The following is a 115,343-nucleotide window of genomic DNA, read 5'->3' on the forward strand; positions in this document are numbered from 1 at the left end:
ACCAAAGGAAACAAAGGATATGGTCAGGCGCCGCGGGGTTTGCCCTTTGGCAAAGAGCACCACGAGCTTCTCCTTAAGCTGGTGAATGCTCAGGCTGGTGGTGTCGATGACCAGTTCAAAGAACTCTGACCAGCGGTAAATGCTGTCCTTTTCCTCCTTCAAAGCACTGGCCAGCTCTCCGGAAAAGGGGTGGGCGCGTCTGGTGATGTTGAAGCGGCGAATCAGTTCCTCGTCGTCGGCACACAGGAAGAGCGAGCGGACGCGGATGCCTTTGCGGGAGAGCTCCATGAAGTACTGCTGCAGATCCAGCTGGCGTGAAGTGAGCTGGTAGCCGCCGATGACAACGCAGATCCGTTCGAAGGAGCTCTTGCGCAGCTCATCGATGAGGGATTCCACCATGGTCAGGGGAATATTGTCGACACGGTAGTACCCCAGATCCTCAAGGACAGCGGCGGCAGCGGTTTTCCCCGCGCCACTCTGTCCGGCAATAAATACAAGCTCCATGGCTACGCGCCTCCCGTACTGCCGTCTGCGGTTTTGGACTGGATTCGATTATGCAGTTTGCTCATGAAAGTTTCAACCGTCTGATATCCCATGTTTTGCAGAATGGTGTTCCGTGCCAGCACCTCAAGAATTTTGGCGATGTTCCTTCCCGGAGTCACCGGAAGGCAGACCACGGGAATGTCGATGTCGAGAACATGGCGAAAACTCCTGGTATCTCCCAGTCGCTCCAGTTGAGCGACATTCTGGCGCTCCCAGCTTTGCAGCTCAATGATCAGCTCCACTTTTTTGCGCCGACGCACGCTGGCCGCACCGAAAATATCCTTGATATTGATGATGCCCAGTCCACGAACCTCCATATGGTGCTCCAGCTCATTGTTGGAAAAAGCCACCAGTTCGCCGGAGATATTTTTTACCAGAACCACATCGTCGGCCACCAGGCGGTGACCACTGGTGATCAGGTCCAGGCAGCATTCGCTTTTGCCGATGCCGCTCTCCCCGGTAATCAGCATCCCGACGCCGAATATATCCATCATGCCACCGTGGAGGGTTGTCTGCTCCGCCAGCTCAAACTCAAGATAGCGAGTGACCGTGGCGATGACGTGACTGGAGGTCTGCACGGTCTGCAGCAGGGCGACTCCATGTCTGGTGAAAAGTTCCAGCATCCAGGGTTCGATAGGCTGGGGATGGTGTGTGATGAGCACCGCCGGAAAGGGGAAGGTCAGGAAGGACTCCAGTTTGCGGGTCGCTTCGGCGCGGCCTATTGAGCCCAGGTAGCCCATCTCGGTCTGGCCGAAGATCTGGATGCGGTCTTCGTGAACGAATTCGGTGTACCCGGTCAGTGCCAGGCCGCTTTTCTGGATACGTGGCTGGGGTATCGTGGCGGAAAAATTCGCTGCCACCAGAATCCTGAGACCCAGGATATTGCGGTTATGTTCATAGAAGTCGGCGACCGTCAGCATGTTGGCCTCTTATGGCGCAGGGAGCGATGGAGCGCTTTGCGGCGGGGGAGTTGGATCCGATAAGAAACGGCGGCATGGATATCCATGCCGCCGGATGCTCAGATGCGGGGGAAGCTTATCCCAGCTGGTTGCGCAGCATGTCCACGCGGTTCGTCTGCTCCCAGGAGAATTCGCCCCGTCCGAAGTGTCCATACGCGGCAGTGGGCCGGTAAATGGGACGCAACAGGTCAAGGCTGGTGATAATTCCCTTGGGCGTCAGGTCGAACACTTCCTGGATGGCACGGGCAATGCGATCCTCATCAACGGTGGCTGTCCCGTAGGTGTTGACGTTGATGGAAACAGGTTTAACCACGCCGATGGCGTAGGCCAGCTGGACTTCGCAGCGGTCGGCATAGCCTGCGGCGACGACGTTCTTGGCAACCCAGCGGGCGGCATAGGCAGCGGAACGATCCACTTTGGAGGGATCCTTGCCACTGAAAGCGCCGCCGCCGTGGCGGCCCATGCCCCCGTACGTGTCGACGATGATTTTGCGTCCTGTCAGGCCGCAGTCTCCCATGGGCCCGCCGATGACGAACTTTCCAGTGGGATTGATATGGTAGGTGATCCTGCTTTCGTCAAAGAGCTCGGCGGGGATAATCGGCTTGATCACCTGCTCAATGATGTCATGATGGATGATGTCCTGGGTCACGGACTCCGAGTGCTGAGTCGAGACGACCACCGTGTCCACATATACCGGGCGATTGCCCTCGTAGGCGATCGTCACCTGGGCTTTGCCGTCGGGGCGCAGGTAGCTCAGGGTCCCGTTTTTGCGTACCGCTGCCAGGCGCATGGTCAGCTTGTGGGCCAGGGTGATGGGCAGAGGCATGAGCTCTTCGGTTTCCCGGCAGGCGAAGCCGAACATCATGCCCTGGTCACCGGCGCCACCCACATCAACGCCCATGGCGATATCGGGGGATTGCTTGTTGATGGCACTGATGACGCCGCAGGTTTCATAGTCGAACCCGTATTTGGCACGTGTGTAACCAATCTCGCGGATCGTCTGGCGGACTACCTCGGGAACATCCACATAGCAGCTGGTGGTGATTTCCCCGGCCACGATCACCAGCCCTGTGGAGACCATGGTTTCACAGGCAACCCGGCCATGGCTGTCCTGGGAGAGGATGCCATCGAGGATGGCGTCGGATATCTGATCGGAAATCTTGTCGGGGTGTCCCTCGGTAACCGACTCAGATGTGAATAGTTTTATGCTCATGATTCTTCCTCTTTCTTGGCCTCAATGATGATATAGCAGTTCTCGTCCTGACTCACCTGGTAGGTGGCAAGCAGAGGAGCCAGCATCTGAGAGGGGTTCACCTGTGTGCGCAAAGAGAAAAGTGCCTTGTTGTCATCCATCAGCAGGATCTTGTCCAGGTGTACATGATCCTGGGACCCCAGGGTATCCAGGGTATCCCAGAGGCTGTGGCTCTCCTTGACCTGATAGAGCAGTACCGTGCAGGTGATGGCCTCATCCAGCAGGCGTGAGAAGAGCAGGGCTTCCAGTGCATCCATATCGATATCCCAGGCGATGTTCACCTGGTAGAGCAGATCGCGCTCAGCCACTTCCAGTATCGTGTAGCCCCGCACAAAGCTTTGGGACGCGGCCAGCGCCTCCTTGGCGGTTATGCCGGTGAGGTACTGTTCGCCGACGCCTTCGGAGGCCGTGGCTACCATTCGCAGTATGGCTTTGGCGCGGCTGCGGTCAATGGCCTGGGTCTTGTAGTTGACCTGCTGGCTTGGCAGGGTGACTCCCCGCGCCTCAATGGTCAGCGCGGCGGCCGGTGAGGCCAGGAGCGCTGCTGAGGTTATGCACAGGATGACAAACAGTGCGGTTTTTTTCATCGGGTTGCGCAGACCTTACACCTGTTCGAAGTGGTTGAAGAAGAAGCTGATCTCTATGGCGGCGTTTTCATCGCTGTCAGAACCATGCACCGCGTTTTCGCCAATGCTGAGGGCGAACTCCTTGCGAATGGTGCCGGGTTCCGCTTCAGCGGGGTTTGTGGCTCCCATGAGCTTGCGCCAGGCGGCGACAGCGTCGGGTTTTTCCATCGCCAGGGCGATGATGGGAGAGCGGCTCATGAACTCGGTCAGTTCACCGAAGAAGGGACGCTCTTTATGGACGGCATAGAACGCCTGGGCGTCCGCAAGACTCAGCTGAACTTTTTTCATGGCGACGATGTTAAAGCCGGCTTCTTCAATTTTCGCGATAATTTTCCCGGAAATGGCGCGTTCTACGGCATCGGGTTTAATCATGGCAAAGGTTCTGGACATGTGTACTCCTTGAGACAATTTTGTTCCCGTATAGTAAAGCATGGAAGCTTTGGGGTCATGTTCAGGTGCTGTCTTCCCGGCGCTTGAGGGGGAAGAGCTTCAGGAATGTCTTCTCCTGCAGGCTCTGGGTCAGTGCTGCCAGGGTAAAGTGGGAGAACTGTTCGTCCATGGTTCCGATGGAGGAGCAGCCTGGGCAGAGCAGCTGGTACTTGCGGGAGACGAAACCGCAGTGAGAGCAGCGGAAACTCTCCTGGTTCAGCGGGTAGCGGTGGATGAAGACGCGACTGGCTTCTTCGGTGTTGCCCTCCTGGTAGTGCAGCATGGCCAGCATGTGAAAGATGTGCACCGAGGTTTCACCGCGGGCGATGACCTCTTCCAGCAGATCAAAGGCGTCCTGCTTGTAGCCGCTGATATACAGGTAGTGGCTGAAGTGCTGCACCGTGGAGACCTCGAATCCGAAAGTGTCCAGGCGCTTCTGGTAGCGCTGGCGGATGCCATCCTTGCCCAGGTAGTCATGGTAGGCGCTCTCCATGAACGGGTAGATCATGCTCCCCACGGCGTGGGGGGCCTCCAGGGCCACATCCAGGTAGGGCAGCCCCTTTTCGGGCCTGTCGCGATGTTCGCGGGCAAAGGCCAGGTTCGAAAAGAAGTTGCGCTGGTACTGCTTGTGGGACGATTTCAGGAAGCTCTGGTCTTCTGTCTGCTCGTAGAGGAGGTAGAGGAAGAGGGAGATCTCGTACTGATAGTTCTCTCCGGTCAGGCGGGAGAGCTTCTTGTAGGCGTCAACCACCGCTTCGTATTCAACCAGCTGGATGCACACTTCGATGAGCAGCGCATAGCCTTCGATGGAGTCTTTCAGGGAGAGGAACTCCTTGAGGGATTCCTTGGCGCGATCGTGCAGGCCGGCGGCCTTGTAGTCCTTGGCCAGCTCCAGCAGGGAACGCATGAAGATATCCTGATCCGCGCTGATCTGGAGGGTCTTGTGGATTTTGATGGCCTGTTCCAGTTCGCCGCGCTCGCGCAGGAGCTGGCCAAGCGCCAGGTAGGCGTACTTGTCCTCGCTGTTCAGGCTGAGGGCCTTCTGGATGCCCTCAAAGACGTAGTCCTTGCGGTGACTCTCGTCACCGGAGGAGCCTTTAGTCTTGAGTCGTGTCAGCATGCTCCGAATGTCCTTTTGGTATTTCCACAGGAATTTTTTCAACGGTGACTTCTTTGAGTTTGCGGTTCTCGTCTTCCAGTTGGTGCAGGCGTTTTTGCTTCCTCTTGATTGCGGCCTTCAGGTGGAGCTGGTCTATGATCATGGTAAGATACATAACCGCCGCTCCAATGGCAATAGCGGCAATGACCAGCAGTACGGCAGGCACGTCGCGCTCTTCGCCGGGGTAGAGGGCGATGTGCACGGAGCCGCTGTTCAGGTAGGCGAAAACAATCAGGTACGCCAGTAACGCAAAGCGCACAAGGTTTTTGAGAATACTCACAGGCATGCCTCCATCTGTTGCTGGATCAGTCGAGCCACTTCCTCGCTGATGGTTTCCAGGGGGTGCAGGTATTTTTCGCCACTTTTGCGGATGGTGATTTCAACGCTGGACTGCTCCAGGGTTTTCTGGCTGATGGTCAGGCGCAGGGGGATGCCGATGAGCTCACTGTCGATGAACTTCACGCCTGGCCGCTCGTCGCGGTCGTCATAGAGAACATCGCAGGTGGCTGCCAGACGCTCGTACAGGCTGTCGGCCGTGGCGCGGCTCTGTTCATCGCGGGATGGGTTCACTGTGCATATGACCACCTGATAGGGGGCAATGGACATGGGCCAGATGATGCCCTTGTCGTCGTGATTCTGTTCAATGGCGGCTGCGGCCGTGCGACCGACGCCGATGCCATAGCAGCCCATCACCATGGGTTGCTCCTTGCCGTTGCGGTCCAGGTAGGTTGCCTTCATGGACTGGGAGTAGACCGTACCGAGGCGGAAAACATGGCCGACTTCGATGCCGCGCAGGATATTGAGTTCGCTGTGGCAGCGCGGGCAGCAGTCGCCTTCGATGACGGTACTGATATCGGCAAAGCGCTTTTCGTCCAGGACAGCGGGGCTGAGGCCGCGCAGATGGAAATCCGCTTCGCCAGCGCCGCAGATGATCTCATCCAGTGAGCGCAGGCTCGGGTCAAGCCAGTAGCGGGTATCGGCGGGCAGATTGATGGGCCCCATGTAACCAGCCACGACGCCGGCTTTGGCCAGGGCTTCGCCATCGGCGGCATAGAGGGCCTTGCCGCTGAGCCGCTCCAGCTTCACCTGGTTGACCTCGCGGTCGCCGCGTACAAAGCCGAGGCAGAGCGTGCCCTCCTCGTCCATGAAAGCGACGGACTTCACCAGGGCTGCCGCTGGCAGGCCGAAGAACTCTGAGAGCTGCTCCATGGAGCTCAGGCCCGGCGTGGAGACTCTTTCTCCGGTGGTGCTGCCACGGGGAGTGCACTGATAGGTATTGCCATTGAAGGCTTTTTCCAGGTTGGCAGCGTACGAACACTTGCTGCAGCTGGCGATGCCGTCTTCGCCCGAGTTGGCCAGCACCATGAACTCATGGGAGAATGAGCCGCCGATCTGCCCCGAGTCAGCCTCGACGGCCTTGAAGGAGAGACCGCAGCGCCGGAAGATACTGGAGTAGGCGCGGTACATCTTTTCGTAGGTAGTGGCGGAAGCCTCATCGTCCACATCAAAGCTGTATCCGTCTTTCATGATGAACTCGCGCCCGCGCATCAGGCCGAAGCGCGGACGTATCTCGTCACGGAATTTGGTCTGGATCTGGTAGAGGTTTTTGGGCAGGTGGCGGTAGGAGCTGACGGCGTGGCGCACGATGTCGGTAATGGCCTCCTCGTGGGTCGGGCCGATGCAGAAGTCGCGGCCGTGGCGATCCTGAAAGCGCAGCAGCTCTGGCCCGTATTTCTGCCAGCGCCCGCTTTCCATCCACAGCTCGGCGGGCAGGGCGGCGGGCATCATCAGCTCTTCAGCGCCTTCCCGTGTCATCTCCTCGCGGATGATGTTTTCTATCTTGCGCAGCACCCGCCAGGCAAGGGGCAGGTAGGAGTAGATGCCGGCGGCCGTCTTCTTTATGTAGCCGCCGCGCAGCATGAGCTGGTGGCTGATGACTTCGGCGTCGGATGGGGTCTCCTTGGCTGTAAACAGAAATGCTTGTGAGTAGCGCACAATTCCTCCTGTGCCGTATTACATGTATCGGAAAAAAGGGTTATGCTTCTTTTCCGCGCCGATGGAGGTGCGGGGGCCGTGGCCGGGGATCACCACTACCTCATCGGGCAGCCCAAAGAGCTTGGTTCTGATGGAGTGGATCAGCTGGTCGTAGTTTCCGCCGGGCAGGTCAGTGCGCCCGATGCTGCCCTGGAAGAGCGTGTCGCCGGAGAACAGCAGATTTTCCTCGTTGAGGTAGAAGCAGACGCCGCCGGGGGTGTGGCCGGGGGTTTCAATGACGGTGATCTGACTGGCTCCCAGCTGCAGCGATGTCTCCGCAGAGAGGTAGACGTCGGCTGCCGTGGCGGGCAGGGCCTGCAGCCCGTAGAGCTGCGCGGTCTTGTCGGCGTGCATGGCCAGCGTCTCGTCCTGCTGGTGGATCAGGTAGGTGGCGTCGGGATATTTCTTTTTCAGAGCGCTCAGGGCGCCGACATGGTCAAAGTGTCCATGGGTATGGAGAAAGTAGCGGGGGGTGAGGTGGTGTTCGTCAAGAAAGCGGGTTATGGTGTTGGCATCGCCGCCGGGGTCAATGACAACGGCATCCCCGGAAGGGCTTTCGAAGAGAACGGCACAGTTTGCTTCAAGCGGACCAACGGCAAAAACATGATACTGCAAAAAAACCTCCCTGATGGGACGGGAAATCCGGGAAAACAGGTGTTTTCCGAGGATCGCATCCGTCTGCGGACGCCAGTTGGCGAACCTTAGTATATACATTAATCCGTTGATAAAAACCAATGGAAAACATATACTCGACTTGCCTTGACGGAACTTTCGAAACCTCTTCTGCATACATTTCAAAGGCACTTCAACGGAGTACCCATGCAACCAGTTATTGTGGAAATATTCGGCTTTTCGCTGCGCTACTACAGCCTCATGTATATTCTTGCCGCCTTCAGTGGCTTTCTGATCATGAAGAAGCTTGTCCGGGAGCGACAGCTGGGAATTCCCACCGAGAAGATCCTCGATATGGTCTCCTTTGCGTTTATCGGTGGCATTATCGGATCCCGTGTCTACTATGTGGCATTCAACTGGGAGTACTATGCTGGCGACCTGCTGGCCATGGTGGCTGTATGGCAGGGTGGGCTGGCGATTCACGGCGGTCTGATCGGTGGCGCCATGGCTGCCTGGTGGTACGGCAAACGCCAGAAGTTTGACCTGTGGCATATTGCCGATATCGCCGGCCTGTGCGTGCTGCTGGGCCAGGCCTTCGGACGCTTTGGCAATTTCATGAACGGCGATGCCCACGGCATTCCCACTGCCATGCCATGGGGAGTGGTATTCCCCCCTGGTTCCATCGCCGGTAACGAATTCCCCGGCATCCCCATTCATCCCGTCATGCTCTATGAGATGCTGCTCAACCTCTTTGTCTTCACGGTGCTCTTTGCCCTGCGTCGCCATTTGGTCAAGGGCGAGCTGTTTGGCTGGTACCTGATCAGCTACGCGCTGATTCGCAGCTTCACCTCCACATTCCGCGCCGACGATCTGCTGCTGGCCGGCATTGCCGTGCCCTACCTCGCCAGTGCCATTATGTTTGTCCTCGGCGCCTGGATTATCTGGGTGCGCAGAAAGGCGTACTATGGGTAAGTATGCCCACCTGAAAGGGGAGATATCCGGCCTTTCGCGCCAGGCACTGACCCGTCTGCGCGAAGAGGGTCTGCCTGCTACCCCCGACTACTTTCAGATTTTTTTCGAGCATTATGCCGGGGTGAACCCTGCGCTTTCCCGCGATATTCACGCGCTGGAATCCATCGACGAGACTTCGCTGGATGTTCTGTACCAGCGGCACTTTCCCGCCGTCGATGGACAGAGTCTCAAACTCCAGGAGGAGAGCCAGAAGATGGTGGCGCTCATACTTGAGCGCCTTTCCGCTACCCTTGACCAGTTTGGTGACGATCGCCAGCAGAAGCTGGAATCACTAAAGGAACAGGTCAGCCAGGGTCATGTCAGCCTGGAAACAGCTGTTCACATCCTGGGCGATGAGATCGGCGCCGTGGCCCGGGAGTACGGCAAGATGCGCAGCTCCCTGCAGGAGTCATTACACCGTATGGAAGCCCTGCGACAACGCTATGAGGAACTGGGACAGCGTGCCAGACGGGATTTCCTGACGGGCCTGCTCAACCGCCAGGTGCTGGAGGAGATGCTTCAGGAGCTCTGCCTTGGAGAGCACCGTCATCCCCTGGGTCTGGTAGCCATGGATATAGACAACTTCAAGGAGATCAACGATACCTACGGGCACCTCTGTGGGGACAGTGTCCTGAAGCTCTTTGCCCGGAAACTCGGCGAATACGTGCGTCGTGATGACCTGGTATTCCGCTTCGGGGGCGAGGAATTTATCGTCATCCTGCCGCAGACCAACCTGGCGGCGACCTATCAGCTTGCCGAGCACATTCGCCGTCATATTGCGGAGCATGTCTTCCACTTGGAAGCAGGCGGTCAGCTCAGCGCTGACATCTCACTGCGCCTGACAGCCAGTTTTGGCGCCGCGAGTCATGTTGCCGGCGAGAGCCACGAATCTCTCCTGGCCCGGGCCGACCAGGCCATGTATGCCTCAAAACGCGCTGGCAGGAATCGCACCACCATTGCCGCGCATCCGGAACACCCGTAACCAGCTGAAGTTTTCTCACGACACGCGCATGCGCGCGAACCCAGACAAGGAGTTATTATGGCACGATGGAATATCCCCGAATGTCAGTGGAGCGATGAGCTGCTGACCCACAATGAGAGTATTGACGCGCAGCACCGGGAACTGGTGAAGCGGATGGGGCAGTGCATTGCCTCCCTGAACGCGCCCCATGAGTTTTCCTTTGAAGAAGAGCTGGAAATTCTGGATCTTGTGGTGTTTCTGCTGGATTACGTGATTGCGCACTTTTCCCATGAAGAGCGCATTATGATTGAGAGTGATTTTCCCGATTTCCTCTCCCACCGCATAGCTCACAGCTACTACATCACGCGTCTGGTGGAATTCAAGAACCGCTTTAAACAGGAAGGCTTCAATGAAGGGCTCGCTGAAGTCTTTCACCGGGAGATCGTGGAGTGGCTGGTGAATCACATCAAGTATGATGATCGGCGCATTGCCAGCTGGAGTCAGTCCGGGGTTGCGCACAAACCGTCTCCCCGTCACCTCTGACAGGCTGGGAAGCCCTTATCTGCGGCGTTGCACGCAGTGCTCCAGGGTTATTTCACCGCGTTGCGATAGAGCTCGCTGGTACGCTGGAACGATTGCTGGAAGCGGGCGATGAGATCTTCCATCAGCCCTTCTTGCTGGGAGATTTTGTCCAGCAGCGGGTGATCGGGTGCGCACTCGACGATATATATATCGGTGCCAAGGCCCATGGAACGTGCCATGGTGTTGGCGGCTGCCACCACGTGCACCTCGGGGGCGTGTGATGGCGCTGGCGAGCAGTGGTGACGCGCCACATCGATAAAAACCGAAGGCATTTTCCACTTTTCCAGCAGGTAGGCACCCGCCTCGCCGTGGGTGAATCCGAACAATTCCCTTTCCACCTCCTCAAAGGGCCGTGAGTTCTGCCGGGTTATTTCCAGAACTTTCTGATACTCCTCATGGAGCAGGCTGTTGAGGACGATTTTCCCCACATCGTGGAGCAGACCCACGGTGAAGAGCGTGTCGCGGTTGAGCTGAGCCGAGTGCTCGCCCAGCAGTTCGGCGAAAATCGCCACCGCGATGCAGTGCTCCCAGAGCTGGCCGGGATATGCCTCGTACCCTTTGGGCAGATTCTGATAGTAACGACTGACCAGGGAAGTGATGAGAATCCGCTTGATGGTATTGCGTCCCAGGTAGGAGATGGCCATCTGGATGCTGGTAATCTCCTGGCGCACGGAGTAGTAGCCGGAATTGCACACCGCCAGGATGGACGCCGTCAGCGCCGGGTCGCAGGCCAGCTGGTCGGAAATAAGCCGCGTGTCGGAGTTTTTGTCGTCCAGCAGCTCAAGCACATGGATGACCAGGCTGGGGATGGGAGGAAGGGTGTTGATATTCTGCAGTAACTCTTCCAGGGTCAAGGGCTTCATAGGGGTTCCTCCTCAGAACATCCAATGCGAAAGGTCATGATTTTTCCCGTACCGATATGCAGGCGCAGGGAGCAGGCATCAGCGGCCTGACCGAGGCTGGCGGCGGCTATGGGGAGTCGCTCTTTTTTCAGAAAATCCAGCAGTACCCGACGGTTATGGCTTCCCAGTCCCGATGAAACCGGGTTTCCCGGCAGTCCGCCGCCACCGGCAAGGCCGATGCGGATTCTTCCAGGGTCCATGCCGGCGCCATAACAGGCTTCAAAAAAGAGGGCCAGCCCAGGAATTCCGTAGAGATATGGGTTGTTGTCGGAGATGGTGCATTCAGGCAGGGCAAAGTGAAAGAGGCCACCGAGGCGTCGTTGCTGGTCGTGAACGCAGATGGCCACATTGGACACCAGTGAGCGCGTTGCCAGCACATCGTCCAGATGGCTGGAGAGGAGATAAGAGCCAATATCCACAATATGTTCACGCATTTTTTTCTACAACCTGCCCAGAAATCTGCTTCAAGCTCCAGGTTCATGTCCGTGCCAACGCAGAATTGTTGCCTGGAAAACGAACTCACCATACTATAAAATGCTGTTTCCTCAAAAAAAAAATTCTGAACACCCACCTGCTGATGCTCCTGGAGAACCTTTTGCGACTGGACGACTACCTCACGCGCCTGGATTCAGAACACAAAATCATACACGCTGTCCAGGGTGAGTATGCCCCGACACTGGCAGCGCGGATGGCCCTGGAGCAGCTGCGACTCGGCGACCAGGGCTGCGCCTTGCAGCTGCATGCGCCAGCTTCAGCCGCGCTGCCCATCTCACTGGTGCTCAACACCTACTCCACCGAAGCGCGCCTGCTCAGGGCGCTGGGCATCGGTTGCGCCGATGACCTGAGCCGCAGGGTGCGTCAGGCCCTGGATACCCTGCTCCAGCCGTCAGCGGATTGGCGTACCGCCTGGAGCGCCCTGCAGGAGCCCCGGCGACAGTATCAGGACAGGAGTGCCGCGTTTCCCCATAGCCTTGGTCAATCCGCCTCCCTGGCGCTGCTGCCCGCCCAGCGCAATTTCCCCGCCGAGACGGGCAGCTTCCTGACCGCCGCAGTGCTCTTCGCCCGCGACGAGGCCAATGGCATCACCCACGCCGGCATCTACCGGATCGGTATTCTCGGCCCGCGAACGGCCACAGTGCATTTCCTGCCCGGCAGCGATGGCGAGCGGATCTTTCAGCAGTATCGCCAGCGCGAAGAGCCCCTGCCCGTGCATATTGCTCTGGGGGTGCCGGCATCCCTGCTGGTGGCCGCCGCCGCTCCCCTGCCACCCCAGTTGGATGAGATCAGCTTCGCCCAGTGGCTGGGTGGTCCCTTGCCCCTGGTCTCCATGGCAGGAGCAGAGATTCCCGCCGATGCGCAGATCGTGCTCAGCGGCTTTCTTCATCCCACCGAACAGCAACGGGAAAGCCCCTTCGGAAACCATACCGGCTACTATACCGAACCCCGACCCTGCCCGGTTTTTCACCTGGAACGCATGTGGCTGAAGGCGCGGCCCGTGTGTCAGGGCATTGTCACCGGCAGGCCGCCCACCGAGAGCCATGTGCTGGGCGGCGTGGTGGAGCGCATGCTTGCACCGCTGCTGAATCACAGGCTGCCAGGCATTGTGGATTTTCGCTTTCTCCCGTGGGGCATGTACCACGGTGCCGCCCTGATCCTGCTGAAACCCGGCACCGATGTCGCGGATATCCTTCCCCTGCTGCGCAGGCTGAAGCCCTTCGTCCGCTCGCGGCTGCTGGTCTTTGTGGTCAGCCATGACGGTCTTCATTGGCCACCATGGCAGACGGCGCTTGCCGGTCTGGACTGTCAGCGGGGAATTTCTCTGCATGACGGGTGTCTGGTGGTGAATGCCACCGGTTCTGCCAGCAATGGGCGGGCTTTGTCCACGCAGAGGCAAAAGCTCCTTGAGCAAATGCGACAAAAAAGTGTAGAATTCGCCTTTGCCTGGCACGGGCAGCAGAGGCGGATCGCCTTCTGCTTCGCGTCATCTTTTGCCGATGCCAGGCAAGCCGTGGAAGACAGCTCCCCACTGGCACCCGATGTGGTGGTGGTACTCAGTCCGCACCACCGTGGCGGTGACGATACGACCCTCTTCTGGCGAGCCCTGAATAACGTCGAGCTGTCCCAGGGGCTGTGCCGGGTTGGCGACACCCTGATGCTCAATGCCCTCGACACGCAGCCTCCCAGGCAACCCATTCCCCTGTGGTAGACGGGGAACTGCCGCCTGTATGAAACCGCACCCCTTGAAGGAGTTCCCATGACACGCACCGCGTCCATTGAAAGAAAGACCCGCGAAACGGAAATCCACCTGCAGCTGGATCTTGATACCGCGCCTGAAGCCGCGTCAATTCGCACCCCCGTCGGCTTTTTCACCCATATGATGGAAGCCTTTGCCAAACACTCCGGCTTTGGCCTCACACTCAGCGTTGAAGGGGATGTGCACGTGGACGACCACCACAGCGTGGAAGACACGGGCATCTGCCTCGGCCAGGCCTTTCAGGAAGCCGCCGCTGACAAGTCGGGCATGGCCCGCTTTGGCTGGGCCGTCATCCCCATGGACGAAAGCCTGGTGGAAGTGAGTGTGGACTTTGGCGGACGCCCCTGCTTCGTCATGAACGGCTTTGAAATCACCGGCAAGGTGGGCAGCTTTGACGTGGAGCTGGTGCGCGAATTCTTCGCCGCCGTGGCCGCCAGTGCCGACATGAACCTGCACATCAACGTGCGTTATGGCACCAACAAGCACCACATCATCGAAGCCTGCTTCAAAGCCTTTGCCCACGCCTGCCGGCAGGCCCTGGCCCGCAACCGCGACGGTGTGCTCTCCACCAAGGGAGTCCTCTGATGGGCAGCACCCCCCGCGTTGGCATCTTCGACTACGGCATCGGCAACCTGCGCAGCGTCCAGAAAGCCTTTGAAGTTCAGGGCGTCGAAGCCCACCTCTACACCACCGCCGAACAGCTGCAGCAGTGCGACAAACTGGTGCTGCCCGGAGTCGGCGCCTTCGGCGACTGCATGAAGGGCCTGGAAGCCTCCGGCCTGCGCCCCCTGGCTGAGCAGTGGATCGCCGACGGCAAGCCCCTGCTCGGCATCTGCGTCGGTTTTCAGATGCTGCTGGAGCGCTCCCACGAATTTGGCACCCACCAAGGGCTGGGAGTCATCAAAGGCGAAGTCAAACCCTTTCGCGGCGCCGTCCCCTCCGAACTGAAAATTCCCCAGATGGGCTGGAACACCGTGCGCTTTCTGCAGCCCAGTGTCCTGACCCAGGGCCTGGCAGAGCAGGAGCACTTCTACTTCGTCCACTCCTTCTACTGCGACGTGCAGGAACCCGGAGCCATCCTGGGCCAGACCGAATACGGCATCACCTACTGCACCGCCCTGCAGAAAGGCCGCCTCTACGGCACCCAGTTCCACCCCGAAAAATCCTCCGCCGCCGGACTCCAGATACTCAAAAATTTCGCAGAAAAAGGATAAATCCCCATGATGGTAATACCCGCCATAGACCTCAAAGACGGAAATTGCGTACGCCTCGTACAGGGCGACATGCAGCAGGCAACCGTATTTGGCGACAACCCCGCCGCAATGGCCACTCGCTGGGCCAGCGCCGGAGCCGCCATGCTCCACATCGTCGACCTCAACGGCGCCTTCGCCCGCAAACCCGTCAACCAGGAAGCCATCAAGCAGATAGTCTCGGCCATCAACATACCAACAGAGCTGGGCGGCGGCATCCGCAACATGGAAACCCTGCACACCGTCATGGAGCTCGGCATTACCAACCCCATCCTGGGCACCGTGGCCGTCTCCGACCCCGAATTCGTGCGCCAGGCCTGCGCCGCCTACCCCGGCCGCGTTCGCGTGGGCATAGACGCCCAGAACGGCATGGTCGCCGTCAACGGCTGGGCAGAAATCACCGACGTACGCGCCACCGAACTGGCCAAATCCCTGGAAGACGCCGGAGTGGAAGCCATCATCTACACCGACATCTCCCGCGATGGCCTGATGCAGGGCATGAACGTGGAAGAGTGCGCCAACCTGGCCCGCAGCATCAGCATCCCCGTCATCGCCAGCGGCGGCCTGACCTCCCTGGACGACATCCGTCGCCTCAAGGAGCATGAACATGAAGGCATCTGCGGAGTCATCGCGGGCAAAGCGATCTATACCGGGGCCATCGACCTGCGCGAGGCTATTGAGCTGGCAGGGGAGTGAAGAAACCCGGATGGACACGGGTACAGAACAGCCGATGACAACCGCGAATGGACGCGAATAAACGCGAATGGGGAGCTGTAAAACAAGAGATATTATCCGCAGATGGACGCAGATTTGCGCAGATAAAGGCAAATGCAGGAAGGCAGTTTCTCACGCCAAGGCGCAAAGACGCCAGGGGAAATCCTAGCAGCCGTTTGTAACCACGGATGGACTCGGATAAAGACGGATGTGGAAAAACGGAACAGCCGATGACAACCGCGAATGGACGCGAATAAACGCGAATGAACGCGAATGAAATCAGGCTTTCACCTGAGCCAGTTTCTCCATTAAACATGCAATTTGAAAAAGCGTACTTCTGAAGCGAAGCATTGTCGCGCCAGTCGATTCAGTCTGCATGATATCATGGTAAATGTTACGGGACACCGTTAACATCCATGAAAATGACAGATATGTGATTTTGCTCCTGAATCGGCTCATGGAAATGCTCTGCGTTTAGATCGACTTAACAAGCTACTCCCCCCATCTGCGGTGTTGCCGTTGTCGTTTGCACTCCATGTGCTTTCCCATTCGCGGTTACTTCCGCGCTTTCCTTAGCGAGCTTTGCGGCGCGAGGTATGTCTTCCCCTCTTTTTCCGTGCCCTCCGTGTTTTCCGTGGTCAAATCTTTCCCTGCCTTTTCACTGCGTCCCTGCGTGCTCCGCGAGAAACCTGTCTTCATGTTCCACTGCATTTATCTGCGCAAATCTGCGTCCATCTGCGGGCAGTACCGCCTTCTCTTCCCATAGACCTTGTATGACATTTCCTCATTCGCGGGTATTTGCGTCCATTTGCGGTAACTGCCCTGCCTTTCGTGGTTAATTCCCTGCCTTTCCTTGGCGTCTTTGTGAGCTTGGTGTGAGAAAGTGCCTTTCTGCAGTTGTCTTTCTCTGCGCGTTTCTCCGTGTCCATTTGCGGTAAACCTGGCTGTTGCTCTCTTCCCCCGATGCTTTGGGGCTGTGTGCGAGGTGCTGTCTTTGATTGTTTTCCCCTGGATCAAAGAAGGGTATCGTGGGAACTGGTCGGGTGTGGTATAAGAGAGTGGTTCCCATGGACAGGATTTTCCTGACATGCCTGTGTATCAGACGATGCGTCAGTACCGCTTTCTCCAATAACCGTTTCCATACAGACACAGGTGGTGTCCTATGCCTGCGGAATTTTTGGCCAGAACCGAGCGGCGTCTTTTCAGGCGTATTCTGAGGGGGTTTGTTCTGCTGATTGCCTTTCTGGCTTTCGGTCTCAGCGGATTTTACTCCTATCAGCAGCTTCAGCTTCTGAAGCAGTACAGCAACGATTTCAAAGATTCCTATATCGACAGTCAGTTTGTTCTCCTGCGCGAGCACCTGCAGCGCGAGGTGACGATAATCCGCTCAGAGCTGCTCCAGGGCACGTTCGATCCTGCCATGACTCTGGAGCGCCTGCGCCAGCATCGCATCGGTCCGAGGCTCAATGGCTACTTCTTTGCCCTGGAGGTGAGGAGTATGCGTGGCGGCCCGGATTTTGCCCGGCATCTGCTGTTGCCGATAGATCCTTCCCAGGTCGGTGTCCCCATGGACTCGTCATTGCTGGACAAGCATGGTTTTGCCTACCGCGAAGTCTATCTGCAGCAGCTGCGGGAAACGGGTACGGCGCGGGTTACCTACTGGTACGAAAAGCCGGATGCCGAGCGAACCGTCAGCGAAAAGACCAGTTATCTGGTGCTTCTGCCTGAGCTGGACTGGATTATTGGTGCAGGTCTCTATCTTGATGACATTGAAGAGGTTATTGCCTCCCATACCCACCAGCAGCGCCAGCGTCTGCTGGCCAGCTTTGTCTTCTCGGTGCTGATCACGGCGGTCTTTATTGTGGCGGCGTTGTACTTTGCCTGGAATTATAATCTGAACCTGATGTCCCTGCTGAGGAGTCTGCGCAAGCAGATCCAGGATCGCGAAGAGAAGCTGGTTGCCCTGAATAACAGTCTGCAGAACCGGGTGGACCAGGCGGCTGTCGAGCTGGAGCGTCAGTATCTGGTGGATGCGCTGACGGGCATGGGCAACCGCGCTCGTCTGGCCAGGGATCTGGCTTTTGTGCGCAGTCCACGTACCTTCTGCCTGGTGGATGTGGATGGTTTTCGGGAGATTAACGAAATATTCGGCATCAGCAGTGGCGATATTCTGCTGCAGGAGCTGGCTCGCCGCATTCAGGAGTGCTGTGAGGGCGGGGTGGTCTACCGATTTTCCGGCGACAACTTTGTGGTTCTCTGTCCCCGGGTTGAGGATTCAGCGCTGAGCCGCTACCTGGAAACTCTCCACGACTGCCTGGTGGATAATTCCCACACACCTCCCGCTATTGCCGATGTGCAGTTCAATGTGACGGTAGTGGGCACCAACGAGGCTTCCAATCCCCTTGGACGCCTGGAGATGACCATGCATCACGCCAAGGCGCAGCGCCGCAATACCTTGTGTTATTCCGAGGAGTTTAACGCGGTGCAGCGCTATCGCCAGAATATCGCCATCACGCAGAAGATCCGGCAGGCGATTGATGAGGATAGTGTCTTTCCGGTGTTTCAGCCTATCTGCGACCTGCAGAGCTGCGAGATCACCAAATATGAGTGTCTGATGCGCATCCGCCATGGCGACGAGGTCCTGAGTCCCGGAGAGTTTCTCAGTGTGGCTCAGCGCTCCAAACTCTACCCGCGCCTGGTGGGGATCATGCTGCGCAAATCCTTTGCAGCCTTTGCCAACAACCATTACATGTTCAGCATCAATCTCTCCTACGCCGACATCGTCAACGAGGATATCCGCCAATCCATTATGGAACTGCTGACGCCCCACAACGCATCGCGCGTGATTTTCGAGATCCTGGAGTCAGAAGGTATCGACAACTACGGGGAGGTTTCGCGCTTTAGAACTTGTCCATAAATAATCATTGACCCGAGCAATGTTTCGCTGTAGAATGATCCACAAAAGATCATTCATGGCGGTGATTTATGTCTAAAGTGCAATCATGGGAAGTTTCAGATGCCTTCTGGCAAAGAGTTGAGCCTTTACTGCCAATCCAGCAAAGAGATCCTGACAAGATCTACAAGCGCAAGCCTGGTGGTGGGCGCAAGCGACTTGACCCCAGGAAGGCGTTTTCCGGCATTGTCTATGTGCTGCGCACCGGTTGTCAGTGGAAAGCGATACCCAAGGAGCAGTTTGGTTGCGCCAGTGCAGTGCACAAGTACTTCATTGAATGGAGTAAGGCCGGTGTATTCGAAGCTATTTGGCGTCAGGGGCTGGCTGAGTATGACGAGATGGAGGGGATAGCTTGGGAGTGGCAAAGCATAGATGGCGGAATGTACAAAGCTCCAATGGCTCTTGAAACCGTAGGGAAGAACCCGACGGATCGGGGAAAAAAACGGGAGCAAGCGTCATGTCCTGGTGGACGGTCGTGGCGTCCCGTTGTCCATCGTCGTAACCGGAGCGAACCGGCATGATGTGAGCCAGCTTGAAGCCGTTCTTGATGGCGTAGTCTTCGAGAAGCCTGCAGAGCAGGAGCAGCATCTTTGCGCAGATTGTGGCTACAAGGGAAAGCCGGCGCTCAGCAGCATTCTTCAGCGCGGATACATACCCCATGTAAAGCAGCGAAAAGAAGAGATCGAGGACAAGAAGCGTGACCCATCAAAGAAGGCGAGGCGCTGGATAGTGGAAGCATCTATTTCCTGGTTCAACCGTTTCAGGAAGATTCATGTGCGCTTTGAGAAGCTTGAGGTCACTCACTACGGATTGACGTGTCTCGCGGCGGCGATAATCACATACAGGAAAATCGGCGTAATTTATGGATAAGTCCTTATTCAGCAGGTCAAGGAGCTGGGGTGCAAGGTTGCCATTGACGATTTCGGCAGCGGATACTCCAACTTTGAACACATCATGAAGCTGCAGGTTGACTATATCAAGCTCGATGGCTCACTGGTGCATGGTCTGCGCGACGACCCCAGGAATCTCCATATAGTGGAAAGTATTGTCTTTTTCGCCGGGAAGGTGGGCATTCACATCGTGGCCGAGTTTGTCAGCGAACAGGAGCTGGTGGAAATAGTCCGGCGTCTGGGTATCGCCTATGCCCAGGGGTATGCCATCGGCAGGCCAGAGCCGGAGCTTCTGCTTCAGCCGCCATTTGAGTGTGGGAACGGGAGCCGTCCCCTGGGTGAATGATTATTTTCAGCCAGCCGCTGCTGTGGTACAAAAATGACGCGGTGGGATCAAAACCTGCCCTTCGTGAGGAGAGTCTATGCTGGACGTTTTTTTCTATGAAGCCTTTGAAGAAGAAGCTGAGGCGCTGCGCCGTTTCCTGCCTGCCGGGATTCGGGCCGGGTTCACTGCCCATACCATTCAGGAGGAACGCCACGTTCACCCTCCCGCGGATATCATCAGCATCCGTACTCAGTCGGCGATTCCCGGACACTGGGCAACGGCGCTCAAAGGAGTACTCAGCCGCAGTACGGGCTTTGATCATATTCAGCGCTATCGTTGGGAAACCGGCCACCCGGTGCATGCCGGCTACCTGCCCCTCTACTGTCATCGCTCCGTCGCGGAGCAGGCCATGCTCCTGTGGATGGCTCTGCTGCGCCGTCTGCCCCGGCAGATGGATCAGTTCAACAGGTTTCACCGCGACGGCATCACGGGTTGTGAGGCGGCGGGGCGCACCCTCATGGTGGCGGGCGTCGGCAATATCGGCTACGAGGTCTGTCGCATCGGTCGCGGCCTGGACATGGAGGTGATCGGTGTCGATATCGATGAGCGTCACCGCGACGTCTACTACCTGGGCCCCGATGAGGCCATCGGCCGGGCTGATGTGATCGTCTGTTCCATGTCCCTTAACCACGGCAACCGCCACTACTTCAACTCCACTCGCTTTCAGCAGGCCAAACGGGGTGCGGTGTTTGTCAATATCGCCAGGGGCGAGCTCTCGCCGGCCATTGATCTGGTTGAGGCGCTGGATATGGGCGTGCTCTCCGGTGTCGCGCTGGATGTGTATGAGGAGGAAAAGGAGCTGGCCGTCAGCCTGCGCGAAGGTGGCAGTGCCGCCAGTGACAGTGCCCGCTGGACCATGGAACTGGCGAAGCGGCAGAATGTCATCCTGACGCCCCATAATGCCTTCAATACCACCGAATCGGTGCAGCGCAAATCCCGCCAGAGTGTGGAGCAGGTGGAGCACTTCCTGCTGCACGGTGCTTTCCTGTGGCCGGTGCCCAGTCAGCACGGGCCGGGTTAAGGAGGCGCCTGTGCCCTTGTTTCGTTCGCCACGTCTGCGCCTGCTGCTCTATGTCTACTACCTGCTGTTCTTCTGCTTCCTGTGGGCGATTGTCTCCGGTAACCAGGGCTGGGGTATCGGCCTGATTGCCATTGCCGGTGCCATGGTAAGCGTCACCCTGTTCCCGGTTCCCCTGCTGAACTTTCATCCCCGCAAGGCTCTGGGTTTCTTTTTCTATTTTGTCACCAATTCCCTGCAAAGCGGTATTTCCGTCGCGCGTATCGCCTTCCATCCCGCGCTGCCCCTCTACCCGTTCTGGATGCGTTACCGCTTTCACCTGCCGCCAGGGCCGGCCCGTACCCTCTTTGTGGCCATCATCAGTCTGCTGCCGGGAACACTCAGCGCCGACATGGAAGAGGATTTCGTGCGTATCCACACCGTGGGGGCCGACAGTACTGCCACCCGCGAGCGCCTCGCGAAACAACTTTTTGACCTTGAGGAGCATGTGGCCGCAACTTTCGGTGAGAAGCTTGACGCCGATCAGCAATCCATAGAACAGGAGTATGGCCTATGAGCGCCTGGTATCTGGGAGCAGCTCTCTTTTTATTGCTGAACCTCTTCGCGGGGCTGCTGCGTGTCTTTCGCGGCCCCACCCATGCCGACCGCATGCTCTCGGTGGAGCTCTTCGGTACCACTACCGTTGCCATGCTCCTGCTGCTGGCCTACGCCATGGATATGACCGCCCTGCTGGACGTGGCCTTGCTGCTGGTACTGCTGGCAGTGGTGGCCACCATCGCCTTTGTGCGGGGTACCGGGAAGTTCTTCCGCTGAGCGGCCTCTGCCCCTGTGTGCCGAGAGGCGTTTCCCTTTCAGAGTCATCTTTCTCAACTTTCGCACCTTGTTGTTTTGAGTTACGCTGTTATTGTACTGGCGTTTATCTCACGGAAACCGTATTGATTTTGAATGCTTGACTTCACTGGTATTCCATTTTCTGTCTCCGTTGTCCTTTTTGACCGCGCAAAAAGGACACAAAAACGCGCCCCCCGAACGCCCGTTTTTCCGGATCGTTGGCTCACCTGTTCTGGAGATCCGGCAGCAGGCTGCTCAAAGAGGCCCATCTGCTGCGTTGCCGGGCATCGCTCGTCACTGCGACGTACAGGGAGTACGCCTCCCTCCTCGCTTTGCCCGCGCCTTGCACCTGGGCCTCTTTGCGTTGCCTGACCCCTGCCTCCCTGCAGTGCTGCCGGATCACTCACTTCCTGTGAGTGTCCTGTTCAGGTCTTGCCAGCCAGGCGTCGCACTTACCGGACGGGCTCAGGGGGGAACGGCCTGCTTCTGCATCTCCCCCGTGTGCTGGCCCAGCCAGGACGCGCCGACTGTCAGGCTGCTGAAAAGCTCTCATCTGCGGCGTTGCTCACCAGTGCTCGTCGCTGCGACGTACAGGAAGTACGTCTCACTTCTCACCTTGCTCGCGCCTTGCACCTGAGAGCTTTTCAATTGCCTGCATAACGCGATGGACCCGCAGGGTTGCCGCCACGACGGCGGCAACCGCAAACCAAAAGCCAGGGAAGGCGGTTGTTTGCGGTCCCCAGTTCCAGGCAAGCGGACGGCTGAAAAGGACAGCACTGGGGGCCGCTTCCCAGCCACTTTTTGCGGGTAAAAAGTGGCAAAAGAAACTCGTATATATGGTGAGGATAATGTCAAGCGACGCCGTCTGTGTAGAACCATTTCGGCCATTGCAGCGTGACATCAGGGTCAGCGCTGACAACCTGCCGTTTCGGGGATGCGAAACTTCAGATCTTTGTGTGCTTGGTGCAGGAGCCATCTTTTGGTATGCTTTTGCGAACCCTGAGGAGGTGCATGCTGTGCTGGAAATTCTGTCCATCATCCTGATCATCATCGGCTGCATCTTTTTTTTCGCTGGCACGGTGGGCCTGCTGCGCTTTCCTGACGTCTTCACTCGCCTGCATGCCCTGACCAAAGCCGACAACGTGGGACTGGGTTTTGTATGCCTGGGCCTGGTGGTCAATGCGGCTTCCATCTGGGTTGCCCTCAAAATTTTTCTGATCTGGCTGCTGGCCCTCTTCGCTTCCACGGTTTCCTGCTATCTGCTGGCCCGCTACGGCCTCTACAGCATGCTGCGCGGTGGTGAGAAGCGGGATGGTGGGTCATGACCGCTCTTGGTTCCCTGTTTGACCTGCTGCTGGCAATCGGCCTGCTGTGGCTGGCCTGGCGGACGCTGGTGCATCCCCAGCTCTTTCGCTCACTGGTGTTCTTCGTGGTCTTTGGCCTGGTGATGGCGATCTCCTGGGCCCGCCTCCAGGCGCCCGACCTGGCCCTGGTGGAAGCGGCGGTGGGGGCGGGCCTGACCGGAGCCATGCTCCTCAATACCTATCGCGATCTGGAAAAGGGGAAGCCGGGCCACTGGAGCGAGCTGCACGATGAGCTGGAGGCTTCCCGCCTCAATCCTTCCACATTGTTTCTTTCGGCGGGTGCCCTGGTGCTGCTGGCCCTGCTGGGCTGGAGTCTGTGGCGTCTGCCCGACTCGGAGCTGCTGATTGCCGGCGCGGTGCAGCAGAACCTTGCCCACAGCGGCGCTTCCCATCCGGTAACGGCGGTTCTGCTGAACTTTCGCGGCTACGATACCCTGCTGGAAATCGTGGTGCTGTTTCTGGCTATTATCGGCGTCTGGAGTTTCCACGTCCTCTCTCCCATCGATGATGGCCGACAGCTTCCCCTGGACTACTCCGAGCTGGTGGTGGCCCTGGTGCATCGCCTGGTTCCCCTGATTATCATCGTTTCCGGATACCTGCTCTGGGTAGGGGCCCATGGGCCTGGCGGCGCCTTTCAGGCGGGGGTCATCCTGGCTTCCATCGGCATTATCTTCAGCCTGACCGGAAATCTGGCACCGGCGGCGGAATCGACGCCGGGAGTTCGCTTCTTCATCATTCTCGGGCTGCTGGTCTTTATCGGGGTTGGCTTTGGTACCATGATCTTCCATGAAGGCTTTCTGGATTTTCCCCATGCCTGGGCCGGCGCGCTGATTCTCACCATAGAGTTCTCCCTGATGATCTCCATTGCCTTGATCCTGGTGCTGCTCTTCAACAACGCAGCGGGGATGAGGCGACGATGAGTCAGTTTGCCATTTTCGGAACCACGTCCATTATCCTCTTTGCCATGGGGCTGTATGGCATATTCACGCGTCCCCATCTCTTTCGCAAGATTCTGGCCGCCAATATCATGGCCGTATCGGTTTTCCTGCTGCTGATCACCATTGCCCAGCGCAATCCCGAGCTGGCGGACCCGGTTCCCCACGCCATGGTGCTGACGGGGATCGTGGTTTCCGTCAGTGCCACCGCCTTCGGCCTGTCGCTGCTGCGCCGCCTGAATCGTCGTCAGATTCCGCCCTATCTCGATGTCTGTGTCGAGCCCGAAGCCGACGCGCGCGCGGTGACCAAAACCGGGGAGGAGACATGAGTGCCTTCCTGTCTCTGGATGCCGCTTCGTCCATGGTTTTGCTGGTTTTTGTTCCCCTGCTGGGGGCGATGTTCTGCTTTCTGGCCAGTCTGCGCTCCTCGTTGTGGATACTGTGGCTGGCGGTTTTTTCATCGCTTCTGCTGGCGCTGTTGCAGCTCAGCAGCGGGGTTGCCCGGACCAGAGTGGTGCACTACGCCATGGGAGGGTGGGAGCCACCCCTGGGCATTGCCTTTGCCGCCGATGGCTTCAGCCTGCTGCTGCTGTGGCTGACCTGGTTCTGCGGTGTCTGCATCGGCCTGTACGCTCTTGGCTACTGGCGGGAGCGCACGGCGCGGCAACACCTCTTCTGGAGCGCGTTTTTCGTGTTGATCGCGGCTCTGAACGCCCTCTACCTGTCGGCGGATATTTTTAATCTCTATATCACCCTGGAGCTGCTCACCTTCGCCTCCATTGCCCTGATCACGCTGGCGGCCACCACTCCGGCTTTTCATGCCAGTATGCGCTATCTGATTGCCGCCATGGTGGGATCTCTTGTCTACCTGCTGGGGGTGGCGCTGGCCTATGCGGGCGCGGGAACCCTCAACCTGTATGCCCTGGGTCAGAATCTGGATATGTCGCAACCCTACGCCTTTGCGGCGCTGGGACTCATGTCCTGCGGATTGTTTATCAAATCCGCCCTCTTTCCGCTGCATTTCTGGCTTCCCCCTGCCCACTCCAGCGCGCCGGCACCGGTGAGCGCCCTGCTCTCGGCTCTGGTGGTGAAGGGCTCGTTGTACCTGCTGATACGCCTGTGGTTCTGGCCCTTTGCCGAGCTGAATTCGGTTCTGACCGGGCAGCTGATCGGTCTGCTGGGAGCCTGTGCCATCCTCTACGGCTCGCTGCAGGCCCTGCGGCAGGAGCGCCTGAAGCTGATTATCGCCTATTCCACGGTGGCTCAGCTTGGCTATATGCTGCTGCTGTTTCCCCTGGCAACCCTTGTGGCATGGCACGGAGCCATGTACCAGCTGCTGGCCCATGGCCTGGCCAAGTCGGCGCTCTTTCTGGTGGCGGGCAATGTGATCCTCGTCAACGGTCATGATCGCCTGGAGGGGCTGCGTATGCCCCACTCCCACCTGGCGGTGAGCCTCTTTGCCTTTGCCCTGGGGGCCATCAGTATTATGGGCCTGCCGCCCAGTGGCGGCTTTCTGGCCAAATGGCTGCTGCTGCGGGCAGCCATGAACCTGGGCCAGTGGTGGTGGGCCCTGGTTGCCCTGGTGGGAGGACTGCTGGCGGCGGCTTACCTCTTTAAGGTTCTGCGTGCCATTTTTATGCGGGAAGCCGATGGCAGCGCCATATCCCGCTCCACGGCCACGCCTGTTGTGCGAATCCCCTTTGCCATGAACGCGGCTCCACTGATTCTGGCTCTGGGGGCCATAGCCATGGGTTTTCTGGGAATGCCGGTCTTTGATATGCTGACGGCGTCTTTTCCGGTGAACATGCCGGGAGGTACGCCATGATCTACAGCCTGCTGCCCCTGTGGATTCTCCTGACGCCCCTGACGGCAGCCCTGATTATCTTTGCCCTTGGGGAAGAACGCCAGTTCCTGCGGATCGTGGTCAATATCCTGGCAGCGGTGCTCAAGATGGTGCTGGTGGGGATCATGCTCTGGGGGGTGGAGCGTGGTCACTTCTTTGGCCTCACCTTTGAGGTGGTGCCGGGCATCTCTCTGGCGTTCTTCGCCGATGGCTTCACCATGCTCTTTCTGGTGCTCTCAGCGCTGCTGTGGCTGATTACCACCATCTACGCCATTGCCTACCTGGAACACGCCCCGAACCGCTGCCGTTTCTTCGGCTTCTTCAGCCTGTGCATGGCAGCCACCATGGGGATTGCCACGGCGGCCAACATGTTCACCTTCTTCATCTTCTACGAACTGCTCACCCTGTCCACCTATCCGCTGGTTGTGCATCGCGGCACAGCCAAGGCACTGCGTGGCGGGAAAGTCTACCTGGCCTATACCCTTGGCGGCGGGGCGCTGCTGCTGCTGGGCATGGTCTGGCTGCAGAGCCTGGGTGGCGGACAGCACTTTGTGGAGGGGGGGACCATCGGGTTTCTGCTGGCGGAATATCGCTGGCAGCTGCAGGCGATATTCGTGCTCATGATCATCGGTGTGGGGGTCAAGTCCGCTCTGATTCCCTTCCATGGCTGGCTGCCTGAAGCCATGGTGGCCCCCGCGCCGGTCAGCGCCCTGCTGCATGCGGTTGCGGTGGTGAAAGCGGGAGCCTTCGGCATTGTGCGCATCGTCCACGATGTCTTCGGGGTGCCCCTGGTCAAACTTCTGGGTATGGCACAGATCCTGCTGATCTTTGCCGCCGCGACCATTGTCTACGGCTCGGTGCGCGCCCTGATGCAGACGGATATCAAGAAACGGCTGGCCTACTCCACGGTCAGTCAGGTCTCCTATATTACCCTGGGTATCGCCATGGGCAGCCCACTGGCGGCCATGGGGGGGATTGTGCACCTGATGCACCAGGGACTGATGAAAATCACCCTCTTCTTCTGTGCCGGAAATCTGGCGGAGACGTATGACATCAGTCGTGTTGATCAGATGAACGGCATCGCCCGGCGCATGCCCTGGACCATGGGCGCCTTCAGCCTGGCGGCACTGGCCATGATCGGCATTCCGCCCATGGCTGGTTTCATCAGCAAGTGGTACCTGGGGCTTGGCGCGGTGGAGTCCCGCCACTACTGGGTTATCGCTGTGCTACTGGCCAGCACCATCCTCAATGCCGCCTACTTCCTGCCCCTGATCTATCGCGCCTGGTTCAGGCAGCCCACCATTGAATGGCCCCGTCCTTCGGAGCTGGGGTTTCGCCATGAGACGCATCTTGGCCTGTTGATTCCGACTCTGATTACGGCTCTCCTGGCTTTGAGCGCCGGACTTTTCGCCGGCGTGGCCTACAGTCCGAAAAGCTGGGTGGAGTTTATCGTGCGCGGCCTGGTGATGTGATGGATGCGCTGCTGTGGCTCACCATCGTCTTTCCCCTGGGCGTAGCGCTGCTGCTGGGAACCAAAGCCCGGCGCTACGTGCTGCTGCTGATTCCCGCCAGCGCCCTGGTGGCCATTGGGGTGGCCCTGCTGCCCTATCAGCAGCTTTCAATGCCCTGGCTGCTGCTGGGGAGTCGTATTGGTACCGACGCGGTCAATGTGGTCTTTTTGCTGCTGGCTGGGGTTCTGTGGAGCATCAGTGCGCTCTTCGCCCGTGGTTATATGGCCGACAAGGTGAATCTCAAGCGCTTCTATCTGTTTTTTCTGCTGAGTATGGCGGGGAACCTCGGAGCCATACTGGCTCTGGATCTGGTGAGCTTTTACACGTTTTTCGCCATGATGACCTTCTGCGCCTACGGCATGATTATTCAGGATGGCCGTGACAGCTCACTGCGGGCGGGAAAGGTGTATCTGGTGCTGGCCATCATGGGGGAAGCGCTGCTGCTGGCCGGCATGTTCACCATCGGGCGTCAGTTTGGCAATGTGGATCTGCAGCAGCTGCCCTTGGTGTATGATCAGCTCGCCAACCCCACCGTGACTGCTGGTCTGCTGATGGCGGGTTTTGCCGTGAAAATGGGCGCGGTGCCCGTGCATGTCTGGCTTGCGCTGGCGCACCCCAGCGCCCCCGTGCCCGCCAGCGCGGTGCTCAGTGGTGTTATCATCAAGACGGGTCTGCTGGGCTGGCTGCGCTTTTTGCCCCTCGGCACCTTTCTGGTCATGGATGGACTGGGGGTCGCCATGGTGATCATGGGGGTGGTGTCTGCCATCTTTGGGGCGGTGGTGGGCATGGTGCAGCGCAAGCCAAAGACGGTGCTGGCCTACTCCAGTATCAGTCAGATGGGCCTGGTGACGTGCCTGGTCGGCCTGGGACTGCTCTTTCCCCACTCCTGGGAGATCATATTCGCCGTTCTTCTCATCTTTATCCTGCACCATGGCCTGGCCAAATCGGCCCTCTTCCTGGGGGTCGGTATGACCAGCCATCATGCCAGATACAGCGGCCCCCTGCTGTTGATTCCCGCCCTGGCTCTGGCGGGTTTCCCCTTCACCAGCGGATTCCTGGCAAAGGGTGGCTTCAAGGAGGTGGTCTCTGCCCTGCCCCATGAAGCCATCAGCCTGTACGGACCAGTGCTGCTCAGCCTGAGCACGGTTCTGACCACGCTTCTGCTGGCGCGCTTTGTCTTTCTGGCCTGGCCTGAGCGCGCGAGAGCCGGTACATTTCAGGCATCACTTTTGCGCTGGTGCACCCTGCCCTGGCTTCTGAATATCTGGCTGCTGCTCCTGCTGCCTTTTTTCGCTGCTCACTTTGTCAGCAGGCCGGTGCTCAGCCAGTTCTCCCTCGGTTCCCTGCTGGAGGGCGCCCTTACGATTCTGGCCGCCGCTGCCTTTGCCTGGCTGCTGTGGCGTTTTGTTGGCACGCTGCCCCGCTGGGCGCGTATTCGCGAAGGGGATCTGCTGAATCCGGTGACCGGATGGCTCAATCGGCTGCTCTTCTGGCTGATTCTGGAACGCAGTCAGTGGCTCTTTCCCAAAGAGAAGTCTCTGCCGCAATCCGGCCCCATGCCTCTGGAAAAACTCCTGATTCGCCTTGAGGCGTACCTGTGCCGCACCCCGCTGGTTGGGATCGCGGTGCTGCTCCTGCTGCTCGGCCTGGTGGCGCTTTTCGTAGCCGGAAACTGAAACGGGGCGAAGCCGGAATGGCTTTGCCCCGATAATGCTTTCATCTGAATGTATCAGGCACCCTGTTTAGATGGGCAGGACATCGCGCCCGAATTGCTCGTTCAGGATCTCTGCTATGGCCAGGTAAAAGGCGCAGGCACCGCAGAGGATGCCTTCCCAGCCGGCGATTTTCCCGATGAGTTCCGAGCCTGTCCAGTCACGTACGGCCAGCAGGAAAAAGAGGATAAAGAGCAGGAAGAAGATGAGCTGCAGAACCCGGTTGGCTTTGAGGGTGCCCACAAACATGAAGAATGAGAAAAGCCCCCACATGAAGAGGTACCAGCCCAGGTATCCCGCAGGTGTCTTCTCCGCGATTCCCATTTCGGGAAAAATCCAGATAGCCGACAGGGACAGCCAGAAAAAACCATAGGAAATAAATGCGGTGGTGGCAAAGGTGTTCCCGGTTCGTGAACCGAGAATGCCCGCTACGATCTGGGCGAGACCGCCATAGAAAATCCCCATGGCGATAATCATGACGCTGACGGGGTAAAATCCGGCATTGTGAATATTCAGCAGAATGGTCGTCATGCCAAATGCCATGAGTCCCAGGGGGCCGAAGTTCACCGAGGGAAGGTCCTTGGCCGTGTAGGGACGGTTGATGACGGGATGGGGCATGTGTGGTTGCTGAAATTCCGGGGCTTTAGCCATAATGCTCTCCTTTGTAAAACATGGTCTTTTGTGCAGATGCGAATATTGTAATGGGTATATGTTTCCCGGTCAAATAAAATGTAAAACCATGTTTTGATTTATCGATAGGGGTGTGCGCGATTCCCGGTTTATGATACGGGAGCGTTGCCACAGCCTTTCAGAGGGCAAAGGTGCGTTCGGGGGCAAAGGGCTCACCACAGACCTCTTCATGGGGGTAGCCCTGCTGGTGGCTGATGAAACAGGTATTCAGAATGCGGGCATTGATGTTGTGGTGAGTGTGTCCGTGGATCCAGGTATCAATGGAAGTGTGTTGCAGAAGGGAGGGGTGGTTGCTGATCATGGCTGCTGCCAGTGGGCTGTTGTCGTTTTCCGGCTCGCTGGCGTAGTAAATGGGCGCGTGGTGGGTGATGACAACGGTTCGTCCCTTCCACGGGCTCTTCAGCTGCTGTTCAAGCCACTGCAGAGACTGCTGGAAGACCCAGATGGTGTCTTCGGGCTGCAGGGGGTGGCCGTCCCGAGTCAGGATGGCTTCGTAATCGGGCATGTGTATTCGCGCGTACTCACGGCAGAAGTCGGCGTGCCCGGCGCCATAGAGCTGAAAGTCACTCCAGAGGGTGCAGCCCAGGAAGCGTACGTCACCGAAGGTGAAGGTGTCCCGCTCCAGGATGTGGACGCCGGTGCCATGGCAGCGCAGACGCGCCTCGGTAAAGAGCGAGGGGAAGCGCTGGCCGTAAAATTCATGGTTACCGAAGACGTAGAGTACCGGAATCTCCAGCCGCCTGGCCTGGGCAATGGCCCACTCCACACCCCTGAGCCCTTCGTGGATGTCGCCGGCCAGAATGAGGATATCTGCCTGTGCTGCGGGGACATCGAAGGGAGTGCCGCATTCGAAGTGCAGATCGGAAAGAACCTGCGCCTGCAGCGTTCGCCGGTTGGCCGCTCCGGTGCCGGCCCAGGATGATGGAACCATCACTGGGACCTCCCGGTGAAATCCTGCCGGAGTTTCGCCAGGAAATCGTTGATCTTGTTGAAGACATTCTTCAGCGTCATCTGTTCGATATGGGTCAGAGATTTCAGCTGAATCAGATTGTCGATGGGCAGACCCTCTTTGGCTTCCAGGGCCTGATATTTCAGGCGCAGCTGCATCAGGAAGTCGTACACCAGCAGCATCTCACTGTACTCGCTTTCCTTGAAGATGCCCCGTTCGTGCAGTCGCTGGATGCGGTCGAGGGTGTGGGTTTCGCCGACACCATAGCGCAGTGCCTGGGCGCGGGCGATGTTCACCACGGGCATCATGGCGTCCTTGATGTCAAAGCTGCCCTGCTGCTCGTCTTTGGGGGAGCTGGTCATGATGTTGCCGAAGAGTCCGATGGGCGGTTTGTAGCGGAAGGCATTCTCCGCAAGCAGGTAGATAAACAGCGGATTCTGCTGCCATTCGCCCTGGATGTGCTCGCGAAGCTCTTCCACCATGCTCCGTTCGCCGTACACGCAGCGGAAGTCGAAGAAAATATTGATTTCCAGCATATCCTGGGGTTCAGCGGTGTGGACCCAGGTGGTGAAGTAGCGCTTCCATATACTCAGGGGCTGGCACCAGTCGGGGTTCTGGGCCATGATTTTTCCCGGGCAGTAGCTGTAGCCGATGTCGTCCAGCCAGGCGCAGACCTTCTCGGCCATGGCCAGGAAGTACTGGCGCACCTCGTCCATCTGTGACTCGGGAACCGTGTCATCAAAGAGAATAGCGTTGTCCTGATCCGTGCACAGGGTCTGTTCTTCGCGTCCAACGCTGCCCAGGGTGATAAAGGCAAAGCGGGTGGGTGGGTCGCCCAGTTCGGCCATGGCAAAGTGCAGCAGCTTGCGGATGATGGCGTCGGAGAGGTTGGAGATGATGCGGGTGACGTTGCGGGGGCGGGTTCCGCTGTCGAGAACCGCCTTGATGAGCATGGGGAGTTTTTCGCGGCGCTGGCGGATCTCTTCGGGGGATTCGGCGCTCTGGATGGACTGCACCAGCGATACGGCGGAGTAGCCCTGGATTTTCAGCAGGTCGGCGCGGTTGATCATTCCGCACAGCACTCCATTGCTGTCTTCCACCGCCAGCCAGGGGATATCCTCATCCTGCATGACCAGCGCCGCCTCAAAGACGAGGGCGCGGTCGGAAATGGAGATGATGGGGGCGGTCATGATGCTGAGCACCGGAAGCTCCGGGTCGACTTTGCGGGCGACGACCCGTTCACGGATATCGTAATCGGTGAGGATGCCCAGGTACTGGTCGCGGTCGCTGGTTACCATGAGGGCGCCGGTACCTTTCCGACCCATGAGTCTGGCGGCGCGTCGGATGCTGGTGTTCATGTCGCAGGAGAGCAGGGGCCGGATAAAGTCCTTGATGCCGTGATGAAAGAACTGCAGTGCCGCCTGCAGTTCTGCCACCAGGGCGTCGCGCTCCTCTTCGGCGCGGCGGTTCTCCATGCGCGATATGGCGCTGATGTCCCGGATGATCAGGGTCAGGGCGCGCTGGCCGGCAACCTCGATGGCCGAGCAGGTGATAAGCGCATCCAGGGCTGCTCCTGTGCGCGTCAGCAGCTGGGCTTCGAATTTTTCGGCGGCCTTGTGACCGGCCATGAGCGCCTTGATGTGTTCCAGTGCCGGATGCTGATTGACATCGGCTCTGGCGAAGAGGTCGAAAATACTCAGGAGCCTGAGTTCTTCATCGGTATATCCCAGCATCAGTGCCAGGCTCCTGTTGGTCACCATATCCCAGTTGCCAAGCAGCAGGATGAAGCCGTCGGTGGAGGCTTCCACCAGGGCGTGGTATTTCTCCTTGGAATGGGCCAGGTCGGTTTCGGCGCGCTGTCGGGCGCGTTCGATGGTGATGCCCTGGACCACGACAAAGAGCACGATGCCCGCGATGACGAAGGTGATTCCCAGGGAGATCAGCAGGGTGTTTTCGGTCATTTTCTGAATGTCATGGCGCACATCATCCACATAGATGCCCGTTCCCACGATCCAGCCCCAGGGTTCGAAGAGTTTGACATAAGAGATCTTTGGGGCGATGCCATCCTGATCCCGTGTCTGCCAGTGGTAGTCCACAAAACCGCTGTGCTGGCTGCGGGTCAGCTCGGCAAACTCTGCAAAGAGCCGTTTACCCTGGCAGTCCTCGAAGTCGCTGACATCCTGGCCTTCCAGATCGGGACGGTGGGGGTGGGCCAGCATGCGCGGCTGCTGATCCAGCAGCCAGAAGTAATCCTTGCCATCCTCGCCATAGCGCATGGTTCGTATGACGTTACTGGCAATCTCTTTGGCCGACGCTTCACTGACAGCCCCCCTTTCGTACTCCATGTGCATGTCCTTGAGCACACTCCAGGCGGTTTCGGTCAGCTGGCGCGTCGTCTCCTGGCGCTCGCTGATCAGGGCGTTTTCGGTAGCGGGAATGACCAGAAAGAGAATGCTGAAAAGGAAAAGAAGGATGGCGATGGCAGCAGGAAAGGCAATCCTGAGAAAGAAGAGCTGCCAGCTTTTTCGGCTCTGGTTCATGAAAACACCCCCACGTTTCCGAATTGGAACCGTGGGGGATAGTACAATAGAAAGCGGAACTCCTCAACAGTGAACTGGTGAATTGTTGCCAGGGGGAGTTGTGATGCTGCTGGTCAGGCCTTCAGCAGGGCCTGGTCGATGTCTTCCAGGATGTCGTCAATGTGCTCCAGTCCAACAGAGAGGCGCACCAGCTCAGGGGTGAGTCCACTGGCCTTCTGCTGCTCAGGGTTCAGCTGAGAGTGGGAGGTGCTGGCGGGATGCAGCGCCAGGGATTTGGCGTCACCCACATTGGCCAGGTGGGAGAAGAGCTGCAGGTTGTCGATAAAGCGCGCTCCGGCTTGCGCGCCACCTTGCACACCGAAGACCACCATGGCGCCAAAGCCGTTTTTCAGATACCTGCTGGCGATGGGGTAGGTGCGATCGCCTTCCAGTCCCGGGTAGCGAACCCACTCCACCTTGGGGTGCTTTTTCAGGAACTGTGCTACGGCCACGGCGTTCTCGCAGTGTCTATCCATGCGGAAGGGCAGGGTTTCAATGCCCTGCAGGAACATCCAGGCGTTGTCGGGGGAGAGGCAGGCGCCCAGGTTGCGCAGGGGAACGGTGCGCAGGCGCAGGGCAAAGGCGATGGGGGCCAGGGCTTCGGGCAGATCATGGGCCCAGCGCAGGCCGTGGTAGTTGGGGTCCGGTTCATTGAAAAGAGCGAAGCGCGGGTTCTGCCAGTTGAATGTGCCCGAATCAGTCACAATGCCGCCGATGGCATTGCCGTGGCCCCCCATCCACTTGGTGAGGGAGTTGATGACAATGTCGGCGCCGTGGTCGATGGCCCGCAGGAGGTAGGGGGTGGTGAAGGTGCCGTCCACCACCAGGGGCAGCTGGTGTTCGCGGGCGATTTTCGCTATGGCGGCAATGTCGGTGAAGTCGAGAACCGGGTTGCCGATGGTTTCAATGAAGATGAGCCGTGTCTTGTCGGTAATGGCTTCGGCGAAGGCAGCCGGATTTTTTGCGTCGACGAATTTCGTGTTGATGCCAAGCTGGGGCAGAATGGCGTCAAACATAGTGTAGGTGCCACCGTAGAGGTTGTTGGCGGCGACGATTTCATCCCCGGCACGGGCGATGTTGATGACGGTATAGTGGATGGCGCTGGTGCCGGAAGCCAGGGCGACCGAGGCTGCTCCGCCTTCCAGCAGGCTGACCCGCTGCTCCAGCATGTCATTGGTGGGGTTCATCAGTCGCGAGTAGATGTTGCCAAGTTCCTTGAGGCCGAAGAGGTTGGCGGCATGTTCGGTGTTCTTGAAAACATAGGAACTGGTGCGGTATACGGGCACCCCACGGGAGAGGGTGACCGGGTCGGGTTCCTGTCCGCCGTGCAGGGCCAGGGTTTCAAAGCGATAGGGTTTCTTTGCCATAGATCACTCTCCTGTGGATTATAGTGGTGATATCCTGCCCGCTAAAGATGACAATGTCAATTGGAATTCTTTTATATGGCAAATTCTGCGGCCGCAGCAGTTCGGTGCGTAGGGGTATTTTCACGGCAGTGGTGGCGCCTTTTCGTTGTAGCAATAGTTACAAAGTGGTAAAATTCAAACACTGGTTGGCAATTGTTACCGTTACTGCGGTTGCCAGTGAGCATTGCCGGTGTTGAGGAGCTGCCTGTGTATTTTATTGGCCTTGATGTAGGCTCTGTCAGTATTAACGCGGTTGTTATCGACAGCCACGGCCATATTGTTCACGAGGAGCCTTACCGACGCCACTTCGGCCTGGTGAACGAGGAGGTTGCCACCTCCCTGCAGGGTGTCCTGGAGCGCTTTGCCACCAATGAGATTGGTGGCATCTGCTTTACGGGAATCCAGGGACAGCGCGTGGCTTCTGTGGTGGGCGCTCCCTTTGAGGTGGAGACCATCGCCCAGGTTTCCGGTGCGCTGCACATTGCCCCGTCGACGCGCTCCATCATCAGTATGGGCGGACAGGATGCGTCGCTGTTCCAGATCGGACACAACGGGGACGGCTCCTGGTATCTGGACGCCTTTCACATGAACGGGCCCTGTGCCTCAGGGACGGGCTCCTTTATCGACCAGCAGGCGGAGCGTCTGGCCTGCGCCCTCTATGGCGATGACTTTCAGCTCAGCCACGAACGCCTGGACAGCCTGCTGCAGGACTTTATCAACCTGGGCCAGCAGAGTACGTCGCCAGCGGCGGTGGCTTGCCGTTGCACCGTCTTCACCAAATCCGACATGATCCACCTGCAGAACAAGGGCGAGTCCCTGAGTAATATCATTGCCGGCCTGCACAGCGGCAACGCCGCAAATTACATGAGTACCATCGTGGCCAATCGCGAAGTGGTTTCCCCGGTGATTTTCATTGGCGGCATGGCTTCCAATGCGCTGCAGGTGGAGGCTTTCCGCCGTTATTTTCCTGACCTGCAGGTGCCCTTGCACCATACCTCACTGGGCGCTCTGGGCGCGGCCCTGCGCGTTCGCAACCGTGGCGCCGGAACCGCAGGCATTGATGTGGAAGCCCTGCGCCAGAACCATCAGCACAGCAGCGATTTCCCCCGCACGGCCCCACTGGAGCTGCGCTATACGCACTTTGAGACCGATAACTCCCTGGAACCCTTTGTCAGCGACAAACCGGTCAGGGCGTTTCTGGGGATTGACATTGGTTCCACCTCCACCAAATACGCCCTCATCGATGAACAGGGCACTCTGATCGGCAAGTGTTACCGTCCCACCCAGGGCAAGCCTATTGAGGTCAGCCAGAAGCTGCTGCGCCACATGCTGGAACACTCCGGGTCGCAGGTGGAGCTGCTGGGTATTGCCACCACCGGCTCGGGGCGCAATGTGGTGGGGGATTTTGTCAGCGCCGACCTGATTCTCGACGAGATCACCGCCCATGCCACCGGGGCAGTCGCCGTTGACCCCTCCATCGACACCATCTTTGAAATCGGTGGTCAGGATTCCAAATATATCGCCATCGATGGTGCCTATCCAGTGGACTTTGTCATGAACAAGGTCTGTGCGGCGGGTACCGGCAGCTTTATTCACGAGCTGGCCAACAAGATGAAGATCAATATCTTCGGCGAGTTTCAGGAGATCGCCCTCTCGTCGCCGGCACCGGTACACCTGGCGGAACGCTGTACGGTCTTTATGGAGTCGGATATGGCCGGTTACGCACAGAAGGGTGCCGGCCGCGACGAGCTGATCGCCGGGCTGTGTTACGCCATTGTGCACAACTACCTGCATCGCGTGGTGGAGAGCCGCCCCATCGGGAAAAAGGTCATGTTCCTGGGTGGCCCCTCCCTCAATAAAGGTATTGTGGCGGCATTCGAACGGGTGCTGGATCGGCCGGTGCTGGTGCCGAAGCACCGCGAGGTCATGGGAGCCTTTGGCGCGGCTCTGACTCTGATGCGCTCCTCTCGCAACCAGGGCCTGAGTGTGCGCCAGCGCGACCTTTCCCAGTTGTGCGAGGCCACTGTGGAGGCCCGCGAAAGCATTTGCCGGGCGGAGAAAGACTGTCACAACGAGTGTAAGCTGAAGATCTACCAGTTTGGCCAGCGCAAAAGCATCTGGGGTGGCGACTGCGGACGTTTTGAAGTCTCCCACCACGAAGGCAGGGCCGCGTCCAACTATTTCCTGGAGCGTCAGCAGCTCTTCCGAGAGTACCTGGAGCGGCAGCCGGTCATTTTCGCCACACCATCCCTGTCCCGGCAGCCCGGCACCGTTGGGCTGCCGGCTTCCCTGCATGTCCTTGACTGGGGTATATTCTGGACTCACTTTCTGTCCGGCCTTGGACTCCAGGTGGTCCTGACACCACCTACCAACGGGGCGCTTGCCCTGCTTGGCACCGAGTCCATGACCGCCGAAACCTGCTATCCCGTCAAGGTGTTCCATGGCCATGTGGCGGCCCTTGTGGATCAGGTGGAGTGGCTCTTCCTGCCCAATGTCATCAATGTGCCCATCGCGGAATCCGATGAACGGGGGTATCTGTGTCCCCTGGTGGAAAGCTCCCATTTTATGACCAAAGCGGCCCTGCGGCTGAAAGAGCAGCAGGTGATCAGCCCCACCGTGCACCTCAAGGATGGTGTGCAACTGGTGACAGAGGCCCTGTGGGAGGGTTTTCCGGCAGTACTGCGCGCCGATCGCAAGACCTTCCGCCGCGCCGTGGAAAGCGCCTGGCAGGTCCAGCAGGAGTTCACCCGCGCCATCAGGCAGCGGGGCGAGGAGATTCTGCGTGACGCTGACCCTGACGAACCCTTGTGGGTGGTGACGGGCCGTCCCTATAATCTCTATGACGAAGGACTGAATCTGCAGATTGGCAAACATCTGTCAAAGCTTGGCATAGCCGCGCTGCCCATGGACTTCCTCCACCTGGATGGCGAAGACCTCAGTGACTTTCCCGGCATGTACTGGGGCCTGGGCGGACGCATCCTGAAGACGGCCAAGGCCATTGCCCGCCACCCCAACTGGTTCGGTCTGCATATCAGCAACTTCTCCTGTGGTGCTGACTCCTTCCTGGAGCATTTCTACCAGCATATTCTCCAGGAAAAACCGTCGCTGATGCTGGAGCTGGATGAACACAGCGGCGTGGCCGGAACCCTGACCCGGGTGGAGGCCTTCCGTAATGTCGTGAATAATATTATGATGCGTCAGCGTGCGACCACTTCCGGCTGATGACGCACGCTTCCCCGATCACAGGAAAGGATCAAATGGAGCAACAACCAGAACCCCGTGTTTTTTTTGATAACCTGCGCAGTGTGGCGCGTTTTGATGTATCGGCCAAGACCCTGCTGATTCCCGATATGGAACCCTTCGGTGCCCGCCTGCTGGCGGCCTCCTTCCGCGCCTTTGGCGTCAACGCCCGCGTGATGGAAACCTACACCGGCCTGGCCCTCGGTAAGGAGTTCACCTCGGGCAAGGAGTGCTTTCCCTGTCAGGTGACCCTGGGGGATGTGCTCCACCACCTGGAAGGTGAGCGCAAACGCCTTGGGGAGGACTTTCGCGCCGAAGAGTACGTCTACTTCATGCCGGAGGCCGATGGTCCCTGCCGCTTCGGCATGTACAATAAAATGCAGCGCCTGGTGCTGGATCGTTTTCCCCACTTCCGGGATGTGCCCATTCTCTATCTCTCCACCAAGGATGGTTACTCTTCCTCGGGCATTCTGCCGGACGGCAGGACGAAGAGCTTTCGCAAGCTGGCCTACATGGCGACCATCATCGCCGATATTCTGGGACGCATCACCTGGCGCACCCGACCTTACGAGCAGGAGCCCGGCAGCGTGAACACCTGGATCACCCAGGGGCTGCAGTCCATGGAGCAGCTGATTGAACAGCGCGGTGCGGATCTCGATCTGGGCGCGTTGCGCCAGGAAGTGGCCCGCATCGCCCGTGGTGCCGCTGAGCTGATGGATCGAACGCTGGAGCGGCGGCCACGCATTGGCATTGTCGGTGAAATCTATATCCGCAGCCACCCTGAATCCAACCGCGATGTCATCGCCCAGCTGGAGTATTTCGGGGCGGAAGTGGTCAACGCCTCTTTGGGGGAGTGGGTGCAGTTTGTCTCCTATGAGACCACCCAGAACCATCGCAAATCCCTCAGGGACAGCTGGAAGACCCGCAGGTTTTCCCAGGTTCCCCGGCACCTGAAACGGTGGCTGCTGGGCGAAGTGGAGATACGCTACCTGGCGCGTCGCCAGCACCAGCTCTATGCCAGTGCCCTGCAGCACCTGGATATCCAGCGCGATCACTCCGTGGATGAAGTGCGCCACCTGGTGGAAAGCCAGGGACTCTTTGACTTTGCCATCGGCACCGAAGCACCCCTGAGCATCGGTGGGGCGCTGGAGTATATTGCCGAAGGGTTCAACGGTGTCGTGAACCTCTATCCCTTTACCTGTATGCCCAGCACCGTGGCCTCATCCATCCTCAAACCCCTGCTGCACGATCGCCATATTCCCTACCTGGATATCAGCTGCGACGACTCCACACCCCCTGGTCGGGAAGTCGCCCTGCAGACCTTCATGTACCAGGCACGCCAGCACCACGCCCGTCAGCTTCAACAGACACAAGGAAACTCCGCCAATGCACAGTGAACACGCCTCCCTGTTTGCCGCGTACCACCACCTTGAGCCAGCGGAACCCGGCATGGTGATGGCCCGTGTCAGCTGCGTTATGGCCAAAAATCTGCTGACCCTGGTGCGTCCCGACACGGAGCTGGATGCCGTGGTGGCGGGAGCCCTGCAGCACAGCGCCCGCGAAGCCATCGACCTGCCCGTGGTGGGTGATATGGTACTGGCCGATAGTCGCGGCGAAAAGACCATGGTGGTGGAGGTTCTGCCCCGCAGGAATATTCTGCTGCGCAAATCCGTTGTCAAGGATCTGCAGGCTCAGGCCATTGCCGCCAATGTGGACGTGGTTTTTGTCATCACCTGTTTTGGCCCCGACTTCAACCTGCGACGGCTGGAACGCTATGTGCTGGCCGTGCGGGCCTGTGGCATTGAATGCACGATCCTCATCAACAAGGCTGACCTGGTGGAACCCGCCGAAATCGATGAGCTGCTGGAAGAGATACGCGGTATCCTCGGTAATGTCCCCATCCATGCTGTCAGTGCCCATACGGGTCGTGGTATGGACGGTCTTGGCGCCTATGCCACCAGCGGCCAGACCATATGTTTCATCGGTTCGTCGGGTGTCGGCAAGTCGAGCCTGGTAAACGCCCTGGCCGGTGAAGAGGTCATGGCCACTTCCCACAACCGCCACTGGGATGGCAAGGGTCGCCATACTACCACCATGCGCCAGATGCTCTTTCTGCCCGGTGGCATCACGGTGATTGATACACCAGGCATGCGCGAGTTTGCCCCCTGGATCATGGACGAAAGCCAGGTGAGCCTGGCCTTTGATGACCTTGAGGAGCTGGCAGCCCAGTGCCGTTTTGGCGACTGTACCCATACCGCGGAACCAGGCTGCGCTGTACTGGCCGCTGTGGATGACGAAACTCTGGATGCCAATCGCTATGAAGCCTATCTGAAGCTGGTGGAACAGACCCGGGAGCTGCAGCAGCGCCGCACTCTGCGGGGTATCACCGAGCGCAAGCAGCGGGAAAAATCCAGCAGCAAGGCCCTGCGCAAGCACCTGGCAGACAAGGGGCGGCGCTGAGATTTTTCCTGTCGGTTTTCCTTCACTTGACAGAAATATCATCGGCATAAACATGACATTTTCTGTGCTGCCTCTTCCCGTGCCCTCATTGCGGGCAGATCCAGGGAAGTGGCACGCACTTTGCTTCTTGACTATCGCTATATAGTGCACTATATAGCGACGAGAAGTGTTTTCAGGAGGGTGCCATGGGGATGACCGACAATCAGCCTTTTGTGCTGAGCGAAAAGCGCATTGAGCTCTTGCGCCAGATCGACCGCTGCGGCTCCCTCAGCGCTGCCGCCAAGGCGGCGGGTATGAGTTACAAGGGGGCCTGGGACGCCGTTGACGCCATCAACAACCTTGCCGAGAAGGTTCTCGTTGAGCGCATCAGTGGTGGTCGTGGTGGCGGTGGCAGCCTTCTTACCGAGGAAGGCAAGCGGATGCTGCGCATGTACGATCTCTACGCCGAAGCACAGCGGCACTTTATGGCGGAAATTGCCCGCCATGGGGGCTCTGCCCAGAGTATGGAGAATTTTTTCCGGAGGATCGGTATGAAGACCAGTGCCAGAAATCAGTTCAGTGGGCGGGTATCAAGGCTGCGCCGTGGAGCCGTCAATGACGAGGTGGTGGTAGGCCTCAGTGGTGGCGACGAGATCACGGCCATCGTCACCCGCGACAGCGCCGAGGCCATGGAGCTGGCCGAGGGCAGGGAAGTGTACGCCCTCGTCAAAGCCAGCTCAATTTTGCTGGCGACACAGAAGCCGGAGAACATCAGTGCCCGCAATGTGCTGGGCGGTACAGTGGAGCGGGTGACCGGGGGCGAAGTGAACGCCGAAGTGGTCCTTGAGCTGCCCGGCCAGGCGCGTTTGGCCGCAGTCATCACCCGCGAATCCCTGGAGCGCATGGAATTGAAGGCCGGACAGCCTGCCTGGGCGGTGTTTAAGGCTTCCAGTGTGATACTCGGGGTGTAAATTTTTTTCGCACCCGCTATATAGTTATGTATATAGCGAAAGATTTTAGCAGTATCAAAGGTTCTGCCAAAGGAGAGAAAGATGATGAAGCGTTTTCTGTTGGTTATGATTCTGGTTTCAATGTGCATAAGCAGTGCTCTGGCTCAATCCCTGACCGTGGTTGCAGCTGCCAGCATGCGTTTTGCCATGGAGGATGCTGCCAGAAGCTTTGAAAGGGCACATCCGGGCAGTTCCGTGGAAGTCGTATATAGTTCCAGTGGTAAGGCCTATGCCCAGATTATCAATGGCGCTCCGTTTGACATGTTCTTTTCAGCTGATATGCACTATCCCCAGACGCTGCACAGGGAAGGACATACCATGGGCGAAGCCCATGAGTACGCTGTTGGCCGCATTGTGCTGTGGCAGCGTAAAGGGGGGGCAGTGGACCTGAACAAGGGAATAGCTGGACTGGATATTCCCGCCGTTCGCCGTCTTGCCATTGCGAATCCCGAGCTGGCACCCTATGGTTTTGCCGCACAGGAAGCGCTGGAAACGGCGGGTTTATGGGGAAAGTTGTCGCGTCGTTTGGTCATGGGAGAGAATATTTCCCAGGCATCACACTTTGCTGCCAGTGGAGCCGCTCAGGCGGGTATTACTGCCTACTCCCTGGCTCTTTCTGATGACATGCAGCGCATTGGCGAATTCGTCTTGATAGATGAGTCCATGCATAGCCCCATGCCTCTGGGATTTGTGATCTTAAAAAGGGCCGAAGGCAACGCTCTGGCCCAGGATTTTGCCGCGTTTATAGTGGGTTCAGATGGCAAGGAAATTCTCGCGCGGTATGGATTCTGATGAACACCCTGACCGGAATCATCAGCGCCATTGATAGCGATGGCAACCTCAGCCTGGTGGATATCGCCGTGGCGGGCACGCACACCATGAGCGCCCTCGTGGTGGAAACCCCGGGACAGTGCCCCTGGCTGCGCCAGGGCAACAGAATACAGGTGCTGTTCAAGGAGACAGAGGTCTCCATCGCCAGAAACCTCAGCGGAGACATCAGCCTGCGTAATCGCCTGCCAGCCACCGTCGCCGCCGTGCGCAGCGAAGGGATGCTGGCGGAAATCAGCCTGGACTTTGCCGACCAGCAGATCGTCTCCATCATCACCAGCCGCTCGGCCAGGCGTATGGAGTTGAAGGTGGGGGATGGGGTGGAGTGGCTTGTGAAGGCCAATGAAATCTCACTTGCAGGCTGCTGAAAAACCCTCATCTGCGACACCAAAAGCAATAAAGGCAGAATTCTCTCGCAAAGCCGCCAAGACGCAAGATATAACGCCAGAAACACTTACCCTCCTTGTTCTTCCTTGGCGACTTCGCGCCTTAAGTGAGCGCAGCGAACGGGCGAGAGGCATTGCCTTTCTTTATGTCGCGGTGTGAGACCTTTTTCCTGAGAGACAGAGAACGCCATTTTCGAGGAGCTGTACATGAATCCCGATTTCATCCAGACCATGACCCTCACCTTCCAGGTGGCGCTCATCACCACCATCATCCTGCTGGTGCTGGGGATTCCCCTGGCGTACTGGCTGGCCTATACCCGCAGTCGGGCAAAGTCGGTGGTGGAGACGCTGGTGAGCATGCCGCTGGTGCTGCCGCCCACGGTGCTGGGTTTCTATCTGCTGGTCTTTTTCAGTCCGGTCAATCCGGTGGGTGGCTTCCTGGACTCCTGGTTCAATCTGCGGCTGGTGTTCAGCTTTGAGGGGGTGATTGTGGGTTCGGTGCTCTTCAGCCTGCCCTTTATGATCCATCCGCTGCAGAGTGCTTTTACCGCTATTCCGGCCAATCTGCGGGAGGCGGCGGCCACCTTGGGCATCTCCCGTATCAGAACCCTGTTTACCATCCTGCTGCCCAACATGAAGCCGGGGATTCTGGCCGGGTGCATCCTGAGCTTTGCCCACACGGTGGGGGAGTTCGGGGTGGTGCTGATGGTGGGGGGCAATATTCCCGGTGAAACCCGCATGGCTTCCATCGCCATCTATGACCGGGTGGAGGCCCTGGATTACGCCACGGCCCACCAGTACGCCTTTGTGCTCTTTGCCATCACCTTTGCCATTCTGCTGATTGTCTATGTGGTGAACCGGCGCTTTGCCCGTATGGAGCTGTCATGATCAGCATAAACGTCACCAAGCGCCTGCACACTGCCGATGGCCCCATGGAGCTGGAGTTTCAGGCCACGGTGGAAGATGGACAGTTTGTCACCCTCTTCGGCCCCTCGGGGGCGGGCAAGACGACCCTGCTGCGCATGGTGGCGGGATTGACAGCGCCCGATCAAGGGACGATCGAGGTTAACGGCCAGACCTGGTTTGACTCCAATCGACGGATCAACCTGAGTCCCCGTCAGCGCTCCATCGGCATGGTCTTTCAGGACTACGCCCTCTTTCCCCATATGAGTGTGGCCCAGAATATCAGCGCAGCCCTGCCCAGAACAAAGCGACACAGTGTGGTACACGAACTGCTGGAAGTGGCGGGCCTGCAGGAGCTGGCCAATCGGAAGCCCGATCAGCTCTCCGGTGGCCAGCGCCAGCGGGTGGCCCTGGCCCGCGCCCTGGCCCTGCGGCCAAGCCTGCTGCTGCTGGATGAGCCCCTGAGTGCGCTGGACCTGCAGATGCGCCTGAAGCTGCAGGAGGAGCTTTTGAGTCTGCACAGGCGCTACCAGCCCACCACGTTGCTGGTCAGCCACGATATGAGCGAAGTCTTTCGCCTCAGCAGCCGGGTCTTTGTACTGGAGCGGGGTCAGGTGGCGCGCAGCGGCAGCCCGGCGGAGGTCTTCGCCAGCTCCGGCATCAGCAACAAGTTCCGCTTCACGGGCGAAGTGGTCCACATGGTGCCCAGCGGCGTGGTGAGTATTGTGCATATCCTGGTGGGCAGTGACATTGTGCAGGTGGTGGCCAGCGGGCAGGAGCGCCGGGAGCTGCAGGTGGGCCAGCGGGTGATGATTGCCTCCAAGGCGTTTAATCCATTGATTTTACCCATGGAAGAGTAGGGGATAGCCTGTGTCGTACAGGAGCCGGGTGTCAGAGGGACTGCGCCAGCTCACGCACCTTCTGCAGCCACAGCTCGCGCTTCTGTGCTGTCGCGCTGCGCACCGGGCCGAAGGAGGTGATCTTCACCGGGCGGATACCGCAGAACTCCAGGATGGTTTTGCGGATCTGATGGTGGCCCGGCATGGTATAGGCCAGGCGGTAATACCAGGGAGGGGTGTCCATGGTGACGATGACCTGGGCGCTGCGTCCGGTCAGCAGTCGATCCCAGAAGGGGGAGTCTTCACGGTAGCGAAAGGCGTAGCCGGGCAGGAATATGCGGTCGAACATGCCTTTGAGCAGGGCGGGCAGGGCTCCCCACCAGTTGGGGTATACCAGTACCAGGTGTGATGCCCAGGTGATGGCTTCCTGTATCTCCCGCAGCCCTGGTTCCAGCTCCTGATCGCTTTGGTAGCCATGGCGCAGTACGGGGTCAAAGTCGATTTCGCCAAGTCGGAAGAGCCGGATCTCGTGGCCGGCTGCGGTGGCCGAAGCGGCGTAGGCCTCGGCGAGGGCACTGCAGAAACTTGCTGCATCGGGGTGTCCGAGGATAATGGTGATCTTCCGGGCCATGGGTTATGTCCCCTGGTCTTTCCCGGGGCCTTGTGTGGTCCCAAGCTCCCCGAGCATGCACAGGTAGATGGCGGCAGCCTGAGCCACGGAGTTAAAGCTTACCGATTCGTCCTGGGTATGGGCCTCTTCGAGCCTGCCAGGGCCGAGTACCACGGGGCGGATGCCTTCGCGCCACAAAATGGCGGCGTCGGAGTCGCTGACAAAGGCCTTGGGGTTCCAGGGGAGGGCCAGCTGTTCGTAGACGCTTTGCAGAATCCCTGGAAAACTGCCCTTGACGGGAATGTCGTAGCCGGGTCGCACGGTGATGAAGGACAGCTCCATTTCCACTCCCTCATGGCGGGCCAGCTGTTCTTCGATTTCCGCCATGAGTTCCCCGGCGGGAAAGCGCGGTGGAAAGTGCATGTCTATGGCGGTTTCACAGCGTTCGGGCGCGGCAAAGCCGCAGCGGGTGCTGTTGAGGTCGCGGATGTTATAGACGATTTCCGGGTAGCGGGCATCCATGAAGTTGCCGAATCCCAGCAGCACCTGCAGCATATCCTTGACGGCGTGGGTCTGCATGCCGGCCATGGAGGCATGCACCCGCCGCCCGGTGGTGGCCAGTTCCATTTCCAGGTAGCCGTAGTGGGAGAAGCAGGGGTCAAGGTGGGTGGGTTCCCCCACAATGGCCCAGTCGAAGGAGTATTCGTCCACCAGTCTGGCGGCCCCGTCCTGGGCGGCCTCTTCTCCCACCACCAGGGCCAGGGCGGCATGGGGAAGTGTACCGTGCTGCTGCAGGTAGGCCGCGAACGCTTCCACCATGGCGGCAACCCCGCCTTTCATATCCGCTGATCCGAGGCCGTAGATGGTGTCGCCGTCCTCCTCAGGGCGGTAGGCGTCGATGTGGGCGGGCACCACGGTGTCCACATGGCCCACGAAGACCACTTCCGGTTCGGCATCGTCGGGCATTACGATCAGGTTGAAGCGGCCCTCCTCCACCTCCTGACGCACAAAAGGCAGACCCATGCGGGTAAGGTGAGCTTCCAGATAGTTGACGACCTCCTCTTCCTTGCCGGAAGGGCTGTAGATGTCAATCATGTCCAGCAGGAGCTGGCGCAGGCGGGCGGAGTTGATCATAGGAATTCCTTTGGCAGGCTGCTGAAAAAACACCTGTGACGCACGGTGGCAGGCGCCTTGCGTCCGAGGATTTTTCCATTGCCCGATTCATTCAATGTACTTTCAGCGTAACCATTCACGGCTCCCCTGCGTTTTTTTCAGCAGGAGCGCCAGTACTCCGAGAGCGAGCCCGGATGGCGAGCGGCAGAGGCGGAGGTCCTCGGACGAAAGTGAGCGTCTCTGGGAGGAATGCTGGCGCGAGTACCAACACACCGTAAAGAGTTCCCTTTCAGTAAGCTCTCAGCGTGCAGTTTTGCGCGGATCACTCTTCCTCATCCATCTTCAGGGTCAGGTAGAGGTGGTCGCGCGGGGATTTGAAGCCCACCCGCTGAAAGAATTTCAGGGCGCGGTGGTTATTGGCTTCGGTGTCCACCAGCAGCAGCTCCACTTCATTTTCATGCATGACCTTGCGGAATTTGGCAAAGAGCTTTCCTGCCAGGCCCTTACTCTCAAAGTCAGGATCAACGCCGATCCAGGTCAGGTAACCCACCTTACGGGTGGCGTTTTTGCGGTCGATGATGTAGCCGAGCAGGAAGCCGACAATCTCCTCGTCACTTTCCGCCACAAAGCAGCATTCCTGGCTGCTGAGGAAGAATTCCACCACTTCGAATTCGTCCCAGGTACGGTAGAGGGTCGGGGACATGCGGTAGGTGAAGATCTTCTCGCCCAGGTGAAAGACGGGGGCCAGATCGTCGATGTTGGGGTTGCGGATGGTGATGCGGTTGGGGCGGGCGGCATCATTCTTGGCAGCCATGATTATTTCCTCAGGGTTTCGTTGCCACACTCTTCGAGTATGCGCAGTATTTCCGGCAGCAGCTGCTTCTTGCGGGAGAGCACTCCGGGCAGGTGGTACACATGGTCATCGCGGCGCCCATAACTGAGTCGTTGCTCGCCGCAGGGGTAGGCGCTGGTGAGCAGAATGCTCTCTTCCTTGATGATATCGGTGATCAGCAGCATGGTCCAGTCCAGCTTGCGGCTGGAACGCAGGTCATCCAGGGCCGCCTGCAGCTGCTGATAGATTTCGGCTGGTTCGGAGAGGGTCACCACTTCCACCTGGGCAATACCGACGCTGACGCCGAATTCGCTGTAGATCTTCAGGTCACCGTTCACCACAGCACGGGGTTCCGCATTGGCCAGGCTGTCGGAAGCTGAGAATATTTCCAGGCCGAGCTTCTGGGAGTCAACTCCCGCCAGGGTGGCCAGGCGTTCCAGGGCATCGGTGTCCTCCACGGTGGTGGTGGGGGATTTGGTGATGACGGTGTCGCTGAGAATACCGCACAGCAGCAGGCCTGCCGTCACCGGGTCAGGGGTGACGCCGTGGAAGCGGTACTGCTGATAAACCAGGGTGCAGGTGCTGCCCACGGGTTTGGCCAGAACGTGGATCGGGTGGGTGGTTTTGAGGGAACCGAGCCGGTGGTGATCCACGATCTCGACGATGCGGGCATTTTCCGCGCCATCCACGGCCTGGGCCAGCTCATTGTGATCCATGAGCACCAGTCGGGGCTGGGGGCGATGCAGGAAGTTGGTGCGCGTCACCATACCCAGCAGCCGCCGCTGTTCGTCCAGAACCGGCAGGCCTTTATGCTCAGAACTGGCCACGATGTCCCGGGCCTCTTCAAAGAGCATCTCCGGGGTTGCCACCGGCACATCCCGGTTCATGATGGATTTGCAGGGTACGGCCAGGGTACAGCGGCGCAGGGTTTCCGCTGTGTCCCACTGGGAGATGTAGACCCAGCCACGATAGCTGCTGAAGTCGATATCCAGGTCATCGGGGCCTTCAATGCCGGTAAGGATAATGGCGGGGAACTGTTTACGGATCGCGTATTCGAGAATGTCGCGGCGCTTGCCGGTGATGAGCAGGATGTCATCACTCTGCATGCGCTCAAAACGCTCCACTGCGCGTTCGGAAGGCATGGCTGCGGCAAAGATACGCGCGGGGAATTCCTCCAGCTCCCCTTCACGGTGGAAGGTTCCGGGGAGCACGGCGGGAAAGTTCTCCGGGCGGATCAGGAAGTTGGGGTGGTGGACAGTGTCTTTCTCCAGGAAGAATTCCGCCACCTCCAGAATACTGACGACTCCATTGAAGATGCCGTGGTCGTCCACTATGGGGGTTATGCGAATGCGTTTTTCATCGATATTGCGCATGACCTGAAAAATGGGCGTGTTGCAGTGGGCCCAGACGGCCTCCTCCTGCAGGGCGTCGCGCACCCGGGGATGCACGTCGCGCAGAAAGCGGGGAGCGGGAACGCCGAAGCGCTCAAGAATGTAGCGGGTCTGCTTGTTGAGCTGCCCACAGCGCCCGGCCACGAAGCTGGTGTTCGGAGCAAGCTGCGACTTCAGCTGCGCGTAGGCGATGGCCGAGCAGATGGAATCCGTATCGGGATTTTTGTGGCCGATGACGATGGTATCCTGCATGGGTCGTTATTTCCCCTGATAGCGCTGAGCGAACTCTTTGGCGTAGTAGGATATGATGATGTCGGCGCCGGCGCGCTTGATGGAGAGCAGCGACTCCTCCATGGCCTTGGCTTCGTCCAGCCAGCCGTTGCGGCCTGCTGCCTTGATCATGGCGTATTCACCGCTGACGTGATAGGCCGCCAGGGGCAGGGAGAAGTTCTCCTTGAGGGAGGCGATGATGTCCAGGTAGGGCAGGGCGGGTTTCACCATCAGGAAGTCCGCGCCCTCTTCCACGTCGAGGGAGGCCTCCACGATGGCTTCGCGGCTGTTGGCGGGATCCATCTGATAGGTTTTGCGGTCGCCGAACTGGGGGGTGGAGTCGGCCGCGTCGCGGAAGGGTCCATAGAATGCCGAGCAGTATTTCACGGAGTAGCTCATGACGGGGATCTGGCTGAAGCCTGCTTCGTCGAGGCCTTCACGGATGGAGCCGATGCGGCCATCCATCATGTCAGAAGGGGCCACGATATCGGCACCCGCGCGGGCGTGTGAGATCGCTTCCTTCACCAGCAGCTCAACGGTGGTGTCGTTATGGACGTCGCCGTCGACGATAACGCCGCAGTGGCCGTGATCCGTGTATTCGCACAGGCAGACATCGGTGATGACCAGCAGCTCGGGCACCGCCTGCTTGATGGCGCGCACGGCCTGCTGAATGATGCCGTTGTCGTCATAGCCTTCCTTGCCGAGGGGGTCCTTGGCTGCGGGTATGCCGAAGAGGATCACGGCTGGAATGCCCAGCTGCTGCAGCTCGCGACATTCGGCCACGGCCACGTCAATGCTGACGCGGTTCACGCCGGGCATGGAGCCCACGGGCTGACTGATCTTTTCACCATGGCAGATGAACAGCGGCATGACAAAGTCGCTGGGGGTCAGGGTGGTTTCCTGCACCATGCGGCGCAGCGTTGGCGAGGTGCGAAGTCTTCGGGGGCGGCGGATGAGTTCCTGCATGCGGTATGCTCCAGATTTTTTTATTGACACGGGTAACAGAGGTCCATATTATGCATAAATTCCAGCTGAAAACAACCGCATCATAAGGATGTCAATACCGTGCAAACGCTTCAGACAGTATATTTTTGGCAGTATTACTTTTTTAGGTAGCTGCCTGTTTGGGTAACCGACACAACGGACCGCAAGCAGGACATGGTTCTGTTTGCGGTCTTTTGTCTATATTCAGAAGCCAAAGGCCGCAGGAGAAGGGAGACCCCCTTTTCCGGCGGCTTTTTTTTATTCACCAGCAACAACCTCAGTACTGAAGGAGAACACTATGGTTATTGTACTCAAGGCAACGGCAACAGAGGAAGATCGCGAACATGTCTGTGAACGGGTGGTGGCTTTCGGCTTTCGTCCCCATGTGATCGTGGGAGAAGAGCGGACCATTATCGGCGCGGTGGGCGTCGGTGGAAATCGCGAAAGCCTGCTGGATCTGCACAAAATCGCGTGTGTGGACTCGGTGGTTCCCATTCAGAAGCCCTACAAACTGGCCAGTCTGGAAACCAAGCCCACTCCGACCATTGTGGAAGTCGGCCCGGCCCGCTTTGGTGGAGGCTACACCTCGGTTATCGCGGGACCGTGCAGCGTGGAGACTCCTGAGCAGGTTCTGGAAGCTGCCGTCGCTGTCAAACAGGCCGGTGCGAAGGCGTTGCGTGGCGGTGCCTTCAAGCCGCGCACCAGCCCCTACTCTTTCCAGGGAATGGGTGAGGATGGCCTGAAGTGGTTGCGCGCTGCTGGCGATGAGGTGGGGCTGCCCATCGTGACCGAGGTCATGAATCCCCGTGATCTTGATCTGGTGGAGCGCTACGCCGATGTACTGCAGATCGGTGCCCGCAATATTCAGAACTTCTCGCTGCTCAAGCTGGTGGGCGAAACCCGCAAGCCGGTACTGCTGAAGCGCGGCATGAGCACCACCATTGAGGAATTTCTCATGAGCGCTGAGTACATTCTCAGCGAGGGTAATCGCGATGTTATTCTGTGCGAGCGGGGTATCCGCACCTTTGAGACAGCCACCCGTAACACCCTGGATATCAGCGCTATTCCCGTGCTGCACCAGCGCACCCACTTGCCCATTATCATTGACCCCAGTCACGCCACGGGATTCGCTTCCCTGGTTCCCAGTCTCTCCCTGGCGGCCATGGCGGCTGGAGCTGACGGCCTGATGATCGAGGTTCACCCCAATCCCGATATGGCGCTGTGTGACGGTCCCCAGAGTTTGAATCCGCCCCAGTTCGCCGAGCTGATGGTTCGCCTGGATCGTCTGCAGGCTTCGCTGCGAGGGTAATATCTTCTCCTGGTTCTCTCCGTGTTGCGTCGTCAGGAAAGTGGTGCTTTCTTGACGACGCAACTGTTTTCGGTGCGCGCTGTTCTGCCTGATCTTTTTCCCATGCCCTTTCGGGCAATTTTTCCGCTTTTTTTCATTGTCACCTTATGCTATGTTATGGCGCTTCAGTTCATATATACCAATGCTTTACGGAAAACGACCTTATCGCGGTTCGTTTCACGGGAAATGGTGTTTTTTTGAAATTCAAGCGCCTTGAGATATCAGGCTTCAAGTCCTTCAGCGAGCGCAGCGTCCTGGATTTCCGCGATGGCATCACCGCCATCGTGGGCCCCAACGGATGCGGCAAGAGCAACATCAGTGACGCCATTCGCTGGGTGATGGGCGAGCAGCGGGCCAAGGATCTGCGCGGTGCCAGCATGGCCGACGTGATATTTGCCGGGACCCAGCGCCGCTCTCCGGCCCAGATGGCCGAAGTCAAGCTGAAGCTGGAGTCCGACAGCTTCCCCTACCCCTATTCAGAATTTCACGAAGTTGAAGTCATCCGCCGTCTCACCATGAACGGCGTTTCCGAATACCGCATCAATGGGGCCGCCAGCCGCCTCAAGGATGTGCGCGGTCTCTTCATGGACTCTGGCGTGGGCACCCGCGCCATGAGTATCATCGAGCAGGGGAAAATTCACCAGATCGTTACCTCCAGACCCGAAGACCGCCGGGGGGTCATTGAGGAGGCCGCCGGCATCAACAAGTTCAAGGAGAGCAAGAAAGAGGCTCTGGCCAAGCTGGAGGATGTCAACAATAACCTGCTGCGGGTGCAGGATGTCACCCAGGAAGTGGAGAAGCAGTACCACTACCTGAAGAAGCAGGCCGCCAAGGCACTGCAGCACCGGGAGCTCACCAGCAGGATTTACGAGCTGGAGGTGCAGGTGCTCTCCAAGCAGTACTTCGAGGCCAGCAATCTGCTGACCGAGGCGCTGGAGCAGTCCCGCCACGTTCAGGAGCAGCTGGAGGAGCAGAAGAAGCATATGGCTGAGCTGCAGGAGCAGCTGCAGCGTGAGCATCAGCATATTGCCCAGATGGAAGCCAAGCTGACCTACCACACTCGCCAGCGGGAGAGCTTTCTGCAGGAAAAAGCCCTGCTGGAGCAGAAGCAGCAGTCGATTCAGGAGTCCATGCGTCAGTTTGAGGACTTTTCTTCCCGCGAAGCGGGGGAGCTCACCGAGCTTTCACGCCTGCAGGATGCCCTGCAGGACGAAGTCCGTCACTTCAGCTCCCGCATCGACAGTGCCACCAACCGCATGGAGCAGCTCAGGGCAACCATCGCCGAGGCATCGGAGGCCCTGCAGCGCAAAAAGGAAAAAATCGAGAGCTATAAAGAAGAGCTGGAACTGGCTCGTCAGGACTCCTTTGAAACCCTGACCCGCATCACCAACTGCCGCAATCGCCTCATCGATATGGAAAACAATATCAAGGAGGCCCAGCAGGAGCTGGAGAACTGCCGTCGTGATCAGCAGGAGCTGGAGCAGGAACTGGGCACTGCCCAGCATCAGCACAGTGTGGTGCATGGCGAGTACGACGCTCTGGTGGCGCGGCAGGAAGTGGCGCGTCAGCGCCTGCAGGAAGCCCAGGAGCGCAAGCAGGAGCTGGAGAGCACCATGGATGGCCTGCGCAAGGAGCTTGGCGAGGTGCGCGGCAGAAAGTATGAAGTCGCCTATCAGATCGAGAGTGCCCGCAAAATTCTGCAGTCCCTGCAGGCCAACCCGCCGGCAGATTTTCAGGAGCGCATGATCGAGGCGCTGCACATTCCCGATCCCGCTTTTCGCGTTCCCGTCCTGAGCCTGCTGGGAACCCTGGCTCTGGGGTACCTGGTGGAAGAGTTTGACGGAACCACTCCTCAGATCCTCACCCGGCAGCAGCCAGCGGCTCCCATTGAGGGGGCCGTGCCGGTGGCGCAGCTTTGCCAGGCCGCACCGGGACACCACATCGCTCTGCCCGGCAATCTCTACTACGCAGAGCAGGCGTCTGAGCTTTGCCGCCGTTATCCGGGGCAGATTTTTGCCGACGCCAGTGGCACCGTGTACCGCGACAGCTGCTGCATTGGCAGTGCCGACCTCTCCGCAGCCCAGGCCCTGGATGTGCTGGACAATATCGCGCACCTGGAGGAGCAGGAGCAGGCGCTGCTGAAGCAGGAGGATGACCTGACCCGTCGGCTGGATCTCTCCCAGGAGCAGATGCAGCAGGTCTTTGCCGCTGTGCAGGAACAGCAGACCGAGTGCGCGCGCCTGGCTCCGCTGGTGGAAGCCAAAGCCGCCGCCATACAGGAGCAGAAGGCCATTATCTCCCGGGTGGAGAAGCACCTGGAACTGATGAATCGCGAGCGCCAGCGCATAGAGCAGCGCCAGGAAGAGTCGCGTCAGCAGATCCAGTCGCTGAACGAGGAGCTCAAGGAGCATGGTAACCGCAAGCAGGATCTGGAAGAGGAAATTGAAGACCTGACCCACAGTATTGAGCACCTGGAACCGCAGCTGGAAGATGACCAGGCTGCCCTGGGTGAGGAACGGGTGCGCCTGGCGCGGGCCGAAGAGGTACTGCAGTCCGACCGCAATGTGCTGGAGGAAAAGCACCGGAAACTGGCGGAGGTGAAACAGCGCAGCCAGGATATGCTGCAGCGCCTGGAGGAACACCGCCAGCGTGAGAGCACCTCGAAGACCGAACTGCAGAGTATTGAGAAGCGCCTGGAGGAGATTGACACCCAGGCCATTGAAAACGAGGAGATTATTGCCCGCACCAGCCGCGAGCTCGATGAGATGGGCGGCGAGGCTCGGCAGTTCAAGGACAGGCTGGCCAGCTACCGCGATTCCATTGAAAAGCTGGAAGAAAAGGAAAAAAACCTCTACCTGGTCATCGAAAAGAATAAGCTGACCATGGAAAACGTGACCAGGCAGGCCGATGAGAAAAATATCGAACTGGCCAGCCTGAAAAATCCTTCAGGCTCAGCGCTGCTCATGGATGAACAGGAAGTCCTGGATCAGCTCAAGATGTTGCGGGCTTCCCTCAGCGCCCTTGGCAGTGTGAATATGGAAGCCATAGATACCTATGAAGAGGTGCGGGAGCGCTATGAGTTTCTCAGCCAGCAGCAGGAAGACCTGCAGAAGAGTGTGGATTCCATCCGCGCCGGTATTGACAAGATAGACCAGACCACCAAGACGCGCTTCATGGAGACCTTCAATCAGGTCAACGAGAAGTTCCAGCTGGTCTTCCCCCGTCTCTTTCAGGGGGGCACGGCCTACCTGAAGCTTACGGACTCCGACCCCCTGGAAGCGGGGCTGGAAATCATCGCCGAGCCTCCCGGTGCACGTCCCAAGACCCTCAACCTGCTCAGCGGGGGCCAGAAGACCCTGACCGCAGCGGCGTTGATTTTCGCCATTTTCCTGGTCAAGCCGAGCCCTTTTTGCTTCATGGATGAAGTGGACGCTCCCCTGGACGACTCAAACGTGGTACGCTTCAGCTCCATGATCAAAGAGCTGGCCCAGGATACCCAGTTTATCATCATCACCCACAACCAGCGCACCATGGAGTCGGCCGACCGCCTCTACGGCATTACCATGCAGGAGCCGGGAGTCAGCAAGATTGTCGGCGTTGACCTGGCCCATGTGGAGCAGCACACCCAATACGCCCCCGCCAAAGGATAGAGTATGGATATCAACAGGGATCTGCAGAATCTGATGCAACTGGTGGCCTCGGTGACCGACGCATTCACCGCCGCGTTTTTCATTCTGAACTCTTCCCACACCAGCCTGAAGCTGGTGGCCTGCCAGACCTTGAGTCGCAATATCGTCGAGGACTTCAGTGTCCCCCTGGAGAACTCCCTGCTCGGGGTGATCTACAAGCATGGTAAGGTCTACGACGTCTCCCGCACCGAGCGGGAGATCCACAATTTTCCCTACTACGCCAAGGACGAGGACATCAAGTCCTTCATCGGGGTTCCCATCGAGGGGCAGGGTATTCTGGTGGTCGATACCAAGCGCCAGTTCGGCTTCAATGACCGCGACAAGAAGATCCTCAGCATGTTCTCCCTGCAGATCAAGACGATCCTCAACACCTATCAGCACTACAAATATTACGAGGAGAAGGCCGGTTACCTGGACATCGTGCACGGCTTCAACCGCATCATCCAGGAGGGCTACGAGTTCAATATCATCCTCTGTCAGATGGTGAAACTTCTGTGCGCGCGCCTGCATGTGGATACAGGCCTGATGGCTACGGTGGATCCGACCCAGAAGAAGTACCGCATCCAGTTTGTCACCGGGCAGACCTTTCGCAGCTCCGAGCGCCCGGCGGCGGACTTTGGCACGGGCCTCATGGGCTGGATCTGCTATAACAAAAAACCGCTTATCCTGGGAAATGTGCGCAAGGATGGCGGCAACACCTGCGCCTACTCCTTCAATGAACCCTTCCAATTCCGCTCTTTTCTGGGCTATCCCATCATCAGCGAGGGAAATGTGGTGGCGGTTATCGCCCTGCTCAGCGAGCGCGAGGAGTTCTTTGCCGCCAATGACCAGGCGATTTTTCAGCTGCTGGTCAATTACCTGGCCATTACCCGCGAATGCATGATTCTGCGCCACAAGTTCAGCGAGATAGACCCCCTGACCAGGCTCTACAACGAGCGCTTTTTCGTGCAGACCTACGACAGTATTGTCAAAAAGGCCGGCGAGGCTTACATTGTCTATATTGAGCTGGAGCGGGTGGATAAGCTCATGAACAAGTTTGGCTTTGCCACCATTGAAAAACTGCTGCGCAAAGTGGCCTCCTGCCTGGAGCGTATTGCCGGGCCGGGCATGATCGTCGCCGCCTTTACTCCGGGGCACTTCGGTGTGCTCATCCCCACCGAATACTCCACCGTAGAGGCCCAACAGTATATGGATGGCGTCGCGGAACAGCTTTCCGATGAGGCACTGGAGGCAGATGGCAAGAAGTTTCAGGTCTTCTTCCGCATGACCATCGCCCGTGGCAGCACGGGAGTGGACGCTCCTTCCGTGCTGGCCTACGCCCAGGGCAAACTGCATTCGGGCAAGGGGCACGCCGTGAGAAACGGCGAACTCTCCTGAGGGCATACCCGCTGTGATACTGAAAGAAATACTGTAACTGGAGGATCCCATGGTAGATTTCAAGCGCATTCTCGCCCCCGTGGACATGAGTGACTTTTCCCTGCAGGCACTGGACTACGCAGTGGAGATGGCCCAGAAGTACGGCGCCGAACTGACGGTCCTCAGCGTCGTCAATGGCTCCTTCTATACCAATACCTATATGAACGTGCTGGATCTGGAGAACATCGTGGACTCCGTGCACCAGCAGGTGGAGAAAAACCTCAGGGAAGTGGTGCAGAAGTACGACCAGTCCCCTGTCACCATCAAGACCGTGGTGGAAGAGGGCAATCCCTACCTGGCTATCTGCGAGTACGCCAAAAAGAAGCATATAGATCTGATCATCATGGCTTCCCACGGCTACAGTGGCCTGGACAGCATCCTTATCGGCAGCGTGACGGAAAAAGTCGTGCGCAAGGCCACCTGCCCGGTGCTGACCCTGAAGTTCACCAGCGAGTAATCCCGGACTTTTCCGTGAGCATTTTGGGGGACTTACTGCTGCTCAAAAGGGACAAGGCATCTCTTTTTGAAATGGAACTTCCCATGGTGTGGTAGCAGATGGTTTGACGAGAACACTGGCCAGACGGTCACGTGAATCCCAGCTCCACCAGGGCGCTGCGGTAACGCCGGGGCAGGAAGGAGCGCTGCAGGCTGGGGTTGGCCCGTTCGGCGATGGCTATCTGGTCGAAGTATCGACGCCACAGATCCTGAATGAATTCCTCTTCACGGTGCATCTGCGGAAGGTGCTCCAGCTCCGTGAGCGGAGCATACTCCAGCCTGCCCTGCTGAAACCACAGCGCGCTGGTGCGCTGCTGATCGGTAATTACCCACTCGTCATTGCCCATGCGCCTTCGAAAGTGCTCCCCCAGCAGGGGCAGGATGTTGTGACGCGGCCTGATCCGGCTCCAGAAGATTCCATTCCTGAGTTTTTGAAAGCGTACCAGCCCCAGCATGCGGTGGCGCTCGCGTATGGTACGGCGGGCGCTCTCTTCGATGGCGGCCAGGTTGGGGTCTCGCAGACGGTGAGCTGGCGCCTTTGCCTGGAAGAGGCGCTGTCGGATCAGGCGCAGTATGCTCAGTTCTATACCATCATCTTCGCTGAGAAAGGCGCAGCCGATGGAGCGCAGCAAACCGTCCGGCTGCAGGCGCAACTGTCCGATGAGGTTTTGCGCGCGTTCATCATCGGTTTCCACGTACCGTACTTCACCGAAAAGCACGGGCGCAGCTTCTGCCTGCCAGGGGCGTCGGGCCTCAATGGCGTCGGGCGCATCGCTTTCTTCCATACTCGCAGCCACTATACTCAGCAGCCCTTCAAAGGTGCCATCATACTGCAGTATATTCACAGCTCACCACTCAGGGCGCTGAGGCGAATGTCCGTGGACGGGTCGAACAGATCCGGTTCATCAAAGAGGGCTGGAGCGCCGGCGAACTTTGCCCGTGCGCGCTGCTGTTTCCGGCTCAGCAGACTTTCCAGCAGGGATTCGCGGGTCAGGTCGGCACTGTTTCCCAGGTAACGCCCGCCAAGGCAGAGGAAGAAGCGCGCGCGCTTCATCACAATCCCCAGCTTCTTTAAATCCTCCTCGCGCAGCCGGCACTGTCGTCGGGCGGTTACCAACTGTCTGGCGCCGCGCACGCCGATTCCCGGCACCCGCAGCAGCTCCTCGTAGCTGGCACTCTCCACATGCAGTGGAAAGGACTCCAGGTGATGCAGGGCCCAGAAGAGTTTAGGGTCAAAGCGGGTGTCCAGGTTGGGGATATCCCTGGAGAGGAGTTCAGCGGCGCGGAACCCGTAGAAGCGCAGCAGCCAGTCGGCCTGATAGAGGCGGTGTTCACGCAGCAGGGGCGGCTCCTGAGTGAGGGGAGGCAGGAGGCTGTCCTGGTTGAGTGGCACATAGGCGGAGTAGTAAACCCGCTTCAGACCCATGGAGCCATAGAGGTTTTCGGAAAGGGTCAGTATAGTGTGGTCGGAGTCATCGCTGGCACCTACGATCATCTGGGTGGTCATGCCAGCGCGGTGGTGCCGGGGGGCATGGCGCAGGTGCCGGGCTTCGTCCTGCCCCTGCTGAACCAGCTGTTTCACCTGACGCATGGGAGCGAGAAGTCGTGCCTTGTCTTTCTGGGGAGCCAGACGGGCCAGGCTTCCGCTGCTGGGCAGTTCGATATTGGAGCTGAGGCGGTCGGCCAGCAGTGAGGCCTTCTGTATCAGCGTCTCACTGGCTCCGGGGATGAGTTTGAGGTGAATGTAGCCTCCGAAGTGGTGTCGCCAGCGCAGCAGTTCCAGGACACGCAGCATGCGCTCCATGGTGTGATCGGGGCTGACGGCAACCGCCGAACTGAGGAAGAGGCCCTCGATAAAGTTGCGGCGGTAGAAATCCATGGTGAGGCGGGCCAGCTCATTGGGGGTAAAGGAGGCGCGCTCAATGTCGTTGCTGCGACGGCTCAGGCAGTAGGCGCAGTCGTAGATGCACAGATTGGTGTAGAGAACCTTGAGCAGGGAAACGCAGCGTCCATCGGCACTCCAGGAGTGGCAGACGCCGCTGGGCACGGCGGCGCCAGTGCCATGGCGGGGTGACTGCCGCGAGCTGCCACTGGATGAGCAGGAGGCGTCATACTTCGCCGAGTTACTGAGAACTTCCAGTTTGCGTGCCAGATCCACCACTCACCTGCCAGAGGAAACAATAAAAAAAAGGCTGGTTTATAATAAACCAGCCTTGCCGACCTGTACATGTTTAGCCGTTGATTTCATCCAGAATGGCTTCGATTTCAGGAATGCAGCCTCCGCAGCCTGTTCCGGCCGATGTGGCTTCCTGGACATCTTCAACAGTGCTCAGGCTCTGGCTCTTGATGGCTTCGACGATGGTATCACGATCAACGTCCATGCAGTGGCAAATGGTTTCAGACATAGTGCGCTCCTTGTTACTGAGGTTTCACAGGTGCTGCATACAATGATTCGCGTTGCCGTGTCAAGAAATGTTGATGAAAAAGCACCTGTGGCAGTCATTGGCTTGAATTCCCGACGTATTCCCAGTAGCATAAGCGTTGGCGCTTCGCCGGAACATTACTCCGAGGAATTCCCCATGTCACTGGATGCCATATATGCCAACGTATTGAATGGACAGCGCGTCAGCCGCACTGAGGCCCTGGAGCTTCTCCAGCACGGCGATCTGCTGGAGCTGGGAGCCGTCGCCAACAGTCTGCGCAACCGCAAGACCGATCCCGGCGTCGTGACCTTTATCATCGACCGCAATATCAACTACTCCAATATCTGCACCTGCAAGTGCACCTTCTGCGCCTTCTACCGCGATGAGGACAGCGCGGATGCCTACTGGCTTGACCGTGAAGCCTTCCGGGAGAAGATCCGCCAGACGGTCGAGGTGGGGGGGCGGCAGATCCTGCTGCAGGGAGGGCTGCATCCCTCGAAGACCATCGAAGATTATGAACTGATGCTGCGACAGATCAAGGAGGACTTCCCCGAAGTCAATATCCATGCCTTTGGCGCTCCCGAAATCCACCATATCGCCACCCTCAGTGCTCTCAGTGTGCAGGAGTGCCTGCGGCGCCTGATTGTCGCCGGCCTTGGTTCCATTCCCGGTGGTGGTGCGGAAATTCTGGCCGATCGCGTGCGCCAGCGCATCTCTCCCAACAAGATACGCGGCAGGCAGTGGATTGATATCATGAAAGAGGCTCACCGCGAGGGGCTGCGTACCACCGCCACCATGATGTTCGGTGCCGGCGAGAGCCCCGAGGAGTTGGTCGAGCACCTGGATATGTTGCGGGAAGCCCAGGATGAGACGGGTGGTTTCACCGCTTTTATTCCCTGGACATATCAGCCGGATCACACCGAGCTGGCCCGTACCCAGGGGGCCAGCCTCAGGAAACTGACCAGCTATGACTACCTTCGGGTGCTGGCTCTGTGCCGTATTTACCTTGATAATTTTGACAATCTGCAGGTGAGCTGGGTGACCCAGGGTGCCAAGGTGGCCCAGGTGGCCCTGCGCTTCGGGGCCAATGACTTCGGCAGCCTGATGCTGGAGGAGAATGTGGTCAAGAGTGCGGGTGTCTCTTTCCGCATGAGCCTGGAGGAGCTGGTGCATACCATCAGCAGCGCCGGTTATGTGGCGCTGGAACGCAATGTTTTCTACGAGCCACTGCGCCGGCACACTGTGTAAAATACCCGGGAGTACCTCTGGCAGTGTAAGGGTGGCAGTGTTGAGGTGCCGTTCAGCTGCTCTGTGTCACTGAAAGAGCGTCCAGGGCGTAGAGGTAGCCGCGATGGCCAGCTCCACTGATGACGGCTTTGGCCTTGTCGCTGAGGTAGGAGTGGTGGCGGAAGGGCTCCCGGCTGTAGACGTTGGAGAGGTGGACTTCCACATAGGGAATGCTGACGCTGAGCAGGGCGTCCCGCAACGCGACAGAGGTGTGGGTCAGCCCGCCGGGATTGATGATAATGGCGTCAGCGGTGCCATGCTGGCGGTGAATAAAATCGATCAGCTCCCCTTCGTGGTTGCTCTGGAAGCACTGGGTACTGATGCCGAGCTCGGTGGCTTTGGTGGCGATCATGGCGTTGATGTCGGCGATGGTCATGGTTCCGTAGGTCTGCGGCTCACGGATTCCGAGCATATTCAAATTCGGGCCATGGATCACGGCGATATGCATGGTCACTTTCCTTCCTGTTCCAGCACCTGCAGTTTTTTTCGGAAAGCCTGGATGGCTTCCATGGAGCGATGCAGGTCGTAGCGCTTGAGGTCATTCTCATTTCTGGCGATCAGCTGTTCCAGGGCGGCAATTTCCTCGGCGTACTGATCGGCATCCATGTGGCGGTAGACCTGCAGCGCCTTCTCGGGAAAGCCCTGCCCTTCAAAAACCCGCGCCAGGGTAGCCGTGGGCATGTAGTCAACACCATCGATGGTGATATGCTCGCCGTGCTGCCTGGCCTGCTGAGTGTCTGTTTCCTCGTCGAGACCCAGTGATTGGGCGTACTCCTTGTAGAGCTGCTCATCGGCCCGAATATCCTTGACATCGAGGACTTCCCGTCCCAGGTCGATAATATCATCCATATCCCGGGCAACTTCTTCCAGGGAACTGTTCCAGATGTCGTCGGGAATGCCCAGATACTTTTCAACGCCTTCAGCGGGGGGAGTGGCCGGTGGAATCGGCATGCTGCTGTGGGGTGCCATGGACTCGGGTTCCGGCTCTGGCTCAGATGCAGGTATGTCAGGCTGGTGCTCCTCCACTGCCTCCTGTTCAGGCTGCAGGGAGAGAATATCCTCAAGATCTTCTCCCTCAACGTCGAAGTCGTCACCTGTGAGGGGCACCTCTTCGTCCAGTTCAAAGCTTTCAGGTTCATCGTCAGGGCTTTCAGCCGCGCTGATTTCTTCCGTGTCCAGGGCGCTCAGCTCCTCTTCCAGGCTGCCGGTGGGTTCAGCGGGCTCGGGGACTTCGACTTCGACTGGCTCCGTGGGCAGGGTTGGCTGGACGGAATCGCTGTCCAGATCGCCCAGGATATCCTCGAGGTCTTCGTCGGTCTCCTCCTCGTCTTCCACGGGGGCATCCATGTCGCCCATGAGGGCGTCTGCGCCAAAGGCCGATGAGAAGTCACTGTCCTCATCTTCGAGGACGATGGTGTTGCCCTCTGCCTCGGCTTCGCGTTCCTGTTGCTCCAGTTCCGCATCGGTGATCTGGTCGCCGAGGTTTTCATATTCCTCCCGGGAAGCCTCGTCAGCGCTGTAGGCGGGCGCTTCTTCCGGAGTCTCTTCGTTGAATGCCTGGGCTGTTTCTGCCGCGGAATCTTCGTCTGCGGGTTCCCCGGCGCCGGGCTCGTCATCTGACTCCAGGAAGTCCAGGACGTCGTCGGCTTCCGCCTCCGCTTCGGCAGCAGCGTTTTTCTGCTGTTCCCGGTTGGTCTTCATCAGACGAATTTTATCTTCAAGTTTTGTGCGCTCTTCAGCGGTGCAGTACGGTAAAATCTGCTGCAGGCACTCAATGGCCTGGTCGTAGTCGCCTTCTTCTTCGTAGAGCGAAGAGAGCAGCCGGGTGGCCTTGATATTGCCGCGGGTGTGTCCCACTGTCTCCTGTAAAGCCTTTTTTGCCTCTTCGTTACGGTTCTGCCGAATCAGTGACAGGGCCAGGACGGTATAGGCCTGGTAGTAGTCCCGATAGTGGTTGATGCCTTCGCGGCAGACTTCTTCCGCTTCCTTCGGCCTTTCCAGGTCAAGGTACGCGACCGCCAGGGGCACAAAGAGCCGCGACTTGGGATCTTTGGAGAGAGCCTTGGTGAGAATTCTTACCTTTTCTTCCAGCTGCTTTTTTTTTGGCTTTTCACTCACTGATGTACTCCTGGAGGGCGAAGGGCAGAGGGATGTCCACGAATTCCCATTGCCCGGTGGCGGGCACGAGAACAAACCGTATTGCGGTGTCGGTGCTTTTCTTATCGGAACCAATGTACTGATTTATAATATCAAAAGGCAAGGGCAGTGATACGGGCAGATCAAAAAATTCCAGCAGTTCCACCAGACGACGGGTGCTTTTGGGATCAAGCCCAAGGAGTTGCTCTGACAGGCGGGCGGCGGCCACCATGCCGATAGCAACGGCTTCGCCGTGGAGATGGCTCTGGTAGTTGCCCCACTTTTCCACAATATGGCCGATGGTATGGCCAAAATTGAGGACCGCCCGCAGGCCGGTTTCCCGTTCATCCTGGGAGACGATGTGGGATTTTATGAGGCAGCAGTGGCGGATGATTTCTGAGAGCACTTCCGGATTGCGTGCCTTCAAAGCGGCACGTTGGCGGCACAGGCTGTCAAAGAGTTCTGCATCCATGGCGAAGCCGTACTTGATCACTTCGGCTATGCCGGCAGCGTAGTTGCGGCTGTCGAGGGTGGTGAGAGTGTCGGTGTTGATAGCGACATGGACGGGCTGGTGGAAGGCCCCTACCATGTTCTTTCCCCCTGTCAGGTTGACACCGGTTTTGCCGCCGACACTGGAGTCCACCTGACTGAGCAGCGTTGTGGGTATCTGGATGAAGTCGATGCCACGCATGAAGGTGGCTGCCACAAAGCCGGTCATATCGCCCACCACACCGCCGCCGAAGGCGATAAGCAGCGATGAGCGATTGGCACCGTTTTCCAGCAGCCACTCCTGGATGGCTGCGAAGGTGTCCAGGGATTTGTGCTCTTCGCCGTCGCCCATACAGTAGGTGGCTGTGGGCTGCAGACCGCTGTGTTCAAGCAGCTGATTGCCCCAGAGCTCCAGTATCCGTGGCTGCGTGATGATGTAGGTGCGGCGCTTGCCGATGCCCTCGGGCAGACAGAATCGGTCATCAATGCGAATGGGATAGGAGGTGGCCGCAGTGGCGCCGATGGGGACCTGCAGCGTGATCTGCTTCATGGGGTCAGTATCTCCTGGATGTAGGTGGCCACTTCATCGGGGCTCATGTTGTCGGCATCAATGATGTAGTCGCACTTCTTGTAGAAGGGGATGCGGGCTTCCAGCAGGCGGGCGAACGCTTCAAGGGAGGAGTGCTTTTTCACCAGCGGGCGGTGCTGGGAGTGACGTACCCGTTCATGGAGGGTTTTTGCGGAAGCGCTGAGGTAGAAGAGCACGCCCTGCTGCTTGGAGAGGGTGAGGTTTTCCGGTTCCATCAGCGTCCCTCCTCCCGTGGCGATTACCGAGGGAGGCGTGGCCAGGATATCCCGGAGTACGCGGGTCTCCAGCTCACGGAAGTAGGCTTCGGAGTGCTGGCTGAAAATGTCCATGATTTTCATGCCCGTTTGCTTTTCGATCACATCATCAACGTCATGAAATGGCAGGGAAAGTCTGCGCGAGAGGATACGTCCCACGGTGCTCTTGCCCGAACCCATAAAGCCGCTGAGAATGATATGTCGCTGCATTGATGCTCCTCTGGCAGGCCTCAAAAGCCCTCGTCTGTTGTCTGCTAAAAGTGGCGAAGCTGTTCCTGGTAGCCGTTGAAGTTGCGCAGCATCTCCTCCAGGCTGTCGTGGCCGAATTTTTCCATATACGCCTGGGCGATGACGGTGGCGCAGATCGCTTCGGTGATGACAGAAGCCGCCGGCACTGCCGTGGTGTCAGAACGTTCAATGGTAGCTTCGTAGGGCTCTTTTGTGTCAATGTCAATGCTTTTCAGGGGCGTATAGAGGGTGGGAATGGGTTTTTTGGCCACGCGGATGACCATGGGCATTCCGTTACTCATCCCCCCTTCAATGCCCCCGGCGCGATTGGTGCCGCGATAGAAGCGGTGCTGCTGTTGATCGAAAAAAATTTCGTCATGGACTTCCGAGCCCGGACGGCGGGCTGCCTCGAAGCCGATGCCGATTTCCACGCCCTTGATGGCCTGCATGCCCAGCAGGGCCTGTCCGATGCGTCCATCCAGCTTGTCGCCATAGGAGGCATAGTCGCCCAGGCCGGGAACCACTCCGGTGACAATGATTTCGATGACGCCACCCAGTGTGTTGCCCTGGCGGCGGATGGTGTCGATGTATTCGCGGGCTTCGTCATCCTGGGAGGTGTGGAGGAAGCGAACGATGCTCTGATCGGCGCGGGCGCTGATGCTGGTGAGGTCGTCGATATCCGTGGCCTTCACCTGTGACTCAATGGCGCCGATGGAGCATACATGGCTCTGGATGCTTACGCCGAAGTGTTCCAGCAGTCTGCGGCACAGTCCGCCCAGGGCAACCCGGATGGCGGTTTCACGGGCACTGGAGCGCTCCAGGATATTGCGTACGTCGTGCATGTTGCGCTTGAGGCAGCCACCAAGATCGGCGTGGCCAGGGCGCGGATGGCGTACTCTGGCTTCGGGGTTCTCTTCGGAGGCCAGTGGAGACATCATGGATTGCCAGTTCTTGTTGTCACGGTTCCAGACAGCCATGGTAATGGGAGATCCGAAGGTTTTTCCCCACCGGACGCCACTGAGAAACTCCACGGCATCGGTTTCGATTTTCATGCGACCACCGCGCCCGTATCCCATCTGGCGTCTTCTGAGGTCCGTGTTGATATATTCGGCGTCGATGGAAAGCCCTGCGGGGAAATTCTCCACGATGGCAAAGAGGCCGCGACCATGGGATTCGCCGGCGGTGATATAGCGCATAGATTTTCCTTCTCATTTGCTCGGTTTTTCTCTATTTTTACATAAGGCGCGGTTTCGGGCAACGCAAATATCCTTTGACCGGAACACGGAAATCCCGACACAGGACATACTGAACCCTATGCTTTCCACCTGGCAGCGTTACCTCCTGCGGGAGTGTTTTTTTTACTTTTTTGCCGCTCTGGCCTCGCTCTCCCTGATCATGGCTTCCAACTCCCTTATCCGTATGGGAAGCTCCACCCTGGAAAAGGGTATCAGCCTGATGAGCCTGGCGCAGCTGACTCTTCTCTCCCTGCCTTCCACTGCTTTTATCACCATTCCGGTCAGCGCACTGATCGCCGCCATGGCCCTCTCCTCGGCCCTGAACCGCTCCAATGAGATGGTGATTCTCTATTCAGCGGGCATCTCCCCTTTTGGCATCATGAAGGTGATCCTCTTCGCCTCGACCGTCATCACCGGAATCGCCATAGCCAACAGCTTTGTTCTGGCCCCTCTGGCCTCCAAACAGATTCAGCATGTCTATGCGGATATGGCGGAGAATGTCTCCTACCGCGTGATTCTGCCCGGTGTCTTTAATAAGCTGGGGGACACGACACTCTTCTATTATCACCTTGGCCGTGAGGGATTCCACGACGTCATGGTTGCCCAGGGCGACCTGGTGCTCAGTGCCCGCAGTGGCTCGCTGGTGCAGGGGGATGAGTCCATGGTGCTGCTGCTGCGCGATGGTACCATTGTCGATGCGCGTCAGGGCCAGAGTTTCACTCGCTTCGCCGTACACGAAATTCCACTGGAAACCGCAGTGGACTCGCTGCGCCTGAGCTACTCCATGATGTCGGTGGAGCAGCTGCGCCAGCTCAAGGGTTCCAAAGCCATCCTGGAAATACACAAACGCTACGCGCTCTCAGTGTCCACCCTGCTGTTCGGTGTCCTCGGGTTCATGCTGGGAGCACGCGGAGGGCGCTCCGGCAAGGGAGCCAGCGTACTGACCAGCCTCATGGTGGTGCTGGCCTTTTACCTTATCCGGGCCATTGGCGTGCACAGTATGGATGCCGGCCTGATCGCGCCCCAGCAGGTAGAGTGGATCGGCCCGGGGGTCATGGCAGCCGTTACCGTTTTCGTCTATTTCCGTTTCCGGAGGAATATCCTGTGACCCTGCTTCTCTATACCTTCCGCCAGTACCTGCACATCATCTTTCTGGCCATGGCGGTGCTGGTGGCTCTGTACGGTGTGGTGGATATCATCGGTAACCTTGATGATTTTGCGCACCTTTCAAGCCTGCAGATTGCCTACTACGTGGGGGCGACGCTGCTGATAGGCCTGTATCACCTCACGCCGGCAATCATGCTGATTGCCACGGTCATGTATATCACCACCATTGGCGTGAATAACGAGATGAAAATCATGCTTTCGGCTGGGATTTCCCTGAAGAAAATCTCCCTGCCGGTTCTCGTCTTTGTCTCCTGCGCTGCTGGCGCGCATTTTCTGCTGGGCGAACAGGTCTTCCAGCATATCAAGCCGGAAGTGGATGCCCTGCAGAAGTACGAAGCGCGCCAGCAGAGACCTCCCTCGGCGATCATTGCCGGGAACCTGTGGGTACGCAACTATGACGGAACGAGTTTTGCGCGCATCCGCCGTTTTAACATGGAGAACAACCTGCTGCTGGGGGTGGAGATTTACACGGTGCGGGAAGGGATGATTCAGGAGTATGTCAGTGCCGACCACGGCAGCCTGCAGGAGGGGCGCATTCATCTGGAGGGTGTGGTGATACGCAACTTCATGACCCAGCAGGTGAGCCGCCTGCCGGAGCATCAGGTTGAGTTTACCGGTATCATGGAGAGCACCAAGGCATCCATCAAGCCCCTGGAGGAGTACAGCTCCCGTGAGCTGGCCAGCGATATTGCCATCCTGCGCGAAGCCGGTCACCCCTCCCATCTCTATGTCTCAGAATTGCTGCGGCGGGTCTCCTACTCACTGGCCATCATTGTCCTGAGCCTGGTGGCCATACCCCTGGGCGTCACGGGCGAACGCAAGTCGGGTAAGATCTTTTCGGTGACCGTGGGCCTGCTGGTGGCCATGGTGTACTTCATAGTGGATTCACTGGCCATGACCCTCGGCAAAGGCGATGCCATCTCTCCCTACATCGCACCGTTTATCGCCAACGGCGTCTTCCTGGGACTCTTTGTCTTTCTTTACAGCCGCCACCGCAATATTGTCTGAGCGGCTGCTGGCGGTAGGCGCAACAGGCAGGCCGTGCAAGAGTCCAAGACAATGCAGGAAGAGCGAAGACCACAAAACGCATCAAAAACACGAAAGTGAAGGGGAAAAGAGCAAGGCAGGATCTTACGCAAAGCTTGCTGTATTGCAGAACCGAAGCGAGAGCCGCCCATTCCCCCGCAGGGCAAACAGGGCAAGGGCTGCGGTCAGTGGTGATGCTCGCCTTCGTCGTCCATGGCAGAAGCGATGGCCAGCCCCACGTGGAAAACGCCCTTTTGCGCTTTCAGGCGTCCATGGAGCTCTTCCAGAACTTCCGCGGTGCCTTTGGCGACGATAATTTCCAGGCAGTTGTGGTGGTCGAGGTGAACATGCTGGCTGGAGATGATGGCGTGGTGGTAGTCGTGCTGAATGTCCATGAGGCTGGCGACCAGGCCTCGCTGGTGGTGATCGTACACCATGGTGATGGCGGCGGCTACGGTTTCACCTTCCCGCCAGTCCTGGCGCAGCAGGTCTTCGCGGATGAGATCCCGGATCGCTTCGGATCGATTGGTGTATTTTTTCTTGCGGATGCGTTCGTCAAAGGTTTCCAGCAGGTCACGATCCAGGGAGATGCCAAAGCGTACCAGATTGCTCATGTGTGCTCCTCGCGAGGTGGTGTCGGTAGGGGAAGGACAATCTCAAAACAGGCGCCGCCGTCGATGTTGGATGCGCTGAGTTTTCCCTGCATTTTCTCTTCGATGATCATTTTTGACATGAACAGGCCGATGCCGGTACCGGTAATGATACCGCTGCCACGTCCCCGCTCCTTGGTGGTGAAGTAGGGCTCAAAAATTCTGTCCATGATGGCGGGGTTAATGCCGCCACCATTGTCGTGGATCGACAGCACCACCTGCTGATTCTGCAGGTTTACCTGGATGTGGATGCGACCCCTGGTGGCTCCTGAGAGGACAATGGCATCCTTGGCGTTCCCAAGCACACTCAGCAGCACCTGCTGAAACTCTTTGGGATAACCTCTGATCCAGATGTCCTGGGAGGGTTTGTCCACGCCCACCTGAATGTGGTTGTTGTCCATCTGGGCCCGAACCACTTTCAGGGCGCTTGACAGAGTGCTTTCAAGTGAGAACTGCTCCAGGGAGCAGTCGGGTTCAAAAATATCGCGAAACTCATCAATGACCCGCGACATGGTCTGGAGGGTCATCATGGTCTCCCGTACGAATCTTGCCATGGTTTCGGAGCTGAGTTCGCTGGACTCGTAGTCGATCTGCATCTTCTGAACCATCAGGCCGACGGTATTCAGGGGCTGTCGCCAGTGGTGGGCAATGGCGCCGATCATTTCCCCCATGGCCAGAACCCGGGACTCCTGCAGGAGCAGTGCCTGTTGCTGCAGGCGCTTCCGGGTCTCTTCCTGAACCTTTTCCTCCAGGTCGCGGTTCAGGGCACGCAGGCTTTCCTCCAGGGACTTCTGGGCAGTGATATCTTCGCCGATGCCAACATAGTGGGTTATGGTTCCATTATCGTCCAGCAGAGGGAAAATCGAGGCCAGCTGCCAGTAACAGCTGCCGTCTTTGCGGCGGTTGCGCAGCTCGCCAAGCCACTGACGGCCGGCGGTGATGTTCTCCCACAGGGCTTTGTAGTGGCTGCTGCACACGCCCTCAGGTTTGAGCAGTCGTGGATTTTTGCCCTGCACTTCGGCAAAGGTGTACCCAGTGGCCTCGGTGAAGCGGGGGTTGACATATTCAATGTTACCATCGGTGTCGGTGATCATCACCGTGCTGGCACTCTGCTCCACTGCCAGGGAGAGTTTGCGCAGCTGGGATTCGCGTTCTTTGCGCTGGCTGATGTCCTGGACAATGCCGAAGAGGCGGGTGAGGTTTTCGCCTTCCTGCTGCTCCATTGGTGTGGCATAGAGCCAGAAAGTACGCCTGGTATCATTGGCCGTGTTGACGCGGAACTCAAAGGATAGGCTGGAGAGGCTCTGGCAGGAGAGCTGGCTCAGGGCGTTGCGGCAGGTTTCGCGGACCATGCTCTGGTCAAGGGGGTCCACGTAGCGGTCAATGTAATCGTTCAGGGGCATGGAGCAGCCACTGCTCTGGCAGTCGCAGTGTCCCAGAAGGTGACCGTGTTCGGCGCTGAGCCAGATGTCACCGCTGGAGGCATCCATCTCCCAGCTTCCAAGCTGGGCGACCCGCTGTGCAACCCGCAGACGTTCGCGCTCACGTCGGATCTCCTTCTCCTGCTGATCGGCCATGAATATCTGGTGGCGTCGCAGCTGCAGCATGTTGCGGATGCGGGCCTTGAACTCTATCTCATCCAGGGGCTTGTTGAGGAAGTCGTTTACGCCGTCCTGCAGCGCTTCATAGCGCACCTGCGGGTCGAGATTGGCCGTAATCATCAGTGCGGGAATCTGCTCCTTGGCAGGCAGCTGGCGAAAATGGCGCAGGAACTCCAGGCCATTCATAGCGGGCATCATGTAATCCACCAGCAGCAGATCCACGTCATGGTTCTGGCACCACTGAAGCGCCTCAAGGGGATCCAGGTGCCCGTGAAACACCGTGGGTTCACCGAGTTCGCTGACCATCTCCTCGATAATGGCGATTATGGTCCTGGAGTCATCGACCAGCAGTATGTGCATGGAGCTCCTTTGTGGAGCCTCAGGAGGCTGACGCGCTCAGCTGAGACCCTGAAATCCGATGGAATGTTCAATGGCAGATCCGGCGCGGATCAGGTCACCTTCACCGAAGTGCCGGCCGTAAAGCTGCAGTCCGATGGGCAGTCCCTTTTCATCCAGCCCGCAGGGGATGCTCATGCCGGGGATACCTGCCAGGTTGCAGGAGAGGGTGAAGATGTCCTCCAGGTACATGTCCAGGGGGCTGGTATTTTTCTCTCCGCAGGCAAAAGCGGTGCTTGGTGTGGTTGGCGTGACGATGACATCCACATCGCTGAAAGCCTGCTGGAAATCGCGGGCGATCAGGGTGCGCACCTTCTGGGCCTTGCGGTAATAGGCGTCGTAGTAGCCGCTGGAGAGCACATAGGTTCCCAGCATGATGCGCCGTTTCACCTCGGGGCCGAAGCCCTGGCTGCGGGTCGTGGTGTACATGTCGATCAGATCCGTTGCTCCTTCGCTGCGATGGGTATAGCGTACGCCATCGTAGCGAGCCAGGTTGGAGCTGGCTTCGGCAGTGGCGATGATGTAATAGGTAGCCACCGCGTAGTCGGTATGGGGCAGGGATATCTCCTTGACAATGGCTCCCTGCTCCTTGAGCGCTTCGACCCCGGCCATGACCTGGCGACGGATGGTCGGATTCAGGCCTTCGATGAAATACTCACGGGGCAGTCCAACGCGCAGCCCGGCGATATTTTTGCCCACGCAGGAGGTGTAGTCGGGCTTGTCGAAGGCGAGGCTGGTGGAGTCGTTTTGGTCGTGTCCGGCGATGACGTTCAGCATCAGCGCAGCGTCCGCTACGCTGTGGGTGATGGGACCGATCTGGTCGAGGCTGGAGGCAAAGGCCACCAGGCCGAAGCGGGAGACGGTGCCATAGGTTGGCTTCAGTCCAACGACGCCGCAGAAGGCTGCCGGCTGGCGGATGGAACCGCCGGTGTCGCTTCCCAGGGCGGCGGGGGCCATGCGCGCGGCGACGGCAGCGGCGCTGCCACCGGAGGAGCCGCCCGGAACGCGGGTAGGATCCCAGGGGTTGCGGGTCTGCTTCTGGAAGGCGGTCTGGTTTGAAGAGCCCATGGCGAATTCGTCCATGGAGGCCTTGCCGATGACGATGGCGCCGGCTTCGCGCAGGCGGGTGGCCACGGTGGCGTCATAGATGGCGGTATAGTTGGCGAGCATGCGCGATGAGCAGGTGGTGGCAAGGCCCTTGACGTTGATGTTGTCCTTGACGGCAATGGGAATGCCCAGCAGGGGCAGTTTTTCGCCCAGGCTGCGGCGTTTGTCGGCGCTGGTGGCTTCTGCCAGGGCCTGTTCATTGACCTGGTTGAAAACCTGAAGCTGATCATCTTTGGTGCGGATGTTTTCCAGGCAGGCTTCCACCAGTTGCTGGCTGGTGATCTCCGAAGTGGCGAGGGCGTGTTGCAGTTGGGTCAGTGTTTTATGCAGCGGCATGAATGCTCCTGGCGAAGAGAGTGTTGAGGCAGAATGTGCGACGGCCTACTCGATAACCGGTGGAACCCGGAAGTGATCCATGTCGTGATCCGGCGCATTGGCCATGACCAGCTCAAGGGGCAGGGAGGGAAGTACCGCGTCATCGCGCATGACGGTTCCATTGGTGACGGCGTGGGAAGTGGGGGGGATGTCATCGGTGTTCAGGGCGTTGAGGGCATCCATGTAGCCCAGGATGCTGTTGAGATCCTCGCCGTATTGTTCCACTTCGGCCTCACTCAGGGAGAGCCTGGAGAGTCGGGCAATGTGCAGGACTTCCGCTTGTTGTATTTTCATGACAGGTGACTCCGCAGAAATTTTCTGCAAGTATAGCGCATGGAGTATTTCAGTCAACCGGGAATTTTCGTGGAAACAAGCACTGGTGCGGGCTTTTGCGATGTCGTTGCCGCAGGTTTGTCCGCCGACCCGCCAGGGGAGGGTGGGGCCAGTGTGGCCAGTGTGCAGATGCTTTTCCCGTGCGCCTTCGGCTGCAATCTCCCCTCTTCCCTTGCATCTGCCGCGGCAAAGTGTGATATATTTCCGACAGGCTGCTGAAGAATCGGTGGCAGATCGCAAAACCGCAATTCTGGAGTACATAGTTGCATACACAGGAAATAGAGCTTGATGTTGATACCCTGGCCCAGGTTATGGGCATAGGTGACGGAAACCTTCGCGAGGTGGAGCGTGTCTGTGATGTCACAATCTCCGGCAGTGGGAACCGGCTCCTCGTTCGTGGCGGCTCTGACCGGCAGGTGGAGCAGGCGGTGGAGCTTCTGCAGCAGGTGAATCAGCGCGTGCGTCACGGGGAAACCTTTGTGCCCCGTGAAATCCCCAGTTTTCGCAGTGATGCCGACGGGGATGTCGTGCGTGCCGGTCGCAAATTTGTGCGGCCCCGCAACGCTTCCCAGCAGTCCTACGTGCGCAACCTGCAGGAGCGGGAGCTGACGTTCGGCATTGGCCCTGCGGGAACCGGCAAGACCTATATGGCGGTTGCCTGCGCCGTGGAACGCCTTCAGCGCGGCGCGGTCGACAGGATCATCATCACCCGGCCCGCTGTTGAAGCCGGCGAAAAGCTGGGTTTTCTACCCGGCGACCTTGAGGAAAAAGTCGATCCTTACCTGCGACCGATTTACGATGCCCTGCACGACTTTCTCGGTGTCGAGAAAGTGGAGAAGCTGATGGAGAAAAAAACCATCGAAGTTGCGCCCATCGCCTTCATGCGTGGCCGTACCCTTTCCAGTGCCTTTATTCTCCTGGACGAAGCGCAGAATGCCACGCCGTCCCAGATGAAGATGTTTCTTACCCGCCTCGGCAACGGTTCGACCATGGCGATCAACGGCGATCCTACGCAGACGGACCTTCCCGCTGGTGTCTCCCAGGGCCTGCAGCAGGCCATCGATATCCTGCGCCACATTCCCGAAGTGGGCATGACCTTTTTTTCCAATGCCGACGTGGTGCGCCATCCGCTGGTCAGCGCTATCGTTCAGGCTTACGAGCACTATGAATCAGGAAACAAGCAATGAGTAATCTCATCGGTCGCTGGCACCAGTACTTTCTGGCCCACACCATCAAACAGCCTCTGGGGGTCAAGGTGATCGCCATGGTCACCGTGGTTCTGGTCGCCTTTTTTGCCATCCCCGAAGAACGGTTCACCGGAGATATTTATGAGGTCGGAGATATTGCCAGCCGCAATATCAAATCTGATCGGGAACTGCTGGTCATTGACGAAGCCGCCACCATACAGAAACGGCGGGAGGCCCATGAACACGCCGGGCTGCTCTTCGACCATGACCGCTCAGTGGAGCGCAGCTTTGTCATTGCCATCGAAGAGACTTTTCAGGCAGCGCGGCGCGCTGCTTCGGCGCCGGAAGGCTCCGGTGAAGTCAAAGAGCTTGAGGCGATGCTGGGGCGCTTTCATCTGCAGCCGGAGGTGCTGGCACACTTTCAGGAACGTCAGTTCTCGGAAGCTTTGGAGCAGCGCATCAAGCAGTGTGTCGGCACGGCCTACGGCCAGGGAGTTTACTTGCCCGGGAGCCGCTCCCATGTCTTTGACAACGCCTTTGTGCGGGATATCAGCACCGGCGGTGTTCAGCGTATTGTACCCGAGCGCCCTCCCCGCACTCCCTCCGAGGTGGCCGCGGTCATCGATCAGCACTGTCAGGAGTCTGCCGTGGTCATGTTCACCATGGCCAACCTCTCCCCCGATATCACTTTCAACGAGCGGGCAACCATCACCCGGCGCGAGGAGCTCTCCCAGCAGGTCAAGCCAGTCTACATTGTGGTGCGCCAGGGTGAGATGATCGTGCGGGAAGGCGAAATTGTCGACGCCATGACCCGTCAGAAACTGAATACCCTGCTACGGGTTAAAAGCTCCCTGGAACACTGGTTCTCCTTTATGGCCACCCTGATCATGGCCAGTATTCTGATTCTGATTCCCTGGAAATATTTCGAAAAGGCGCGCAAGAAGATTTTCAACAGCAGTGACCGCCTCTATATTTTCTTCACGATCCTGCTTGGCTCCATTGCCCTGGTGAAGCTGTTCTCCATTATTGCTGCCGGGCTCTCCTTCAACCTGCCCTACGTGAGTTATGACTACCTGATCTACGCTGTGCCTATCGCGGCCGGGGCCATGCTGGTGGCGATCCTGCTGGATCTGCACATCGCCATGATCTACACCACGGTCTTTTCCATCATCTGTGGCGTGATGGTGGGTCACGATATCAGCTTCGCCCTCTATACCTTCGTCAGCGGGCTTGTGGCGGCCTACAGCAGTTTCTCGTTCCGCAACCGCATGGATCTGACCTTCGCCGCCCTGTGGTCCAGTGCCGCAGGCGCTTTGGTCATGGTCTCCATCCTGCTCTTCAACGGCGATCTCTTTTCCTGGGGCGCCCTCTGGGCCTTTGCCTTTGTCTTTATCTCCGGGCAGATATCCATGCTGCTGGTGATGGGCCTGCTGCCCATCTTTGAGTCGGGATTCCATGTCACCAGTGACCTGCGGCTGCTGGAACTGAGCAATATGGGACATCCTCTGCTGAAGCAGCTGATTCTGCGGGCGCCCGGTACCTATCACCACAGCATCATCGTGGGCAGCCTGGTTGAGGCAGCGGCCGAAGAAATTGGCGTCAATCCCCTGCTGGCAAGGGTAGGGGCTTACTATCACGATATCGGAAAGATGAAGAAGCCCGAGTACTTCATTGAGAATCAGCGGGGGATCAACCGCCACGATACCCTGTCGCCCGCCATGTCCAGCCTGGTAATCACCAACCACGTCAAACACGGCATGGAGCTGGCCGAAGAGTACAGTTTGCCCAAATCCATACGGGAGATTATTCAGCAGCACCATGGCCGGACGCTCATCCAGTACTTCTACAAGAAAGCGCTGGAGGGTGGCGAGAAGGTTGATGACGAGAAATTCCGCTATGCCGGCCCCAAACCACAGACCCGCGCCGCCGCACTGGTTATGCTGGGAGACAGCTGCGAGGCCGCGACCCGGGCCCTTTCGGAGCCATCGCATACGCGCATTCAGAACCTGGTGCAGAAGATCATCAATAATATCTTCGTGGATGGGCAGCTGGATGAGTGTGAGTTGACCCTGAAGGATATCGGCATGATTGCTGCCAGCTTCACCAAGACCCTGACGGGAATCTATCACCAGCGCATCGAATACCCAGAGGACAAGAAGGAAGTTCAGGTTCCCAAAGAGAAGCCTGAGAAAGCTCCTGACGCTGAGCTGGATACCCGCTCCCGCCCCGGCAGTGGCAACCCGCCTATTCCCACGAAGAAAGTTCCCGCCTCCATACGCCACTTCACCCACCAGGATGTGGATATTCCGGGCACACCGGAAGCTGACGCCAAAGACAAGGGAGAGAAAAATGGCAGCAACCCTCAGTATTTCTGAGCTTCCCCGCCACTGGAGTCTGCGCCACAACAATCCTCAACACATTGTGGTCTATCTTCATGGTTTCGGATCATCCATGCTCTCGGCCAAGGCGTGTGCCATTGAGGACGCACTTTTCCAGCGTGGCTACTCTTTTTTGCGCTTCACCTTTGACGATATGCAGGCGGATCGCTTCTTTCACCTCACGGTGCCGAAGATGGTGGATCAGCTTCGACGCATCGTGGATACCCTGGCGGGAGCCTATGAGCGCATTCACCTGATCGGCTCGTCCCTTGGCGCCATGGTGCTTGCCCGCTACTGCGAGCAAGGAGCTTCGCCGGCGGTGGCATCTCTGACGACCCTGGCGGGCTCTTTTGATTTTTACGCCAACCGGCTGGAGGGCATGGGGGCAGATGGACTGCAGGTGTGGAAGGAGAAAGGGTTCGCCCTGTTCTACCATTACGGGGTCAATGACACCATTCAACTGGGAACTGCATTTCTGGAAGATGTGGAAAGCTATATGCCCTATCGGCTGCGGACACGGTTGCCCTTTCTGCTGATACACGGCAAACGTGATGAGACGGTCAGTTTTGAACAGTCGGTCGCCATGGCATCCGAGCAGCCCCTCGCAACCCTGAAGCTCTATGAAGCGGGCGATCACTCCCTGATGGGAGATATAGATGAAATTATCCGGGATATTGCCGGGCACCTGCTGCCCCTGAGCAGCAGGAACGCCGATGCGGTGGCCGACTGTGTGCACTCGCCGGCTGTACTGAGCACCATACAGGAGGAAATACAATGAAATGCGCGGTCATCGGTGCCGGCAGCTGGGGCACCGCCCTGGCCCATCACCTCGCTTCCACTGGTCGGGAAGTATTGATATTTGCCCGTGAGGAGGAAGTGGCAGAGGAGATCAACGGCTCGCGCCGCAACAGTCTTTACCTGCCGGACATGGAACTGCATGCCATGGAAGCCACCACGGACTACGGGCGGCTGTTCAGTCCCTATGAGCTCTACCTGTGGGCGGTGCCTGTGCAGAAGTCCCGCCGGCTGCTCCAGGATATCGGATCGTACCTGGAACTTGGCACGCCCATCGTCAATGCCAGCAAGGGCATCGAAAACGAGACCCTGCTTCTGCCCCACCAGATTTTTGCCGATATCCTGGGGCCCCACGCCAACGTATCCACGCTTTCAGGGCCTTCCTTTGCCCGCGAGGTGGTGCAGGGGGTGCCGACGGCAGTGACCATTGCCAGTCCGAAGACTCGCACCGGAAGCGGCCTGCAGGATATTTTCAGTAACGCGTCCTTCCGTGCCTATACCACCAAGGATGTCATGGGCGTGGAGATCTGCGCCGCCGTGAAAAACGTCATCGCCATTGCCAGCGGTATCTGCCATGGCCTCGGGCTTGGCCACAACGCCACTGCCGCCCTGATTACCCGTGGTCTGGCCGAAATCACCCGCCTGGTGGTCAAGTGCGGAGGCCACAGTCAGACTGCCAGCGGCCTTGCCGGAGTGGGCGATCTGGTGCTCACCTGTACCGGTGGCCTCAGTCGCAATCGCACTGTGGGAGAGCGGCTGGCCAGGGGGGAAACCCTTGGCGATATCACGGCGGGTATGAACATGGTGGCGGAAGGCGTTCAGACCTGCCAGTCCACCCACGAGCTGGCGCTGCAGAAGGGTGTGGATATGCCCATAACGGCGGAAGCTTACCGTATTCTCTTTGAGGACAAGGACGTCTGTCAGGGAATTCGCGATCTCATGAACCGCGACCTCAAGGCCGAGCACTGGAGCTGAGTCGTGGGGGTGGAAATTTGTCCTGGAAAACAAAATCAGCGCAAAACCACATTTACAAAGGACCGCTTCTCAGGTAGTATTTTTGCCTGAAACTGACCATGGCATCGTGTGTGCCGATGGCGGGAAGCGAAACAATTCTCAGAGACAAAGGACATTCATGCACAGATATATATTTCTTCTGCTGGCACTTCTCATTCTGGGCTCCGGATGCGCCAAGAAAGCGGATCCCGACCGCGTTCCGGATCTGGAAACCGCCCACCGGCTGGCAGAACGCGGGCAGTACGATGAGGCGCGCCAGGAGTACCGTGGTGTGATGAACCTGGCGGATAATTCAGAAGCCGTCGCCCGGATCATGCTCTATATCGCCCACACCTACGAGAAGGAAGGCGAGTGGCTGGACGCGTCCATTGAGTATGAACACTATCTGCTGCGCTTTCCCGACCATTCCGCTGCCGACGATACCATGATCCGCCTGATGGAAATGTACATGGAGCAGATTCGCACCATTGATCGCGATGTGAATCCAGCCCGCAAGGCGTACTCTCTGGCCCAACGCTTCTACCGTGAATATCAGAGTTCGCCACGCACCGGTGAGGTTCAGGTAATGGAGCAGCAGGCCTTTGAAATTATTGCCGAACACGAGGCGTATATTCTCGATTTTTACCTGCGGACGAAAAAAATTACCGCTGCGAAGACACGGCTTGAGCGCATAGAGCGGGATGATCCCGATTTTTTTGCCACACCGGTGATTCAGCAGCAGTATCGACGTTTAAAAGAACTTCAGAAGTGACGCTTCTTTGCCGATAGGAAAGAACGGGAAGGATCCCGGAACAGGATGTAAGGAGTCAGCCCCATGGTAGATGCATTCTATAATGCCGCTTCCGCCATAAAAACCTATGGCTTTCGACAATCCGCATCGGCCCACAATGTGGCCAATGTCAACACCGATGGCTTCAAGTCCCAGCGGGTGGATACTGCAGAAGGTGTCTCTGGAGGAGTGCGCCCCACCGGCGTCAGCATCGACAAGAGCCACGGTCCTTTCCGGCCCAGCGAATTTCCGGCGGACACGGTGTCCTTCAGTGCCGACGCCATTGCCATGGCGGGCCTTGTGGAAGGATCCAACACCGATATCACCCGCGAGATCGTCAACAGCTCCGTAAACCAGTACTCTGTCAGCGCCAATACCGGAGTGATCCGCTCCCAGGACGAAATGATAGGGACACTGCTTGATATCGTCTCCTGATGAAATCTCTGCTCCTGTTCCGGATCCTGCCCTTTATCGCCCAGATGTATCTGAAAATCTGCTTCCTGACCTGCCGCAAAACCTATGAGGGGCGGGAGATCCTGCAGGCGGTGGAAGATGACCCCAAGCCCTACACTATTGCCACCTGGCATGGTCGTTTTATTGCACTGATCTGGTTGTACGGCAGAGGCAACGCCTGTGGCGTGCTCAGCCAGCACACCGATGCCGAGATTCTCGCCCGCGTTCTGCGCTACTTTGGCCACGATACCGTGCGCGGCTCTTCCACCCGTGGCGGCGTTGGCGCGCTGCGTCAGATGATCGCCAAGCTTCGTCAGGGATACGACATCGGCATCACCCCCGATGGTCCCAAAGGGCCACCGCTGGTGGTCAAACCAGGTGCGGTCGGTGCCGCCAAGGCCACCGGCACCACCATTCTGCCGGTTTCCTACAGTGGCAGTCCCGTAAAAATTCTCTCCAGCTGGGACTCCTTTGTCTTCCCCCTGCCCTTTGGCCGCATGCACTTTGTGGTGGAAAAACCCCTCCTGGCTGAACACTATGATGACCTTGAAACCGGCAACAAGCTGCTGGGGGAGCTCCTGATGAGCGCCACCCGCAGAGCGGATCAGGCCATGGCCGCCGGGAAGCGCACATGAGAGCGGCTCAGCGTATTCCTCTTGATTTTATTGCCACTGGACTCTATTTCGGCAAGATACCCTTTGCCCCTGGCACCTGGGGAACCCTGCCCGGCATAGCGCTGCTGTGGCTGATGGCAGATTTTCCCCTGTGGAGCAAGCTGCTCATTGCCGGGCTGCTGTTTTTTGGTGGAGTGCTGGTGTGCCATCGCGCCCAGGAGCTCTATGGCCGCAAGGACCCCTCTTGCGTGGTGATCGACGAGATCGCCGGTGTGTTCTTTGCCGGCATGTGGTTTGCGGTCAGCTGGCCCATGCTGCTGGCTGTCTTTGTACTTTTCCGCTTTTTTGATATTCTCAAACCCTGGCCTATCCGCCGACTGGAAACCTTGAGGGACGGCTGGGGTGTCATGGCAGATGATATGGCGGCCGGTGCCGCCGCCGCGCTGGTGCTTGTGGCGGTGAGCCTGCTGCTCTGATCTGTGCCCTTCCACTTTTCACGCAAAGGAAGACATATGCGCGCATCACTTCTCAGTATAGGCGATGAGCTGCTCAGTGGCTTTATCCTCAACTCCAACGCCCGCTATCTGGCCCAGATGCTGACCCAACAGGGTTTCGATGTGCGTACTCACCTGACGGTGGGTGACGAAACAGATGACATTGTTGCAGCCTACCATGAGCTGGCCGCCGACAATCAGCTGGTACTGGTCACTGGCGGCCTTGGGCCGACCCACGATGACAAGACCCAGGAGGCAAGCGCCCGCGCCCTGGGAGTGGAATCGCGCATCGATGAGGCATCACTCAGTCGCCTGCAGGAGTTTTTCACTCGGCGCAAGCGTCCCATGAAAGACATACATAAGCGCATGGCGACTTTTCCTGTCGGTGCCACCGTTGTACCTAACCCCGTGGGTGCCGCCGATGGTTTCACCTTTATGCTCAGCGGTTGCCAGTTTCTCTGTATGCCTGGTGTGCCGGCGGAGATGCGCGCCGTCAGTGGCAACTTCATGGAGCATTTCCTGCAGTATCCCCAGGAACGCTTCTATAATGGCCAGGCCATCATCTCCCTCTGCGGTATCCCCGAGTCAGAAGTGGCCCGCCGCATCGCCCACCTGCTGGAGGGCGAGAATTACCGCATCGGCCTGCTGCCCAATGATGCTGCTGTACGCATCCGCGTGGCCAGCCGAACGCGCGCAGGCCAGCAGGAAGCTGACCGCATTGCTGCGTCGGTTATGGAGCTGATTCTGCCCTGTTTCGCGCCGGATGATATCTTCTCCATGGAAAACGAAGCGCTGGAAGTCGTCCTGCTCAAAGAGCTTCAGCGCCAGCAGCTGAGCCTGGCTCTGGCGGAATCCTGCACCGGCGGAAAGATTGCCGATCAGCTTATCGCCGTTCCCGGCGCTTCAGCCATCCTGCTCTTCGGCGGCGTCTTCTACTCCAACCAGTCCAAGGTGGAGCTGCTTGGGGTCGCGGAGCAGACCCTCGTGGATCACGGCGCTGTCAGTGAACCCACAGCCCGTGAAATGGTCGATGGTGTCTGTCGCATTGCCCGTACCCACTGCGGAATCTCCGTCACCGGTATTGCCGGTCCCGAAGGGGGGACTGAAGAGAAACCGGTGGGCACAGTGTATATAGGCACGCGGGTGAAGGATTGCGTGGAGGTGCAACGCTACCTGCACAGCGGCAACCGTGAACTGATCCGGCAACGCGCCGTCCAGGCAGGGCTTTTTCAGCTGCTGCGAATGGTGCGCAGATAATATCCGTGATTTTTCATCCCGCCCATGGGAGGATGCCATGAAGTTCCCTGTCTATCACGTCGATGCCTTTACTCAGCAGGTTTTCGGCGGCAATCCCGCTGCCGTCTGCCCCCTGGAATCCTGGCTGAGCGTGGAAACCATGCAGGCCATCGCCGCCGAGCACAACCTCTCTGAAACCGCTTTTTTTGTTGCCACGGCTCCCGGACACTACCAGTTGCGCTGGTTCACTCCCCAGGTTGAGGTGGACCTGTGCGGCCATGCCACCCTGGCCAGTGCCTTTGTGATTTTTTCCAGTATGGCGCCACAGCTTGACCGGATCACCTTTGAAACTGCCAGCGGCGTGCTGAAGGTGGAGCGCCGCGGTACGCTGCTGGTGATGGATTTTCCCTCGCGCAGGCCCCATCCGGCCGCCCTCTCACCTCTGCTTGGACAGGCCCTGGGCAGAGAACCACGGGAGACCTGGAAGTCCCGGGACTATTTGCTGCTCTTTGAAGACGAAGAGACTATCCGCAGCCTGCAGCCGGATTTTGATGCCCTCAAGCGCATCCCCGATACTCTGGGTTTTATCGCCACGGCGCCTGGAGATACCGTGGACTTTGTCTCCCGTTTCTTCGCTCCCGGAGCCGGCATCGCCGAAGATCCGGTGACCGGCTCCGCCCACAGCACCCTTATCCCCTTCTGGGCCGATCGCCTTGGCCGCACAACGTTACATGCCCGGCAGATATCGCCCCGCAGCGGTGAGCTCTTCTGCGAAAATCTCATCGACCGCGTTCTGATCGGGGGACACTGCGTATTTTTCTCCCAGGGGATGATTACCCTTTGAAGGCTTTGACTATTGAGGTTTTCTTCGCCAGTCATCCAGGAAACTGTAGAGGCAGGGTATGGCCAGCAGTACCAGGATAGCTGATGTGATCAGGCCAAAGATGATGCTGATGACCAGCGGTTTGAGAAACTGGGCCTGAAGGCTGCGCTCCAGCATGAGGGGCATAAGGCCCAGGGCGGTGGTGATCGTCGTGATGGTGAGGGCGCGAAAGCGATCCCGGCTGGCACTGAGAGCAGCCTGCAGAATAGTGGCTCCGCCTGAGGCGTGCATCTTGACAAAGGCGACCAGCAGGATGGAATTATTGACCACGATTCCGGCCAGGGATGCGGCGCCAATGACCGAGGGCATGGAGAGGTTGTATCCGGTAATCAGGTGTCCCCACACGGCCCCCATGAAGGCGAGGGGGATGGCGACCATGACGACGGCTGGTTCGATGAAGCTGCGGAACTGGTAGCTGAGGATGCAGAAGATCCCCAGCAGGCCAAGCAGCAGGGCGTTGCGCATGGATGCGCCCGTTTGGCGGGATTCGGCAATTTGCCCTTCAAAGTGGACCTGCACTTCAGGATAGCGGGCCTGCAGTTCGGGCAGGAAACGCTTTTGCAGATCGGTGATTATCTCCATGGCGTTGGCGATGCGGGTATCCACGTCGCCGCTCACCGTGACCGTGCGCTGCCGATCAATGCGCAATATGCGGCCCCATCCACGGGCAGGCTCCATGGAAGCCACTTCACTCAGGGGAATCAGGGTGCCGTCGGGCAGAGTGACCAGAAAGCGCTCCAGCTCCAGCAGGCTGTGGCGGTCGCGCTGCCGCACCATGATTTCAAATGTCTCCCTTCCCACCTGAATCTGACTGACAGTTTCCCCCAGCCAGGCTGCGCGCAGCTGGCGGGCGATTTCGGCTGCGTCTACTCCCAGGCTGGCGGCTCCGGCTTTCAGCTGCAGGTGGTATTCGGGTTTGCCGGTGCGCAGGTCGCTGAGTATATCAGTGGCACCGGTATAGCCTTTCAGCCACTGGGAGAGGTCGTAGGCGGCCGCTTCCAGGGTGTGCAGGTCTTCACCTTTCAAGCGGATCTCCAGGGCCTTTCCCGCCGGGCCAATAACCGGCTCTTTCAGGTTCAGGCTGAGTACATCGGCTGGCGACCCCGTGTGCTCGCGCCACAGGGAGAAGAGTTCATCCAGTCGAGTGGAGCGCCTCTCTGCCGTCAGCAGATCGGCAGTTATGGTGGCGACGTGTGGGCCACGCTCAAAGGCGTCGGTGTTTTCCCCGTAGCGTACCAGAATATGCCGCACCAGTGGTTGCTGACCCGGCTGCTGGGGGCTGAGTTCGGCATTGGCCTGCTCAAGGGCGCTCACCACTTGTTCCACCACCTGGCGGGTACGCTCCAGGGGTGTCCCCTGGGGCATGATCAGGCGCGCTTCCACCACGTCACCCTCCAGATCGGGAAAGGCTTCGAACTTCACCAGACCACCCGCCAGCAGGCCAATGGTGGAGAGAAAGAAGAAAATCAACAGGCCCGCAAACAGGGAGCGCTGGTGTACGGCCCAGTGCACTGCCCGGTTCAGGTACTCGTCCCGCAGGGTGGCAAAGCCGTGCTCGAAGCGCTGGCGAAAGCGGTTCGGAGTACGATTCTGCAGTCTGCGGGTACTGTGGCACATGTGGTGGGGCAGGATCAGATAGGCGTGCACGAGGCTGACGATCAGGGTCAGCAGGGCGGCAAAAGGCATGACGCGCAGCACTTTGCCAATGTCGCCGGAGATAAAGGCCAGGGGCACAAAGATAGCAGCGGTGGTCAGGAATGAGGACAGGATGGCGGGTGCCACTTCACGTACGCCTTCCACGGCGGCTGAGAGGGGATTTTTTCCCCGCTCGCTGTGGGCGGCGATATTTTCAGCAATGACGATGGCGCTGTCCATCATCAGACCGATGGCCAGCATCAGGGCAACCATGGAGACCATGTTAATGGAGACGCCCAGCATGGCCATGAGGGCAAAGGCACCCAGAAACGAGATGGGCAGGCCCAGCCCCACCAGCAGCGAAGTGCGCAGGCTGAAGAAGAGCCAGATGGCTGCCACCACCAGAAACAATCCCTGAATGCCATTGCGCGTCAGCATTTGCAGGCGATCCTGCAGGATGGAGGTGATATCCTGGGTCAGTACCAGTTGCACCGACTCCGGCGCGCGCAGGCGCTCGTTTGTGATGAATTCCTGCAGATCGGCATATACGTCCAGACTGTCATGATCTCGTCCTTTATACACTTCCAGTACGGCGGCCCGTGTACCATCCAGCTCGGTGCGCACCTCGGGCAGGCGAAAGGTGTCAGTGATGGTGGCCAGGTCGCCCAGTCGCAACTCGTGGCCATCGGCTGTGCCAATGATGATAATATCTTCAAAGGCTTGAGGTGCTTTGCGTTCATCGGTGAAGCGGATCACCGTATCGCCCAGGGGGCTCTCCAGGGTTCCGGCGGGCAATTCGATATTCTGGCGGGCCAAAATGGCGGCAATGGCGTTCACGCTGACTCCGTGCTGATGCAGCACATCAGCCGCGATTTCCACCTGTATCTGGCGTTCAGAGAATCCTTTCAGGTTGACCTGGGCAATATGCGGGTTGCGCAGCAGGCGCTCCCGCAGCTTTTCGGCATAGACCTTCAGATCGGTTTCATCCATGGGCCCCGTTATGGCCAGGGCTGCCACCAGATCGGTGCGATGCAGTTCGCGCACAATGGGTTTGCCTGCCTGGGCGGGGAGGTCGTCGATGGCGTCTACTTCGGTGGCTATGGTGCTCAGAAAACGCTGGGCGTCGCCGTTTCCCGACATCTTGGCAATGGCCAGCGCGAAATTTTCGCGGGCATCACAGCGAAACTCCGCCAGGTCAGTAATGCCGTCAACCGCATCTTCCAGGCGCTGGCAAATCGCTTCTTCCACCTCGTGGGCACTGGCACCCCGATACTCCACCTCGACGGAAGCTTCCACGGGGCGAAAGTCGGGAAAGGTCTCGCGCAGCAATGAGCCAATGGAAAGTACGCCGGCCAGCAGCAAGATGATGGCCAGAATGTTGGCTGCTGTGGGATGCTCGGCAAAGTAGCGGATCATGGCGCACCCGCACCTTCAATGAGCTGCTGGGAAGCTGCACTGAAGCGGGGCTCGACCGTGCGGCCCTCGATGGCGGGCATCAGGTCGCCCGCCACGACCGCCTCGCCTGGCTTTACTCCATCCAGAATCTGCACCAGTTCACCGTACCTATGGCCGATGGAAACCTGGCGGCGCTCTAGGCGCTGCTCGCTGTCGACAACCAGCACCACGCTATCCTGGCGAACACTGGAGCGGGGCAGCAGGATAGCCGCAGAACGTGGAGCACCGGTCAGTTCCACCTCGACAAACATACCGGGAAGTAAGGGGAAGGGGCGCGCCGGAAAGGATTGTTGCCATTGCCAGGCGTTGATGCGCAGGACGATACCCAGAGTGCGGGTGCGTTGATCCAGGGCGTCGGTAAAACGCAGCACTTCAGCGGATACGGGTTCAGGGATGCCGGGCAGCAGAAGACGGGCACCGAGATTGGTTAAATCCTGGCGTGGAGGCAGAGAACTCTCCGTGGGCGTGCTGCTGGTGAGCGTCGCAAGACGACCAAGGGGCAGGTGGGCCACAACCTCCATGGATTGGTGGTCATGGGCTTCGAATAACAGGGTTCCCGGGGACACGACCTGCCCCGTATTCACATGTACCGGCCCGATAACGACGGCATAGGGGGATTGCACCCTGGTGCGTTCCATATCGCGCCTGGCGCGCTCCATGCGGGCGCGGGCGCTTTCCTGCTGGGCCAGCAGCCGTTCGCGTTCGTGGGGGAGTTGATTCAGCGTATTGCGCAACTGCTGCACGCTCTGGCGCTGCTGCAGGAAACTGCGCTCCTCACGCTCCAGTTGTGTCTGGGAGATGGTTCCCGTGGCTGCCAGACCCTGCTGTCGGGTCAATTCACGTTCCGCCAGCTCCAGAGCCCGCGCTTCCAGCAGAAGTGATGTTTTCATGCTTTCCCGGCGACTCTCCAGCTCGGCAACCTGGGCTTTCGCCGCCAGCCAGACCGCGTGGGCATCGGCCAGGGCATTGTCGTAGTCGGTGGACTCTATGCGCAGCAGCAGACGGTTGCCCTCTACTGCCTTGCCCGTTTGCAGCAGATCTGTGACCAGTTCAACCCGTCCCCCGACCTCGGCCACAGCCCGCCAGCTGCGCCCGGCAGTAACCGTACCTGTGGCGCGGACTCTGGGGAGGAAGTCAACCTCCTTCACCTGAATGGTGGAGACCACTGGAATTTCTGTTCCCTGGGCGTTGTGCTGTGGGCCACTGCGACTGGCAACCAGGATGACGACCAGGAGAATGCCTGCAGCCATGGGGAGAAAGATTGCGAGTTTCCGGCGGACGGATGGCATGGGAGGCTCCTTTTGTTATCAGTTGTCTGCAGCGGGAAAGAGTCCGTGCTCCAGCAGGGCGATGGTGTGATCTTGCAAGCGTTCCTGGCTGATGTTCAGCGTTTCAGGGCTAAAGTGCTGCTGCCAGAGGGAGGTGGTTGCCAGGGGAAACATTGTCAGGCCTATGAGGGAGACGGGCAACAGGTGTGGTTCCACATGGGGATTCACACTGCCCTGCTCCCGAGCGTTCTGGAAGGCTTGGGCCAGTTTACTGGGGAGTTTCAGGTTCTTGACCACATAACTCAGCAGAAACTGGCGCAGGGCACCATCTTCATTGACAACTTCCCGTATCCAGAGACCCGGCAGCCATGGATGGCGCCGCACCATGGCGTGGACGGCTGTCACAAAAGTGCGCACGAGTGTACGCGTATTGTCGCCAGCCGACAGCAGCTCCTGGCGCAGCCCGTCAAAGGCAGGTATCAGACGCTCATTGATAACGGCGTCCAGCAGTTGATCCTTGGAGCCGAAGTAGTAGCTGATCATGGCAGGGGTGACTCCACCTGCATTGGCAATGGCGCGCAGGCTGGTTGCGCCAATGCCGTGACGAGCGTAGTGCTCCACGGTGATGTCGAGTAACTGCTCGCGCTGCTCGGTATTGGTTCCCTTTGGCCTGCCAGGTTTTCTGTTCAACTGCTTGTGCATGGGGTGCTCCTGAATGGTGGTCAGATATTAAATGATCGATTAATTAATTTCAAGGGGAATGTGGACGCGAAAGCTATCAGCTTTGCTGTTTGGCTTTTCGTGGTGTCGCTATTGAGCAGGGTATTGTGACGCGTATGGTTGCCAGAAAGCGGTCAGGAAGGTTTCTGCTGCTGGTAGAGGTGGTGAATGATGCCGTCGGATAGTCCGATTTTGGGTACCAGCAGCTTGCTCATGCGAGCGGCTTCCATCACAAAGAGGATGATTTCGCCAGCGGGCACGATGACATCAGCCCGGTCCGGGCGGAGGCCGAGTTTGCGCATGCGTTCTTCATAGGTGTGCGATTGAATATGCTGATGAACTTTCTGCATTCTGGCAAGGCTGAGGGGTGAGGTGGAGTCCTTTTCGGCGATTTTGGCGATTTTATTGATATTGCCGCCGGAGCCAATGCCGAGGATGGGGCTGTGCCCCTTGGTTGTACTTTTGATCCAGCTGCCCATCTCCTTCCAGCGTTCGGTGCTCACCAGCCCCTCCAGAATCCGGATGGTGCCAATGTCAAAGGAGCGTGATTCCAGGCGTTTGCCACGGGAGAAAAAGCTCAGCTCGGTGCTGCCGCCGCCGATGTCAATATAGAGGTAGGATTTGGAGTGATTGAGTTTTTCGGCGATGGCGTTGGAGCAGATCATATCGGCTTCCATGCCACCATCGATGATGTGGATCTGAATGCCGCTTTCATTGAGGACGCGCTCCATGACTTCCTGGCCATTGTCGGCTTCGCGCATGGCTGAAGTGGCGCAGGCCATGCAGGCTGCTGGTTCTATGACGTCCAGCAGGTTTCTGAAGGCGACCATGGTCTTGACGAGATGCTGGGCTTTTTTCTCGGAAATATGGCCCCTGGTAAAGGCGTCTTCGCCAAGGCGTACGGGGACGCGGTAAAGGGATGCCTTTTTGATGAGGGGGCTGCTGTCGCCATTTTCATATACATGGGATATCAGGAGTCGCACGGCGTTTGATCCGATATCAATGGCGGCCAGTTTCATCATGATGGGGTCACACTCCTTTGCAGGTAGTCATAGATTTCGTATTGGGCTCGAATTCTGGGAGACGTGGCTCCGGGGGTACGCATGGGATTGCTCTGGCGACTGTCGATGATCCGGGCACGGCAGTTATCCTGCCACTGAATACTCAGCATATCCCACAGTTCCTGCTGCAGCGCTTCACTGTAAACGGGCGTAATGACCTCCACCCGGTTGCTGAGGTTGCGGCGCATCCAGTCCGCCGAGCCCATGAAGCATAGTCGCTTGCCGCCATTGTGGAAAAAGAATATCCGTGAATGCTCCAAAAAGCGGTCTACAATGCTGATAATCTCGATATTGTCACTGAAGCCCTTGCGTTTGACCAGGGAGCAGATTCCCCGGATGATCATGCGGATTTTCACCCCCGCCCGGCTCGCGTCATAGAGCTTGGCGATAATGGCCCGGTCCACCAGGCTGTTGACCTTGATGAATATCCATGCCTCCTGGCCGGCTCGCGCCGCTTCAATTTCCCGGTCAAGCATCTGTTCGAAGTGCTGGCGCATCTGGAAGGGGGCTACCAGCAGGTGCTTGAAGCGGGGCACCCGGCTGTTGTCCTTGAGGAAGGCGAAGACCTTGTCCACATCGCGGGTAATGCGTGGGTCGGCTGTCAGCAGGGTATCGTCGCAGTAAATCCGGGCAGTGGACTCGTTGAAGTTGCCGGTACCTATGGTGCAGTAGTGCACCAGTTTCCCTTCCTCGCGCCGCGTGATATGGCAGAGCTTGGAGTGAACCTTCAGGCCGGGTACGCCGTAAATGACCCGCACGCGGTTTTCTTCCAGCTTCTGGGCCCAGTAGATGTTGGCTTTTTCGTCAAAGCGCGCCTGCAACTCAATGACCACTGTGACACTCTTGCCGTTGCGGACGGCATTTTTCAGGGCGTTGATAACCATGGAGTTCTGGGCAAGGCGGTAGAGGGTCATGTTGATGCTGATGACGTCGGGGTCGATGGCCGCTTCCCGCAGCAGGTCGAGGATATAGTGGAAGGACTGGTAGGGGAAGTGCAGCAGGATGTCCTGCTGGCGGATGATGCTCAGCAGGCGCTTTTGTCCGGCCAGTACCGGATGGGGCAGCGGCGGCAGGGGCTCGTAGCGGAAGCTCAGTGGCCCCACGTCGGGGAAGTTCATGAAGTCTTTGAAGTTATGATAGCGACCAGCGGCGATGAGTGAGTCCTGGCGACTCAGGCGCAGTCGGCGGGTCAGAAACTGCAAAAGATCTGCGGATATAGTGCGATCAAAGACCATGCGCACCGGGCGGCCCTGTTTGCGTTTTTTCAGGCTGCGGCTGACCGCGTCGATGTAGCTTTCGATCATATTGTCTTCAATATCCAGTTCGGCATCGCGGGTGACCTTGATGGTGAAAGCGCGGAAGACGTCAAAGTCGAAGATACTGAAAATATCCTTGAGGCAGTGGCGGATCACGTCGTCAAGGAGGATGATGTACTGATTTTTCCCCTGGGGTGGCAGGGTCAGGAAGCGGGACATGACGTCCGAGGGAATTTTCAGCAGGGCGTGTTTCTCCTGGCTGGGGTCATCGCTGCGACTCATCTCGATGGCGAAGTAGACATTACCGTCATAGAGGTTGGGAAAGCTCTTGATGTGGTCGAGCATGATGGGGAAGAGGGCGGGCCGCACCCGGTTGTGGAAATAGCTCTCCACGAAAGCCGCCTGGCGCTCGTCAAGCTGGGTTTCATCGATGATGAAAATACCCTCAAGCTCCAGCTCGTGGCGGATACGGGTATAGGCCTGTTCGAAGGCGTCCTGCTGTGTGGCCACCATGCGCTTGATGGCCAGTAGAATTTTGCGCGGATCATCGCCAAGAATATCCAGGGCTTTTTCGCCGATATCAATGAAGCGCTTGATGGTCGCAACCCGCACCCGAAAGTACTCATCCATGTTGGAAGAGAAGATTCCCAGGAATTTCAGCCGCTCCAGCAGGGGAACTTCCGGATTGGTAGCTTCCTGCAGTACCCTGGCGTTGAAGGAGAGCCAGCTGATTTCGCGGTTGATATAAGGGAATACGGGATCATTACGCATGCAAGTGCTCCTTGGTGAGGTGGAAAGGCACTATCATAGGGTATTGGAGGAATTTCGATGGTAAAATTCCTGTAATATTTCTGTAACGGGCTGCAGGGGGAGGCCATCTGCGGCGTTGCCCGACACGTGCCACCGCTCTCGGAAATCCCGCTGACACTCTCCGGCAAAAAGGCAGGGAGGCGTCAGAAGTCTGTTTTTCCGTGACTCCAGAACTCTGAACTGAAGTTTCGTACCCCCCCCCGAAACGGCAGGATGTCGGCGTCGACACTGATGCCATATTGGAATGGCAAAAATGGTTCTGCACAGATTGCGTCGCTTGACATTATCCTCACCATATATAAGAGTTTCTTTTGCCACTTTTTACCCGCAAAAAGTGGCTGGGAAGCGGCCCCCCAGTGCTGTCCTTTTCAGCCGTCCGCTTACCTGGAACTGGGGACCGCAAACAACCGCCCTCCGTGGCTTTTGGTTTGCGGTTGCCGCCCTCGTGGCGGCAACCCTACGAGTCTATCGCGTTATTCAGGCAATTGAAAAGCTCTCAGGTGCAAGGCGCACGCAAGGTGAGAAGTGAGGCGTACTTCCTGTACGTCGCAGCGACGAGCACTTGTGAGCAACGCCGCAGATGAGAGCTTTTCAGCAGCCTGACAGTCGGCGCGTCCTGGCTGGGCCAGCACACGGGGGAGAGACAGAAGCAGGCCGTTCCCCCCTGAGCCCGTCCGGTGAGTGCGACGCCTGGCTGGCAAGACCCGAACGGGACACTCACAGGAAGTGAGTGGTCCGGCAGCACTGCAAGGATGCAGTGTCTGCTGGATCTCCAGAACAGGCGAGCCAACGATCCGGAAAAACGGGCGTTCGGGGGGCGCGTTTTTGTGTCCTTTTTGCGCGGTCAAAAAGGACAATATCCGGAGACGAAAAATGGAATACCAGATAAGTCAAGTATTCAAAACCAATACGGTTTCCGCGATATAAACGCCAGTATGATAATGACTTAACTCAAGACGGTAAGGTTCGAAAGTTGAGTCTGAAGATACTTTACTGTGTTGCGCTGAATTGTTCAACCGCAACCGGTGTCGCACCGCGAAAAGGCTGCACGGTGTCTTGACACTCCTGTGGCATCGCAATACAGTGAGCCGGAAAGTTAACCCTGCCGTAAACAAATACTGGAGATCTGCTGTGAGAGTATTTGCATCTATGATGACATTTGCCTTTTTCCTGAGCGGTTGCGCGCCTGGTCACCTGATGGTTCGAGAGGGTGACCTGCGGGCTCTGGAACAGCGTATAGATGAGCAGGAGCAGCGTATGGAACTGCTGGCGAATGAACAGGCGTCCATGCAAAGCGCGTTACTGGCGTCGCAGGAGGAAGTGCTGCGCGCGCTGCAGGCTGTTTCCACTCAACAGGCTGAGCTCTATACGCGTCAGCGGGAGTGGGAAAGTTTCATTCGCTCCACTCGGCTGCAGGTCAAGGACGGTGAGAACACGGAGCTGTTTGAAGTGCAGCTGGAGCCATTTGCCACCGTCAATGCCGACAAACAGGTTGTCGGCTCCATTGAAAACGTGTATCTGGCCCCACCAGGCATTGTGCTCCCTGCCCGCATTGATACTGGAGCCACCACATCGTCCCTGGATGCTCGCCATGTGCAGCGTTTTGAGCGCAATGGAGAACGTTGGGTTCGTTTTACGATTGTCAACCCTGATGATGACAGTGAAATCGTCCTTGAGCGCAAGATTGTGCGCAATGTGCGCATCATACAGGCCATCCAGGATGAGGCCGAGCGGCGACCCGTCGTTGAGCTGGGGGTGACCGTTGGCAAAACCACCCAGACAGCCCAGTTTACCCTTTCAGACCGTCAGCATCTGGAGTTCCCCATTCTCATCGGGCGCAATATTCTGATGGATATCATGGTGGTGGATGTTGCCCAGACCAATATAGCTCCACCTGTGCTCCCCGTTGAGCTCACTGTGCCTGGCGAAGCTCCATGATTTCGCGCATCTCCCTGTACCTCATCGTCGCCGCCCTTATAGTGACGGGCCTCAGCATTGCCTGGCTGCGTCACGAACATATGGGGATTCCCTTTCTGCCGGGAGCCCAGACTCCCGTGTGGCTCGTTGAGGCTCGTATTGATTTTACTGCCACTGGCGGGCCGGTGACGGTAAGTCTGGATATCCCCGACAGCCCGCCGGGCTTTGCCCTCTTTTCTGAGCAAACTGCCTCGCCTGGGTATGGATTTTCCATCCTGGAAAATAATGGCAATCGCCGTGGAGAATGGTCTGTTCGCGCTGTCAGCGGAGCGCAGACCCTCTACTACAAAGCACAGGTCATCCCCGGACAGGGTGCTGGATCCGAAGCGCCTGCCAGTGCGCCATCCATTGCCAGTGTGCACTGGGATGAGTCCGAGGCACTGGCTGCCCGCCAGATTCTGGAAACGGCACGGGCCATGTCCAGCACTCCTGAGAGCATGACCCGCGAGCTTATCAAGCTGCTGGCAACTCCTACACCTGGGCAGAACGCCGCGCTGCTGCTCTCTTCCACGCCCCTGATTCCCCTGCTGGAAAAGCTGCTCAACTACGCCCAGATTCCCTCCCGCGTGGTTATGGGCCTGCAGCTGGAGGACGGGCGCCGCAACCAGCAGCTCATACCCATGCTGGAAATATTTGCCCGCGATCGCTGGGTGCTCTTCAACCCCCGTACGGCGCAGCAGGGTATTCCCGAAGACTTTCTCCTGTGGAGCCAGGACAGTCTCTCGTTGCTGGATGTCAGTGGAGGCCATGGTTCACAGGTGCGTTTTGCCATGATGCGCCAGAGTATTTCCGCTGTGCAGCTGGCACGGCTGACCATGGATGACTCCGGCTTTTCCTTCTTCGGGGTGCACAAGCTGCCGGTGGAGGAGCAGAGTATGCTCAAAATGCTGCTTCTGCTGCCTCTTGGTGCCCTGGTGGTGGTGTTCATGCGCATTATGGTGGGCGTGCAGACATCAGGTACTTTCATGCCCATACTCATTGCCCTGTCGTTTCTGCAGACCACTCTGTTGCCCGGCCTGATCAGCTTTATCGCCATTGTCGCCATCGGCCTGCTCCTGCGCAGCTACCTCTCTTACCTGAACCTCCTGCTGGTGGCGCGCATTGCCACCATTGTCGTCATCGTCATTTTCATCATCATCTTCTCCAGCCTCTTTGGCTATCAGCTGGGCTTCAATACCGGTATGACCGTTGCCTTCTTCCCCATCATCATCATCGCCTGGACCATTGAGCGCATGTCCATCCTCTGGGAGGATGAAGGTCCCCGCGAAGTGCTCATGCAGGGCGGTGGCAGCCTGCTGGTAGCTATCCTGGCCTTTCTGCTCATGCAGTGGCCGCTCATGGAGCACCTGAGTTTTCATTTCCCCGAAATCAATCTGATTCTCGTGGCGCTGATCCTGATGATGGGGAACTATACCGGCTACAAACTTCTGGAGTTGCGCCGGTTCCGGGCCATGCGCCTGAAGTGGCGGCCATGAGGTGGTTTGTCAGCGCTGGTGAGCTGCGCCGCATGGGCATTCTCGGCATGAACTGCCGTAATATCGACTTCATCGGACGCTATAATCCCCGTCATCTCTATCCCTTGGTGGACGATAAACTCAAGACCAAATACCTGGCCCAGCGTCACGATATCCCCGTTCCCCGACTGTGCTTCATGGTTCGTGAACAGTACAAAATCAACCGGATTGACCAGCAGCTGAGGGAACTGTCGGGCTTTGCCGTCAAGCCCGCCAAAGGCTCCGGCGGCAAAGGTATTCTGGTGGTCACCGGGCGCGAGCGGGGTGCTTTTGTGAAGTCCTCGGGAGCGGTACTCGGCATTCGCGATGTTAAACGCCACATGTCCAATATCCTGGCGGGCCTCTACTCCCTGGCCGGCACCCCTGATGCCGTAATTGTCGAGGAGCTGATCCACTTTGATGATCTCTTTGAAGGCTACTCCCACGAAGGCGTACCCGACATCCGCATTATTGTCTTTCAGGGCTATCCCGTTATGGCCATGCTGCGCCTGGCGACCCATGAGTCCGATGGGAAAGCCAACCTGCACCAGGGAGCCGTGGGTGTGGGGCTGGACATCGCCACTGGCCGGTGCCTGCAGGCGGTGCAGCACTCCATGCCCATCGAAACCCACCCCGATACCGGCAGACACTTTCAGGATATCAGTATTCCCGACTGGCCCGCAATGCTCCACCTGGCAGCCCGCTGCCACGATATTACCGGCCTGGGCTATATCGGCACTGATATTGTGCTGGACAAATATCGCGGCCCGCTGCTGCTGGAGCTCAACGCCCGACCCGGCCTGTCCATTCAGGTGGCCAATGGCAGCGGAATCCTCCCCCGTCTGCGCAGGATAGAGAGCATGGCCCGTCACCATAAAACCGTCAGTGAGCGGGTGAGTTACGCCATGGAGACCTTTGGCGGGGCCTGATTATTTTCTGCGGACATGCCGGAAAAGCGAATCTCCCGTTGACACCGGCGCTCCTTTTTTGTATAAAGCCAACTTCGTAATTGGTCGCGGGGTGTAGCGCAGCTTGGTTAGCGTACCTGTCTTGGGAACAGGGGGTCGGAGGTTCGAATCCTCTCACCCCGACCATTCACGGGGCGCCCGTAGCTCAGCTGGATAGAGCAACTGACTTCTAATCAGTAGGTCAGAGGTTCGAATCCTCTCGGGCGCGCCAATGGGAATCGGAATTTTTACATATTCACAGTTTGTTGAAAAATGCGTATACGGCAGCAGGTGGGCATTTTTCAGCAAACTGGCAATTATGGTGGCTGTAGTTCAACGGTAGAGCACAGGATTGTGGCTCCTGGTGTTGCGGGTTCGAGTCCCGTCAGCCACCCCACTTTTACGAGTACATCCGCACTTCCAGCAGGGAGTGCGGATTTTTTTTGGCAAACACGGCAACCTGTAACCGCCTGGCGAAGCGGAGAAAAAGCGTACTCTCCGTACCTTGCAACACTCGCGCATCCAATGGGAAGCAGGGCCAATGGGGTTTTCTGCACATGGTTCAAGGGTGCGGAATTCGTGAAGCCATATGGTGCCCTTTTTCCCCTTTTCTTTTCATGTAAAGAGTATAAACTCAAGCTTCGCATCTTGTTGTTTTAGGTTGAGGTGTTATTATTCTGACATTTATCGTGCGGAAACTGTATTGATTTTGAATGCTTGACGTATCTGGTATTCCGCTTTTTGTTTCCGGATATTGTCCTTTTTGACCGCGCAAAAAGGACGCAAAAACGCGCCCCCCGAACGCCCGTTTTTCCGGTTCGTTGGCTCGCCTGTTCTGGAGATCCGACAGCAGGCTGATCAAAGAGGCCCATCTGCTGTGTTGCCGGGCATCGTTCGTCACTGCGACGTACAGGGAGTACGCCTCACTCCTTCGCTTCGCCCGCGCCTTGCACCTGAGCCTCTTTGCGTTGCCTGACCCCTGCCTCCCTGCAGTGCTGCCGGACCACTCACTTCCTGTGAGTGTCCCGTTCGGGTCTTGCCAGCCAGGCTTCGCACTCAACGGACGGGCTCAGGGGGGAACGGCCTGCTTCTGTCTTTCCCCCGTGGGCTGGCCCAGCCAGGACGTGCAGACTGGAACGCTATGGACCCGCAGGGTTGCCGCCACGAGGGCGGCAACCGCAAACCAAAAGCCACGGAGGGCGGTTGTTTGCGGTCCCCAGTTCCAGGCAAGCGGACGGCTGAAAAGGACAGCACTGGGGGCCGCTTTTGCGCCACTTTTTGCGGGTAAAAAGTGGCAAAAGAAACTCATAAACAGGGTGAGGGAATGTCAAGCGACGCAGTCTGTGCAGAACCATTCCCTCCATTTCAGCATGGCATGTGGGTCGGCGCCGACAACCTGCCGTTTCGGGGTGCGAAACTTCAGTGTTTCTTTCAGCGTAGGCGTTAAAAGCTGGAGAGAGTTTCACGGTTCCTGAAAATTGCTCGAGGTGATCGGCATGACGAGGTTCAGCAAATCACATGCAAAAATGTTTTTTATTCTCCTGAGCGTTGCGGGCCTGGTGGTGGTTGCCAGTGCTGCAAGCAGCAGCCCTGCTGAACCTCTCGTTTTTCCTCGCAGCCTTGAGAGTTATGGTGATGCGGACAATTCCAGCGTTCTGGCCGTTCTGGCGGGCCGTATCGCTCAAGAGCCCTTTAATCTTGTCGCTACGCTGATATTTCTCTGCGCCATTATCCATACGTTTATGACGAGCAAATTCCTTGCTGTTGCCCATAAGTGGGAACATGAGCATGAACACAAAAAACAGGCCGGGAAGGTTCCCAGGAATTCTATTCATTTCGGCGCAGGGGTCTTCCACTTTCTGGGCGAAGTTGAGGCTGTTTTTGGTATATGGGCAATCGCTTTAGCGGTAGCCATAGGGGTCTTCTATGACTTTGGCACCTTCGTCTATTATATTGGTCAGAAGGTTGACTATACCGAGCCATTGTTTGTCGTTATTATTATGACGCTGGCAGCAACGCGACCTATTCTGAAGTTTTCTGAGCTGATGATGTGGAAAGTCGCCAACTTTCTCGGCGGTACCCTTTCGGCCTGGTGGCTCACTATTTTGACAATTGGTCCGTTACTCGGCTCCTTTATAACGGAGCCGGCAGCCATGACGATTTCGGCTCTGTTGCTGTCGACGAAATTTTACAATTTAAAGCCGAGTGAATCATTCAAGTACGCCACCATAGGTTTGTTGTTTGTCAATATTTCCGTAGGCGGAACCTTATCACACTTTGCTGCCCCACCTGTGCTGATGGTTGCCTCCACCTGGGATTGGGGATTTGGGTTTATGTTTCTCAACTTCGGCTGGAAAGCTGTTATCGGTATTGTCATTGCAAATGCGCTCTATTTCTATCTGCATCGCAATGAAATGCGCGAACTGGAAAAAAGATATGCTCTCGTTCGTATGAAGCGGGAGATCGAAAGGAAATATGTAAAGCGTGAACAGCTGGAAGACGAATTTGCCAAGATTAAGTACGATGTTACCGATGATCTGGGTTTTATCAGAATTTTTGACGAAAGATGTGATGAGATACGAAGTCGATTAAAAAAGGAGCTCATGGAGCGAGTTGCCAGCCAGTCGGTTGACAAGGCGAGTGTTGAAGAAGCTTTTGATGTTCGCTTCTACGATATTAAGCTCAAAGTGATGCGCCAGAAACTGCCCGGTCTGTTGCCGGCCGATAAGCAACCGCCCTATCGTGACCCCTATTGGGATAATCGCGAAGACTGGGTGCCTGCCTGGATTATGGTGGTGCATATGCTTTTCCTGGTCTGGACCGTTGCCACAGCCCATTATCCAGCCCTTTTTATCGCGGGATTTTTATTTCTGCTTGGTTTTGTTCAGGTGACAACGCCTTATCAGAATCGAATTGACTTAAAGCCGGCCTTACTGGTTGGTTTTTTCCTGGCGGGTCTTGTCATCCATGGGGGAGTTCAGGCCTGGTGGATTGCTCCCGTGCTCGGGAGCCTGACTGAGACTCCGTTGATGCTTGGAGCGACTCTTTTAACCGCGTTTAACGATAATGCCGCAATAACGTATCTGAGCACGTTTGTGCCCGGCATTACCGATACGATGAAATACGCCGTGGTTGCCGGCGCTGTAACGGGTGGTGGCTTAACGGTCATTGCCAATGCTCCGAACCCTGCAGGTCAGTCAATACTTGGGAGACATTTCAAGCACGGTGCTGTTTCGCCCTTAGGTTTGCTGAAGGCGGCTCTCGTACCAACGGTGATTATGGGATTATGCTTCATGCTTTTAAGGTTTTAGCGGATTGCTGGAGATATTTTCAAATCAGGCAGGCAATTGAAAAGTTCTCAGGTGCAAGGCGCGAGTGAGGCAGACTCCCTGTACGCTGCAGTGACGAGCGATGCCCGGCAACGCAGCAGATGGAGCTCTTTGAGCAGCCTGCTGCCGGATCTCTGGAACAGGCGAGCCGACGACCCGGAAGAACGGGCGTTCGGAGCGCGCTTTTGTGTCCATTCTGTGATGAGTCAAGCAGGTAAAATCAATACTGTTCCAGTGTGGTAAGCATCAATGGAAAGTGCCTTAAGTCAAGGCGATAATACGCGAAACTTCAGCTGCTCGTATCTCATAAATGTGCTTGATCGCGGTTAATACGAAGCACAATGAAGCTCGTCAGCATATCATGAGTGAGCCCCGCCACTCGACTTCATCAGAGCAGGGTGGTCAGCGTCTTTATGGGCACCAAGAATGATGACTATACAGGCTCCGCTGCCACAGTTTCGCGCTTGCACATGGCCTTGGTAGATTTCCTCCACCTTCCGTGAGAGAAAGTAAAGTCCCAGTCCCTTACCTTCACTGCGAAAATGGCTTGTGGTGTAAGGGCTGAAGAGATCACTCAGTTGAGAATCCTCAATGCCTCCAACATTATCGCACACGCTCACCTCAACCTTCCCTTTACTGATATCCCTTGCTTTAATGGTCAGAGTCGGGGTGGCAATATTCCGTTTCTCGGCGATGGTGAGCACATTGGAAAACAGGCTGATGAACATTTCCACCAGGTCAAAGCTTGAGGCGAGCTGGGTGAGGTTGGGTGGAATACAGTTGGAAACAGTCAGGCCAGGCGCTCCACACTGCGAGCGTATCTGACTGCTGGCCGTGTCGCAGGCCTCAGCGATGGATACCGGAGCAATGGTATCTGCTGACTCGTAAAGTCCCGTCATCCGGGTAATGGTGTGCGAGAGGCCTTCCAGGCGCTCCATGGCGCTGCCAACTATTTCAGGGATTTTGGCTTTGTCAGCTTTTGCATCCAGGGCAATCATTTCGAGATTCTGCATGGAGAGTCCGATCACATTCAGCGGCTGCCGCCATTGGTGGGCCAGGTCAACCAATAGGCGTATCTGGGCATTTTTGCGATCCTGCTCAGCATGAAGCAATGTTTCAAAACGCTTTCGCTCCAGGTGGTGTTCTCGCTGGATCTGCTGTTGCATGCGATCAAAGCCATAGCGTGCCGCTGCCAAACCCACTACCCATATGCCGCCAAAGCTGATTATAAAAAAAGGAAGTTTTGACAGGATACTCTCTCGATACGGTACCCAGGGAATAGAAACACTGATACCCCCACGAACATCGCCGATCTGGTATCCCTGATGGGCATGGCAGCGCAGACAGCTGTTATCGACCAATAACGGTTGCATCAGGCGCAGATATACTTTCCCTTCTATACTATCCAGGGAACTGTATTCAGGCACCCCCAGTTCAAAAGCGCGCAGTGCCCTTTGCTCCCAGTTGTCCGGGGCATTTTCCGGCCGTAGTGTCTTCAGGCTGGTTATATTGCTGCGTATACCCGTAATGGCGTCGGTGATTTCATGGGCCTGGCGGGTCATATAGCCAGGGTTGATAAGGGTTAATGGGAGACCATCACTGGTCATGACATCCCGCTCTTGGAGATGGGCCAGATAGGGGTTGGGAGTGCCATATTCACTGATGGGTACATAGACGGAGCCATGCCGGGTATTCCACTGGCGATAGTGTACATCTTTGGAAAAACCGATACGAGCCGCTGATGCCGCATTGGACAGAGCTGATCGGTATGTCTCAAAGAATGACCAGCCTGCCATCGCGAAGATAGTCAGAGTCCAGAAGACGGCAATCAGGGGAAAGGGGGTAGCCGTGACAGGGCGGGACACCTCAACAGGGTGCTGCTCACGTGTCGTCTCAGCCATTTTCACCTCCATTTCCCTATGCTTTGTACGAAGGGCAGGGGAAAAGTTGTCGGACAACTTCCTGGATAGCCTCTTTGCGTACTGGTTTGGTCATGGTTGCACTGGCTTGTTCAACCACGTTTGATGTGTCCGCATAGGCAGATATGACAACGATAGGCACCTCGGAATCGTATTGGCGAATTTTTTGAATCATCTCCTTGCCTGTCATCACGGGCATGTGCAGGTCGGTAATGATCAGGCTTGGACGATGCATCTGGAAGACAGCCAATCCCTGCTCACCATCATTGGCAACATACACTGTCTCCGCCAGGCTGCTCAAAATGCAGCTCAGCAGTTCACAGGCGAGAAGATCATCTTCCACGATGAGTATGGAGGGAATTCGTAAACGACCCATAAATCGCTCCTGTGGCAGGCATCATAGCGCAGATTTCTCTCCCCCACCCAAGACGGCAGGTTGTTGGCGCCAGCCTTTCGATTCGAGCACATGTCAATACCAGGTGTGCCGATCATGTAGTATCAATAGCCCCCCGTGGGGCAAATGTTTACATGGCAACTCTTGAGTTATCGTGACAGGGTGCGCAACACCAGGGGCATGCGTACTCGTTTGTAATTATATGGCAAAATAGGCATTTTTTATCGGGAAATAATCATGAAAAGCTCAAGAAAGTGTTCAGGCGACAGTGGATAGTGGATGAGGTGATCGGGAGCTCCTGGCGCAGAAAGCATACGTTGACACAACCTCCTCCTCTGTCGGATAGTGAGAAGCACATGAACTATGCCAGGGAGCAACTGCCAGTGAGGAATATTCAGGATACCTTTGAGCACTATAACTTCAGCCGTGGGGAGCAGGCCTCGCTTGTTGAGCTGCGGGATTTGGCAAAACTTAACAGGGATCGGTTTGCGCACGACTTCCACGAGTTCATTTTCACTTTTGCCCACGCCCGTGCCTTTATCGAAAATGAATCACAGGTATCAATCCACCACAGTAAAATGGGAGAATGGTTTGTAGCTCTGTTTAATGGCGTTTACGACGACGGATATGGTAATTATCTTGATGAGATCAGTGACGCCCACGTGCGCATTGGCTTGCCAAACCACTATGTGAACGTGGGTATGAGTTATGTGCGGCGCTATGTCCGCAATCTGCTTATGCAAGAAGGCCTTTTTGATCTGATGGACGCCGCAGAAAAAATCATCGACATCAATCTGGATATCCTGACCAGCAGCTACAACAAACATGATGAAACCAATGTTCTGACAACCATCCAGCTGATTCGCGATGGCATGCGCGAGCAGCGCGTACTCCCCTGGCTTCAGCCGATTTTCCATACCGAAAGCCTGGAAGTCAGCCACTACGAGTGCCTTATGCGCATAGATCATCCCGTCGCAGGAATTCTCTCACCCATGGGCTTTCTCGATATCGCGAAGCGCTATCGCACCTATCTCTCCCTCTCGCGTAGTCTGATTGATGCTGCTTTCAATCGGTTTCGCGCAACTGCGCATCGCTTTGCCATTAACCTTGACTACGAAGATATCCTGGATCGCTCACAGCGTGAGTATATTCTGGAGCAGTTGCGCCTCTTTGCTCCTTTCAGCGGTCAAATCATCCTTGAGCTTGTGGAGTCTGAGCACATGCGGGACAGGGCTATGCTGGAGTCATTTGCAGAAGCGGCTCGAGGTCATGGTGCCACTATCGCTATTGACGACTTTGGCAGTGGATTCTCCAACTTTGACCACATCATCGGAATTCGGCCAGAGTGTATTAAAATCGACGGATCGCTCATCCGCGATGTTCATACCAATCCGGTACATGCGGCTGCAGTCGAGAGTATTGCGCTTATGGCACGCAGGCTTGGGATTTACACCGTGGCAGAATTCGTCCACTCACAAGAAGTATTCGAAACCGTTCGCAAACTGGGAATACATTACGCCCAAGGGTATTACCTGGGAGCGCCGCAGCCTCAGGCTCTCTAACCATCTCTGGCTGCAGCTATGACGGGAGGCTGCTCTGGCGCCGACTCATCTGTCGGTGGATACAGCTCCAGCAGTTTCTGATGTCGGTAGTCGAAGATCGTGCCCAGCATGTTTCTGACAATCAGGCGATGGACGAATGTTCCCAGTGGACCCAATGGCAGGGCATAAGTGACTCGATCCACCATGCGACAGCGCCTTGGCCCCAGGCGCTGTATTTCGTGGTAATGGTACCAGAAACGGTAAGGCCCTTGTCGCTGTTCATCGACAAAGGATATTCCCTCGCGGATATGCTTAATTTCTGTCAGCCAGCGATGGGAACCGAAAATGGGGACCTGGATGTGGTAGAGGATGGTCAGCCCGTTGTGCATGGTATCTGGCAGATCCGTGATAATCCTGAACTGCAGCTCTGGTGGTGTGAGCGCATTGAGGTTACGGGGCGTGGCAATAAAGTCCCAGATAGCTTCACAGGGGGCGTCCAGTTCAATTTCGCGATAAAGCTCGTGCATGTTTCCTCCTCAGCTGCCTGGGAGCTGGCGCAGCGGTTCAGCGGAGGGTTTGCCGAAGTCCATAGGTTCGCCGGGGGCCAGGGGGAGTATGTTGATGTGCTGACACTCAAGCTCGGTCAGTGATGCGCTGCTGCCGAGCATCTGGATGGTGGCGGCAAAATCGTCGGTATTGGCTGCCAGTTGTGCATCAAAGAGTTCTGGGGCTATGCCGCTTGTGTGTAACGGGGAATTAATTTTTTTCAGAATATACCGATGAGCAGCATTGATATGCTGTGCCTGGGGTCCGGTTGGCAGTTTTGGGGTTGTTGTGCACTGTGAGCAGGACATGGGATTCCTTTCATGATCTGCGTTTGGCCAGCACCCCTTTGCCCGCTGTTCACTCGGTTTGTGGCAAAATGCTGAGGTGATCCTGGGGGCGGACTTACAGTCTCCGGTGTCGTGAGAGCTTTGCGCAAGGTGTTTTTCAGCCGTTCAATGCGTCGCGCAGAGTTACCCGTCACGCTGGTGGAGAATGGACTCTATCGCCTTCGTCAGGTTTTCCTGCAGGTCTTTGTCGCGCCGGAGAACCTGGTCAATGGTGATCTTTTCGAAGAAGGGTTTTTCGCTGCTGGTGACCAGGAAAATCGGAATGCGTCGGTTGCGTCCTGGGTTCAGACGCAGCGCCGCTATGATGGACTGGGCGCACAGCTCCTTGAGCTCTCCGCCCAGAATCGCCATGTGAAAGGGATTATGGAGCAGCTTCTCCAAGGCCTCAAGCCCATTGTCTGCCGTGGTGATCTGCAGAGGAAAAGGCTCCAGAGTCATGCGGTAGAGGCTCCTCATCATCCGGGATGAGTCGGCGATCAGAACTGCGTAGCGCTCCTGTAGATGGAACTGGCGCAACTGCTCCAGTTGGCTCTGGCAGCCGGGGCATTCAAACAGACCTTCCTGCACCGCCTGACCGATCTGCGCGAGCACATCAATATACCGGAACGCCAGGTCAGCAAAAGCGCTGTCCCGGTATCTTTCGCCTTCCTGGAAAAGGGTTTCCCACTGATGGCAGGCCGCTGTCATCAGGGAAATGTAGAGGGTGGCTCCGATGCCCTTGAGGCTATGCACCTGCCGGTAGAGTTCCGTGAAGCTCTGCTGGTCGTCAGGTTGTTTTTCCAGCTGCAGTGCCAGCTGCTCCATGACGAGAAGCCGCTCTGGAAGCTCCTGGAGAAACTCCTCGCGGAGATGCTGTATGAATTCACTGGATGAACCATATTCTTCGTTCATAGTGGTCCCACGGTATTTCTTCAGCACCAGGTGCTTTGCCTTGCTGGCTCTTACCATGACACAGAAAAGGGATAAGACACAAGTCCCAGATGTACGTCCGAGGGAGCCTGGGGGTGTTCGTGCTCACGCGGGCAGAGGGTAATACCACAGGAAAGTGGCGACTCCCCGGAAACCCCTTGACGTCTGCAGGACGTGCCGGTATTTTCTGATAACATCATTAATCTCAGGGTATTGCGTCGCATGTGAACGCGCTTTGATGTGGCAGGGGGAGTCATGCCGCTTGCTGAGAGTCTTCTGGTAACCATCACAGGAGCCATGGTGGTCTGGACCCTGAACGCCATGATTTCTCACCGTCGTATGCGATCATGGCTGCGCGCGGCTCTGCTTGCCGATTTCATACTTCTTTTACGCGTGACGACCGAGTAGACCTCAGGTTCAGAGAGAAAACATTGAAGAGGCGCTGTCATGGAAAAGTTCCGAACCCTTGTGGTACTCCTGGGCAATGAAAATGATGAGGCGGGAGAGCTGTCTGAAACAGCGATTCTGCGTGCCCAGGCAGCTGCAGAGTACGTAAAAGCGCATGCTGACTGCCTGGTTCTTCCCACAGGGGCATTTGGCGATCATTTCAACACCTCGGCAACACCCCATGGAAAGCTGCTGGCGCTGTACCTTCTCGGGCAGGGGGTCAGCCCGGACAGAATCCTGCCTTCCACAAAATCCTCCAATACCCTTGAGGATGCCTTCGGAGTGCTCCGGGCCCTCACTTCACTTGCTGGTATTGAAAGGGTGCACATCATCACGTCCGCATTTCATATGCCAAGGACCAGGTTTATCTTTGGCAGAGTGCTCCAGGACTACGAGCTGAGCTACCAGGAAGCCTGTGATCCGACTGATTCCGCAAAACGTGTCAGGTTGCAGGCCCACGAAAAAAAGGCCCTTGAGAAAATTCGACGCGAGTGGGTCGATGTTGCGAATTTCGATCTTGGGAATTTCCCCACTGCTTCGTATGAGGGCCTTGGGTATGAGTTGCGGCACTACGATAACATCTCTTACCTGGCCATCGCGGGCGCCTTTTTTCTGTTCGGCTATCTGGCTCTCGGGAGCTTTCCGCAAAGCGGTGGCTTCGGGTACGTCAGCACCCTTGTCAGTGTCGTGCTGGTGGTGCTGTTCTGGTATCTCTATAAGCGTCTGGCGAATACGGCCGCAGCCGCAAGGCGCGTACTCTCTGCCATCGAACGGCTCTATGGAGTGCCGGGAATCTCATCGACGCGCCACCGAACGCGTTTTCCTGGCAGCAATATGAGCATTCAAAGAACGGTGGACATTATCTTCCTGCTGCTGATTCTGCTGCTTCTGGCTCAGTTGATAATGCGAGCCATCTGATCCCGGAAAATCAACCGGTTCCTTGCCCGCACTCTGCTGGCATCAGCATGTTTTTTTGCTTTTTCGGCGCAGTGTCCTGCACTTTCCTTTCCGTGCAACGGTGAATTATCCCGCTGGTGCGATGCGGATAATCAGGTTCCCAAAACGGGTTTCGCGCAGGGCAAGCGAGCTGATGATAGTTTCCAGCGCGGCTTCGGGGTTGCGGGTGCTGAAGATCCCGCTGACGGGCATGGATGCCACTGCAGGATCAACCAGGATACGAGCTGGGTGATAGCGATCCAGGTCGCGCAGTACTTCTCCCAGCGGGGTACTCTGGAACAGCAGCCGTTCCTGACGCCACAGGCCGATGGTGGCCGGATCACTCTCGGGCAGCCTGCTCAGATGGGCGCCCGTGTACTGGGCGCTCTGTCCTGTTGTGAGCTCAAGTTGCTGCCCGTGGGTACTCAGCTCAACCTTTCCGCTGGCAACACTGACCTGGGCTCCCTGTGGCTTGAGCCGAAGGTTGAAGCTGGTTCCCACGACACGGACGCTCCCCTGTGACGCCTGAACCTCAAAAGGTCGCAACGGGTCGTGCTGAACATCGAAGTAGGCTTCGCCGTGGCGCAGGTGTACCAGGCGTTTACCGGAGTCATAGTGCACCCTGAGGGCGGAGGCGGCGCCCAGGGTCACCAGGGAGCCATCCTCCAGCTGTACCTGTCGAGTTTCGCCGGCACTGGTACAGTGGCTTGCCGTCAGGCATCCCAGCCCTCCGGGGTGGTGCAGCAGGCTGATACATGTTGTGCCTGTCAGGAGGATGAGGATGGCGGCGGCGCTCAGCAGAAGTTTCCGCGCCTGCCACCGCCGCCTGTTCGTGGAAAGCGGGGTGCCACGGCTGATGTGCCCGGGCTCCAGGCCCTGCCAGAGCTGCAGTGTCTCCTGCCACGCCCGCACGTGGCGGGGGTCTTCTTTCATCCAGGATTTCCAGGCCACGATCTCCTCATGTGTGGTGCCTTCATCCCGCAGTCGTACAAACCAGGCAATGGCCTCTTCATCCAGCGCCTCACGCCCATGGGCGGTGTCACTAAAGTCCATGGCCGGGGAGTGCGGCGTCAGCCGCGATTCAGAGTAGGTGCTGTTTCTCAAGATTCCTCCCGCTGCGATCGGTATGCGTTCAGTCGTTTTTTGCAGTGTGCCAGGGCACGGGTGATATGGACCATGACGGTATTGCGCGAAATGCCGGTCCTCAGGGCTATTTCCTGGTAGCTCAGCCCCTGCAGGCGATGCATCTCGAAAATCTGCTTCCCACGGGGTGGGAGTTCCTCAATAGCCTGCAACACCGTCTCCAGTTCCTCGCGGGTCAGATAGGCTTCCTCTGGTGAGGGGGCTTTGCCCACAGCATTTTCCCATTCCTCCTCGCTGATGTCCTCCTGGGAAAGAGTACGGCTGGACCGGTAATAGTCAATGAGAACATTACGGGCGATTTTCAGAAGATACGCCTGGGGATTGAGAATTCGTATGGAACTGCGCAGCAACCGCAGGAAGGTTTCCTGGGTCAGGTCGTCGGCGATTCCGGCTGCACGAACCCGTAGGTTGAAATAGCGGAACACCTCTTTCTGATAATCGCGGAAAAGCCCCTGGGGGCTCTGGTCTGACATTGAATTTCCCTGGGTTCTGGTAGTGGCACAGTCTGGCTGCATTTCAATAGAGTTAGATCTGGTGAACTTTATTGCACTCTTGTGATTTCTTGTCAAGGGTGCATGTGTTTCAGCTGGTAGCTTGGGGTGTCGCTGATGCCGGATCGGTGCAATATGTGTTGCAAAAGGCGATTGGCGTCGAGTCAGCTGATTGTTTGGCCAATATAAATTAATGAGGAATAATAAATAAATTTTCCATGCCTGTAATGCATCCACGGCACTCATCCGTCTTACCAGGTAGAGGGGACAGTTCGGCGCCCTTTTTCAGGCTCTTGAAAACCCCTCACCTGCTGCGATACCTGCGGTGGCAACGTACGGGGAGTACGCTTTATTCCGCGCTTCGTGAGCGCTGTGGATCTGAGTACTTTTCAATTGCCTGCATCTTTCGAGGTATTTCAGCAAGCTGTGAGCGAACAGACAGGAGAGAACTGCAGATGCATTTTTTACAACCAGTGATCCGGCGCATGTGCGTCATTGCCCTGATCGGTATCACCCTGAATACCGTCGTCTGGTCCCAGGACAGTCCCCTTGACTCCTTCCTCCATTTCTCCATAGCTGCCCAGCCCCTGGGCAGCGCTCTTTTGCAGTACTCCCTGGCGACGGGCATGGATATTTTCATGGAAGACGGCATGGTCGAGGGTCTTCGTTCACCTGGAGTCAGTGGATTGCACACTGCCGGTGAAGCTCTGGAGCAGCTGCTGGATGGGACGGGGCTGTACTGGCGCCTCAACGGCGGCAATGTCGTCACCCTCGAGTTTGCCGCTGAGCCTGTGGTTCCGGCAGTTCCCTTTGATGAAGTCCTTTCGACACCGGACATGCTGCAGTCGCCACCCAACCGTGAAAGCTTCGCTCTGGAGCCGGTGCATGTGCGCGGCACCCGTGAGGAAGATGCGGCATACCTCACCCCGGCATCGGTCAGTGTGATTACCAGACGCGATATTGAGCGCTTTCGTGGCACCTCTGTCGGTGACATCTTCCAGGGAGAAACCGGCGTGCTTATCGGGGAAAACCGTAACAGCGGGGGTCTGGACGTCAACATTCGCGGCATGCAGGGACAGGGGCGCGTTCCGGTTATCGTCGATGGTGCGCGCCAGGAAACCACCGTCTATCGTGGTTATGCTGGCGTTTCCAGCCGCAGTTATGTGGACCCTGATCTTATCGGAGGCATTCGCATTGATAAAGGACCCACCATGGACGCTCAGGGTGCTGGGGCTACTGGTGGGACAGTCACTATGCGAACCATTGACGCGACTGACATTATCAAGCCCGGGAATGTGTGGGGCATTCGCCTGCGCGGCAGTCTGCTGGGAAATAATTCTGGCAGCCCGGCAAAGCTCGGCACGCCATCAGGGTACTTTGTGGGTTCGGGGGAGTTTACACTCAAAAACAATGAATGTGACACCTCGGACTGTGCAGGCGGCATTCAGGAGCTGCGTGACAGTTTTGCCAGTGATGAAAGCATGAATCGCCCTGATTTGCTGGACCTGCGCAGTCGGGCCGGCAGTGTCGCCCTGGCCCGACGTTTTGACTGGGGCAGCCTTGTGGCAGCCTATGCCGAGCGCAGCCAGGGAAACTATTATGCTGGCAAGCACGGGCCTGTTCCCTGGGTGGAAACTTCAAGCGTCCGTTATCCATTTGAAACCGAGGTAAAGGCAGAGGTTCATGGCTTGACACGTTTTCGGGGCGAAGAACTGATCGTGAACAGTAACTTCGAAAACCAGACCTGGCTTTTCAAAGCCCTGTTTCATATCGATGAAACGCAAAGCTGGGAGCTTGGCTACATGCGTTACGAGAGTGCGCACGGGGAAATCATGCCATCACAATTGCTCGGCACGGTGCGTCAGACCGTTGGCTCGGTTGTCACAACGGATACCTACAGCAGTCGCTATCACTGGGATCCCGACCATGACTGGCTCAACATGAAGCTGAATATCTGGCTCACCAGATCCGAGACACTCAATCGCCTCTATCAGTTTGAAGATGACGAGATGGGCAGTATCGGTGAGACGTTGACAAGCTGGGCTATTCCTGAAGAGTACCAGCGCTGGGGTGCTGATATCACCAACACGATGGATTTTTATGGCGCGAATGATCTTCAGTTGCGCTATGGCGGTGCCTGGCAGAGTGAGGACGTGCGCTACGGGCGCGATGCCAGGCGCGAAGAGTACAGTGCCTTTGTCGCCACCAAATGGCAGTTTGCACCAACACTGACCCTTGATGCCGGAATTCGCTCCATCGCATTCACATCCAAAGACCGCAATCTTCTGGCGACCCATGAGGGGGACGGCCATTACAGGGATAATGTGACCTGTCTGGAGTTTGACGAAGACGGAGTGTGTCTGGAGAGGTCCAATCCGGAGACCACCTATATCCAGTTCGAGAACAGCCACCATGGTACAGCACCACTTGCCAGCCTGACCTGGGAGCCTGTCACAGGCCTGCAGCTTTATGGGCGCTATGCCCGTGGTGTGCGAATGCCCAGCCTGTTTGAAAGCAGCCTCGGCTTCTCTGTGCAGCCCGCAACGGATATTCCCATCAAGCCTGAGCGAACCGAAAGCAGGGAACTGGGGGTGAATCTGCTGCGTGACGGGGTTTTCGTCGGCTCAGATAGAGTGCGTCTGAAGTTTGCCGCTTTTCAGAACACAACGAAAGATTACATTACCCGCACCATGATTAATGCCGGGGAGGGCAATCCATACGCTCTGAGTGAAGAGTTCCGTCTGCGCAATATCGAGAGTGCGAGCTTTCATGGTTTTGAGGTATCGGCAAAATACGATCTGAGATGGCTTTTTGCTGGTGTAAGCGCCACCCGGTATACCGAAATCGAGCTCTGCCATGAGGGCACAGGTCGCCGCGAAAAGTGCACCGACTATGGCCTTGGCGCCAGCTATGTCAATAATATGATCCCCCCGAATCACAATGCCAGCGCCGAGCTTGGAGTTCGACTGTTTGCAGAAAAGCTGGAGTTGGGTGCGCGTGGCACCTTCATGGGAAAGCGCAACCAGGAGCCGCAGTATAACAATGATACTCGAGGGGTGTTTGCCGCCCCCGTGCAGTGGCACAGCTATCAGGTATACGACCTGTTCGCCAGCTATCAGCCCAATGAGTGGGTAACGCTGGATTTCAATATAGACAACCTCACCGACCAGTATTACCTCGATGCTCTCAGCCTGGGTCTGGTGCCTGCTCCAGGCCGCACCGCCCGCCTGAGCATGACCCTGCATTTTTAGCCAGCCGCTCCTGTTTATTGATAACCCCAAACGAAAAAGGACAATGTCATGAATCATTCTGCGTCTGCCGGCCTTATAGTACTCACCACCCTGTGTCTGCTGCTCCTGAGTGCCTGTGGCAGCAGTAGCAGCAGTACTCCTGAAGACCCTGTCGCCGTGCTCTCAAGCGACCGCACCAGTCTGCCCATGGGCGAAAGCGTCCTGTTTGATGCCAGCGGCAGCACGCCAGGTGTTGGCAACAGCCTGAGCTACAGTTGGACCCTGCTCAGTCAGCCTGTTGGCAGCACCGTCACCCTGGTGTGCGAAGAGTCTGAGCTGCACAGTGCGCAGGAATCGCAAGACGGCGAAGGAGAAGAAGAGCAACAGCCTGCCGAAAGCGCAGACTGTATGAATGATGCCATACGCAAACTGTACACCGATCTGCCTGGAGCCTATGAGGTCAATGTACAGGTTGCGGACAGCAGAGCCAGCACCCATGCCCGCCAGACCATCAATGCGACGAATACCGAACCGGTTGCGGTCATCACCCCGGTTCCATCCACCGCTTACCTGGGTTGGGTGCAGCTGGACGGCAGCCACAGCGCAGCGCCTACCGACGGTGATGCCGCCGAATTAACCTATGCGTGGAGCCTGACAGTGCCTGCTGCCAGTGACACCAGTCTGGATAATTTTACCGCAGTCAACCCCCGCTTTCTGGCCGATGCCGAAGGCACCTATACCGTTTCGCTGGTTGTACGGCATGGCGATACCTACAGCGCGCCAGCACATGTCGAGATAGACATATCCGCAGTGAATGCTATCCCGGTCGCCGATGTGGGCGGTACACAGGAAGGCAGTGATCGTGTATATCGTGTCAATCGCGGTGAAACCGTCACCCTGGATGGCACGGGCAGTACCGATGCCGACGGTGACGACCTTGCGTACTCCTGGCGCTTTGTCGGTGAATATGAGACTTTTCCTATTGTGCCAACCGGGTCGCAGGTCATGGAACTGACCGACGCTCGCAGCGCCACTCCGAGTTTTATTCCCGATATGGCTGGAACCTGGTATGTTGAATTGCACGTCCATGATGGCCTCTCCCGTTCCCAGCCAGCCACTGCCAAGGTCATTGTCACGAAACCAGAGGATGCGCCCAACACCAGACCAGTTCTCGTCGCCAATACGAAACCGACTTATGTGGAAGCAAACGTTATCCATCGCCTCGTGGACTGGTTTGATGCCTATGATATCGACGGCGATACTCTGACCTTCACCTACACCTGGCTGGAAAAACCTTCTGGCAATACGGATCCCTTAAACTGGAACCCCCAGGGCATTATCATTGCGGCGCCTGGTACCTATACGGTCAGCATCGTTGCCAACGATGGTCACGAGGACAGCGAACCTCTGGAAATCACCCTCCAGGCGTCAGTGGGCGGTCTGGCAAATACCAGGCCCGTTGCAGAGGTCGTGGTGCCCGTTTCGACTGCTTTGACCGGACAGGTTGTCCTGCTTGATGGTACCAACTCATATGACCCCGATGATGACCAGATTTTCTGGCAGTGGAGCTGGATTGAAAGGCCGGTAGGCAGCAACACCGACTTTCTTGATGGTACGGCCACCATGTCGCGGGCGGAATTTATCCCGGATGTGCCCGGTGCCTACATTGCCGCCTTGTCAGTGACCGACAGCCAGGGTGCCGTCTCGGTTCCCTGGCAGGTAAGCCGTCAGAATCACGCCACCTCATTGAAGACCGCCACGATTCTGGCGAAAGAACAGAACCATGCGCCCGTGCTGAATCCTGGCTTTACACACAATGGTGGTGTTCAATTACATCAATTGGGGCGAGTTCGTCAGCAGGGCCTCTACTCACCCGTGGTGCTTGCCGAGGGAGGGATTCTCCCGGCGGTGAACATGCTGGCGGGGGGCTTTGATCCGGATGGTGACCGGCTGTACTACAACTGGACCCTTGTGGAGCAGCCTGCGGCCAGTACCGCGGAGCTGAGTTTGTGGGGCAGACTGGAATCAGGAACTGAACCAGATTCTGCGGCGTCTTTGGAGAACATTAACCAACCAGGTTTGTATCGCATCAAGGTTGAGGCCAGCGATGGCCTGGAGGAAGCTTTGCCTCAGTACCTCAGCTTTACCGTTCACAGTCGTGAGGACGGTAACTGGCCCGGCGTTCTGATGGAAAGAATAGAAGCTGATGGGGAGCAGATAGTATTACGACTGGCAGATGACCAATGGAACAACCACAGCCTGCCCGAAGGAACGGTTGGAAGTGCTACCGGCGGCACCTGTGCAAGCCAGAGCAGAGAGAATACTCCAACCCTGATCGAGATGAATCAGGCAGGCGGTTGGACGATTGATGAGCATATCCGCTTGACCGCCGGCCAGGGCCAGGCTTATACCATCGCAGACCTGCAGCTGGTGGTGAGGAACGAAGAGCTGGCAGCGGTTATCCCGTCTCCGAGCATTCTGGGTGTCCAGAATGGCGACACCATCACCGAGGCCGGCACAGCTGTGCGCTTCTGGATTCCCGCCCCGCCGGAGGGTGACCAGTATGCGTCATACGTTGGTTCCGGTCCCAACCCAAACGCCTATTACTTTGATTGGTCATTTCGCATTGTGGAAACGGGGCAGTTTCTTGACAGCTGCCTCATTAGAGCAAACGCGTGGAAGGATTGAGTGCTGAACGGTCTGGCTGATTCCAGGAGCTGTGACGCGCGCAAACTGAATGCCACCTTCGAGTCTCCATCAGGGGTCGAAGGTGGCCTCTCCACGCAAGAAAACTTCAGTTGCGGATCGTGTTGTTGTCAGCGGTGCTGACCGGATACCCTTTGCTCTGCCAGTCGGGGTAGCCGCCGCGATAGGTGTAGACGTGGCGGTAACCTGCGCGAAAGGCGGCCATGGCAGCGTCGGGTGCCAGGCTGCAGGTTTCGCCACGGCAGTAGAAGACGAGGCTCGTGTTTTTGTCCTGGGGCAGGAAACGGGCGATATCGCGGTACATTCGGGATTCCTGGGAGCTGATGTTGATGGCGCCAGTGATGTGTCCGCGGAGGTACTCCTGGTTGGTGCGGGTGTCCACCACGACAAAACCGGGCTCGCCAAGGCGTTTTCTTATGTCGTCTGCGTTGAGCTCAGGTATGTTCTGCGCCATGGCGCTGGCAGCACTGGCGAGCAGAAACAGACCCATGGTCAGGAAAATGAGAAGGACGCGAGGCATAGGCTCTCCTTGTGGTATATGCTTGATTGGCCATGCCTGAAGTTAGGGGAATCGGTCGCCCCTGTCAATGATCTCAGTGTCTCCAAAGAAAAAGCGGCGGGTTCTTCCCGCCGCTTTATTCCTATTTGTCTTCTTTTTTCCGGTTGTTGCGGCGAAAAAGGTGTCTGGCCACCAAAGAGGCAATGCTGTCAAACCATATAATGGCCATGACAAGCACGATTATCACGGTTGTATCTATTTGATCATCTCCATCTGCTCATTTTAAATCGTATTCACTTTGCGGGGCTCTTGGTGAAATGAACAGACATGCAATTTCTCATCTCCGGGAACGTGATTGGCGCAGCCACTAAGGGAGGTCCGTTGCAGGGAAGTGCATTCTGACCGCCTGGGCTACTGCTCTGATAGTACCCGTAAATATTTTTTCGTCAAGGGGAAGGCAGCTGTACTGTCAGGGCGATGATTTCCGTATGCTGCTAAAAAAGCTCCAGGTCGCCGGTTCCGTCATTGCCATCGCTGTCACCTGGCGCGAAATCCAGTTGAATCTGCAGGCAGGAGCTGAAAAGCGAACTGTCAAGGTAGTGGATATCCAGGGCTTCACGGGTGATGAAGATCATCTGTCGCCAGTCGGCAAGATCTTTACGGACGCTGTCCATAAGGACGATAAACTTGTTGATGTTGATGGCTTCGGGGGCAATGGAGCGAATGAGTTCTCCCAGTTGCTCAAGGGCGAAGGCCAGGTCGTTGAAGTCCACAAGCTGCCGCATGGCCCGGGCGTACTTTTCCATATCTGCTGCGATCAGTTCCCGGTATTCTCGATTGGGGGTTCGCGCCAGCTCAATAAGGTGCTCCTCTAATTCAAAGTCTACTTCCGCCAGCTCTTCCACTTGACCAATGACAATTTCATCAAGGCCGTTGATGTATTCACTGGCAGGGGTTTTATGCAGGTGGCTGCGTCGCAGGACCGCCAGTTCAGCGTTGCTGAGCAGGGGTGTGGCAGAGCTGGCGGGTGTGGTTTCTGTGGCGGTGGTCTTCTGGGCGGGCATACGGACTTTAATGGCCTCTCGCAGCAGGCGGGCCAGGTTCTGGCTTTTATGTTTTTCATACTCAAGGCGGGTGACATTGGTGAAACTGAATACCTGGCAGTGCTCCTGGTTTTCGCCCAGAACGATGGTACGACGGTTGACCTGGTAAATGGTGTTTATGTGATTTTTTCGCACCAGGACGCGATTTGCAAGGGTATCTTCGGGGTGGAAGCTTTCAAGGCTGTTCAGGAAGCCAGGGCGTTTCAGGAATAACTGGTCGAGGGTTGTTTTTCGGCTGCTCAGCATTTCCAGATCAGTGTTTTCGAACATCATGGTGAAGGCGTCGTTGATGAAGTGTATTTCACCGTTGCTTCCGTAGATGATGGTGGGGTTGGGGAAGATATTCGCCACTTCGCTCAGGGTGTTTGCGGTGGCTTTGTTGATACGCATCTGAATCTTGCGTTTCGCGTACTCTTCCGCTTCGCGTTGTTGATAAAGCGTGCGGCATACGCCCAGGAGGGTGGAGTCGAATTGTTTACGGTCAATGGGCTTGACGATATAGCGATCGACGCCGATTTCAATGGAGCGCATAAGGAAGTTTTTTTCACTAAAGGCAGTGGCCATGATGATGGGAGTTTCAGGGCTGATGTGTTTGATGCGCTGCACCATGTCGAGGCCGTCCATCTTGGGCATCATGATATCGGAAAGCACAATATCGGGGCGTGCCTGCTCAAAGAGGTGCAGACCGGCTTCTCCATCTGCCGCGCTCAGGATGCGCTGAAAGCCCAGGTGCTGAAGCATGCGCTCATAGAGAACGGTAATGGATGGGTCGTCTTCCACGTACAGTATGGAGAACAGTGCAGGCAGTGTGCTGTCTCCGGGTTCAGGTATTGCGGGCATCAGGTGTACTCCTTGAGTGTTCATGGTTGCGTGTTTGCCCAGGCAGTGACAATTCACCCTGGGGTGGTAGACAGGAGGGTGTCAGATTGGAAACTCCCGGTGGAAGTTGGTACTTTCCTGATGCACTTCCTGGCTCAGTCGGGCGAAATCGTCCTGGTGATGCAGCAGGAACTGGTATATGGGGGAAATCTCTTGATATGCCTTGTCGCTGAGGTGTTCCTGTAGGATGTTCTGCCAGGTTTCCAGCTGCACCTGCCAGTAGAGGCGCTGGAATCCATGGCTCATATAAGCGCGGTATACCCAGAGTACAGTGTCTACCAGGTACTCTGCCTGATAGTGGCGTAAGAGAACACAGAGAAACAGCCCATGATTGCGATGGTTTTCAGCCATCATATCCTGATGTGCCGAGCCTCCGATCAGCTCCGCGATGTGAGGAGAGTTCAGCATGGAGCGGGTCACGCTGGCTGAAAGAATCTCGCAGAGACTGGCGTACTCTTCAGCGCTGGCTTGCGATGGGGGCGGAATATGTCTGGCTGCTTGCAGTAAGTCGTGCGCGTTCATCTGGTTTTTCACAATGACCTCGTATGCGGCGGTAATTGATTTTGAGCCAGCTGCTGGAGGGTATTCCGGCAAGCAGGCTATTGGGTTGTCGGGGCATCTTCGTGTGGTTGCGCCTGCAGTGCGAAAAGGAATGACGTTCCTTCTCCCGGTTTGCTTTCCACCCAGATACTGCCCCGATGCGCCAGGATAATTTTCTGTACTATCGAGAGTCCAAGTCCCGTACCCTTTTCTCCTTCAGGAGCGGGGGGGACATCGCGGGAAAAAGGCTTGAATATATTGGATAGTTGATCTGCGGGTATTCCTGGCCCTTGGTCTGTTACTGCAACCGTCAGGTGTCCCTGGCTGCCAAAGAGATTGACGGCGACCTTCCCTTCCGGGGGAGAAAACTTGATGGCGTTGGTCAGCAGATTCTGGAGTACCTGCTCAATCTTGAGGCTGTCGGCGAGTACCATTGGGTGCTGTTCGTAGCAGGAAAAAACCAGTTCGACACGCTTCTTACGGGCCTGAAATCGCT

At 57.6% G+C, this 115,343-nt stretch carries 100 protein-coding genes and 3 tRNA genes (2 of these 103 cut by a window edge); 55 read left to right on the forward strand and 48 right to left on the reverse strand.

The genetic code is table 11. The annotated features are described in order from the left end of the window. From rapZ to ACZ46I_RS07830, 9 genes are all read right to left on the reverse strand, one after another. Positions 1–504, reverse strand: the 5' portion of a protein-coding gene (gene rapZ / locus ACZ46I_RS07790) for an RNase adapter RapZ (protein WP_464280437.1). Its footprint begins 348 nt before the window's first position; the window shows 504 of its 852 coding nt (coding positions 1–504); it begins with the start codon at positions 502–504; its stop codon lies off the left edge, out of view. Between the two features lie 2 nt (positions 505–506). Continuing rightward, positions 507–1,463, reverse strand: coding sequence for an HPr(Ser) kinase/phosphatase (gene hprK / locus ACZ46I_RS07795; protein WP_464280438.1), 957 nt, complete (start codon positions 1,461–1,463; stop codon positions 507–509). A 115-nt stretch (positions 1,464–1,578) separates the two neighbouring features. Next, a complete protein-coding gene (gene metK, locus ACZ46I_RS07800; RefSeq protein WP_464280439.1) occupies positions 1,579–2,715 on the reverse strand; it encodes a methionine adenosyltransferase in 1,137 nt (378 codons plus the stop codon). After that, a complete protein-coding gene (locus ACZ46I_RS07805; RefSeq protein ID WP_464280440.1) occupies positions 2,712–3,341 on the reverse strand; it encodes a hypothetical protein in 630 nt (209 codons plus the stop codon). The genes metK and ACZ46I_RS07805 overlap by 4 nt, the downstream gene beginning before the upstream one ends. 15 nt (positions 3,342–3,356) lie before the next feature. Then, the gene (gene ndk, locus ACZ46I_RS07810; protein ID WP_013506495.1) at positions 3,357–3,770 is read right to left on the reverse strand and encodes a nucleoside-diphosphate kinase; all 414 of its coding nucleotides are present in this window, start codon (positions 3,768–3,770) and stop codon (positions 3,357–3,359) included. Between the two features lie 61 nt (positions 3,771–3,831). Further along, positions 3,832–4,929, reverse strand: a complete 1,098-nt coding sequence (locus ACZ46I_RS07815; protein ID WP_464280441.1) for a hypothetical protein — start codon at positions 4,927–4,929, stop codon at positions 3,832–3,834. Continuing rightward, the gene (locus ACZ46I_RS07820; protein WP_226507818.1) at positions 4,907–5,248 is read right to left on the reverse strand and encodes a lipopolysaccharide assembly protein LapA domain-containing protein; all 342 of its coding nucleotides are present in this window, start codon (positions 5,246–5,248) and stop codon (positions 4,907–4,909) included. The genes ACZ46I_RS07815 and ACZ46I_RS07820 overlap by 23 nt, the downstream gene beginning before the upstream one ends. After that, entirely contained in the window at positions 5,245–6,963 is a 1,719-nt protein-coding gene (locus ACZ46I_RS07825; RefSeq protein WP_226507817.1) for a proline--tRNA ligase, read from the reverse strand. The genes ACZ46I_RS07820 and ACZ46I_RS07825 overlap by 4 nt, the downstream gene beginning before the upstream one ends. An 18-nt stretch (positions 6,964–6,981) precedes the next feature. Then, the gene (locus ACZ46I_RS07830; RefSeq protein WP_464280442.1) at positions 6,982–7,617 is read right to left on the reverse strand and encodes an MBL fold metallo-hydrolase; all 636 of its coding nucleotides are present in this window, start codon (positions 7,615–7,617) and stop codon (positions 6,982–6,984) included. A 204-nt stretch (positions 7,618–7,821) separates the two neighbouring features. Here ACZ46I_RS07830 and lgt point away from each other — a divergent pair, with 204 nt between their 5' ends. Genes lgt through ACZ46I_RS07845 form a run of 3 tightly spaced genes read left to right on the forward strand, consistent with a single transcriptional unit; the run spans position 7,822 to position 10,129 of the window. Further along, the gene (gene lgt, locus ACZ46I_RS07835; RefSeq protein ID WP_013506490.1) at positions 7,822–8,586 is read left to right on the forward strand and encodes a prolipoprotein diacylglyceryl transferase; all 765 of its coding nucleotides are present in this window, start codon (positions 7,822–7,824) and stop codon (positions 8,584–8,586) included. After that, the gene (locus ACZ46I_RS07840; RefSeq protein WP_226507815.1) at positions 8,579–9,607 is read left to right on the forward strand and encodes a GGDEF domain-containing protein; all 1,029 of its coding nucleotides are present in this window, start codon (positions 8,579–8,581) and stop codon (positions 9,605–9,607) included. The genes lgt and ACZ46I_RS07840 overlap by 8 nt, the downstream gene beginning before the upstream one ends. Before the next feature lie 57 nt (positions 9,608–9,664). Beyond that, positions 9,665–10,129, forward strand: coding sequence for a bacteriohemerythrin (locus ACZ46I_RS07845; RefSeq protein WP_013506488.1), 465 nt, complete (start codon positions 9,665–9,667; stop codon positions 10,127–10,129). A gap of 47 nt (positions 10,130–10,176) precedes the next feature. Here the strand turns inward: ACZ46I_RS07845 and ACZ46I_RS07850 are convergent, their stop codons facing one another. Both ACZ46I_RS07850 and ACZ46I_RS07855 read right to left on the reverse strand, forming a co-directional pair. Continuing rightward, the gene (locus ACZ46I_RS07850; RefSeq protein WP_013506487.1) at positions 10,177–11,031 is read right to left on the reverse strand and encodes an HDOD domain-containing protein; all 855 of its coding nucleotides are present in this window, start codon (positions 11,029–11,031) and stop codon (positions 10,177–10,179) included. Beyond that, entirely contained in the window at positions 11,028–11,504 is a 477-nt protein-coding gene (locus ACZ46I_RS07855) for a chemotaxis protein CheD (RefSeq protein ID WP_013506486.1), read from the reverse strand. Before ACZ46I_RS07855 ends, ACZ46I_RS07850 begins: the two co-directional genes overlap by 4 nt. A gap of 161 nt (positions 11,505–11,665) precedes the next feature. On the opposite strand from ACZ46I_RS07855, the gene ACZ46I_RS07860 reads away from it, so the two are divergent. From ACZ46I_RS07860 to ACZ46I_RS07935, 16 genes are all read left to right on the forward strand, one after another. After that, on the forward strand, positions 11,666–13,276 hold the full coding sequence (locus tag ACZ46I_RS07860; RefSeq protein WP_464280443.1) for a UbiD family decarboxylase: 1,611 nt from the start codon (positions 11,666–11,668) through the stop codon (positions 13,274–13,276). A gap of 48 nt (positions 13,277–13,324) precedes the next feature. Continuing rightward, positions 13,325–13,909 (forward strand): imidazoleglycerol-phosphate dehydratase HisB, encoded by a 585-nt coding sequence (gene hisB / locus ACZ46I_RS07865; RefSeq protein WP_226507812.1) that lies wholly within the window; start codon positions 13,325–13,327, stop codon positions 13,907–13,909. Further along, on the forward strand, positions 13,909–14,538 hold the full coding sequence (gene hisH, locus ACZ46I_RS07870) for an imidazole glycerol phosphate synthase subunit HisH (protein WP_464280444.1): 630 nt from the start codon (positions 13,909–13,911) through the stop codon (positions 14,536–14,538). Before hisB ends, hisH begins: the two co-directional genes overlap by 1 nt. 6 nt (positions 14,539–14,544) lie before the next feature. Then, positions 14,545–15,270, forward strand: coding sequence for a 1-(5-phosphoribosyl)-5-[(5-phosphoribosylamino)methylideneamino]imidazole-4-carboxamide isomerase (hisA, locus tag ACZ46I_RS07875; RefSeq protein WP_464280445.1), 726 nt, complete (start codon positions 14,545–14,547; stop codon positions 15,268–15,270). A 1,180-nt stretch (positions 15,271–16,450) separates the two neighbouring features. Continuing rightward, positions 16,451–18,205 (forward strand): EAL domain-containing protein, encoded by a 1,755-nt coding sequence (locus ACZ46I_RS07880; RefSeq protein WP_464280446.1) that lies wholly within the window; start codon positions 16,451–16,453, stop codon positions 18,203–18,205. 68 nt (positions 18,206–18,273) lie between these two features. Next, positions 18,274–19,111 (forward strand): IS5 family transposase gene (locus ACZ46I_RS07885; RefSeq protein ID WP_464280308.1). Its coding sequence is split into 2 segments (ribosomal slippage): positions 18,274–18,678 and positions 18,680–19,111, totalling 837 coding nucleotides; the frame shifts between segments, so codons are not numbered across the junction. 6 nt (positions 19,112–19,117) lie between these two features. Continuing rightward, positions 19,118–19,477: an EAL domain-containing protein gene (locus ACZ46I_RS07890; protein WP_464281848.1), complete on the forward strand. Its 360-nt coding sequence runs from the start codon at positions 19,118–19,120 to the stop codon at positions 19,475–19,477. A gap of 76 nt (positions 19,478–19,553) precedes the next feature. After that, complete coding sequence (locus tag ACZ46I_RS07895) at positions 19,554–20,537, forward strand: NAD(P)-dependent oxidoreductase (RefSeq protein ID WP_464280447.1); 984 nt, start codon at positions 19,554–19,556, stop codon at positions 20,535–20,537. A gap of 10 nt (positions 20,538–20,547) precedes the next feature. Beyond that, a complete protein-coding gene (locus tag ACZ46I_RS07900; RefSeq protein ID WP_013506478.1) occupies positions 20,548–21,090 on the forward strand; it encodes a Na+/H+ antiporter subunit E in 543 nt (180 codons plus the stop codon). Continuing rightward, the gene (locus ACZ46I_RS07905; protein WP_013506477.1) at positions 21,087–21,347 is read left to right on the forward strand and encodes an MrpF/PhaF family protein; all 261 of its coding nucleotides are present in this window, start codon (positions 21,087–21,089) and stop codon (positions 21,345–21,347) included. Before ACZ46I_RS07900 ends, ACZ46I_RS07905 begins: the two co-directional genes overlap by 4 nt. Positions 21,348–22,381: 1,034 nt before the next feature. Next, positions 22,382–22,690 carry a monovalent cation/H(+) antiporter subunit G gene (gene mnhG / locus ACZ46I_RS07910; protein WP_013506476.1) on the forward strand — a complete coding sequence of 103 codons (309 nt, stop codon included), beginning with the start codon at positions 22,382–22,384 and terminating at the stop codon, positions 22,688–22,690. Further along, a complete protein-coding gene (locus tag ACZ46I_RS07915) occupies positions 22,687–23,649 on the forward strand; it encodes a hydrogenase subunit MbhD domain-containing protein (protein ID WP_464280448.1) in 963 nt (320 codons plus the stop codon). The genes mnhG and ACZ46I_RS07915 overlap by 4 nt, the downstream gene beginning before the upstream one ends. Then, a complete protein-coding gene (locus ACZ46I_RS07920; protein ID WP_013506474.1) occupies positions 23,646–23,993 on the forward strand; it encodes an NADH-quinone oxidoreductase subunit K in 348 nt (115 codons plus the stop codon). The genes ACZ46I_RS07915 and ACZ46I_RS07920 overlap by 4 nt, the downstream gene beginning before the upstream one ends. Continuing rightward, a complete protein-coding gene (locus ACZ46I_RS07925) occupies positions 23,990–25,489 on the forward strand; it encodes a complex I subunit 5 family protein (RefSeq protein WP_464280449.1) in 1,500 nt (499 codons plus the stop codon). Before ACZ46I_RS07920 ends, ACZ46I_RS07925 begins: the two co-directional genes overlap by 4 nt. Continuing rightward, on the forward strand, positions 25,486–26,979 hold the full coding sequence (locus ACZ46I_RS07930; protein WP_013506472.1) for a proton-conducting transporter transmembrane domain-containing protein: 1,494 nt from the start codon (positions 25,486–25,488) through the stop codon (positions 26,977–26,979). The genes ACZ46I_RS07925 and ACZ46I_RS07930 overlap by 4 nt, the downstream gene beginning before the upstream one ends. Continuing rightward, on the forward strand, positions 26,979–28,694 hold the full coding sequence (locus ACZ46I_RS07935; RefSeq protein ID WP_464280450.1) for a complex I subunit 5 family protein: 1,716 nt from the start codon (positions 26,979–26,981) through the stop codon (positions 28,692–28,694). Before ACZ46I_RS07930 ends, ACZ46I_RS07935 begins: the two co-directional genes overlap by 1 nt. Before the next feature lie 66 nt (positions 28,695–28,760). On the opposite strand, the gene ACZ46I_RS07940 is transcribed toward ACZ46I_RS07935, so the two are convergent. The 4 genes from ACZ46I_RS07940 to ACZ46I_RS07955 all read right to left on the reverse strand — a co-directional run bounded on the left by ACZ46I_RS07940 (position 28,761) and on the right by ACZ46I_RS07955 (position 34,315). Next, complete coding sequence (locus ACZ46I_RS07940; protein WP_156788120.1) at positions 28,761–29,348, reverse strand: acetate uptake transporter; 588 nt, start codon at positions 29,346–29,348, stop codon at positions 28,761–28,763. 190 nt (positions 29,349–29,538) lie between these two features. Next, positions 29,539–30,351, reverse strand: a complete 813-nt coding sequence (locus ACZ46I_RS07945; protein WP_464280451.1) for a metallophosphoesterase — start codon at positions 30,349–30,351, stop codon at positions 29,539–29,541. Next, positions 30,351–32,909: a DUF294 nucleotidyltransferase-like domain-containing protein gene (locus ACZ46I_RS07950; protein ID WP_464280452.1), complete on the reverse strand. Its 2,559-nt coding sequence runs from the start codon at positions 32,907–32,909 to the stop codon at positions 30,351–30,353. Before ACZ46I_RS07950 ends, ACZ46I_RS07945 begins: the two co-directional genes overlap by 1 nt. Before the next feature lie 113 nt (positions 32,910–33,022). Beyond that, positions 33,023–34,315 (reverse strand): O-acetylhomoserine aminocarboxypropyltransferase/cysteine synthase family protein, encoded by a 1,293-nt coding sequence (locus ACZ46I_RS07955; protein ID WP_464280453.1) that lies wholly within the window; start codon positions 34,313–34,315, stop codon positions 33,023–33,025. 192 nt (positions 34,316–34,507) lie between these two features. Between ACZ46I_RS07955 and ACZ46I_RS07960 the strand changes: the two genes are divergently transcribed. The 8 genes from ACZ46I_RS07960 (at position 34,508) to ACZ46I_RS07995 (ending at position 44,020) form a co-directional block, all read left to right on the forward strand. Further along, complete coding sequence (locus ACZ46I_RS07960) at positions 34,508–37,576, forward strand: acyl-CoA dehydratase activase (RefSeq protein ID WP_464280454.1); 3,069 nt, start codon at positions 34,508–34,510, stop codon at positions 37,574–37,576. A gap of 35 nt (positions 37,577–37,611) precedes the next feature. After that, positions 37,612–38,991, forward strand: coding sequence for a CoA activase (locus ACZ46I_RS07965; RefSeq protein ID WP_464280455.1), 1,380 nt, complete (start codon positions 37,612–37,614; stop codon positions 38,989–38,991). After that, positions 38,981–40,054 carry a ribosome small subunit-dependent GTPase A gene (rsgA, locus tag ACZ46I_RS07970; protein WP_464280456.1) on the forward strand — a complete coding sequence of 358 codons (1,074 nt, stop codon included), beginning with the start codon at positions 38,981–38,983 and terminating at the stop codon, positions 40,052–40,054. Before ACZ46I_RS07965 ends, rsgA begins: the two co-directional genes overlap by 11 nt. A gap of 185 nt (positions 40,055–40,239) precedes the next feature. After that, positions 40,240–41,004, forward strand: a complete 765-nt coding sequence (locus ACZ46I_RS07975) for a TOBE domain-containing protein (protein ID WP_464280457.1) — start codon at positions 40,240–40,242, stop codon at positions 41,002–41,004. Between the two features lie 81 nt (positions 41,005–41,085). Further along, a complete protein-coding gene (modA, locus tag ACZ46I_RS07980; RefSeq protein WP_464280458.1) occupies positions 41,086–41,835 on the forward strand; it encodes a molybdate ABC transporter substrate-binding protein in 750 nt (249 codons plus the stop codon). Then, positions 41,835–42,239, forward strand: a complete 405-nt coding sequence (locus tag ACZ46I_RS07985; protein WP_464280459.1) for a TOBE domain-containing protein — start codon at positions 41,835–41,837, stop codon at positions 42,237–42,239. Before modA ends, ACZ46I_RS07985 begins: the two co-directional genes overlap by 1 nt. Positions 42,240–42,464: 225 nt before the next feature. Beyond that, on the forward strand, positions 42,465–43,145 hold the full coding sequence (modB, locus tag ACZ46I_RS07990; RefSeq protein WP_464280460.1) for a molybdate ABC transporter permease subunit: 681 nt from the start codon (positions 42,465–42,467) through the stop codon (positions 43,143–43,145). Continuing rightward, complete coding sequence (locus ACZ46I_RS07995; RefSeq protein ID WP_464280461.1) at positions 43,142–44,020, forward strand: ABC transporter ATP-binding protein; 879 nt, start codon at positions 43,142–43,144, stop codon at positions 44,018–44,020. Before modB ends, ACZ46I_RS07995 begins: the two co-directional genes overlap by 4 nt. 31 nt (positions 44,021–44,051) lie before the next feature. On the opposite strand, the gene ACZ46I_RS08000 is transcribed toward ACZ46I_RS07995, so the two are convergent. From ACZ46I_RS08000 to hemB, 5 genes are all read right to left on the reverse strand, one after another. Next, the gene (locus ACZ46I_RS08000; protein ID WP_464280462.1) at positions 44,052–44,630 is read right to left on the reverse strand and encodes an NAD(P)H-dependent oxidoreductase; all 579 of its coding nucleotides are present in this window, start codon (positions 44,628–44,630) and stop codon (positions 44,052–44,054) included. A 3-nt stretch (positions 44,631–44,633) separates the two neighbouring features. Beyond that, positions 44,634–45,743, reverse strand: a complete 1,110-nt coding sequence (locus tag ACZ46I_RS08005; protein WP_464280463.1) for a M20 family metallopeptidase — start codon at positions 45,741–45,743, stop codon at positions 44,634–44,636. A gap of 301 nt (positions 45,744–46,044) precedes the next feature. Beyond that, on the reverse strand, positions 46,045–46,536 hold the full coding sequence (locus tag ACZ46I_RS08010) for a GNAT family N-acetyltransferase (protein ID WP_464280464.1): 492 nt from the start codon (positions 46,534–46,536) through the stop codon (positions 46,045–46,047). A gap of 2 nt (positions 46,537–46,538) precedes the next feature. After that, positions 46,539–48,197 carry a putative manganese-dependent inorganic diphosphatase gene (locus ACZ46I_RS08015; protein ID WP_464280465.1) on the reverse strand — a complete coding sequence of 553 codons (1,659 nt, stop codon included), beginning with the start codon at positions 48,195–48,197 and terminating at the stop codon, positions 46,539–46,541. 6 nt (positions 48,198–48,203) lie between these two features. Further along, positions 48,204–49,181: a porphobilinogen synthase gene (gene hemB / locus ACZ46I_RS08020; protein ID WP_013506452.1), complete on the reverse strand. Its 978-nt coding sequence runs from the start codon at positions 49,179–49,181 to the stop codon at positions 48,204–48,206. A 316-nt stretch (positions 49,182–49,497) separates the two neighbouring features. Here hemB and aroF point away from each other — a divergent pair, with 316 nt between their 5' ends. The 4 genes from aroF to ACZ46I_RS08040 all read left to right on the forward strand — a co-directional run bounded on the left by aroF (position 49,498) and on the right by ACZ46I_RS08040 (position 56,109). After that, complete coding sequence (gene aroF, locus ACZ46I_RS08025) at positions 49,498–50,508, forward strand: 3-deoxy-7-phosphoheptulonate synthase (RefSeq protein WP_013506451.1); 1,011 nt, start codon at positions 49,498–49,500, stop codon at positions 50,506–50,508. 236 nt (positions 50,509–50,744) lie between these two features. Further along, positions 50,745–54,197 (forward strand): AAA family ATPase, encoded by a 3,453-nt coding sequence (locus ACZ46I_RS08030; RefSeq protein WP_464280466.1) that lies wholly within the window; start codon positions 50,745–50,747, stop codon positions 54,195–54,197. Between the two features lie 3 nt (positions 54,198–54,200). Then, positions 54,201–55,613, forward strand: coding sequence for a sensor domain-containing diguanylate cyclase (locus ACZ46I_RS08035; RefSeq protein WP_464280467.1), 1,413 nt, complete (start codon positions 54,201–54,203; stop codon positions 55,611–55,613). A 49-nt stretch (positions 55,614–55,662) separates the two neighbouring features. After that, entirely contained in the window at positions 55,663–56,109 is a 447-nt protein-coding gene (locus tag ACZ46I_RS08040; RefSeq protein ID WP_013506448.1) for a universal stress protein, read from the forward strand. 127 nt (positions 56,110–56,236) lie between these two features. On the opposite strand, the gene ACZ46I_RS08045 is transcribed toward ACZ46I_RS08040, so the two are convergent. From ACZ46I_RS08045 to ACZ46I_RS08055, 3 genes are all read right to left on the reverse strand, one after another. Beyond that, positions 56,237–56,992 carry a TIGR03915 family putative DNA repair protein gene (locus tag ACZ46I_RS08045; RefSeq protein ID WP_464280468.1) on the reverse strand — a complete coding sequence of 252 codons (756 nt, stop codon included), beginning with the start codon at positions 56,990–56,992 and terminating at the stop codon, positions 56,237–56,239. Next, positions 56,989–58,305, reverse strand: a complete 1,317-nt coding sequence (locus ACZ46I_RS08050; RefSeq protein WP_464280469.1) for a putative DNA modification/repair radical SAM protein — start codon at positions 58,303–58,305, stop codon at positions 56,989–56,991. Before ACZ46I_RS08050 ends, ACZ46I_RS08045 begins: the two co-directional genes overlap by 4 nt. A gap of 73 nt (positions 58,306–58,378) precedes the next feature. Beyond that, the gene (locus ACZ46I_RS08055; protein WP_013506445.1) at positions 58,379–58,552 is read right to left on the reverse strand and encodes a (2Fe-2S)-binding protein; all 174 of its coding nucleotides are present in this window, start codon (positions 58,550–58,552) and stop codon (positions 58,379–58,381) included. A 174-nt stretch (positions 58,553–58,726) separates the two neighbouring features. Between ACZ46I_RS08055 and mqnC the strand changes: the two genes are divergently transcribed. Further along, entirely contained in the window at positions 58,727–59,818 is a 1,092-nt protein-coding gene (gene mqnC / locus ACZ46I_RS08060; RefSeq protein ID WP_226507785.1) for a cyclic dehypoxanthinyl futalosine synthase, read from the forward strand. 52 nt (positions 59,819–59,870) lie between these two features. Here mqnC and aroQ read toward each other — a convergent pair whose 3' ends face one another. The 5 genes from aroQ to aroC are packed head-to-tail and all read right to left on the reverse strand — an operon-like array spanning position 59,871 to position 64,749. Further along, positions 59,871–60,305 (reverse strand): type II 3-dehydroquinate dehydratase, encoded by a 435-nt coding sequence (gene aroQ, locus ACZ46I_RS08065; RefSeq protein ID WP_226507784.1) that lies wholly within the window; start codon positions 60,303–60,305, stop codon positions 59,871–59,873. Positions 60,306–60,307: 2 nt separating this feature from the next. Next, a complete protein-coding gene (locus ACZ46I_RS08070; protein ID WP_464280470.1) occupies positions 60,308–61,975 on the reverse strand; it encodes a tetratricopeptide repeat protein in 1,668 nt (555 codons plus the stop codon). Then, positions 61,968–63,032, reverse strand: coding sequence for a 3-dehydroquinate synthase (aroB, locus tag ACZ46I_RS08075; protein ID WP_464280471.1), 1,065 nt, complete (start codon positions 63,030–63,032; stop codon positions 61,968–61,970). The genes ACZ46I_RS08070 and aroB overlap by 8 nt, the downstream gene beginning before the upstream one ends. Next, positions 63,029–63,535: a shikimate kinase gene (locus tag ACZ46I_RS08080; protein WP_013506440.1), complete on the reverse strand. Its 507-nt coding sequence runs from the start codon at positions 63,533–63,535 to the stop codon at positions 63,029–63,031. Before ACZ46I_RS08080 ends, aroB begins: the two co-directional genes overlap by 4 nt. A gap of 44 nt (positions 63,536–63,579) precedes the next feature. Then, the gene (gene aroC / locus ACZ46I_RS08085) at positions 63,580–64,749 is read right to left on the reverse strand and encodes a chorismate synthase (protein WP_464280472.1); all 1,170 of its coding nucleotides are present in this window, start codon (positions 64,747–64,749) and stop codon (positions 63,580–63,582) included. Positions 64,750–64,867: 118 nt separating this feature from the next. Here aroC and ACZ46I_RS08090 point away from each other — a divergent pair, with 118 nt between their 5' ends. Both ACZ46I_RS08090 and ACZ46I_RS08095 read left to right on the forward strand, forming a co-directional pair. Continuing rightward, complete coding sequence (locus ACZ46I_RS08090; RefSeq protein ID WP_013506438.1) at positions 64,868–65,896, forward strand: LptF/LptG family permease; 1,029 nt, start codon at positions 64,868–64,870, stop codon at positions 65,894–65,896. After that, positions 65,893–66,963, forward strand: a complete 1,071-nt coding sequence (locus ACZ46I_RS08095; RefSeq protein WP_013506437.1) for an LptF/LptG family permease — start codon at positions 65,893–65,895, stop codon at positions 66,961–66,963. Before ACZ46I_RS08090 ends, ACZ46I_RS08095 begins: the two co-directional genes overlap by 4 nt. Positions 66,964–67,166: 203 nt before the next feature. Here the strand turns inward: ACZ46I_RS08095 and nikR are convergent, their stop codons facing one another. Genes nikR through gatC form a run of 4 tightly spaced genes read right to left on the reverse strand, consistent with a single transcriptional unit; the run spans position 67,167 to position 71,404 of the window. Next, positions 67,167–67,595, reverse strand: coding sequence for a nickel-responsive transcriptional regulator NikR (gene nikR / locus ACZ46I_RS08100; protein ID WP_013506436.1), 429 nt, complete (start codon positions 67,593–67,595; stop codon positions 67,167–67,169). Beyond that, entirely contained in the window at positions 67,592–69,592 is a 2,001-nt protein-coding gene (locus tag ACZ46I_RS08105) for a PAS domain S-box protein (RefSeq protein WP_464280473.1), read from the reverse strand. Before ACZ46I_RS08105 ends, nikR begins: the two co-directional genes overlap by 4 nt. A gap of 36 nt (positions 69,593–69,628) precedes the next feature. Next, on the reverse strand, positions 69,629–71,071 hold the full coding sequence (gene gatA, locus ACZ46I_RS08110) for an Asp-tRNA(Asn)/Glu-tRNA(Gln) amidotransferase subunit GatA (RefSeq protein WP_464280474.1): 1,443 nt from the start codon (positions 71,069–71,071) through the stop codon (positions 69,629–69,631). Positions 71,072–71,116: 45 nt separating this feature from the next. Continuing rightward, the gene (gene gatC, locus ACZ46I_RS08115) at positions 71,117–71,404 is read right to left on the reverse strand and encodes an Asp-tRNA(Asn)/Glu-tRNA(Gln) amidotransferase subunit GatC (RefSeq protein ID WP_226507780.1); all 288 of its coding nucleotides are present in this window, start codon (positions 71,402–71,404) and stop codon (positions 71,117–71,119) included. 302 nt (positions 71,405–71,706) lie between these two features. On the opposite strand from gatC, the gene ACZ46I_RS08120 reads away from it, so the two are divergent. The 10 genes from ACZ46I_RS08120 (at position 71,707) to ACZ46I_RS08165 (ending at position 81,227) form a co-directional block, all read left to right on the forward strand. Continuing rightward, positions 71,707–72,630, forward strand: coding sequence for a PhoH family protein (locus tag ACZ46I_RS08120; protein WP_464280475.1), 924 nt, complete (start codon positions 71,707–71,709; stop codon positions 72,628–72,630). Continuing rightward, positions 72,627–75,005, forward strand: coding sequence for an HD family phosphohydrolase (locus ACZ46I_RS08125; protein WP_464280476.1), 2,379 nt, complete (start codon positions 72,627–72,629; stop codon positions 75,003–75,005). The genes ACZ46I_RS08120 and ACZ46I_RS08125 overlap by 4 nt, the downstream gene beginning before the upstream one ends. After that, on the forward strand, positions 74,980–75,786 hold the full coding sequence (locus ACZ46I_RS08130) for an alpha/beta hydrolase (RefSeq protein WP_013506430.1): 807 nt from the start codon (positions 74,980–74,982) through the stop codon (positions 75,784–75,786). The genes ACZ46I_RS08125 and ACZ46I_RS08130 overlap by 26 nt, the downstream gene beginning before the upstream one ends. Then, entirely contained in the window at positions 75,783–76,778 is a 996-nt protein-coding gene (locus tag ACZ46I_RS08135; RefSeq protein ID WP_464280477.1) for an NAD(P)H-dependent glycerol-3-phosphate dehydrogenase, read from the forward strand. Before ACZ46I_RS08130 ends, ACZ46I_RS08135 begins: the two co-directional genes overlap by 4 nt. Positions 76,779–76,935: 157 nt before the next feature. Continuing rightward, positions 76,936–77,568, forward strand: coding sequence for an outer membrane protein assembly factor BamD (locus ACZ46I_RS08140; protein WP_464280478.1), 633 nt, complete (start codon positions 76,936–76,938; stop codon positions 77,566–77,568). A 63-nt stretch (positions 77,569–77,631) separates the two neighbouring features. Further along, entirely contained in the window at positions 77,632–78,021 is a 390-nt protein-coding gene (locus ACZ46I_RS08145; protein ID WP_013506427.1) for a flagellar basal body rod C-terminal domain-containing protein, read from the forward strand. Beyond that, the gene (locus tag ACZ46I_RS08150) at positions 78,021–78,674 is read left to right on the forward strand and encodes a lysophospholipid acyltransferase family protein (protein WP_464280479.1); all 654 of its coding nucleotides are present in this window, start codon (positions 78,021–78,023) and stop codon (positions 78,672–78,674) included. The genes ACZ46I_RS08145 and ACZ46I_RS08150 overlap by 1 nt, the downstream gene beginning before the upstream one ends. Then, on the forward strand, positions 78,671–79,129 hold the full coding sequence (locus ACZ46I_RS08155) for a phosphatidylglycerophosphatase A family protein (RefSeq protein WP_464280480.1): 459 nt from the start codon (positions 78,671–78,673) through the stop codon (positions 79,127–79,129). Before ACZ46I_RS08150 ends, ACZ46I_RS08155 begins: the two co-directional genes overlap by 4 nt. Before the next feature lie 36 nt (positions 79,130–79,165). Beyond that, a complete protein-coding gene (locus ACZ46I_RS08160; RefSeq protein WP_464280481.1) occupies positions 79,166–80,404 on the forward strand; it encodes a CinA family nicotinamide mononucleotide deamidase-related protein in 1,239 nt (412 codons plus the stop codon). Between the two features lie 37 nt (positions 80,405–80,441). After that, on the forward strand, positions 80,442–81,227 hold the full coding sequence (locus ACZ46I_RS08165) for a PhzF family phenazine biosynthesis protein (RefSeq protein WP_464280482.1): 786 nt from the start codon (positions 80,442–80,444) through the stop codon (positions 81,225–81,227). Positions 81,228–81,236: 9 nt separating this feature from the next. On the opposite strand, the gene ACZ46I_RS08170 is transcribed toward ACZ46I_RS08165, so the two are convergent. From ACZ46I_RS08170 to ppk1, 5 genes are all read right to left on the reverse strand, one after another. Further along, positions 81,237–84,317 carry an efflux RND transporter permease subunit gene (locus ACZ46I_RS08170; RefSeq protein ID WP_464280483.1) on the reverse strand — a complete coding sequence of 1,027 codons (3,081 nt, stop codon included), beginning with the start codon at positions 84,315–84,317 and terminating at the stop codon, positions 81,237–81,239. Next, complete coding sequence (locus tag ACZ46I_RS08175; RefSeq protein ID WP_464280484.1) at positions 84,314–85,645, reverse strand: efflux RND transporter periplasmic adaptor subunit; 1,332 nt, start codon at positions 85,643–85,645, stop codon at positions 84,314–84,316. Before ACZ46I_RS08175 ends, ACZ46I_RS08170 begins: the two co-directional genes overlap by 4 nt. Before the next feature lie 18 nt (positions 85,646–85,663). Further along, positions 85,664–86,326: a TetR/AcrR family transcriptional regulator gene (locus ACZ46I_RS08180; protein ID WP_464280485.1), complete on the reverse strand. Its 663-nt coding sequence runs from the start codon at positions 86,324–86,326 to the stop codon at positions 85,664–85,666. Positions 86,327–86,478: 152 nt separating this feature from the next. Beyond that, the gene (locus ACZ46I_RS08185; protein ID WP_464280486.1) at positions 86,479–87,366 is read right to left on the reverse strand and encodes a Ppx/GppA phosphatase family protein; all 888 of its coding nucleotides are present in this window, start codon (positions 87,364–87,366) and stop codon (positions 86,479–86,481) included. Continuing rightward, entirely contained in the window at positions 87,363–89,432 is a 2,070-nt protein-coding gene (ppk1, locus tag ACZ46I_RS08190) for a polyphosphate kinase 1 (RefSeq protein WP_464280487.1), read from the reverse strand. Before ppk1 ends, ACZ46I_RS08185 begins: the two co-directional genes overlap by 4 nt. Positions 89,433–90,602: 1,170 nt before the next feature. On the opposite strand from ppk1, the gene ACZ46I_RS08195 reads away from it, so the two are divergent. From ACZ46I_RS08195 to ACZ46I_RS08225, 7 genes are all read left to right on the forward strand, one after another. Next, positions 90,603–91,409, forward strand: a complete 807-nt coding sequence (locus ACZ46I_RS08195; RefSeq protein ID WP_464280488.1) for an ATP-dependent zinc protease family protein — start codon at positions 90,603–90,605, stop codon at positions 91,407–91,409. After that, the gene (locus ACZ46I_RS08200; RefSeq protein ID WP_013506416.1) at positions 91,406–92,923 is read left to right on the forward strand and encodes an inactive transglutaminase family protein; all 1,518 of its coding nucleotides are present in this window, start codon (positions 91,406–91,408) and stop codon (positions 92,921–92,923) included. Before ACZ46I_RS08195 ends, ACZ46I_RS08200 begins: the two co-directional genes overlap by 4 nt. Continuing rightward, positions 92,920–93,870: an alpha-L-glutamate ligase-like protein gene (locus tag ACZ46I_RS08205; protein ID WP_464280489.1), complete on the forward strand. Its 951-nt coding sequence runs from the start codon at positions 92,920–92,922 to the stop codon at positions 93,868–93,870. Before ACZ46I_RS08200 ends, ACZ46I_RS08205 begins: the two co-directional genes overlap by 4 nt. 87 nt (positions 93,871–93,957) lie before the next feature. Continuing rightward, positions 93,958–94,035, forward strand: a tRNA-Pro gene (locus tag ACZ46I_RS08210). 8 nt (positions 94,036–94,043) lie between these two features. Beyond that, positions 94,044–94,120: transfer RNA gene (locus tag ACZ46I_RS08215), tRNA-Arg, on the forward strand. Positions 94,121–94,210: 90 nt separating this feature from the next. Then, positions 94,211–94,285 (forward strand) — tRNA-His (locus ACZ46I_RS08220). A 1,099-nt stretch (positions 94,286–95,384) separates the two neighbouring features. Continuing rightward, complete coding sequence (locus ACZ46I_RS08225) at positions 95,385–97,199, forward strand: putative Na+/H+ antiporter (protein WP_464280490.1); 1,815 nt, start codon at positions 95,385–95,387, stop codon at positions 97,197–97,199. A 377-nt stretch (positions 97,200–97,576) separates the two neighbouring features. Here the strand turns inward: ACZ46I_RS08225 and ACZ46I_RS08230 are convergent, their stop codons facing one another. Together ACZ46I_RS08230 and ACZ46I_RS08235 are read right to left on the reverse strand one after the other, a co-directional pair. After that, on the reverse strand, positions 97,577–99,118 hold the full coding sequence (locus ACZ46I_RS08230) for a c-type heme family protein (protein WP_464280491.1): 1,542 nt from the start codon (positions 99,116–99,118) through the stop codon (positions 97,577–97,579). 16 nt (positions 99,119–99,134) lie between these two features. After that, a complete protein-coding gene (locus tag ACZ46I_RS08235; protein WP_464280492.1) occupies positions 99,135–99,512 on the reverse strand; it encodes a response regulator transcription factor in 378 nt (125 codons plus the stop codon). Positions 99,513–99,886: 374 nt separating this feature from the next. Between ACZ46I_RS08235 and ACZ46I_RS08240 the strand changes: the two genes are divergently transcribed. Continuing rightward, positions 99,887–101,092, forward strand: coding sequence for an EAL domain-containing protein (locus ACZ46I_RS08240; protein WP_464280493.1), 1,206 nt, complete (start codon positions 99,887–99,889; stop codon positions 101,090–101,092). Here the strand turns inward: ACZ46I_RS08240 and ACZ46I_RS08245 are convergent. From ACZ46I_RS08245 to ACZ46I_RS08255, 3 genes are all read right to left on the reverse strand, one after another. After that, complete coding sequence (locus ACZ46I_RS08245) at positions 101,089–101,598, reverse strand: SRPBCC family protein (protein ID WP_013506410.1); 510 nt, start codon at positions 101,596–101,598, stop codon at positions 101,089–101,091. The genes ACZ46I_RS08240 and ACZ46I_RS08245 overlap by 4 nt on opposite strands. Positions 101,599–101,607: 9 nt before the next feature. After that, positions 101,608–101,925, reverse strand: a complete 318-nt coding sequence (locus tag ACZ46I_RS08250; RefSeq protein ID WP_464280494.1) for a hypothetical protein — start codon at positions 101,923–101,925, stop codon at positions 101,608–101,610. A 162-nt stretch (positions 101,926–102,087) separates the two neighbouring features. Beyond that, positions 102,088–102,855: an Hpt domain-containing protein gene (locus ACZ46I_RS08255; protein WP_464280495.1), complete on the reverse strand. Its 768-nt coding sequence runs from the start codon at positions 102,853–102,855 to the stop codon at positions 102,088–102,090. Positions 102,856–103,320: 465 nt separating this feature from the next. Here ACZ46I_RS08255 and ACZ46I_RS08260 point away from each other — a divergent pair, with 465 nt between their 5' ends. Continuing rightward, complete coding sequence (locus ACZ46I_RS08260) at positions 103,321–104,238, forward strand: YdcF family protein (protein WP_464280496.1); 918 nt, start codon at positions 103,321–103,323, stop codon at positions 104,236–104,238. A gap of 105 nt (positions 104,239–104,343) precedes the next feature. Here ACZ46I_RS08260 and ACZ46I_RS08265 read toward each other — a convergent pair whose 3' ends face one another. Both ACZ46I_RS08265 and ACZ46I_RS08270 read right to left on the reverse strand, forming a co-directional pair. Next, entirely contained in the window at positions 104,344–105,360 is a 1,017-nt protein-coding gene (locus ACZ46I_RS08265) for a FecR family protein (protein WP_464280497.1), read from the reverse strand. Continuing rightward, positions 105,357–105,872 (reverse strand): RNA polymerase sigma factor, encoded by a 516-nt coding sequence (locus tag ACZ46I_RS08270; RefSeq protein WP_464280498.1) that lies wholly within the window; start codon positions 105,870–105,872, stop codon positions 105,357–105,359. Before ACZ46I_RS08270 ends, ACZ46I_RS08265 begins: the two co-directional genes overlap by 4 nt. A gap of 473 nt (positions 105,873–106,345) precedes the next feature. On the opposite strand from ACZ46I_RS08270, the gene ACZ46I_RS08275 reads away from it, so the two are divergent. Both ACZ46I_RS08275 and ACZ46I_RS08280 read left to right on the forward strand, forming a co-directional pair. Continuing rightward, positions 106,346–109,141: a TonB-dependent receptor gene (locus tag ACZ46I_RS08275; protein ID WP_464280499.1), complete on the forward strand. Its 2,796-nt coding sequence runs from the start codon at positions 106,346–106,348 to the stop codon at positions 109,139–109,141. Positions 109,142–109,189: 48 nt separating this feature from the next. After that, entirely contained in the window at positions 109,190–111,808 is a 2,619-nt protein-coding gene (locus tag ACZ46I_RS08280; RefSeq protein WP_464280500.1) for a hypothetical protein, read from the forward strand. 106 nt (positions 111,809–111,914) lie between these two features. Here ACZ46I_RS08280 and ACZ46I_RS08285 read toward each other — a convergent pair whose 3' ends face one another. The 4 genes from ACZ46I_RS08285 to ACZ46I_RS08300 form a co-directional block, all read right to left on the reverse strand. After that, entirely contained in the window at positions 111,915–112,346 is a 432-nt protein-coding gene (locus tag ACZ46I_RS08285; RefSeq protein WP_013506400.1) for a rhodanese-like domain-containing protein, read from the reverse strand. Between the two features lie 473 nt (positions 112,347–112,819). After that, positions 112,820–114,268, reverse strand: coding sequence for a response regulator (locus ACZ46I_RS08290; RefSeq protein WP_226507768.1), 1,449 nt, complete (start codon positions 114,266–114,268; stop codon positions 112,820–112,822). Positions 114,269–114,349: 81 nt separating this feature from the next. Next, on the reverse strand, positions 114,350–114,841 hold the full coding sequence (locus tag ACZ46I_RS08295; RefSeq protein WP_464280501.1) for a hypothetical protein: 492 nt from the start codon (positions 114,839–114,841) through the stop codon (positions 114,350–114,352). Between the two features lie 65 nt (positions 114,842–114,906). Continuing rightward, a protein-coding gene (locus tag ACZ46I_RS08300) for a sensor histidine kinase (protein ID WP_226507767.1) crosses the window boundary here: on the reverse strand, positions 114,907–115,343 show its final stretch. Its footprint extends 700 nt past the window's final position; only the last 437 of its 1,137 coding nucleotides appear in the window; its start codon lies beyond the right edge, outside the window; it ends in the stop codon at positions 114,907–114,909.

It is taken from the genome of Desulfurispirillum alkaliphilum, from assembly GCF_055378285.1.

Excerpts from the sequence above, each read along its gene's own strand:
- ACZ46I_RS07985 (WP_464280459.1), top strand. The coding sequence starts at position 41,835 with ATGAACACCCTGACCGGAATCATCAGCGCCATTGATAGCGATGGCAAC.
- ACZ46I_RS08015 (WP_464280465.1), bottom strand. The coding sequence starts at position 48,197 with ATGCAGGATACCATCGTCATCGGCCACAAAAATCCCGATACGGATTCC.
- ACZ46I_RS07925 (WP_464280449.1), top strand. The coding sequence starts at position 23,990 with ATGAGTGCCTTCCTGTCTCTGGATGCCGCTTCGTCCATGGTTTTGCTG.
- ACZ46I_RS08270 (WP_464280498.1), bottom strand. The coding sequence starts at position 105,872 with ATGTCAGACCAGAGCCCCCAGGGGCTTTTCCGCGATTATCAGAAAGAG.
- ACZ46I_RS07840 (WP_226507815.1), top strand. The coding sequence starts at position 8,579 with ATGGGTAAGTATGCCCACCTGAAAGGGGAGATATCCGGCCTTTCGCGC.
- ACZ46I_RS07965 (WP_464280455.1), top strand. The coding sequence starts at position 37,612 with ATGGAGCAACAACCAGAACCCCGTGTTTTTTTTGATAACCTGCGCAGT.
- hisB (WP_226507812.1), top strand. The coding sequence starts at position 13,325 with ATGACACGCACCGCGTCCATTGAAAGAAAGACCCGCGAAACGGAAATC.
- ACZ46I_RS08245 (WP_013506410.1), bottom strand. The coding sequence starts at position 101,598 with ATGCACGAGCTTTATCGCGAAATTGAACTGGACGCCCCCTGTGAAGCT.
- hprK (WP_464280438.1), bottom strand. The coding sequence starts at position 1,463 with ATGCTGACGGTCGCCGACTTCTATGAACATAACCGCAATATCCTGGGT.
- mqnC (WP_226507785.1), top strand. The coding sequence starts at position 58,727 with ATGTCACTGGATGCCATATATGCCAACGTATTGAATGGACAGCGCGTC.
- ACZ46I_RS08260 (WP_464280496.1), top strand. The coding sequence starts at position 103,321 with ATGGAAAAGTTCCGAACCCTTGTGGTACTCCTGGGCAATGAAAATGAT.
- ACZ46I_RS08235 (WP_464280492.1), bottom strand. The coding sequence starts at position 99,512 with ATGGGTCGTTTACGAATTCCCTCCATACTCATCGTGGAAGATGATCTT.
- ppk1 (WP_464280487.1), bottom strand. The coding sequence starts at position 89,432 with ATGCGTAATGATCCCGTATTCCCTTATATCAACCGCGAAATCAGCTGG.
- ACZ46I_RS08225 (WP_464280490.1), top strand. The coding sequence starts at position 95,385 with ATGACGAGGTTCAGCAAATCACATGCAAAAATGTTTTTTATTCTCCTG.
- ACZ46I_RS08200 (WP_013506416.1), top strand. The coding sequence starts at position 91,406 with ATGATTTCGCGCATCTCCCTGTACCTCATCGTCGCCGCCCTTATAGTG.
- ACZ46I_RS07905 (WP_013506477.1), top strand. The coding sequence starts at position 21,087 with ATGAGCGCCTGGTATCTGGGAGCAGCTCTCTTTTTATTGCTGAACCTC.
- rsgA (WP_464280456.1), top strand. The coding sequence starts at position 38,981 with ATGCACAGTGAACACGCCTCCCTGTTTGCCGCGTACCACCACCTTGAG.
- ACZ46I_RS08230 (WP_464280491.1), bottom strand. The coding sequence starts at position 99,118 with ATGGCTGAGACGACACGTGAGCAGCACCCTGTTGAGGTGTCCCGCCCT.
- ACZ46I_RS07935 (WP_464280450.1), top strand. The coding sequence starts at position 26,979 with ATGGATGCGCTGCTGTGGCTCACCATCGTCTTTCCCCTGGGCGTAGCG.
- ACZ46I_RS07920 (WP_013506474.1), top strand. The coding sequence starts at position 23,646 with ATGAGTCAGTTTGCCATTTTCGGAACCACGTCCATTATCCTCTTTGCC.
- ACZ46I_RS07850 (WP_013506487.1), bottom strand. The coding sequence starts at position 11,031 with ATGAAGCCCTTGACCCTGGAAGAGTTACTGCAGAATATCAACACCCTT.
- ACZ46I_RS07950 (WP_464280452.1), bottom strand. The coding sequence starts at position 32,909 with ATGAACCAGAGCCGAAAAAGCTGGCAGCTCTTCTTTCTCAGGATTGCC.
- ACZ46I_RS08040 (WP_013506448.1), top strand. The coding sequence starts at position 55,663 with ATGGTAGATTTCAAGCGCATTCTCGCCCCCGTGGACATGAGTGACTTT.
- ACZ46I_RS08130 (WP_013506430.1), top strand. The coding sequence starts at position 74,980 with ATGGCAGCAACCCTCAGTATTTCTGAGCTTCCCCGCCACTGGAGTCTG.
- ACZ46I_RS08035 (WP_464280467.1), top strand. The coding sequence starts at position 54,201 with ATGGATATCAACAGGGATCTGCAGAATCTGATGCAACTGGTGGCCTCG.
- ACZ46I_RS08205 (WP_464280489.1), top strand. The coding sequence starts at position 92,920 with ATGAGGTGGTTTGTCAGCGCTGGTGAGCTGCGCCGCATGGGCATTCTC.
- hemB (WP_013506452.1), bottom strand. The coding sequence starts at position 49,181 with ATGCAGGAACTCATCCGCCGCCCCCGAAGACTTCGCACCTCGCCAACG.
- ACZ46I_RS08005 (WP_464280463.1), bottom strand. The coding sequence starts at position 45,743 with ATGATCAACTCCGCCCGCCTGCGCCAGCTCCTGCTGGACATGATTGAC.
- hisH (WP_464280444.1), top strand. The coding sequence starts at position 13,909 with ATGGGCAGCACCCCCCGCGTTGGCATCTTCGACTACGGCATCGGCAAC.
- ACZ46I_RS07945 (WP_464280451.1), bottom strand. The coding sequence starts at position 30,351 with ATGGTTCCATCATCCTGGGCCGGCACCGGAGCGGCCAACCGGCGAACG.
- ACZ46I_RS08090 (WP_013506438.1), top strand. The coding sequence starts at position 64,868 with ATGCTTTCCACCTGGCAGCGTTACCTCCTGCGGGAGTGTTTTTTTTAC.
- ACZ46I_RS08280 (WP_464280500.1), top strand. The coding sequence starts at position 109,190 with ATGAATCATTCTGCGTCTGCCGGCCTTATAGTACTCACCACCCTGTGT.
- aroC (WP_464280472.1), bottom strand. The coding sequence starts at position 64,749 with ATGCGCTATATCACCGCCGGCGAATCCCATGGTCGCGGCCTCTTTGCC.
- hisA (WP_464280445.1), top strand. The coding sequence starts at position 14,545 with ATGATGGTAATACCCGCCATAGACCTCAAAGACGGAAATTGCGTACGC.
- ACZ46I_RS08285 (WP_013506400.1), bottom strand. The coding sequence starts at position 112,346 with ATGCCTCGCGTCCTTCTCATTTTCCTGACCATGGGTCTGTTTCTGCTC.
- ACZ46I_RS07930 (WP_013506472.1), top strand. The coding sequence starts at position 25,486 with ATGATCTACAGCCTGCTGCCCCTGTGGATTCTCCTGACGCCCCTGACG.
- ACZ46I_RS07955 (WP_464280453.1), bottom strand. The coding sequence starts at position 34,315 with ATGGCAAAGAAACCCTATCGCTTTGAAACCCTGGCCCTGCACGGCGGA.
- ACZ46I_RS07915 (WP_464280448.1), top strand. The coding sequence starts at position 22,687 with ATGACCGCTCTTGGTTCCCTGTTTGACCTGCTGCTGGCAATCGGCCTG.
- aroQ (WP_226507784.1), bottom strand. The coding sequence starts at position 60,305 with ATGCATATCGCCGTGATCCATGGCCCGAATTTGAATATGCTCGGAATC.
- ACZ46I_RS08240 (WP_464280493.1), top strand. The coding sequence starts at position 99,887 with ATGAACTATGCCAGGGAGCAACTGCCAGTGAGGAATATTCAGGATACC.
- ACZ46I_RS08165 (WP_464280482.1), top strand. The coding sequence starts at position 80,442 with ATGAAGTTCCCTGTCTATCACGTCGATGCCTTTACTCAGCAGGTTTTC.
- ACZ46I_RS08135 (WP_464280477.1), top strand. The coding sequence starts at position 75,783 with ATGAAATGCGCGGTCATCGGTGCCGGCAGCTGGGGCACCGCCCTGGCC.
- gatC (WP_226507780.1), bottom strand. The coding sequence starts at position 71,404 with ATGAAAATACAACAAGCGGAAGTCCTGCACATTGCCCGACTCTCCAGG.
- ACZ46I_RS07880 (WP_464280446.1), top strand. The coding sequence starts at position 16,451 with ATGCCTGCGGAATTTTTGGCCAGAACCGAGCGGCGTCTTTTCAGGCGT.
- ACZ46I_RS08250 (WP_464280494.1), bottom strand. The coding sequence starts at position 101,925 with ATGTCCTGCTCACAGTGCACAACAACCCCAAAACTGCCAACCGGACCC.
- ACZ46I_RS08140 (WP_464280478.1), top strand. The coding sequence starts at position 76,936 with ATGCACAGATATATATTTCTTCTGCTGGCACTTCTCATTCTGGGCTCC.
- ACZ46I_RS08275 (WP_464280499.1), top strand. The coding sequence starts at position 106,346 with ATGCATTTTTTACAACCAGTGATCCGGCGCATGTGCGTCATTGCCCTG.
- modA (WP_464280458.1), top strand. The coding sequence starts at position 41,086 with ATGATGAAGCGTTTTCTGTTGGTTATGATTCTGGTTTCAATGTGCATA.
- ACZ46I_RS07855 (WP_013506486.1), bottom strand. The coding sequence starts at position 11,504 with ATGCGTGAACATATTGTGGATATTGGCTCTTATCTCCTCTCCAGCCAT.
- ACZ46I_RS07995 (WP_464280461.1), top strand. The coding sequence starts at position 43,142 with ATGATCAGCATAAACGTCACCAAGCGCCTGCACACTGCCGATGGCCCC.
- ACZ46I_RS08255 (WP_464280495.1), bottom strand. The coding sequence starts at position 102,855 with ATGAACGAAGAATATGGTTCATCCAGTGAATTCATACAGCATCTCCGC.
- lgt (WP_013506490.1), top strand. The coding sequence starts at position 7,822 with ATGCAACCAGTTATTGTGGAAATATTCGGCTTTTCGCTGCGCTACTAC.
- aroF (WP_013506451.1), top strand. The coding sequence starts at position 49,498 with ATGGTTATTGTACTCAAGGCAACGGCAACAGAGGAAGATCGCGAACAT.
- ACZ46I_RS07805 (WP_464280440.1), bottom strand. The coding sequence starts at position 3,341 with ATGAAAAAAACCGCACTGTTTGTCATCCTGTGCATAACCTCAGCAGCG.
- gatA (WP_464280474.1), bottom strand. The coding sequence starts at position 71,071 with ATGCCGCTGCATAAAACACTGACCCAACTGCAACACGCCCTCGCCACT.
- ACZ46I_RS07940 (WP_156788120.1), bottom strand. The coding sequence starts at position 29,348 with ATGCCCCATCCCGTCATCAACCGTCCCTACACGGCCAAGGACCTTCCC.
- ACZ46I_RS07845 (WP_013506488.1), top strand. The coding sequence starts at position 9,665 with ATGGCACGATGGAATATCCCCGAATGTCAGTGGAGCGATGAGCTGCTG.
- ACZ46I_RS08145 (WP_013506427.1), top strand. The coding sequence starts at position 77,632 with ATGGTAGATGCATTCTATAATGCCGCTTCCGCCATAAAAACCTATGGC.
- ACZ46I_RS08000 (WP_464280462.1), bottom strand. The coding sequence starts at position 44,630 with ATGGCCCGGAAGATCACCATTATCCTCGGACACCCCGATGCAGCAAGT.
- ACZ46I_RS08170 (WP_464280483.1), bottom strand. The coding sequence starts at position 84,317 with ATGATCCGCTACTTTGCCGAGCATCCCACAGCAGCCAACATTCTGGCC.
- ACZ46I_RS08055 (WP_013506445.1), bottom strand. The coding sequence starts at position 58,552 with ATGTCTGAAACCATTTGCCACTGCATGGACGTTGATCGTGATACCATC.
- ACZ46I_RS07975 (WP_464280457.1), top strand. The coding sequence starts at position 40,240 with ATGGGGATGACCGACAATCAGCCTTTTGTGCTGAGCGAAAAGCGCATT.
- ACZ46I_RS07895 (WP_464280447.1), top strand. The coding sequence starts at position 19,554 with ATGCTGGACGTTTTTTTCTATGAAGCCTTTGAAGAAGAAGCTGAGGCG.
- ACZ46I_RS08290 (WP_226507768.1), bottom strand. The coding sequence starts at position 114,268 with ATGCCCGCAATACCTGAACCCGGAGACAGCACACTGCCTGCACTGTTC.
- ACZ46I_RS08105 (WP_464280473.1), bottom strand. The coding sequence starts at position 69,592 with ATGCACATACTGCTGGTCGATGACTCCAGGACCATAATCGCCATTATC.
- ACZ46I_RS08160 (WP_464280481.1), top strand. The coding sequence starts at position 79,166 with ATGCGCGCATCACTTCTCAGTATAGGCGATGAGCTGCTCAGTGGCTTT.
- ACZ46I_RS08155 (WP_464280480.1), top strand. The coding sequence starts at position 78,671 with ATGAGAGCGGCTCAGCGTATTCCTCTTGATTTTATTGCCACTGGACTC.
- ACZ46I_RS08175 (WP_464280484.1), bottom strand. The coding sequence starts at position 85,645 with ATGCCATCCGTCCGCCGGAAACTCGCAATCTTTCTCCCCATGGCTGCA.
- ACZ46I_RS08150 (WP_464280479.1), top strand. The coding sequence starts at position 78,021 with ATGAAATCTCTGCTCCTGTTCCGGATCCTGCCCTTTATCGCCCAGATG.
- nikR (WP_013506436.1), bottom strand. The coding sequence starts at position 67,595 with ATGAGCAATCTGGTACGCTTTGGCATCTCCCTGGATCGTGACCTGCTG.
- ACZ46I_RS08010 (WP_464280464.1), bottom strand. The coding sequence starts at position 46,536 with ATGGCTGCCAAGAATGATGCCGCCCGCCCCAACCGCATCACCATCCGC.
- aroB (WP_464280471.1), bottom strand. The coding sequence starts at position 63,032 with ATGAAGCAGATCACGCTGCAGGTCCCCATCGGCGCCACTGCGGCCACC.
- ACZ46I_RS08185 (WP_464280486.1), bottom strand. The coding sequence starts at position 87,366 with ATGATGAAACTGGCCGCCATTGATATCGGATCAAACGCCGTGCGACTC.
- metK (WP_464280439.1), bottom strand. The coding sequence starts at position 2,715 with ATGAGCATAAAACTATTCACATCTGAGTCGGTTACCGAGGGACACCCC.
- ACZ46I_RS07815 (WP_464280441.1), bottom strand. The coding sequence starts at position 4,929 with ATGCTGACACGACTCAAGACTAAAGGCTCCTCCGGTGACGAGAGTCAC.
- ACZ46I_RS08180 (WP_464280485.1), bottom strand. The coding sequence starts at position 86,326 with ATGCACAAGCAGTTGAACAGAAAACCTGGCAGGCCAAAGGGAACCAAT.
- modB (WP_464280460.1), top strand. The coding sequence starts at position 42,465 with ATGAATCCCGATTTCATCCAGACCATGACCCTCACCTTCCAGGTGGCG.
- ACZ46I_RS08125 (WP_464280476.1), top strand. The coding sequence starts at position 72,627 with ATGAGTAATCTCATCGGTCGCTGGCACCAGTACTTTCTGGCCCACACC.
- ACZ46I_RS08080 (WP_013506440.1), bottom strand. The coding sequence starts at position 63,535 with ATGCAGCGACATATCATTCTCAGCGGCTTTATGGGTTCGGGCAAGAGC.
- ndk (WP_013506495.1), bottom strand. The coding sequence starts at position 3,770 with ATGTCCAGAACCTTTGCCATGATTAAACCCGATGCCGTAGAACGCGCC.